Below are 115,343 nucleotides of genomic sequence, written 5' to 3'. Positions count from 1 at the left end.
TCGGCCTCCACCGCTGCCGTGTCCACCGCCTCGATCGACGGCCTTCTCGCCGTGGGCGAGACCGTCTCCGTCCTCACGGACGGGTGGCCGGAGGGCACCGAGCTGTCCTACCAGTGGGCGGCGGACCAGGCCGTGCTCGACGGGGCCACCGGCTCCTCGCTGACCATCGACGCCACGCTCGAGGGCGCGCTGCTCTCGGTCGAGGTCACGGGACCGGCACCGGACGAGACCGAGCCGGTCGTCGTCACCGCCGCCGCCCCCGTCCGTGTGGCCCTCGCCGGCACCCCGGTCGTCAAGGGCACCGCGTCGGTCGGGGCCACCCTGACCGCGCAGCCGGGCGCCTGGACCGCGGGCACCGCCTACACCTACCAGTGGTTCGCCGACGGCGCCGCGATCTCCGGGGCGACCTCGGCCATCTACGCGCCCACGGCGACCCAGGCCGGCAAGGCCATCACCGTGCGGGTCACCGGCACCAAGGCGGGCCACCAGACGGTCGTGCGCACCTCCGCCCCGAGCCTGCGTGTGATGAAGTGGGCCACGCCCACCATCACCGGCACCGCCGTCTCCGGCTCCACCCTGACCGCCGCACCCGGGGCCTGGACCACCGGCGCCACGCTGGGCTACCAGTGGTTCGCCGACGGCGCCGCGATCTCCGGGGCCACCTCCTCCACCTTCAAGCCCGGTAACGGTCAGTCCGGCAAGAAGATCACCGTCAAGGTCACCGGCCGCAAGGACGGTCACACCTCGGTCGCCAAGGTCTCCGCGGCGACGCTGAAGGTGATGCTCGCCCCGACGCCGAAGATCTCCGGCACCCCGGTCGCCGGGCGCACGCTCACGGCGGCGCCGGGCACCTGGACCACCGGCACCACGCTGACCTACCGCTGGTACGCCGACGGCACCGCGATCTCCGGCGCCACCGGCAAGACCTACACGGTCCCGACCTCGATGAAGGGCAAGAAGCTCGTCGTCAAGGTCACCGGCAAGAAGACCGGCCACCCCACGGTGACGCGGGCCTCCGCGGCCACCGCGGCCGTGACGCTGCCGCCGGTCCCGACCGCCCCGGTCCCCACCGTCTCGGGGACGGCAGTCGCGGGCAGCACCCTCACGGCGAAGCCCGGCACCTGGACCTCCGGCACCACGCTCTCCTACCGCTGGTACGCCGACGGCGCCGCCATCTCCGGGGCCACCGGCAAGACCTACAAGGTCCCCACCACGATGCGCGACAAGCGCATCACCGTGAAGGTGACCGGCAAGAAGACCGGCTACGCCAACGTCACCAAGACCTCGGCCGCCACCGCGCGCGTGCAGGTCGCGCCGACGCCGACGATCTCCGGCACCCCGAAGGTGACCTACACCCTCAAGGCCAACCGCGGCTCCGGCTGGTCCTCGGGCACGGCGTTCACCTACCAGTGGTACGCCAACGGCAAGGCCATCAGCGGCGCCACGTCGTCGTCGCTGAAGCTCTCCGCCAGCCGCGCCGGCCAGACCATCACGGTCAAGGTCACGGGCAAGAAGTCGGGCTACCCGACGGTCTCGCGCACCTCGCGCGCGACCGCCGCGGTGACCTACCCGACCCGCACGGCGCCGATCAGCAGCTGGAACTGCCCGTCGTGGGCCCCGATCAAGGGCAACGCGAACTCGGGGATCTACCACATGCCCTACCAGCGTTACTACGACGCCACCAAGCCGGAGGACTGCTTCCGCACCGAGGCCGCCGCGGTCGCCGCGGGCTACCGCAAGGCGAAGGTCTGAGCACCGGCTGACCCACCTCCCGACGACCCCGGGCCCCGTCACGGGCCCGGGGTCGTCCGCTCCGCCCCGAACCGCTCCAGCGCGTCGCGCACGTCGCGCGCCACCTCGCACGTCGCCGACCGCGCCAGCGGCACGAGGGCAGCCAGTCCGTGGCGCAGGCCGTGGGCGTCGTCGGCGACGAGGTCGAGATAACGGTCGTCGAGCAGGTACTCGTGCGCCGTCCGCGCCGTCCGGGTCGCTCTCCAGGCCATCCGGTCCAGGAAGATCTCCAACGTCCGGGCGGCCTCCTGCACCGACCGTCCGGGCTCGCGGAAGGCGACGTGGTGAAAGGCGTCGTCGAGCGCCTTGCCCTCCTCCGCCAGCGAGTCCAGGCCGAGCGCGGTGGCGACGGTGTCACCGGGGCGGGCGGCGGAGCGGTAGATGTGGTCGACCTCCTCCGCCAGCCGCAGGTAGGCGCTGTCGGTGAGGCTGAAACCGACGAAGAGCAGGTGGCTGGTCATCAGCAGGCCCTGCACCAGCCCGTAGAGCGGTCGCCCCTCCCGCTCGTGGCGCTCGTACTGCGAGCGCGTCAGCACGATCCCCTCCGGGCGGTCGACGCTGCCGTGCAGCTTGAGCAGCCAGGGCGAGCACGAGCGGGCCCACTGCCGGGTCATCACGCGCAGGTCCTCGCCGTGCACCGGCCGCATCGCCAGCTCCAGGGCGGTGTCGAAGTTGGTGGTGACGCTCTGCCGCATCCGGAGGGCGGCCAGCAGGGCGTGGCCCAGGGCGTGGTGGCGCACTTCGAGCTCGCGGGCGAGCACCTGCCCCATACGCTCCCCCAGCACGGCGTGCGCCAGCTCGGCCCCCGCCTTGAAGGTGCTGTCGTCGGCCCCCGGCGGCAGCGCGCCCAGACCGGCCTCGTGCAGGAGGAGGTCGACCAGCTGGCCCCAGCCCGGGAGGCCCAGCGGCACGCTCGCACCGGCCCCGACGAAGACCGACAGCTCGCCCCGGCCGGCGAGCACGCCGAGCCGGTCGGCCTCGGCCTTCTCCTGCGGCGTGAGGTCGAGCGTGGAGTCCCGCGACGCCTGCGCGGCGGCGTGGTCGCGGCGGTCCGGGGTCACGAGGGCGACGTCGACGCCCAGCTCGGCCGCGGCCTGCTGGAGGAAGGGCACGAGGGCCTTGACGACCGCGCCGCGGCGGTGGTGGAAATTGCCCTGCCCGGTGCCGGGGACCGGCATCGCCAGCAGCGGCACCACGCGTCCCGCACGAGGTTCGCGCACCTGCCCGGCGAGTCGCTCCAGGTGCTCGCGCAGGCCCGTGAGCATAGCCCCGACGTCGTCGCCCGTGGAGACGGTGTCGACCAGCTCGACGTGCTGCCGACGGACCCGTCCGGCCCGCACGGGACGAGCAGCGCGTCGCACGAGAGCGTGGTCAGGTCGCCGTGGACCACGAAGAGGTGTCCTGGGACGTCGCCCATGGGCCCACCCTGCCACCGCCGGGTCGACGGCGGGAAGGGGACGGTCGACGGTCGTCCACAGGCTGGTCGCCGTCGCCTCGCGCCCCGGCGGATCGCGGTGTTCACTGGAGGTAGGCCGACCGCTGGAGCGGTCTCCGGCTCCCCGGCGGGAAGGGCGACGACGCCCGTCCTGTCGCGATCCGGGGTGCCGTGCCGGGCGGCCGATGAGTCCGCCGCCCGCGGCGGGTCTCTCCCTACGCGCCCGTTCCCGAGAGGACCCCGACCATGACACCGCTCCCACCGCCCCGCCGGGGCACGCCGTGCTGACCGAGGTCGCCGACGGCGTGCTGGTCCACACCAGTGCGCTGCTCGCCAACAACACGATCGTGGTGGAGGGCGGCTCGGGGATGGTCGAGGGTCCGCCGGGGGTGCTCGTCGTCGACGCCGGCGTGACCGAGGCCGAGCTCACCTGCCTGGCGACCGACGTCGTCCTGCGCGGCACCCAGGTCGTCGCCGGCTTCTCCACCCATCCCGACTGGGACCACGTGCTCTGGCACGGCGCCCTCGGGGCCGTGCCCCGCTACGGCACCGAGCAGTGCGCCGAGCGCACGCTCGGGATCCGCGCCCAGCCGGGCTGGCGGGCCCACGTCGCCGCCGCCCTGCCGGAGGAGATCGCCGACGACGTGCCGCTCGACCTCGTCGGACTGCTCACCGGGCTGCCGGAGGGGACGCAGACCATTCCATGGGGCGGTCCGACGGTGCGGGTCGTGCACCACCCGGCCCACTCCCCCGGGCACGCGGCACTCGTGGTCGAGGAGGCACGCGTGCTCGTCGCCGGCGACATGCTCTCCGACGTGCTCGTCCCGATGCTCGACGACCTCACCGGTCCGGCCGACCCGCTCAAGGGCTACCTGGCCGGCCTCGACGTGCTCGAGGCGCTGCTGCCCGAGGTCGACGTCGTGGTCCCCGGGCACGGCACCCCCTGCACCGCGGCCGACGCGCGCACCCGGCTCGAGCTGGACCGCCAGCACGTGCTGGCGCTGCGCGACGGACGCCCCTTCGACGACCCGCGCGCCGGCGCAGGCGCCCAGCCGGGCTGGGAGTGGGTCGCCGACCTCGCCGCCGGCCAGGCGGAGAGCGTGGCCCGCTGGCAGGCCGAGCGGGGTGCCCGCACCGTCGAGGGCGTCGCGTGAAGCTGCTCCTCACCTCCGGCGGCGTGACCAACGCCAGCATCCGGAGCGCGCTGGAGGACATGCTCGGCAGGCCCCCGGGCGAGTGCCGGGCGCTCGTGGTCCCGACCGCGCAGTGGGGCCACCCGATGTGCGGGCCGGAGTCCGTGCGCGGGCTGATCGCGGCCGGGGACCGCTGGGAGGCGCTGACCGGCCAGGGCTGGGGCTCGCTCGGCGTGCTCGAGCTGACGGCGCTGCCCTCGATCGGGGTCGAGCGCTGGGTGCAATGGGTCCGGGAGGCCGACGTCCTGCTCGTCGACGGCGGGGACGCGACCTACCTCGCCCACTGGGTGCGCGAGTCGGGGCTGGCCGAGCTGCTCCCGTCGCTGGAGTCGCAGGTCTGGGTCGGCGTCAGCGCCGGCAGCATGGTCATGGCGCCGCGGATCGGACCGTGGTTCGTGGAGTGGGAGGGCGCTGCGGACGACCGGACCCTCGGGCTGGTCGACTTCGCGCTCTTCCCCCACCTCGACCTCTTCCCGACCAACACGATGGAGGCCGCCGAGGAGTGGGCCGCGGGCCTGGACGGTCCGGCCTACGCGATCGACGAGCAGACGGCCATCTCGGTCGTCGACGGCGCCGTCGAGGTGGTCTCCGAGGGCACGTGGCGGCTCTTCCCGGGGCCGGGCGCCGAGGCGCACTGACAGGTCCGCGCGTCGAGGCGCACCGACCGACCTCGGCCGGACAAGGCTGTGCCGCCGGGACGACGTCGCCGACGTCGTCCCGGCGGCACATTCTTGCCTGCGGGTGCGGTGAGGTCGCCCAAGCGGCACAACCTTGTCCGCGGTGGGCCGAAGCCCGCCGAGGGTCAGGCGTGCTCGCCCTCCGGGGACCGCTCGCCGGCGCCCTCGGAGCCGTCGCCGGCCTCGGCACCGACGGTCGCCGGCGGCACCGCCTCGGTGACACCCTCGGAGGAGCCGTTGGCGCCGCTCCCCTGGAGGAGGTTCAGCAGGTCGATGCCGGTCTGCGACTTGAGCAGCGTGGCGAGCTCCTGGACCCCGAGCGCCACCTGGCCCGGCATGCGCCCGGCGCCGTCCTTGTCGATGATCGTGATGTCGTCGATGCTGCCCAGCGCGTCGGCGTAGGGCTGCGCCATGCGGGGCAGCGCGTCGAGCACCATCTGCAGGCGGGCCGACTCGGGGAAGGCCTGGTAGGCGTCCGCCTCGGCCTTGATCGCGGCACCGCGTGCCTCACCCTTGGCGCGCTCGGCGACGGCCTCGGCCTCACCACGCGCGCGGACACCGTCGGCCTCGGCACGGGCCAGGGCCAGCGCGCCCTCGGCCTGACGCTGCTGCTCGACCAGGTTGGCCTCGGCGCGGGCGCGCAGCGCGGCCGCCTCCGCCTCGGCCTGCGCGGTGGTGCGCTGGGCCTCGGCCTCGGCGCGCCGGATCGCGGCGGTCTTGGCGGCCTCGGCCTCCTGCTCGGCGGCGTACTTGCGGGCGTCGGCCTCCTGGGCCGCTTCGTACTTGCGGGCCTCGGCGGGCTTGCGGATCTCGGTCTGCAGCTCCTGCTCGCGCAGGGCCGCACGACGGAGCGCGACCTGCTCCTGCTGGACCAGCACCTCCTGCTGGGCCTCCGCCTCGGCACGCTCCTTGGCGGCCTCGGCCTCGGCCTTGGCGGTCGCGGTCTCCTGGGCGATCTGGGCGTTGCGCAGCGCCAGGGCCTTGTCGGACTCGGCGATCTGGACGGCGGCCTCGTTGGAGCGCTCGGTGCTCTCCTGCCGGGCCTGGGCCTCGGCGATCTCGGCGTCGCGGGCCACGGCGGCGGCGCGGGGACGACCGAGGTTGCGGATGTAGTCGCCGGAGTCCTCGACGGTCTGGATCTCGAAGTTCTCCAGCACGAGGCCGCGCTCGGCGAGCATCGGCACCGCGATGTCCTTGACCTCCTTGGAAAAGTCCTGGCGTTCGTAGAGGATCGACTCCACCGTCAGCGTGCCCGCGATGGTGCGCAGCACACCGACGAGGACCTCGCTGGTCTGCTGCTCGATGACGCCCTCCTGGTTGCGACCGGCGAAGCGCTGGGCCGCGGCCCGCACCATCTGCTCGGTGCCGCCCACCTTGACGACCGCGATGCTGCGCAGGGTGACGCCGACACCGCTCTTGGTGGTGGCGTCCTCGGCGGTGACCGGGAAGCTCTGGGACGCCAGCGACAGCCGCGCGACCTGCTCGAAGATCGGCTTGACGAACGTGCCGCCGCCGATGACGACGCGCTGCCCCGACAGGTCGGCGCTCTCCTCGCCGGTCTCGGGGTTGATGACCGCCTCGCCGCTCTTGCGGCCGGTGATGATCAGCGCCTCGTCGGGCGTGGCGATCTTGAAGCGGGCCTTGGCGTAGACCAGGCCCACCACCGCGACCGCGGCGAGGACGAGGAGGACGAGGACGACGATGAGGATGGGACCGGCAAGGTCCATGAAGGCTCCTTCGGCAGGGCGGGCTGACGACACGGCGGCAACCCGTCGTGGCGCTGCCCCCTGCCCGCCGGCAATCGCTCCCCCCGGCGGGCTGCCGCCACCCTACCTGCCGGCCGGGCCCACCGGGGAGGGCCCGATCAGCCGGGTCGCGGCTCGGTGAAGGTCGCCAGGAAGTCCACGAGCATCCGGGCGCTGGCCTCGCGCGGCAGCGCCTCGATCAGGCCGAGCACCGCCGCCAGGTCGAGCTCGCCGGTGTCGCGGGCGGCGCGGGCGAGGAGGGCCGGGTCCGGCAGGGCCTCGGGCACGCTCTCCAACCCCGGTGCCCGCCCCCGCACCTCGTCGGCGCCGGCGACCAGGGCGGTGCACAGGTCGTCGAGCACCTGCGCGGTGACGGGCGTCACGGTCAGGTGGGTCGAGCGGGGTATGCGGCTCCCGTCGGCCTGCACCAGTCCCGGCTGCCCCTGCAGGACGAAGCCCCGCTGCGCCACCGCGCCCGCCCAGGCGTGCGGGTCGACGCGGTCCTCCTCGGGCGCGCCCGGATCGGTGACGACGGCCAGCAGCGGACCCGTCGGGTCGCCCAGCACCGCCAGGCCGGGGATGCCGCCGACGCAGGCGCGGACCGCCGCGGTGGCGGCAACCACACGACGGGTGAGTGCGACATACCCCTGCGCGCCGAGGGCGGAGGTGACGGCCCAGGCGGCGGCGAGCGCCCCGGCCGAGCGCGAGCCGAGCGCGGTCGGGTTGACCACCGGGTAGCCGGGCCAGTCGGTGAGCGCGAAGTAGCGTGCGCGGTCGAGATCACGGTCGGCGAAGAGGAGCAGCGAGCTGCCCTTGGGGGCGTAGCCGTACTTGTGCAGGTCGGCCGAGATGCTCGTCACGCCGGGCACGCGGAAGTCCCACGCCGGCACCGGCCCTCCCCCGGCCTCCTCCCAGAACGGCAGCACCAGGCCGCCGATGCACGCGTCGACGTGGCACGGCACGCCCGCGTCGAGGGCGGTCGCGGCCACCTCGGCGACCGGGTCCACCACCCCGTGCGGGTATGCCGGTGCACTCACCACCACGAGTGCCGTCGCCTCGTCGAGGCGTCGGGTCAGGTCCCCGGCGGCGAACGTGCCGGCGGCGGGGTCGACCGGGACGACGTCGACGTCGAGGTCGAGGTAGGCCGCGGCCTTGACGAAGGCGGCGTGCGCGGTGCGCGCCAGCAGGATCCGGGGTCGCCCGTGGCCGCCCCGGGCGCGCCAGCTGTCGCGGGCGGCCTTGACGGCGAGGAGGCAGCTCTCGGTGCCGCCCGAGGTGACCGAGCCGACGGCGTCCGGGCCGTGCAGGATCGCCCGGCCGAAGCTGACGAGGTCGCCCTCGAGGAGCGCGACCGAGGGGAAGGTCGTGGGGTCGAGGCCGTTGACGGACTGCACCTCCCGGGCGGCGCGGGCGGCCAGCTCGTCCAGCCCCGCGAGGCCGCTGTCGTAGACGTAGGAGAGCACCCGGCCGCCGTGGGTCGGTGCGTCGGAGCCGCGGTAGGCCGACAGCCTCCCCAGCACGCTCTCGGCGTCGACCTGCAGCGGAGGCTCTGGTGTCATAGGGGGTCCTCCAGGGGTGCGGCGGCGGTGGGCGAGGGGTCGGGCTCCTGGTAGCGGCGCAGCACGAGCAGGCTGGCGGCGACCAGGGCGGCGGGCAGGAGCGAGAAGGCGACGACGATCGCGGCGAGGGCGGCGGCGGGCTGCTCGACGACCGCGTCCCCCGTCGAGGACGCGAAGCCGGTGGCGCCGAGCAGGAGCAGGACGACGCCGGGTCCGGCCGCGAGGCCTGCGGTCTCGGCCGCGGTCCACAGCCCGCTCATCGTGCCGCCGCGGGCGCGACCGGCCGCGGTGATGACGTCGGGCAGCATCGCGAGCGGGAAGAGCTGCATCCCGGCGTAGGCGATGCCGGCGACGCACACCGGCAGGTAGAGCCAGGCACCCGGGGCCCGGACCAGGACGAGCAGGCTGAGCGCGGCCACGGCGAAGAGGACCGAGGCGAGCGCGAGGGCGCGGGGCTTGCCGACGCGGGCGGCGTGGCGGGTCCACAGCGGCATGACGAGCAGCGCGGGCGCGACGAGCGCGACGAAGAGGAAGGTGAGGGCCGACTCGCTGCCGAGGGTGTAGGTGGCGACGTACTGGGCGGCGGCGAGCATGACGCCGGTGGCGACGGCTTGGAGCACGAAGACCACGAGGAGGATGCGGTAGGGACGGACCTCGCGGAGCGCGGCGAGGCCGGCTCGGTAGCCCTGCAGGGCGCTGCGTCGCAGGTCCTGCTCCTCGTCGGCCTCCGGGACGGCACGATGGCCGCGGATGCCCAGGACGGTGGCGAGCATGCCGGCGGCGAGGACGACCGCGACGATCACCCCCATGAGCAGGTAGCCGGCCGCTCCCCCGCCGCCCGCGTCGCGCAGCGCCGGGCCGCCGGCCCCGACGAGCAGGATCGCGAGGGCCAGCACGGCGATGCGCCAGCCCATGAGGCGGGTGCGCTCGGAGTAGCTGGCGGTGAGGTCGGCCGGCAGCGCGATGTAGGGCACCTGGAAGAGGCTGAAGGACGTGGTCGCCAGCACGAAGCAGACCGTGACCCAGAGGGCGGCGAGCGCCGGGGAGAGTCCACCGGGCACGGCGAACATGCCCACGAAGCCGAGCGGCAGGGTCACGGCCCCCACGAGCATGAGCAGCGAGCGCCGACCGTGGGTGCGGGCCTCGCGGTCGCTGACCGCGCCGACGACCGGGTCGATGACGACGTCCCAGACCTTGGGCACGATCACCACGAGCGTGGCCAGCAAGGCCGGGACGGCGAGCGTGTCGGTCAGGTAGTAGGCCAGGACCAGCCCGGGCAGCGTGCCGAAACCGCCCGTGCCGACGCTGCCCGCGGCGTAGCCCGCGAGCGCCCGGCCCGGGACGCGCTGCGTCGCGGCCCCTGCCATGAGCGGCACCCTAGCGGCGACGGTGCTGCCGGCCGGGGAGGTCCTGGCGGTGCGTCAGGCGGGCGCCGTCAGGCGGGCGGCATCAGACCGCGAGCAGGCGGCGGGCGCTGGTCAACGGCGGGCCCGCGGTGCCGAGGTGACCGACGAGGTCGTCGGCGGCGGCGTGCAGCGCGTCGTCCGCCATCGGGTCCAGGGCGTCGAGGATGAAGATCGCCGTCGTCGTGGCGCCGGTGAGCTGGGTGCGTCGGCCCTGGCGCCAGTTCCACCGGCGGCACGTGACGCCCGCGTCGTCGCGCCAGACCACCTCGCCGGCCTCGGGGTGCTCGACGACCGGCTCGCCGCCCGCGCTGGTGTCGAACGGCTCGTCGCCGACCGCCCGGACCAGCCGCGGCGGGCCGGTGTAGCGGTCGAGGTCCTCCCCGCCGAGCGGCATCTGGTGCAGCACCGAGACGGCGTTGTAGACGTCGGTGAGCCGGTTGACCCGGGGCAGCCCCTGGGGAGCCCGTCGCGTCAGCGCCTCGAGGCTGTTGCGGGTGCGCTGCGGCTTGGCGCCGAAGGACCGGTAGGCCTCACGCCAGGCCGCGATGTGCGGGAGCTCCTCGACCGGGTCGGCTGCCAGCAGCTCGCGCGCGTGCTCCTCGGCCCGCACGAGCAGCTCCTCGCTGACGGCGTCGCCCGCGGCCGGGTGCAGTCCTTCGACCACGACGAGCAGCGCCCGGTAGTCGGGGCGCAGCGCGAGGACGGCCTCGTCGACGGAGGCGGCGGCGAGCAGGTCGGCGGCAGGGCTGGTGGTCACGGCCGCATCTTGCCGCACGTCACGGCCAGGCATCCATCCGGCTCAGCGCCCCGCGCACCTCCCCGTAGATGTAGTCGGCGTAGGCCAGGTCGCAGAGCGGGCAGTGCGGCTCCTCGCGGCCGGGCGCGCACTGCACGAACCGGTGGCGGCACAGCAGCTGCCCGGCCGTCCGCGGGTCGGGCTCGTCGTCGATCGGGTCGTCGGGCGTGAGGTCGTCCATCTGTCGCCTTCGTGGTCGGTCGGGCTCGGTCGGTCGCTGTGGTCGGTCGACGGAGCGGGCACGGGGCGGCCGCCGTCGGCCGCCCCGGCCGGGCTCAGAGTCCTGCCTGGTCCACCCCGTAGACCGCCTGCTCCTGCGTGTAGCCCTCGAACACCAGCTGGTCGATGAGGCCCGACCGGGAGAAGGAGGTGAAGTCGAGGTAGTTCGCGGCGGCCTTGGCCGCCTGCTCGCGGTAGTCGACGTCGAGCTGGTCCACGCCCCAGGTCGCCTCCTCGGTCGAGTAGCCCTCGAACTCGAGCTGGTCGATCAGCCCGGACCGGGAGAACGCCGTGAAGTCCAGGTAGTTCTCGGCCGAGCGCCGGGCCTGCTCCCGGTAGTCGACGTCGAGCTGGTCGACGGCGAAGGTGGCGTCGGCCGTGGAGTAGCCCTCGAACTCGAGCTGGTCGATCAGGCCCGAGCGGGAGAAGGCGGTGAAGCGCAGGTAGTCCTGGGCCGAGCCGAGGGCGTTGGCCTGCGACCGGGTCATCTCCGGCTCGGCGGCGGCCTTCTCTGCCGCCTCCTTCTTGGCCGCCTCCTCTGCCGCAGCCTTGTCGGCGGCAGCCTTGTCGGCAGCGGCCTTGTCAGCAGCAGCCTTCTCCTCGGCCTCCTTCTCGGCGGCGGCGTCCTCCTCCGCAGCTGCCTTGTCGGCCGTCTTCGCCGCCTCGTCGGCGGCCGCCTTCTCCGCGGCAGCCGTCTCCGCAGCGGCCTTGTCGGCCGCCTCGTCCGCAGCGGCGTCCTTCGTCTCTGTCGTCGCCGCTGCCGCCTGCGCGGGACCCGTCGGGTCCTCGTCGTCGGACGTCGCGGCGTTGATGGCGACGACCGCCAGCAGCGCGGCGATCGCCACCAGCACCGGCCCCCGCCGGCGCTTCTTCTTCTCCCCTGCCGGGGCGGTCGCCCCGTCGGTCGGAGCCCACGGCTCCTGGCCTGCATGCGTCATCGCACGTCTTCCCCTCTGCTGCGTCCCCGCTCCGTCGCGAGGACTCCCTGTCCCGGGCTCACGCACCCGGGCGGCGGGATCGATCTCCCCGCCACGACAGACACTGGCAGCAGGGTCTGACAGACCCCCTCGGACGCACCCGCGGACCGGTGCGGACGGCATACCCGTCAGGCGCGGGACACCCCCAGCCGGCGGGCGATCTCCTCCCCGCCGGTGCGGCGGATCACCTCACCGTCACCCACCACGACGAGCCTGTCCGTCGCCCGGGAGAGGCCGACGTAGAGCCGTTCCTTGGACCGGTCCCGGGTGCCGTCCTCGTTGACGCACAGCACGACCGCGCGCCGCTCGAGACCCTTGCAGCCGAGCACGTGGCCGTAGAAGACGTCGTCGCTGTCCCAGAAGGTGCGCCAGTAACCCTCCTGGTCGAGGGATGCCTGCAGCTCGTTCTGCACGGGGTGGCGAGCGCCGGTCGTGATCAGCGCGACGTGCTCGGTGGGCCACCCCTCGTCCAGCAGGCGCAGCACCTCGTCGTCCGCGACGCCGAGGGCCTCCTCGGGCGAGGCCTGCACGAACCTCACCTCGTGCCCGTCGCCGCCGAGCGCCCGCATGCGCATCGGGGCCAGCGGCCCGAAGCTCTCGGCGATCTGCCTGGTGTTGCGCAGGTTGTGGTCGAGCACGAGCGGCACGAGCGCGACGGGCGGGCGACCGAAGCGCGCGAAGACCTTCTGGTTCTCGTCGGAGTAGACGTAGAGGCCGCCCTCCTCCGGGTCCCTGAGCGCGGCCAGCAACGGGGCCCACCAGTCCTCGGCGAAGTCCTGCGCCTCGTCGACGATGATCGCGTCGAACTTCTTGCCCTCGGGCAGGTCGGCGGCGAGCTGCGCCATCCTGGCCGGCAGCTCCTTCTCCCAGAAGTCGGAGTCGTGACGGTCTGCGGTGATCTCGGCGCCCCACGTCCTCCCGAGCTCCTCGAACCGCCCGTAGAACGCCGGTCGGGACTTGCGCGGCTCGTGGTCGAAGGACCGCTTGAACCACTCGCCGAGGCCGATCGAGTAGCACAGCAGCGCGACCCGCTGCGCCTTCTTCCCGCCGAAACCCTTGGTCAGCTGCTTGGCCTGGGTCATCGCGAGCACGGTCTTGCCGCTGCCCGCACCGCCCCGCACCTCCACGCGGTCGAGCAGCCGGGTGACCGAGAGGATCATCGCCTGCTCCTGCGTCAGGCGCTGGGCGCGCGCCTCGCGGTCGTCGGCCTCGGCCGTCACCTCGCGCTCCATGCGGTTGCGCCCGGACAGGATGTCCACGATCTCCGCGACGTCGTCCAGCGTCGGGACCCGGTGGTGGACGTCCTGGGTGCCGGTCAGAGCCCGCAGCCGCTTCGCCAGGTGCTTCTGGTCGTCCTTGCCGTGCACCATGTCGCGGCTGCACTCCGGCAGCGAGAAGTCGTCCGGGACGCTCGAGTAGGGGGTCACAACCGCGTGGGCCCACCGCACCCGGGTCGCGGAGGAGTCCTTCCAGCGCGGGTCGTCCTGGACGTACTTCCGTAGCGCGTGCTTGGTCCGCCTCGCCTGGCCCACGGGGTCGATCTCGCGGTCCGCTCCCCCGCCGTACTGGTGCCACCGGCCCTGCTCGTCCACCGTGACGCTGCCGCCCTTGACCTCGAGCACGACGATGCCGGCACCGGGCATCAGGACCACCAGGTCGGCCTCGTGGTCCTGCTCGTCGTCGGTGAGCCGTCGGTTGGCGAGCACCACGTCGTCCTCGCCGAGCTGGCCGACGAGCCGCCGCCAGACCTCGCGCTCGGCGTCGCTGGCGAACACCGGGTCCGCCGGGATCGTTCGTGCACCCATGTCCTACCTACCCCTGACCGGGCAGCGCTGCCCTCCGCGGGAAGCATAGGAGTCGGAGGCCGCGACGGGGCGGAGGCTGTCAGGATGTCGGCTCCCGCTGCGCCTGCACGTGGAGCGGCCGCACGGCATACCCCCGCGCCGAGCCACCCGTTCCGGCCTAGGCTCCTGCCGTGACTGCTTCTGGGAACGGCCGCCGCACGCTCGCCGACGTCGCACGGGTGGTGGTGGGTCTTCCCGGTGGGTGTCCTCGCAGCCGTCGTCGCCAAGCGGTCCCGACGGCCGTAGGCGGAACCGGAGCGGTCTGTCGCCCGTCCGAGGCGGGTCGCTACTGTGGCGGCAGCGCAGGTCGGACACCCAGGAACGGGAGCGGGCACGGATGTCGGTGGCGAGAAGGGCACTGGTCGGGGGCGTCGCGTCGTTGGGCGTGATCGGGGGCAGCGTGGGGCTGTGGGCCACCTCGGGCCCCGAGCACCCGGTGTCGCAGGTCGTGCTCGACGACGAGGCAGGGATCATCCACGAGCCCACGCTGCTCGCCGGGCTCGAGGACGTGCGCTTCTTCGAGCCGACCGACGTGGCGGTCTTCACCGTCCGCACCGGACGCTCCGACGACCTCGCCCTCAACGACGCCGTGCTCGCGCACGCCCGCTCGGAGCGGCCGGAGTGGCTCAGCCCCGACCAGCAGAAGTGGGCCGACGACCTCTACATCTTCGGCGTCGACCCGGAGGCCCGGCTCGTCGGCACCTACTTCGGCGAGAACCGCAAGATCGGCCAGGACGCGCAGCTCGCGGTCCAGGACGCGACGAAGGACGACCTGCGGGCCGCCCAGTGGACCGAGGGCGCCATCACCGGTGTCGAGGCGGCCGCGGCGCGGATGAACGCGCCGTTCGCCCGCACCGCCGGCGGGGCGGTCGTCGGCGGTGCCGCCTCGCTGCTCACGCTGGGCGCGTCCGGCATCTACTACGGGGTCGGCCGCCGGCGGGCCCGTCGCAGCCAGGAGGCCCGGGCCGAGGGCGACCGCCGCCTGGCCGCGGTCGTCGCCGACTACGAGGTGACCGAGCTGCACGCGCGCCTCATCCCCGAGGAGTCGCGCTACGGCGGGCTCATGCTCCGCCGCTACGACGAGTACAAGCAGGGCTTCCGCGAGCTCACCGACCTCGGCAACGAGGTGCGGTCCCTCGGCGAGCGGGACTACGACCGCAAGGAGACGCTCGCGCGGCTCACGGCATACCGGGACCGGGCGCGGGAGCTGGACGACCTCGACGACGTCATCGCCGACACCGCGGCGCTGCTCAACCGGGACCGGGCCTGGCCCGAGGCCTGGCAGCGGCAGGTGCGCCCGGTGCGGGACGACCTGGAGAAGGTCCGGCCGATGCTCGAGTCGGAGCTCCCCCAGGGGGTGCGCGGCCGGCCGGAGGCGCTGGCGCTGCGCAGCTTCGCCTCGGAGGCCCTGACGCGACTCGACATGCTCCGTGGCCAGCTCGAGGACAGCACCATCTCCCCCGACGACGCGCTCGACGCGCTGCGCTCCATCCGTGACGAGCTGACCACGCTGCTCGACAAGCTCACCCCCGTCGTCGCCGAGGAGATGGACGACGAGTCCGAGCGCGAGATGCTCGAGGAGGCCCTGCGGCGCGAGCGGAGGGCCCGGCGCCGCGAGACCACCATCATCACCACCACCCACCCGAGCTGGGTCTGGTATCCCGTCGACGGATTCTCGCGCGGCTACCGCGAGGGCATGTCGAAGGTGGAGTCCTCGCGGCAGTCCTCGTCCAGCGGGTCGTCGTCCGGCTTCAGCAGCAGCGGCGGCAGCTTCAGCGGGTCGGGCAGCTCCTCGCGCTTCTGAGGCGCGGCGACCCTCAGAGGCGGTCGACGGCCTCCTTGGCCTCGCGCAGCCCCATGCCGGTCCGCTCGCGGACGAGCTTGATGGCGGCGATGGGCCCGGTCTCGGCCTTCATCCGGCGTGCCTCGTCGACCCAGGGCTCCTCGGCGGGCGCGACCGCGGCCAGGGCGGCGGTGCTCACGCCCTGCTCACGGGCGAGCAGCTCCACCACGGCTGTCAGGCGCTGGACCTGGGCCTTGAGGTCGGTGACCTGCCTGGTCAGCGAGCGGATCTGGTCGTCGTTGCCGAAGAGTCCCATCCGAGCAGGCTAACCGCCGCCGTCAGTAGACGATGCTGAAGACCCAGACAGCCAGCGTCATCACCGTGGCCGTGACGAGCACGATGCCGATGAGGTTGAGCCAGAGGCCGGCCTTGACCATCTGCGGGATGGTCACGTAGCCGGAGCCGAAGGCGATGGCGTTGGGCGGCGTCGCCACCGGCAGCATGAACGCGCAGGTGGCGGCGAGCGCGACCGGGATGGCGAGCAGCATCGGGTCGACGCCGAGGCCGAGCGCGACACCGCCGGCGACCGGCAGGAAGGTCGCGGCCGTCGCGGTGTTGGACGTCAGCTCGGTGAGGAAGATGATGCCGGCGGTGAAGATCACCACGAGGAGCACCATCGGCAGCCCGCCGAGGCCCTCGGCCTGGGTGCCGATCCACTCGGTCAGCCCCGAGGAGCCGAACTGCGCGGAGAGCGCGAGCCCGCCACCGAAGAGGAGCAGGACGCCCCAGGGCAGCGCGACCGCACTGTTCCAGTCCAGCAGGCGCACGCCACGGGCGGCACCGGCCGGCAGGAGGAAGAGGAGGATGGCGATGGTCATGGCGATGCCGGCGTCGTCGATCGGCGGCTCGTCGAAGAGGAGCGGGATGCTGACCCAAGAGGCGGCCGCGAGCACGAAGATGGCCAGCACCCGGATCTCCCCCTGGGACATCCGGCCCAGCTTGTCGATCTCCTTGGTCATCATCTCGCGACCCCCGGGGATCTCGTCGATCTCGGGCTTGAAGAAGACCTTGGTCAGCAGGAACCAGCAGATCGCCAGGAAGATCACCGCGAGCGGGACGCCGACCATCATCCACTGGCCGAAGCCGATGGTGATGTCGTGGTTCTCCGCGAGGTAGCCGACCAGCAGGGTGTTGGGCGGGGTGCCGATGATGGTGCCGAGCGAGCCGATCGACGCGGCGTAGGCGATCCCGAGCATGAGGGCGGTGCCGAAGTTGGACTCGATGACCGCGTCCTTGACCTCCTGGGAGGTCGGGTCGGCGTCCGCGTCGACCCGGTCCAGGGCGCCGTCCTCACCCGCCGCAGCGGTCGCGGTGCCCAGGCGGGCGACGAGCAGCAGGACGGACACCCCTATGGGGAGCATCATCACGGCCGTGGCGGTGTTGGACACCCACATCGACAGGAAGCCGGTGGCGATCATGAAGCCGGCGACGACCATGGCGGGGTTGGTCCCCATGGCGCGCACGGTGACCAGCGCGATGCGCCGGTGCAGGTTCCACCGCTGCATGGCCAGCGCCAGCATGAAGCCGCCCATGAAGAGGAAGATGATGTTGTTGCCGTATGACGCCCCCACATCGTTGACGCTGGCGTCACCGAGGACGGGGAAGACGACGAGCGGGACGAGGGCGGTGACGGGGATCGGCAGCGCCTCGGTCATCCACCAGACACCCATGAGAACGGCGACGGCCGCGGTCAGCCGTGCCGCGTGCGCCACGTCCCCGGGCATCACGAAGTAGACGAGCAGCGCAGCCAGGAGGCCGGCCGCCAGGCCGATCCACCGGATGCGGTTGGGACGCTCCTCCAGACCGGGGTCGCGCTCCCCGGGCGACTGCTGCTCGATCTCGGCCCCACGGTCCGGGTCGATTCCGTAGTCGCGCAGGTAGTCTCCCTGGACGGGATCGCGGTCGGCCATGGCGGGACTCCTCGACGTCGGGGACGGCGCCCTTACGCTACCGAGTCGGCGCGCACCAGCACCCGCTGAACCGCCAGTGTCGCGAGCGCAGCCGTGGCGACGCAGGCGACGACGCCGGGCCAGCCCACCGCCTCGAAGGCCAGGCCACCGGCCCAGCCGAGCACGCTGGAGCCGGCGTAGTAGGCCAGGTTGTAGAGGCCGGTCGACTGGCCACGGGCCGTCACCGCCCGGGCTCCGGCCCACCCGGACGCCACGGAGTGCGCGCCGAAGAAGCCGGCGGTGAGCACGACCAGGCCCGTCAGCACCAGCCACAGCGGACCGGTGAGGGTGAGCAGGAGGCCGGCGAGCATGACGAGGACGCTGCCGACGAGCACGGCATACCTCCCGTGCCGGGCGGCCAGCTCCCCCGCCCGCGGCGCGGAGACGGTGCCCGCGAGGTAGGCGAGGAAGACGAGCCCGACCACCCAGCCGGGCAGCAGGTAGGGCTCTGCCGTCAGCCGGAAGCCGAGGTAGTTGTAGACGGCGACGAAGCCGCCCATGAGCAGGAAGGCCGACAGGTAGAGCCCCACGAGCGACCGGTCCTGCAGGTTGACGAGCACCCGGCGGGTCTGGTCCAGGACGGTCCCGACGCGCACGGCCACGAAGCGCCGCTCCCGGGGTGCGAGGGCGACGAAGGCGACGGCGGCGAGCGCCGCCATCGCCGAGACGGTCGTCATACCCACCCGCCAGGAGCTGACGTCCGCGACCGGCGTGGCGACCACCCGCCCGAGCAGCCCACCGACGGTGGTGCCGCCCACGAACCAGCCCGCGGCGACCGAGGCGGCGCGGGCGTCGACCTCCTCGTTGAGGTAGGCCATCGCCAGGGCGGGGACGCCGCCGAGCGCCGCGCCCTCGAGCAGCCGCAGGGCGAGCACCAGCTCGAAGGTGGGGGCCCAGGCCGAGAGCAGACCGAGCACCGTGGCGCCCACGACGGCGACGATCATCGACCGCAGCCGCCCGAACCGGTCGCCGACGAAGGACCACGGCACGACGGCGAGCGCCAGCCCCAGCGTCGCGGCCGAGACGGTCAGGGCGGCTCGGTCGGCGCTCGTCCCGAGGTCCGTGGCGATCTGCGGCAGCACGCCCTGCGGGGAGTAGAGCTGGGCGAAGGTCGCGATGCCCGCGCACAGCAGCGCGGCCAGGAGGCGGCGGTATGCGGAGGTGCCGCGGGCGTGCCCGGGCTCGGGGTGAGTCACGGGTGCATGAAACCAGCCCGGGACGGCTACCGGTCGAGGAGGGTGCGCGCGATCTCCGTCAGCCCGGCCTCGGTGGCCGACGGCTCCGGCATGGCCGGGTCGTCGCCGAAGACGAACGCCTGGAGGGTGATCATCCACCGCTCGTCCCCCTGCCGGACGTGCAGCTGGGCGTCGTTGAGGATGAAGGCCTCCTCGCCCAGCCCGGGGATCTCGCGGTAGACGTCCTCGTCATCGGCGTACTGCTCCTGGTAGACCGAGAACAGGTCGTTCTGGTCCAGGGCGGCGGACAGGCCCTCGCCCTCGGCGTTGGTCAGCGCCATGCGGCAGGCGGCGACGTCGGTGCCGGGCTGCGGGGTGTCGAAGGTCAGGTCCGCGAAGGCGGTGTCGGGGTCCGCCGCGGTCAGCGCGTCGCAGACCCGGGTGGCCTCGTCGGACCCGGCCGCCTCCTCGGCGACCACGTCCTCGGTCTCGTCCATCGCGGCGCCCTCCTGGCCGGAGTCGCCCTCACCGGTGTCCCCCGCTCCCCCGTCGTCGGGGTCCTCGGCGGCGGGATCCTCGGCCGCAGCCACCGGCTCCTCCCTGGTCGCGTCATCGCCTCCACCGCAGGCCGTGAGGAGGAGCACGGCGAGGAGAGGGGCCGTGATGGCCAGGAACCGCCGGGGAGCTGCTGGGGCTGGGCGCATGGGGGCGACCTCTCTCGACGGTGAGCGTGGGAACAGTAAAGCGGCTCTCCAGGGGATGCGGCAAGGGCCAGGTGCGGGGTGAGGTGCCTGCCCGGCGAGCTCGTTCGAGGGCTTCATCGCCGTGCCGAGAAGTCCCGTCGTTGCCTGCTCCCTTGCTGACAAGTGCCTTCACCACCGACCACACTCGGTCATGGACGGTCCGGGGGCCTCCTCGCCCGCCGGCCCGGCCGCATACCGCGTCGACGACCCGCCCAGGCAAGGAGAAGCACCCATGGCGATCCACGGCTCCCTCTTCGAGGAGTTCAAGGAAACCGAGTCCCGCGACCAGTTCGTCCGGCAGAACTCCAAGCTGCTCAAGGTGCGGATGGACTACGGGCCGGTGAGCGCCCGGATCGGCTCGATGGTGGCCTACCAGGGTGACATCCGCTTCGCCAACCGCGGCTCGGGCGGGCTGGACCGCATGCTGAAGAAGGCGATGACCGGCGAGGGGGTGCCGATCATGGAGTGCACCGGCCAGGGCGAGCTCTTCCTCGCCGACAGCGCCGCCGACGTCCAGATCCTCTACCTCGACAACGACATGATCTCGGTCAACGGTGCCAACGTGCTCGCCTTCAGCTCCTCGATCGACTGGGACATCCACCGGGTCGCCGTGCGGGGCGGGATGATGGCCGGCGGCCTGTTCAACGTCGTGCTCAAGGGCTCGGGGTATGTCGCGGTGACCAGCAAGGGTGAGCCCGTCGCCCTGGACGTGGGGCAGGCGCCGACGTTCGCCGACGCGCACGCGGTCGTGCTGTGGACCGCCGGCGTGCGGATGGACGTGCGGGTCGACACCGGCGGGCTCGGCTCGCTGATCCGCGGCGGGACGGGCGAGACGATCCAGATGGCCTTCAGGGGGAACGGGCACGTCCTGGTCCAGCCGGCGGAGAACGCCCAGACCAGCGGCAGCGGCGAGCGGACCGGCCGCAGCGGAGGGTTGGGCGACCTGCTCGGAGGGTGAGGGGCGGCGCTGGTCAGGGCAGGTGGTCGACGACCTGTGTGCCGTCGCGCAGCACGAGGAGGACCTGCTTCACCGCCGTGATGTCGGTCAGCGGGTCGCCGTCGACGACGAGCAGGTCAGCCGGGCGACCCTCCTCGATCACCCCGATCTCGTCGGACCGCAGCACCTCCGCGGCGGTCGAGGTCGCGGCCCGCAGTGCCTGCCGCGGGCTCGCGCCGGCCTCGACCATCAGCTCGAGCTCGTGGAGCAACGAGGCCCCGAACTCCAGGCCGTTCATCGGGGCGTCGCTGCCCGCGACCGGTCGCCCGCCCGCGTCGAGGAACTCGGCGAAGCGCTCCTGCTGGGTGGGCAGCAGCGTGTCGCGCATCTTGGGCTCCATGACGGCGAAGGTCGGCGCGAGGGTGACGCCGTCGGCGACGACGCGCGCGAGGAGGTCGGGGTCCCAGCCGTCGGCGGTGCCCCGCGGCTCGAGGTGGTCGAGCCCGTCGACGCCCGCCTCGAGCACGTCGGTCAGGTCCTCCTGCGTGCCCCAGTGCGCGAAGACGGGTATGTCGTGCGCGTGCGCCTCGTCGACGATCGCCTCCAGCACGGGCAGCGGGATCGGGTCCATGACCAGACGGGCCGGGTCGCCCCGCTCCTGGATCACCTTGACCAGGTCGACGGGGTGCTCCCCGGTGGCCAGCTCGCGCACCTGGGCCCGGGCCTCCTCCGGGGTGGATGGCACACGGACGCCGGGGTCCTCGGTGCTGCCGCCGAGCGTGACGACGGGGTGGCCGTTGGGCGTGGTGAAGACCGGCCCGGCGGCGAAGACACGGGGCCCCGCGAGCTCACCGGCGTCGACCCGCCGCCTCAGCTCCAGGACCCACTGCGGGTCGTCGCCCATGCTCCGCACCGAGGTGATGCCGTGCTGCAGGTACGCCTCCCGGCGCGCTGCGGCATACCTGAAGTAGTGGTTGGCCCACGACGCGATGCTGGTCACGGCGTTCGTCCCGCTCGGCGCGAGGAGGTGGGCGTGGGAGTCGACGAGCCCGGGCAGCACGGTGGCGCCGGCGAGGTCGATCACGCGGGCGTCCTCGGGGACCGTCACCTCGCCCGCCGGTCCGACCTGCGCGACGCGACCGCCGCGAACGAGCACCGTCGCGCCGGTCAGGGGCTCGAGGTCAGGTCCGACGAGCACCGTCGCGCCGGTCAGCGCGAGCGGACGGGTCTCGGGGTCGGGCGCGCGGTAGATCGTGGCCTGGACCCAGGCGACCGTGCCGGCGACGACCAGGATGAGCGCCAGCAGCGGGTAGAGCACCAGCCGGCGCACCCAGCGCCATACCCGTCGGCCTCGCCGCTGCCCCCGTGCTGCCACTGTCGTCCTCCTGCTCCGGTGCACCAACCCTGCCAGAGGACACCGCCGACGGGCGATGACTTTGCCGAGATGGGCGGGTCGGACCAGGTGACCCCACCCGAAGGAGCACGTCATGAGCAGCAAGGTCGTCGCCTCGATCTCCACCTCGGTGGACGGCTGTCGTCGGTCCGGACGACCACGCGGGCCAGGGGCTCGGCGTCGGCGTGGTGGGGCGGGGCATGTACGACGCGGCCGGCGGCTGGGGCGGGACCAACCCCTTCGGCGGTCCCCTGGTCGTGCTCACCCATCGCGTCGAGGACCAGCCCGACCCGGCCGCGGGATTCGTCTTCGTCGACGACTTCGAGGCGGCGCTGGCGCGGGCGCGCGAGCTCTCCGGCGGCGGCACCGTGTCGCTCGGCGGTGGCGCGGACGTCATACGCCAGGGGCTGCGGGCGGGGGTGGTCGACCGAGCTCGCGATCTCCACGGCGCCGGTGGTCCTCGGTGGTGGGAAGCGGCTCTTCGAGGGCTTCGAGCAGGACCTCGACCTCGAGATCCTGCGGGTCTGGAGCTCCCGCTACGCGACCCACGTGAGGTATGCCGTGAGGGCTCGGAACTGACCCGACTTTTTTTGTCGACTACGTGTCGAAAACCGGAGTATCCTGGTTCTACGTGAGTACAGATACTGAACGGTTCCACCGGCTTCGGTGGTGGGGGCTCGCCGCGATCTCGGTGGGCGTGGCACTGATCATCATGGACGCGACCATCGTCTCGGTCGCGATGCCCAACATCATCGAGTCGCTGGATCTCTCCACGACCCAGGTGCAGTGGGTCCAGGAGATGTACACGCTCGTCTTCGCCGCCCTCCTGATGGTGTGGGGCACGATGAGCGACCGGCTCGGCCGGCGACGCGTCCTTGTCACCGGTCTCGTCATCTTCGTCGTGGCGAGCATCCTGTGCGCGTTCTCCCCGACGGGCACCTTCCTCATCGCGGCCCGCGCCCTGCAGGGCGTCGGTGGCTCGATGATCCTCCCGACCACGCTCGCGCTGCTCAACGCCACCTTCCAGGGCCGCGAGCGGGCCATCGCGTTCGCCGTCTGGGGCTCGACCATCGGGTCGATGGCCGCGGTCGGGCCGGTCCTGGGCGGCTGGCTGACCTCCGCCTTCTCCTGGCACTGGGCCTTCTGGATCAACCTGCCGTTCGGTGTCGTCGTCATCGCCCTGCTGCTGACCTGCGTGCCGGAGTCGCGTCAGCACGACGCCCCGCGCTTCACCGACTGGGTGGGCGCCGCCGCCTCGATCCTCGGCTTCGGCATGCTCGTCTTCGCCCTCATCGAGGGCCGCGCCCACGGCTGGTGGAAGGCGACCGAGTCGGCCGAGGTCAGCCTGGGCGACTTCAGCATCATCCCGGTGCTCTTCGTGGGCGCGATCATCGTGCTCGCCGGCCTGACCATGTGGGAGCGCGCCCGGGTGCGCGCCGGCAAGTCGGTCCTGGTCGACGTCACGCTCTTCGGCATCAAGTCCTTCAGCAACGGCAACATCACCGCGCTGACCGTCTCGCTCGGCGAGTTCGGCCTGATCCTGTCCCTGCCGCTGTGGTTCCAGTACGTCCGTGACATGGACGCCCTGCAGGCCGGCCTGGCCCTGCTGCCGCTCGCCGTCGGCTCGTTCCTGGCCAGCGGCGCCATCTCCGGGCTCTCCAAGCGCTTCCAGCCGGTCCAGCTCGTGCGGCTCGGCATCGTCCTGGAGATCCTCTCCCTCGCGGCCCTCGCGCTGCTGCTCAAGCCCGACTCCTCGCTCTGGGTGACCGGCGTGCCGCTGTTCTTCTACGGCATGGGCGTGGGCTTCGCGACCGCCCAGCTGACCCAGCTGATCCTCGTGGACGTGCCGGTCGACAAGTCCGGCCAGGCGTCCTCGACCCAGTCGACCTCGCGCCAGGTGGGCTCGGCGCTCGGCATCGCGATCCTCGGCACGGCGCTCTTCACGACGCTGCGCTCCGGCACCGAGTCGCGCCTGAGCGAGGAGATCGCCGCCGACCCGAGCGTGGGCGCCATCGTCAAGGGCGTCTCGGACTCCGCCGGCGCGCTCATCGGCCAGCTCTCCAGCAACCCGGCGACGGCCTACATCGCCGACGCGGCCCGCGAGGCGTTGACCCAGGGTGTCTCCGTGGCGGCCTGGACCGGCACCGTGGCCCTGATCATCGGTCTGCTCACGACCATCCCGCTGGGTCGCAAGGGCGACGAGGTGGTCGAGGAGCCGGAGGCGACCCCGGTCACCGAGGCCTGAGCCTCAGCACCGCCTTCTCGCTCTCGCCTGGCGACGCAGCGACGACAAGAGTAAGGGCGCCCAGGCTTTGCCTGGGCGCCCTTACTGGCGTGGTGACCTGAGTCAGTTGATGGACTCCACGTCGACCGAGTAGCCCAGGATCTCGCCAACGTCGGTGACCGTTCCCGTGACGGTCACCTCCTGTCCGATGGAGAAGCCGCTCACAGCGTCAAGGTGGCTGTCATCGATGTAGAGCTGCACACCGGTAAAGGTGAACTCATCATCACCGCGGATGCTGAAGTAGTCACCAGAGGCATCGATGTTGTCGAGGTAGCCGGTGACGATGATCTTCTTACCCTCGTACTTGTTCGCCGCAGCGAGAGCGTTGTTCTCGAGGTCCGCGATCATCTCCTGAGCCGTCACCTCCATGGCAGGCTCCTCGGCGGGGGCCTCCTCCTCGGCGGGGGCCTCCTCCTCGGCGGCAGCGTCATCTTCAGCCGCAGCGTCATTCGAAGCCGCGGGCTGCTGGGCCGTCTGGCCCGCCGAGGTTGTGCTGTCCGCGGCAGGGTCGTCGCCACCAGACGTCGCAATACCGATGATGACGAACAGGGCGATCAGGCCCAGGAGCCAGAACCGCTTCTTCTTAAACCACGGTCGGCTGGCTTTGCGGTAAGCCTTGGCAGCCTTGGCCTGAGCCTTGGCGTCCTTCGCGGAGGTGAACTGCTGGTCCTGCATCGGGCTGCTCCCCGGCGCAGGAGGCGGAATGGTCGACATCGACTGTTCTCCTGTGACTGACTGATGGACTACGTCCACACAAAGGGCAGGCGAGTTGGACCAACTCGCCCAGAGTTGGGCGCGATACTTGCCCCCACCGCGGAGGATACCCACAGGCTTGACCGGCCACAAAGTCCGCCATCGTGGCTCTTTACCTCTACTAAACGTGCGCTATATCAACTTAAGCCCCTAGGCCACCGCCGATGGACGCTGCGGTTCGACCGACAAGCCGGGCCACCTCCGGTTCCGCGCCCGCGGCCGTCTCCCACGAGCATCCAGCGCTGGCGACGGACTGAGGTTCCCCCCCCCCCCCCCCCCCCCGGAGCGTAGAGGCATCCACAATGAGGATCGAGATGCCACAGAAGCGCAAGAAGTACGACCGGGAGTTCCGTGAGGGAGCGGTCCGGATCGTCGAGGAGACGAACAAGCCGATCGCGCAGGTCGCTCGAGATCTGGGCGTGAACGAGGGCACGCTGGGCAACTGGGTCCAACGCGCTCGTGCCGCACGCGAAGGTCATGGCGAGCTGTCCAAGGACGACTACGAGGAGCTGAAACGGCTCCGCGCCGAGGTCGCCGAGCTGCGGATGGAGCGCGATGTCCTCAAGCGATCCGTGGTCCTGTGGGTGAAGGAGGCGACGAAGTGAGCGTGGCACGCTTCATCGCCGACCAGAGGACCAACTACGCCGTGCCACACGACCGTCTGCGCGCTGCTCGGAGTCTCCGAGGCGTGGTTCTACAAGTGGATCAAGCGCGCGGACGGCCCGGGCGCCGCGAGCGGGCTGTTCACCGACACCGACCGGCGGCGCGACACCGTCGACCGGGCCGTGGCCGTCGCGTTTCGCAAGGCGGAGGGCCTGCACGGATCGCCCCGCCTGCGCGAGGACCTGCGCGAGGCCGGATGGCGGGTCAGCGAGAAGACGGTCGCCGAGTCGATGCGCCGTCAGGGCCTGGTGGCCCGCGTGATCAAGCGCCGCAGCGGCCTGACCAGGCAGGACAGGACCGCACCCAAGTTCCCGGACCTGGTGCGTCGCGACTTCACCGCGCCGGCGCCCAACGACAAGTGGGTCGGCGACATCACCGAGATCCCCACGGCCGAGGGCAAGCTGTACCTGGCCACCGTGATCGACCTGACTCGCGCCGGCTGCTCGGCGCCGCGACCAGCGCCCACCCCGACGCTGACCTGGCGTGCGCGGCGATCCGGATGGCCGTCACCGCTCGCGGCGGCAAGGAGGCGATCTGGCGCGAGGACGAGGCCAACCGCGTCATCTTCCACACCGACAGGGGCTCGACCTACACGGCGACCTCGTTCACCCGGCTCTGCGCCGACCTCGGGATCCGCCAGTCGATGGGCCGGGTCGGCTCGTGCTTCGACAACGCCGCCGCCGAGGCGTTCTTCTCCTCCCTGGAGTGGGAAGTCCTGTCCCGGCACGAGTTCGACACCCGGGCCCAGGCCCGGGCCGTCGTCATCGACTGGGCCTACGGGTTCTACAACCACCAACGCCGGCACAGCGCCGCTGGCATGATGTCCCCGGTCAACTACGAGCAGACCACCGCGACGCCCATCCCGGACGCCGCGTAGCCGCAAGCCCTCCACGATCTGGGGGGGAACCGCAGACCGCAAGAGCATCCAGGTCGGACCGGGCCGACCTAGGCCACCATCACCCACGCGCGTCCCGTGCGACAGACAGCGGAGTTCCAACCCCAACTTGGCACCACAGCCATTAACACGCGTACCGGCGTACTGGCCGACTTTCCGTAAGGGAATGTTGACGCACTTGTAAAGCGACGCTATACATGGCGCGGGGGTCCGCCCGCCGGCGTGCCGGCATCCATCCCAGTGCTGGGGAGCGGCGCTCCCCACCCACCCAAGGAGATACAAGGCAGTATGTCCAGATCCTTACGGGCCCGCGCCTTCGGCGGGGCCATGTCGCTCACCTGCGGCGCCGCTCTCATCGCATCCACCTTCACGGTGCCCGCCGCGGTCGGCACCGAGGCCCTCCCGGAGCTCATGCGGGAGGCCGACGAAGAGGCCAGCGTGGTCGAAGTCGTCGTCGCTGACGCCACCGAGCTCGACCGCCTCGTCGACACCGGCGCCGACCTGGACCACGCGGTCCACGACAACCCGGACGGCACCTACACCGCCCACGTCGTCGCCACCCCGGGCGAGGTCGCTGCCCTCGCTGCCTACGGCTTCAACATCGGTGACGTCGTGCACGACGAGGACGACACCGAGGCTGCGCTCGCCGAGCGCGAGGCGACCATCTCGGCCGCCCGCGCCGAGAACGCTGCGTTCGCCGCGGAGGTTGCTGCGTCGGCCGAGGTGGCCGACGTCAAGGTCATCCGCGCCGACTACTACACCAACTTCGGCCAGGGCTACCTCTCGGTCGAGGCGAAGTGGACCAACGGTCAGAACTCCACGTCGACGCTGCTCGTCGAGCGCGACAGCGGCCCCGGTACGGAGATCGGCTCCGGCGGCACCCAGAACATCACCCGCTTCGTGGACGCGAGCGTCTACATGTACCACCGCGGCGCATCGACCGTCTCGACCCGCCCGGACAAGATCCGGGTCACCAGCCCGAGCGGTGACAGCGTCGTCGTCGAGGTCACGGACTGGCTGCCGATCGAGGGCGACAGCATCTTCGGCCCCAACTACCAGACCGACTTCATCAACTCCTACCTCACCCCGACCGAGCTCTACCAGCGCATCCACGACCTGCAGGCCGAGTTCCCGCAGATCTCGGAGATCGTCGAGCTCCCCTACAAGACCAACGGCTACCGCCGCCTGGCGCAGGGCCTGCTCGGCACCGCGAACGCGAACCGGGTGGGCATCGACTCCAAGGCATGGGGTCACGAGGGGGGCAACGGCATCGTCGTCTCGACGGTCAACCCCGGCACCGCGAACAGCCCGCTGAACGTCTCCGTCAGCGGCAAGAACATCACCGTCAGCCTGGCGACCAACGCGAGCGGTGCCGTGACGAGCACGGCGGCGCAGGTGGCGGCGGCCATCAACGCCTCGCCCGAGGCGAGCGACCTGGTGACGGCCTACACCTACCGCGGCAACGCCGGCACCGGTGTCGTGGCGGCCGGCACGGCCACCCTCACCGACGGCCTGCAGGCGCCCGCTTCGGTCTCGCGCGAGCCGCAGACGGTCTACGCGCTGCGGATCGGCAAGGTCCGCGACGGCTCCAAGATGGGTGTCCTGGCCTACGCCCAGGAGCACGCGCGCGAGTGGGTCCCGCCGCTCGTGACGATCGAGGCCGCCGAGCGCCTGCTGCGCAACTACGCGCACGACGGCAAGACCAAGCAGCTGGTCAACAACCTCGACATCTGGATCGTGCCCTCGGTCAACCCCGACGGTGGTCACTACTCGTTCTACGACTACGCCTCGCAGCGCCGCAACATGACGCGGCACTGCGCGCTGACGGGCAACGCCGACTTCAGCGCCCGGAACTCGTGGGGCGTGGACATCAACCGCAACTACGACACCTACAGCCGGTTCGACGGCTACAACGGCGCCAGCTCCAGTTGCACCAGCGACACCTACGCGGGTCCCGCCGAGTTCAGCGAGCCGGAGAGCCGCAACATCGACTGGATCGCGGCCACCAACAGGAACATCAAGTTCTCGATGAACCTGCACAGCTCGGGCAACTACTTCATGTGGTCGCCGGGTGCGTACATCACCCCGGGTCGGATCTCGGCGCCGCGTCCGAGCCTGGCGGACGAGGCCTTCTTCTGGGGCGCCTCGTCGCGCATCCTCACCGAGATCAAGCGCTACCGCGGCATGTCGGTCACGCCGGCCCGCACCGGCCCGATCTCCGACGTCCTGTACTCGGCGGCCGGAAACTCCGGTGACATGCTCTGGTACAAGTACGGCATCTACGGCTGGAACTTCGAGGTCGGCACCCAGTTCCAGCCGCCGTTCGAGAACGCCAACCCTGCCGGCGCCTCGGCGCACGCGGAGTCGCAGGAGTACGCGAACGGTCTGATCGAGCTCATGCGCGTCGCGTACGACCTCGACAAGGATCACCAGAAGCCGAGCAGCTCGGTCGTCTCCAAGCCCAGCGCCACGCCCGGCATGATCGACGTCACGTTCGACGTGTCCGAGCCCGCCTCGGTCTTCTACACGCTGGACGGGTCCGCGCCCACCTTCGACTCCACCCTGTACGCCGCCTCCGGCGTCCGAGAGGGAGCGGAGACGATCACGGTTCCCAAGGGCACCACGATCAACTTCTTCTCGGTGGACGCAGCCGGCAACGTCGAGAAGAACTACCGTCCCGACGGCAAGGGGAAGAACTACAACAAGACGACCGTGAAGTGACGATCGCCCTGTGACGCGGACCGGCCGCGGTGAAAGCAGACGCTGACACCGCGGCCGGTCTATTGCTCGAGCAAGTTCCGTTCTACCCGGCTTAGCTCGCAACGACGCTGGCCGCCGCGAAGAACTCGGTAGGCATCGGATGGTCGAGCTGCCACGTCAGGGCGATGGGCCGACTCCCCGAATGGCTGACGTACCGCGCTGGGCCGAGAAAAAGGTAGGAGCTCGTCCCGAAGGCATCCTTCTGCTCCTGGCGGGCAAACAGCAGCACGTGGCTGAACCCATTGATGTATCGCTGCCCGGTCTTCGACTCGATAGAGGTCGTTGACTGCGACTCCCAGTGGAAGAGCGTCGGACTGATCGGGTAGTCCCGGTACATCGTCGTCGGCGAGTAGTTCACTTCTGACTTCTTCAGAGTGACAAAGAACGCGTCCACGTTGACCTCTGGCACGTAGAGGACACCCTCCCGGAACGAGTTGGGCTTGCGGCCATCAGGTGCCACATATCCCAGCGCCGCTAGGACCTCCTCCCGTTGGTAGCGCCCGTGGACTTGCAGCGGAATGCCCGCTAGCGGTCCGCTCAGAGCCACGGTGGACAGCCGCGCTCCATCGAACGAGACATCGATAACGCTGCGGAGCTCGTCCCGGAGACACGCCTCTCGCCGAAGGGCTTCGAGCCCGGCCTGGTAGCTCTCATGGCCACCCCCATCCGGCCAGAGCGAGAAGAACAGCATCTGCGCCAGGCGTTGCTCAACACTTGTCAACTCGTCATAGGGCGGGGCGTCATCAGCCAGCAGGCGGGTGTACCCTTGCGCGCGCTCACGGTCATTGACATGAGCAAAGGCTCGAACTCGCGCGAGGAGTCTGTCTTCAAGGACGCTCCCCTCGCGGGTGGGCAAGCCCGCGTCACGACGCAACTGGGTCCACGAGGTCCTCCCTTGCCGCACGATGTCGGCCAGTTCCAGTCCGGTCTCGTCCAGGAAGATACCCAGCTCAGCATCTCCTCGCGAGCGCAGTTCGGCCACGATCTTGTTCCACCTCGTCGTGACCTGCGACCGGATGTTCTCCAAGACGATCGTCTGGGACTGCTTATCCATGACGATCTGGCATCCAGCGGGCAGGAAGGGGAAGCCCCGTTCGAGGCCGTCCACGAGCGCCCTGCGGGAACTACCCGTCAAAGCTTTGAACTTGCCCTCGAAACTGAACTCCTTGCGGTGGTACCCGATGAAGTCCAATACCGTCAGGACAGCCTTCTCGGAGGTGCGGCGCAACCCGCGTCCGAGCTGCTGCAGGAAGATCGTGGCGCTCTCCGTTGGGCGAAGAAACAGGACGGTATCCACATCTGGCAGATCCAGTCCCTCATTGAAGAGGTCGGCAGCGAAGAGCACATTGACCCTGCGATCCCGAAGGTCGCGCAAGGCTTGGTCGCGCTCGTGGGGAGGGGTGTCTCCACTCACCGCGCGAGCTGGGATACCAGCGCGTGCAAACGCCTGCGCCATGAATCGGGCATGTTCCACACCAACACAGAAGCCCAACGCCCTCATCGCATGGGGGTCTGGGACCTTGTCGCGCACCTGCTGCAGGACGATTGCGGCCCTTGCGTCATTACCCGTGTAGAGGTTGGTGAGCTCCCCCTCGTCGTAACGGCCGCGCTTCCAGGAGATGCTCCGCAGGTCCGTGTTGTCTGCTACGGCGAAGTAGTGAAAGGGGCAGAGCAGGTCCGCTCCCAAGGCGTCCCACAATCGCAACTCCACGGCCGTTCGGCCATCGAAGAACTGCCGCACGTCCAGTCCGTCGGCGCGCTCGGGGGTGGCGGTGAGACCGAGCAGCTCCTTCGGCTCGAGGTGACGGATCAGCCGTCGGTAGGTTGATGCCTGGGAGTGGTGGAACTCGTCGATGACCACCACGTCGAACGCGTCTGGCGCGATGTTGTCGACTCCGTACGAGCTCAACGACTGGATGCTGGCGAAGACGTGCCGCCATCGCTCTGGCCTGGCTCCACCGACGTAGAGCTCTCCGAAGTCCCCGTCGGCGAGCACCTCTCGATACGTCCGTAGCGACTGCTCGAGGATCTCGCGCCGGTGTGCGACGAAGAGCAGCGAGGGCCGGTGCCCCAACGCTGAAAAGAGCTGCTGGTAGTCCAGGGCTGCAACGACCGTCTTGCCTGTGCCCGTGGCGGCAACCACGAGATTGGCATGTCGATCATGCTGCGTTCGCTCGGCTGTGAGCGCCTCCAACATCTCCTGCTGATAAGGGAACGGTCGCACCGCCAACCCAGACAAGGTCAAGGTGACACCTGAGTGCTGCCTCTTTCCACCAGCCTCTGCGAGCGCGTCGTCCAGACGGTCCCCGTCGCGGTCAGGGTCGTACAGCTCGTACGAGCGATCGTTCCAGTACGTCTCAAACGTCGCCTGGAACTTATCGAGCAGGCTGGGCGTGGCAATGCGTGACAATCGGACGTTCCACTCGACACCGTCGAGAAGCGCGGCACGCGACAGGTTTGACGAACCGACGTATGCGGTGTCGAATCCGGTATGCCGCTCAAACAACCACGCCTTGGCGTGGAGTCGTGTCCGTTGAGCGTCGTACTGAATGCGCACCTCGGCCCCAAACTCACGGACGAGGCGGTCGATCGCCTTTCGTTCGGTTGCTCCCATGTACGTCGTCGTGATCACCCGCAGGGGCACGCCGCGCTCGCAAAGGCGCGTGAGGTGAGGGGCAAGCAGACGCAGCCCGTACCACTTCACGAAGGCAATCAGCAGGTCAACACGGTCCGCCGTTTCCAGCTCCGCCATCAGCTCGAACCCCAAGTTCGGTTCGCCTGGAGCGTTGGTCAGCAAGGCCGCATCGCTCAAGGGCGTGGCCGGGCGCTGCACTTTTCGCGCCTTGGTCCCATCTGGCGGCGTGAGAGCAAGGAGCTGCCGGGCCGGCTCCGCCACAATGTCAGGAACAGCCTCGAGGGAATTCACTAGAGAGTTCACCAAGCTCAACTGTTGAGCTGGGTCCTTCACCGCCCTGAGGCGCTGATGCACGACGTCTCGCACGTGGCGCGCGAGCACTTCAGGAAGGTCCGCGCTATCGACGCGCTCAATCCGAGCCATCACGCCGTCATCCCCAGGAAGGCGCGACAAGAGCCCCGATGTCACTAGCGATTCGTAGATCCCTGGCTGCACGCCGTCAGCTTGCCAGGTCTGTCTCACAAACCACCGCAGCCGAGCAGTGAGTCGATTTACGAGAATGCCGGAGGGCCCGACACCATGCGGTGTCGGGCCCTCCGAGTCCTCCTCGATCAGCTGCAGCCGCTGGTGCTGCCGCAACCCTCGCAGACGTAGCACGAACCGGCCGGCCGCATCTTCGTGCCGCAGGTCATGCAGATCGGGGCGTCGTTCACCTTGCCGGCGAACTGCTCCATGAGCTCGGCGGAGGAGTGGATCTCGCCGCTGACCGCACGGGCGTCGGCCGCACCGGCGCCGGAGTTGTCCTCGACCTTCTCCGCCTTCTTGGCCTTGGGCTCAGGCTTGACGGCGGCGCTCTGGCTCAGCGTCTCGAGCTCGTCCTCGTAGTCCTCGTCACCGCTGTCGGACGTGACGGGGGCGTAGGAGCCGGTCTCGAGCTGGCGGGCCCGCTCCTCGGCGGAGTGGATGCCCATGAACGACCGGGACTCGAAGTCCAGGTAGTCCAGCGCCAGGCGACGGAAGACGTAGTCCATGATCGACTGCGCCATGCGCACGTCCGGGTCGTCGGTCAGACCGGCCGGCTCGAAGCGCAGGTTGGTGAACTTTTCGACGAAGGTCTCCAGCGGCACGCCGTACTGCAGGCCGATCGAGACGGCGATCGAGAAGGCGTCCATGACACCGGCCAGGGTCGAGCCCTGCTTGCCGAACTTGAGGAAGATCTCCCCCAGCTCGCCGGAGTCGTAGGTGCCGGCCGTGAGGTAGCCCTCGGCGCCACCGACCGCGAAGCTCGTGGTCTGGCTGGTGCGGCGCTTGGGCAGACGCTTGCGGACAGGGCGGTACTCGATGACCTTCTCGACCTTGGGCTCGGCCTCGTTCTCGGCCTTCTTGTCGTCCTTGGCGGCCTTGCCGTCGGACAGCGGCTGCCCGACCTTGCAGTTGTCGCGGTAGACCGCGAGCGCCTTCAGGCCCATCTTCCAGCCCTGGAGGTAGACCTCCTCGATCTCCTCGACGGTGGCCGACTCGGGCAGGTTGACCGTCTTGGAGATCGCGCCGGAGAGGAACGGCTGGACGGCCGCCATCATCCGGACGTGACCCATCGGGCTGATGGCCCGGGCGCCCATCGCGGTGTCGAAGACCTCGTAGTGCTCGGTCTTCAGGCCCGGGGCGTCGATGACGTGACCGTTCTCGGCGATGTACTCGACGATCGCCTCGATGGTCTCCTCGGTGTAGCCCATGCGCTTGAGCGCCCGCGGGATCGTCTGGTTGACGATGTGCATCGAGCCGCCGCCGACGAGCTTCTTGAACTTCACCAGGGAGAAGTCGGGCTCGATGCCGGTGGTGTCGCAGTCCATCATGAAGCCGATGGTGCCGGTCGGGGCCAGCAGCGAGGCCTGTGCGTTGCGGAAGCCGTTCTTCTCGCCCAGCTTGATGACGTCGTCCCAGGCCTTGGTGGCGGCCTTGTGGATCTGGCGGTCCATCGAGCCGAGCGTGCGCAGCTCGTCGTTGGCGGCCTGGTGCTTGCGCATGACGCGCTTGTGGGCGTCGGCGTTGCGGGCGTAGCCGTTGTAGGGGCCGACGACCTCGGCGAGCTCGGCGGAGCGCTTGTAGGCGGCGCCCGTCATGAGCGAGGTGATCGCCGCGGCGACCGCACGGCCGCCCTCGGAGTCGTAGCCGTGGCCGGTCGCCATGAGCAGCGCGCCGAGGTTGGCGTAGCCGATGCCCAGCTGGCGGTAGTCACGGGTGGTCTGGCCGATCGCCTCGGTCGGGAAGTCAGCGAAGCAGATGGAGATGTCCATCGCCGTGAAGATCAGCTCGGTGACCTTCTCGAAGGTCTCCACGTCGAAGGTGTCGTCCTCGCGCAGGAACTTGAGCAGGTTGATCGAGGCCAGGTTGCACGAGGAGTTGTCGAGCGACATGTACTCCGAGCACGGGTTGGACGCGGTGATGCGGCCGGTCTCGGGGTTGGTGTGCCAGTCGTTGATCGTGCCGTCGTACTGGATGCCGGGGTCGGCGCACTCCCAGGCGGCCTTGGCCATCTTCTCGAACAGCTCGCGGGCGTCGACGGTGTCGATGACCGAGCCGTCGAGGCGGGAGGTCAGGCCGAACTCGGTGCCCTCCTCCACGGCGCGCATGAACTCGTCGGAGACGCGCACGGAGTTGTTGGCGTTCTGGTACTGGACCGACACGATGTCCTTGCCGCCCAGGTCCATGTCGAAGCCGGCGTCGCGCAGCGCGCGGATCTTGTCCTCCTCGCGCGCCTTGGTCTCGATGAACTCCTCGATGTCGGGGTGGTCGACGTCGAGCACGACCATCTTGGCCGCACGACGGGTCGCGCCACCGGACTTGATGGTGCCCGCGGACGCGTCGGCGCCACGCATGAAGGAGACCGGGCCGGAGGCGGTGCCGCCGGAGGACAGCAGCTCCTTGGAGGAGCGGATGCGCGAGAGGTTGAGGCCGGCGCCGGAGCCGCCCTGGAAGATCTTGCCCTCCTCGCGGTACCAGTTGAGGATCGAGTCCATCGAGTCGTCGACGGAGAGGATGAAGCACGCGGAGACCTGCTGCGGGCTCTTGGTGCCCACGTTGAACCACACCGGGGAGTTGAACGAGAAGATCTGGTGCACGAGCGCGTAGGTCAGCTCGTGCTCGAAGATCTCGGCGTCCTCCTCGGAGGCGAAGTAGCCGTTGTCCTTGCCGGCCTTGACGTAGGTGAGCACGACGCGGTCGACGAGCTGCTTCAGACCGGTCTCGCGCTCGGGGGTCCCCACGGCACCACGGAAGTACTTCGTCGTGACGATCGTCGAGGCGTTCGCCGACCAGAAGTCGGGGAACTCCACACCACGCTGCTCGAAGATCGTCTCGCCGGTCTTCCAGTTGGTCTGGACGATGTCCCGCTTCTCCCAGGTGACCTGGTCGTAGGGGTGGACGCCAGGGGTCGTGAAGATGCGCTCGATCTTCAGGCCCTTGCCGCCGCGTCGCGTGCGCGTCTTGGCCCCGGTCGTCTCCGTCATGAGAACTCTCCTCGTGGGTGTGGGTTTGCGTGGTTCAACGTGCTCGTGGGGCGGTCCGGTATGCAGTCCAGCACCGAGGTCCGACAGACCCGGCCGTGCACCGCGGCCCGGCCGCTAGGTGCGTTCCGGGCTGCTCGCCGGCTCCCGCTGGGCGTCCTGCTCGGCCCGCAGCAGGGTGATCGCGGCCTCGAAGTCCTCGAGGGAGTCGAAGGCCTGGTAGACCGAGGCGAAACGCAGGTAGGCGACCTCGTCGAGGCAGCGCAGCGGCTCCAGGATCGCCAGGCCGACCTCGTGGGCGTCGACCTCCGCCTGACCGAGCGAGCGGATCGACTCCTCGACCTGCTGGGCGAGGACCTGCAGCTGCGCCTCCGAGACGGGGCGCCCCTGGCACGCCTTGCGCACCCCGCTCATGACCTTGTCGCGGCTGAACGGCTCGGTGGCCCCCGACCGCTTGATGACCGCGAGCGTCGCGGTCTCGACCGTCCCGAAGCGACGCCCGCACTCGGGGCACTGCCGGCGGCGCCGAATGACCGTGCCGTCCTCCTGCACGCGGCTGTCGACGACCCGGGAGTCGGTGTGACGGCAGAACGGGCAGTGCATCTCTCGCCTCCTCGGCAGCGCGAAGCGAACACCCCCCGACGAGAGGCGTCCTGTGGGAACATCTGGGGACGGCCTGTGGAGGACGTGTGGGAACACGCCCTCCGGTTGTGCACAACATGTGGACGAACCACAGCGTTGTAACTACTAGATGTGGGAATCGTAGGCGCATCCCGCTACTAGATGCAACACCTCCGAGGGCCCAGTTGTGCCCGTGTCGCGCCTCTCCCGCGCCACCACTGGGATCGCGCCCGACGACGCCGCCGAGAACGCGGCGTGTCGCCGCACCCCGGCGTGTCGTCAGGGGATGATCGGCTGCTTGGTCTGGCAGTCGATCGGCGTGTAGCGGCGACCCTTGTCGTCCACGTACGGTCCGCCCACATAAGCACGGCATCCCGTATATCCGGCCCCCGGCTGGGGAGCCGGAGCAGGGGCAGGCTGGGGAGCTGGCGCCGGCTGGGGCGCCGGCTGCTGGGCGCGGCGCTGAGCCTCCGCAGCGGCGGCCGCCTCCTCGGCAGCCTTCCGCTCGGCCTCCTCCTTCGCCTTGCGCTCCGCCTCTTCCTTCTTCTTCCGCTCGGCCTCTTCCTTCTTCTTCCGCTCGGCATCTTCCTTCGCCTGCTGGATCTCGTCCTTCGCCGAGGCGGCCACGGCCTGCGCCCGCTCCTGCAGCACGGTCACGCGGTCGCGCAGTGCGTCCAGCTCCGCCGCGGTCAGCCCGGCGGCAGACAGCGTGCCCGCGTCCGGCTCGTCGAGCAGCGCCAGCAGCACGACACCGGCGGTCACCACCTCGTCGGCCGCCGACACCCGCTCCTCCGGCGCACCGGCCGAGGCCTCGAGGGCCACGACAGCCTCCTCGTGGTCGGCGACGCGTGCGGCATAGGTGCACCCCACCTCGGGGTCGAACATCCCCACACCCGCTGCCTTGGCCTCCTCGAAGGCCGTCTCGACCTCGAGCAGGAACTTCTTGTTGGGTGCGAAGTAGACCGGCACGCCCAGCCCCCGCCGGGCGATCTCGGCGTTGATCAGCACGTCACCCTCGTAGACGCCGGCCAGCTCGCGGCCGTAGCGGTCGTGCAGCTCCTGGTCGAAGACCAGCCGCACCTCGTCACCGACCTCCAGCACGCCCTCCAGGTATGCCGTGGCCTCCGGACCGAGGCACTCGACCGCCTTGCCGGGATGCTTGGTCTCGGGGGTGTCGATGTTGAGGAGCCGCACCTTGTGGGTGGAGCCGTCGTAGTCGACGTGGATCGTGTCCCCGTCGACGACCTTGACGACCGTGGCCCGGTCCGGACCCGGGTCCGAGCGCAGGGCCGTGACGGCCACGCCTCCCCCGACGACGACCACGGCGGCGGTGACGACCGCACCGACGAGACTGCTGGCTGACGGCATACCTCTCCCCTGCTGCCCCTGCCCCGGACCCCTACGACCCGTGGCGAGCCCATCATGGGCGGTCCCCGGCGCCCCCACGAGGGGGTCCGTGAACCGTCACCCAAACGTTATGCAAACGTTCTCCCACCGACCACACCTGTGCAGTTAGACTGCACGCACCCGACCTAACCGAGCCGCGAGCCCCCTGTGAGCCGCTGCTCGCACATCTGCAGAGGAGCACTATGAAGATCAGGCGCGCCACGATGGCCGTCGTGACGGCCGGCGCCGTCGTCCTGGCCGGCTGCACGTCCGGGACGGACGAGCCCGCGGACACCACCGCGGCGGGCGGCTCGGACTCCGGCGAGGCCACCGACGACACCGACGACGAGGCCACCACCGACGAGGAGACCTCCGGCGAGGAGGAGTCCACCGGCAAGGCGGACCTCGGCGACGTCGTCACCGTCCAGGACGAGGTCTCGTTCTCGACCGGCTCGGAGCAGTACAACGCCTACAACGGCAACACCCCCGGCACCAACTCGACCTACAACGCGGTCGTCAACAACCAGCTCTTCGGTGGCTTCTGGTACTGGGGCACCGACGGCACGATCTACCCCAACGAGTGGTTCGGCTCCTACGAGGTCGTCTCCGAGGACCCGCTGACCGTCGAGTACACGATCTCCGACGAGGCCGTCTGGTCCGACGGCACCCCGGTGACGGCGAACGACTACCTGCTCGAGTGGGCCTCCTCCAACCCCGAGGCGCTCGGCGGCGCCGAGGCCCTCGGCTTCGACGCGGTCTCCGACAGCTTCGGCCGCTACGTCCCCGAGGCCCCGAAGGCCGAGGTCGACGGCAAGACCTTCAGCGTGACCTACCCCGAGGCCTACCCGGACTGGGAGCTCGTCGTCTCGGCGGCCCTCCCCTCCCACGTCGCGGCGCAGCAGTCCGGCCTCGAGCCGGCCGAGCTGGCCCAGGCGATCCTCGACGGCGACGGTGAGACCGTCGCCAAGGTGGCGGAGTTCTGGAACACCGGCTGGACCTTCAACGACTACGAGATCAAGGACGAGTCGACCGTCCCCTCCAGCGGCCCGTACACCCTCGAGGGTGCGGTCTGGGAGAAGGACCAGTCCCTCGGCCTCGTCCCCAACGAGAACTTCTGGGGCACCCCGCCCGCGACCGCGAACCTGGTCTTCAAGTTCGCCGCGCCGGAGACCCACGTTCAGGCCCTGCAGAACGGTGACATCAACGTCATCGAGCCGCAGGCCACCGTCGACACCGTCGACCAGCTCACCAACATGGGCGACTCCATCGGCGTGCTGACCGGCAACGAGATGACCTGGGAGCACCTGGACTTCAACTTCGGCGAGGGCAGCGTCTTCTCCGACGAGCAGGGTGGCCTGGCCGCCCGCGAGGCCTTCGCGCTCTGCGTGCCCCGCCAGCAGATCGTCCAGAACCTGATCCAGCCGATCAACCCCGACGCGGAGGTCATGAACCTGCGCGAGAAGTTCCCCTTCCAGCCCGACTACGCCGAGGTCCTCGACGCCGCCTACGACGGTCGCTTCGACCAGGTCGACATCGAGGCCGCCAAGGCCAAGCTGGAGGAGGCCGGCCTGGACACCCCGGTCACCGTGCGCATCGGCTACTCGGCGCCCAACCAGCGCCGCACCGACCAGGTCACGACCATCAAGGCCTCCTGCGACGAGGCCGGCTTCGACATCGTCGACGCCGGTGACCCGACCTTCTTCCAGCAGGGCGGTCCGCTCGAGGCCGGCGACTGGGAGGTCGCGCTCTTCGCCTGGGCCGGCTCCGGCCAGATCGCCTCGGGCCAGCCGATCTACTCCACCGACGGTGGCCAGAACATGGGCGGCTACTCCAACGAGACCGTCGACGAGGCCTGGAACACCCTGGCCTCCTCGAACGACCCGGCCGTCCACCTGGAGCAGGTCAAGGTCATCGAGAAGGAGCTGTGGGACACCCTCTACGGCATCCCGGTCTTCGCCCACCCCGGTGTGGTCGGCTACGACAGCTCCCTGGAGAACGTCCGCCACACCGCGGTCCAGACCGGCGTTTCGTGGAACGCCGAGCAGTGGGTCCGCGCTCAGTGATGTCGGACCTGGGCCAGCCCGGACGGGTTTGCACCTCCTACGTGAGCGGGCTGGCCCACCTGGACCCGGGGGCCGCGCAGGCGGTCGGTCGCAACGACGACCGGCTCTGGGCGGCCCTCGGGCCCGAGGCCGTGCGGGCCGAGGCAGACCTCGCCCGCACGACCCTTTCCGAGCTCGAGGCCGGTGCGGTGGCGGACGACGCCACCGGCACCGGCCCCGGGCCGGCGCCCGCCACGGTCCTGCGCCGTGCCCTCTCCGAGCGGCTGCGCAGCGACCTGGCCCTGCACGAGAGCGGCTTCCTGCCCGGTCTCGTCGCGCCCCTCGCCTCCCCCGCGCACGCGGTGATGATGGGCCTGGAGTCCGCCTCCGGCGACCCCGAGCGCCTGCTCGCCGGCCTGGGCCAGGTGCCCTCGGCGCTGCGCGACTACGCCGCGCGCCTCGAGGACGCCGCCACCACCCAGGGGTATGTCGTGGCCGCGCGCCAGTCGCGCACGCTCGCCGCGCAGGTGCGCCGGTGGGCCGACCCCGCGGCCGACGACCGCCTCGGGCGCCTCGTCTCCCCCGAGATCGCGCCCCGCGCCGACGCGGCCCTCCGTGAGGCCCGCGAGGCCTGCGTCGAGCTGGCCACCTGGCTCGAGGACGTGCACGCCGCCCGCGGCAGCGAGACCGACGCCGTCGGCGCCGACCTCTACCGCACCACCTCCACCGCCTTCCTCGGAACCGAGCTCGACCTCGAGGAGACCTACGCCTACGGGTGGGACCGGCTCGCCGAGCTGACCGCCCGCGCCGGCCGCCTCGCCGCCGAGCTGGGCTGCTCCACCCTCGACGAGGCGGCGGCCACGCTGGACGCCGACCCCGCCGGCCAGGTCACCGTCGGTCCCGAGCTGGTCGAGTGGGTCGAGGGCCGGATGGCCCGTGCCACGCAGCTGCTCGACGGCCGCGTCTTCGACATCCCGGCCGACTCCCGCTGCGGCGCCGTGCTGGCAGCCCCCGGCTCGGGCTCCATCTACTACTCCCCGCCGGACCCGCAGGGCACCCGCCCCGGGCGGGTGGTGTGGTCCACGCCCACCGGGGTGGACCGCATACCCGTGTGGCGCGAGGTGAGCACCGTCCACCACGAGGGCCTGCCCGGCCACCACATGCAGTACGTCGTCACGATGGCGACCCAGAGCCTGCACCCGTGGCAGCGCTACCTGTGCCACGTCCACGGCTACGCCGAGGGCTGGGCGCACTACACCGAGGGGCGCGCCGCCGACTGGGGCTTGATCGACGACCCGGGCGAGCAGCTCGGCGTCGTGCTGGCCCAGCGCTGGCGGGCCGCCCGCATCGTCATCGACCTCGGCCTGCACCTGGGCTACCAGATCCCGGCCGGCAACGGCTTCACCGAGGCGCGGGCCTGGACGCCCGAGGTCGGCGTCGAGGTGCTCACGCAGGCCGCGGGCTGCGACACCGAGACCGCGCAGTTCGAGGTCGTCCGCTACCTCGGCTGGCCGGGGCAGGCGCTGGCGTTCTGCATGGGCGCCCGGCTCTGGGAGCAGGCGCGCGAGACCGCGCTGGCGACCGGCCGCTTCGACGAGCGGAGCTTCCACACGCAGGCCCTGGCCCTCGGCCCGATGGGCATGGGCCCCCTGCGCGAGACCCTGGAGGAGCTGGCACGTGCATAGGTTCGCCCAGTCCCTGGTCCAGGCCGATCCCGACCTGGCCCGTGAGGTCGGGGCGCTCGACCCGATGTCCGGGAGCCTGCCGCTGCGGCTGCCCTCGACCGACCCCGACCACTACCTCCGGCTGGAGTCGACCGTCGCCTCCTGGGCGCGGCCGGTCCGTGCCCCCGAGGGCACGCGGGAGTGGCTCGAGGAGCGGTGCGTCCAGGCCGAGGTCGTCCACCAGCTCCACGTGCTGCGGACGGCCCGGCCGTGGCAGCGCGCCCCCTACTGGTATGCCGAGGCCCTCGGCGGTGCGCTGACCACCGTCGACCCGACGCGGCTGGGTGGGCACGACTACGCCAGCCTCTACGTCGACCTGCTCCAGGAGGGCTGGGCCTTCCTCGACGCCGGTCACAAGCTGCTGAAGCCTGCCGACGTGCCGCGCCGCTGGGCCGCGATGGCGGTCCCGGCCGTGCAGGGCGTGCGCACCCTCGTGCTGCGCGAGCTCGGTGCCTTCAGCCAGCTGCTCCCCGGCCACCTCGTCGAGGAGGCCGAGGCCCGCCGCGTCAGCCTCGCGGCGGCGATCGAGGGCTTCGCCTCGCACTGCCGCACCCTCGCCGAGACCGGCAAGGGCCGCTGGGCCGTCGGCGAGCGCGCCTTCTCGCTGCTGCTGCGCGACTACCACTGCCTCGACCTCACGGCCGAGCAGGTCTGGCAGCACGGCTGGGAGAGCGTGGAGCAGGCCGAGCACGACCTCGAGGAGCTCGCGGGCCGCCTCGACCCGGCGCGCACCTGGCAGGAGCAGATCGAGGCCCTCAAGGCCGAGCGGACCCCGGCCGAGGAGTTCGTCCCCGCCTACCGCGCCGAGGTCGACGAGTGCCTGCGCCTCACGCTCGAGCACGACCTCGTGACCGTGCCGCCTGAGCAGGAGTGCATCGTCGCGCCGCTCCCCGACTTCCGCCGGGCGGGGCTGCCGCTGGGCGAGATGCGCATCGTGCCGCCCTACGCCGCCCGGCTGACGAGCCAGTTCCTCATCACCACCGCCGACGAGCGGGCCACGCCCGAGCAGGTCGAGGGCCACGAGCGCGACAACTGCCCGACCTTCATCCGCTCGATCGTCGGCCACGAGACCTATCCCGGCCACCACCTGCAGTCGGTGCACCACGTGCTGGGGACCGAGCGTGACTCCTTCCTGCGGTTCTTCCGCACGCCGCTGTTCGTCGAGGGCTGGGGCCTCTACGTCGAGGACGTCCTCGAGGAGCAGGTCTGGGGCGAGAGCACCCAGTCGCTCTTCGCGCGGCGCAACCGGCTCTGGCGCTCGCTCCGCCTGGTCATCGACACCGGCCTGCACACCGGTCGCCTGAGCCACGAGCAGGCCGTCGAGCTGCTCATGGAGCGCACCGGCATGGACCGGCACATGGCCGAGGGCGAGGTCGATCGTTACACGCGGCACGACAATCCCACCTACCCTTCGACGTACGTGCTGGGTCGCGACCTCTTCCACGAGCTGAGGACGAGGTTCGCGAACCGCATACCCGACGGGGGTCTCGGGCGACTGCACGACGCGCTGCTCCGCCACGGCTCCCCGCCTGTCGCACTGCTGGGTCCCGTCCTCGACAAGGAGCTGCCATGAACACCCCCGACGTCCCCCTGCTGCTCAGCGGGGTCACCGTCGTCGACCCGGTCGCGGGCGACGTCGAGGACGCCGCCGTCCTGACCGGCACTGACGGGCGCGTGGCGGCCCTCGGCTCCCGTGACGAGGTGCTCGCCTCCTCCGGCGAGGACGTGCGCGAGGTGCGCACCCAGGGGTATGTCGTGCCCGGCCTGATCAACATGCACGTGCACCTCGGTCTGGCGCTGCCCGGGGCGATGTCCGACGCCGTCGACGGCGCCAGCGACTCCCAGACGGTCCTGCTCATGGCCGACGCCGCCGCGCGCACCCTGCAGGCCGGTGTCACCACCGTCCGCCTCGTCGGCGAGAGCCGCTACCTCGACGTCGACCTGCGGGCCGCCGTCGACCGCGGCGCCGTGCCCGGGCCGCGGATCTTCACCGCCTGCCACGCGCTGTGCTGCACCGGCGGTCACGGCTGGGACGCCGACGCCCTCGAGGCCGACGGGGCCGACGCCTTCGCGCGTGCCACCCGGTTGCAGCTGCGTGCCGGTGCCGACCTCATCAAGGTGTGCGTCTCCGGCGGGATCGCCGGCGAGCACGAGAGCATCGACACCCCGCAGCTGACGGAGGACGAGGTGCGGGTGGTCATCGAGACCGCGCACGCCTGGGGCAAGCAGGTCACGGCGCACGCCGCGTCCTCGGCCACCGTGCTGCCCGCGCTGCGCCTGGGCCTGGACGGCGTCGAGCACGGCTACAGCCTCGACGAGGAGACCGTCGCGCTGATGGCCGAGAAGGGCACGTGGTACGTCCCGACGATCACGGTCAGCCGGTGCCGCGAGTTCTTCGAGCTCAACCAGGTGCCGGAGTGGATGATGGAGCGGGCGCTGGGCGCCGGGCCCGAGCACTGGGCCTCGTTGCAGAGGGCGATCGCCGCAGGGGTGCGGATCGTCATGGGGTCGGACATGCCGCCGTACGCGCCGTTCGACGGCACGACGGCGACCGTGCGGGAGATGGAGTTCATGGAGGAGGCGGGGATGAGTCCGAGAGAGGTGCTGGCCGCGGCGACCAGCAGGGCGGCCGAGTGGCTCGGCGCCGACGACCTGGGAACGCTGCGCCCCGGATCCCGCGCCGACCTGCTGCTGCTCGACGAGGACCCCCGCGAAGGCGTCTCCGCCCTCCGCTCCCTGCGCGCCGTCGTGCAGGGCGGCCGGCCGGTGCGCGACGACCGCGCCGAGCTGGTGGCCTGGACGGCGGTGCCCGCGTGACCGCCGAGCCAGACATGCGACGACCTCATCTCAACAGCCGCTTCGCGGCGATGCAGGGGGGCCTCTTCTCCCCCGTGACCAAGGCCGACGTCGGAGACGGCGTGGCGCGGCTTCAGGCGCAGGGCTACCGGATCCTGTCGTGGGCCGACCCGTGGTTCCCGGACCCGGCGCTGTCCCCCGCGGTCCGCGCCGCGCTGCAGGAGTCGATCGACGCCGCCAACACGGCGCACTACACGCTGCCCATCGGCGACCTGCGCCTGCGCCAGGCGATCGCCGAGAAGTGCCGGCGCGTCAACGGCCTGGAGCTCGACCCCGCCCGCAACGTCCTCGTGACGCCGGGCTCGGACTCGGGCCTGTGGTTCGCGATGTCCGCGCTCCTCGAGCCGGGCGACGAGGTGCTGGTGCCGGACCCGTCATACCCGTCCAACGCCGTGAACTGCTCGCTGCTCGGGGCCGTGCCCGTGCCGGTGCCGCTCGACGCGGCCGACGGCTGGCAGCTGGACGTGGAGGCGATGCGCGCCGCCGTCACCCCGCGGACCCGGATGGTGGTGCTCACGCACCCCAACAACCCGACGGGCACGGTGATGCGCCGCGAGCGCCTCGAGGCGCTGCGCGACCTGATCGTCGAGAAGGACCTGGTGCTGGTGTGCGACCAGGCCTTCGAGGACTTCGTCTTCGACGGGATCGAGCTCGTCACGCCCGCGGCGCTGCCCGGGCTGTGGGAGCGCACGCTGTCGGTCTTCTCGATGTCCAAGGGCCACGGGCTCAGCGGCATGCGCGTGGGGTATGTCGTGGGGCCGGACGAGCTCATGGACGGCCTCTACGGCGCGACCGTCAACGTCGTGGGCGCGACCAACACGGCCGCCCAGGCGGTGGCCGTGGCGGCGCTCTCCGACGAGGAGGCGCTGGCCGAGCGGCAGGCCGACTTCGAGGCGCGCCGGCACGAGGTGGTGCGCGTGCTGGGCGCGGTGCCCGGTGTGAAGGTCACGGCGCCCGAGAGCGGCTTCCTGTCGTGGGTCGACGTGAGCGCGCTCGGCACCGGCGAGGAGGTGGCGGCCCACCTGCTCGAGGACGCGCGGACGTCGGTCAACAGCGGAGAGCCCTACGGGGAGTCCGGTCGTGGCTACCTGCGCATCGTGCACGGCTGCTTCCGCGACCCGGCCGAGCTCACCGCCGCCATGGAGGACGTCGCCGCATCCCTGCGACGCCTGGCCGAGCAGCGCGGTCTGGCCTGACGCGACCTACGGGGTCGGGGGCGTCACCGAGAGCGTGAACTCGGTGACGTCCTCGCCCCGGTTGCAGTAGCGGTGCGGCTTGAGCGAGTTGAGGGTGATCGCCTCCCCGGCGACCAGCGTGAAGACCTCCTCGCCGATCTCCACGGTGAGCTCGCCCGACAGCACGTAGGCGCACTCGACCGCGTCGTGGCTGCGGGGCTCGAGGCCCGAGCTGTCCCCCGGCTGCATGGTCCCGTGGAGCACCTCGAGACGGCCGTTGCCGTGCGTGAGCCGCTCGTAGCGCAGGCCCGACTCGTCGTCGAGCACGGTCTGACGCTCCCCCGGGCGAGTGAGCACCGCGTCGTCCTTCCAGGGCTCCTGGAAGAGGTCCGCGACCGACTGGCCGAAGTAGTCGGCGAGCAGCCGCAACGACTTCAGGCTCGGCTGGGTGACGCCGCGCTCGATCTGGCTGAGCAGCGTCGCGGACAAGCCGGTCGCTGACCCCAGATCTCGGAGTGACAAGTTGCGGTTCGTCCGCAGTTCATGAAGCCGGGCCCCGATCATGCCGACGAGGATAGTGCCTGATCAGGGTGCGTGTCGCGCTGCGACGACGTGATCCGACGTCGTGTCGGAGAAGAACGTGACTGGTGAGTAGATCTCGGGTGGGAGGGACGTGCTGCGGGACGTCGCCGCCCCTGCTGCGCGTGCGAGATCTTACGAAGTCTTTACCTGTGGACAACGGTTTCTTGGTCGGAGGTCATGCAGACTGCAAGGACGCCCGAGCCCGCGAGAGCCGTGGGTTCGATCTGGAGGGGTGCGAGCGTGAACCGATCCGCCATCGCCATGAGTGCTGCCCTCGGACTGGCCGTCCTGGCCGGCTGCGGGAGCTCGACGGAGCCCAGCGCGCCGCCGACGAGCGAGGACGCGCTGACGACCTCGGCGCCTGCCGTCACGAGCGAACCGGAGCCTGCCGAGACGACCGAGGCCCCGACGGCCGATGGCCCGCCCGAAATGACGGACGAGATGAGCGAGCAAACCGAGGCAGGCTCGGAGGCCTTCGTTGCTTACTACTTCGACGCCCTAAACGCCGCTCACATAGAGGAGTTGGACGTTGCCACGTTGCGAGCCATGGCAACAGATGAGTGCAAGACGTGCGCAGCCTTCGCCGATGCTGCTGAGACGGCTCCATTTGGGGAGCCGTATGCGGAGGTCCGCTCGGCAACGGCGATGCTTTTCGGGGAGGACGCGCGTGTGAAGGCGACTTTGGAACAGATGAGCGACGGACAGATGGTGCCCGTCATCGTGACACTCACATGGGGAGACGAGCAGTGGCGGGTAAAGAGCATTCAGGCGGACGAGCAGTAGGTCTCGCACTGGCTCTCAGCCTCTTACCCTCGCAGGGAGCGATGGCAGAGGGAGACCCTACCTGCGATGAGATCGGCGACATTCTGGCCTGCATCAAGGACAACGACGGGGCCGCCGTGGGACTCACTCAGTCCGAAACGCGTGAGTTATCGAATCACTACCCCCCTGGCTCCAGCCCCCAGAGCCCAACCAAGTGGTACGAGTACGTCCCAGTCATTCACTGTCGGCAGAACTCACCTAGCGAGCCGCGCCTCGAGATTTGCCAGTTCGCAGTGCAGTTCTGTGAGGAAATGGTCCCTGGTTCGTCAGGCCCACGTTCCTGGATCTATCGACGCGTCGTCGACGACGGCGGCGTGGTCTCGGACTGGGTCCCATTGGACCCCACCTGCTGGACCGACTCCGTCCCCGCTCGCTCGGGCGAGCCGGCGGAGGAGCTGACCGAGGCGATGATCATCGAGCAGTTCCACCGCACCGACTTCGCGCTCCCCCAGGCCGTGATCCAGCCGCCGGACGGCACGACGCTGGTCAACCTGCCCGTCTACTTCGAGCTCAGCTGGCCCGACGAGGGCTTCGAGCCGTCCGAGATCGACACCACGACGTTGGCCGGGCACGAGGTCCGGATCAGACCGACGCTCGTGGGCGCCACCTACGTCACCGGCGACGGCACGAGCATCGGACCGACGACCAGCCTGGGCGGCGGCTACCCCGACGGCGACGTCACCCACACCTACGGCAGCGTCGCCACGGTCAGCCCCTACATCAGCGTCGAGTACGGCGGCGAGGTCAGCGTCGACGGCGGCGAGTGGCGTCCCATCCCGAGCTCGGCCACCGTCGACGGACCGGCGGTGCCGCTCCAGGTCCTGCAGTCGCGCAACCGTCTCTACGACGGCTGACCCGACGGCGGCTGACGGCTACGCCCCGGTCGCGACCTTGACCGTCGTGCCCTTCTGCATCGTCCTCGTGCTCCACAGCATGTCCATCGCGCGCGTGGACAGCCGGCTGCACCCGTGCGAGGCCGGGTAGGGCGGGATCGACGTGGAGCCGTGGACGGCCCAGCCGCTGTTGTAGTACATCGGCCGCCACATCCTGCCCAGGTCGCCGGTCTGCCAGCCGGCGCTGTAGGTCGAGTAGACCTTCCACGTCCCCGTCGGGGTCGTGGCCCGGTAGCGGACGCCGCGGAGCCAGTAGTACTCCCCGTTGCCGGTGCTGGTGTTGAGCACCAGCGAGGTCTTGCCGTCGCGGACGACGAGGAGGAGCTGCTTGCGCAGGTGCACCTCGATCCGGGTGCCTGCGCCACCGACCGGCTTGGGCAGCGCCCCGTTGGCGAGCGCCGACCGCGTCAGCGGCCCGACGATCGCGTCGCGGACCAGGCCGTTCTGCTTCTGCACCGCCCACACCCCCTGCTGGGTCAGCTCGCCGAAGTCACCGTCGGCCGTCCCGCACCAGTAGCCCTTCGCCGCCAGCGTCTTCTGCAGCGACCGGACGTCCTCGCCCTGGCGCCCGCGGTACAGCTCCCGCTGAGCCGCGAGCGCCATACCCCCGCCGGACGGCACGAGCGCCAGGCCCGCCGCCGCACCGACTCCCCCGCGCAGCAGCGCGCGCCTGCTCAGTCCTGCGTTCCCCATGGTCCTACCCCTTCGTCCCGGGGACCGCCCCCCTGCCGGTCGATCCCCTTACCCGGAAGACGTCTCGGACCAGAGGAACGTTGCGTCGCCGCAGATACCGGTTCGGCAACGGTCGGCGCCGGACGGCATACCCGCGCCCCGACCTGCGTTGCGGGGAACATGCCCCTCACCTCTCGACGTGTCCCCCTGTCCGTCCTCGACCTGGCTCCTCGATCGCGCGGGATGACGCCGCGCCAGGCGCTCGAGGAGTCGACGCGGCTCGCGCAGGAGGTCGACCGGCTCGGCTACGCCCGCTACTGGATGGCCGAGCACCACGGCTCGGAGACCTTCATGTCCTCGGCGACCTCGCTGCTGCTCGGGCACGTGGCGCAGCACACCGAGGGCATCCGGCTGGGCGCGGGCGGGGTCATGCTGCCCAACCACTCCCCGCTCATGGTCGCCGAGTACTACGGCACCCTCGCGACGCTCTACGGCGACCGCTTCGACCTCGGCCTGGGGCGGGCACCGGGCACCGACCCGATGACGGCCGCGGCGCTGGCCCGCGGCAGCGGTCAGCTCAACGACTTCGCCGCCGACGTCCTCGCGCTGCGCGACTACCTCGGCGACCCCCGCCCCGAGGCCCGGGTGCGCGCGCTGCCCGGCGAGGGCACCCACGTGCCGCTGTGGATGCTCGGCTCCTCGACCGGCGGTGCCCAGGTCGCCGCCGCGCTCGGTCTGCCGTTCTCCTTCGCCTCGCACTTCGCGCCCGATCAGCTGCGCGAGGCGCTGCTCGTCTACCGCGACCGCTTCCGCGCCGACGCCGAGACCGCCCAGGTCGCCCGGCCGACGACGATGGCCGGGGTCAACGTCCTCGTCGCCCCGACCCAGGAGGAGGCGGACTTCCTCTTCACCAGCGCCCAGCTCATGGCCGTGCGGATCCGCAGCGGGCAGCCCGCCCCGATCGACCCGCCCGTCGCCGACCTCGCCGAGGTCGTGCCGACCCAGCTGCAGCCGCTGGCCCACGCCCACCAGGCGGTCCGCGCGGTCGGCACCCCCGACGTCGTGGCCGAGCGCCTCGAGGCGTTCGCCGCCGATCACGAGCTCGACGAGCTCGTCGTGACGACCTACACCTACGACCCCGAGCTGCGCCGCCGGTCCTTCCGGCTGCTCGCCGAGGCCTGGGGTATGGCGCCGCGCGCCTGAGCCGAGGACCGGATCCGTCCGCAGACCCCTGGCCCGCGGGCGGTGCCGGTGGCACGCTGGCCGGATGAGCGAGCACGAGGGTCATCTCACCGGTCGGCAGTTCACCGACGCGGCCGGCACCGAGGACTGGCGGGTCCTGGGACGCACGGCGACGGCGTGGTTCACCGCCGGCTCGCACGCCGAGGGGGCGGCGCTGGTGCGCCGGGTCGTCGACCTGGGGCAGGCCTCCGGCCTGACGCTCCCCGACGTCGACCTGCGCAGCGTCGGCGTGCAGGTCCGCCTCGACCGGGGCCCCGAAGGCTTCCCCCCGGGCACCGTCGTGCTCGCCCGGGCGATCTCGGACGCCGCGCGCGAGCTCGGGCTGGCGGCCGACCCGTCGGTCGTGCAGGACGTGCAGCTGACCATCGACGCCAGCGACGCAGCCGCGGTCATGCCGTTCTGGACGGCGGCCCTCGGCTACGTCCCGGACGGTGACGAGGACACGGTCGACCCGTGGCGCCGTTACCCGCCGATCTGGTGGCAGGACATGGACGCGCCCCGGCCGCTGCGCAACCGCGTCCACCTCGACTCCGTCGCCCCCGTCACCGTCACGCGCGCCGCGATGGAGGCGGTGCGCGAGCGCGCCGGCTCGGTCGCCGACCACGGCTACTACGCCACGGTCGCGGACGCCGAGGGCAACGAGGTCGACCTGCTGCCCTTCCCCGACGACGCCGACCGCTGGCCCGACCCCGCGACCGAGGACTGGCGGCTCGTCTTCTCCGCCATGGCCTGCTACCGCGCGCCCGAGCCCGCCGCGGCCGTCACCCTGGCCGAGGCGGCCGCCGCCCTCGCCGACGACGCCGGGCTCGCCCTCTCGATCGACCTGCGTCCCGGCCTCGTCGTCCTCGACAGCGGCAAGGACGTCTGGGAGATGGTCGAGGGCTACGACGTGCTCGCCGCCCGGGTGCAGGAGGCCGCCCGGCGGCTCGGGCTGGAGGCCGACACCACCCTGCCCCGCTTCGTCCAGGTCGGGATCGACGCCGTCGACATCCCTGCGGTGCGCCGCTTCTGGTGCGCGGCGCTCGGCTACGAGGAGGACCCGCGGGAGCAGGTCACCGACATCGTCGACCCTCGGCGGCTGGCCACCGTCGTCTTCTTCCAGGACTGCGACCCCGACGACACCGAGCGGCGGGCGCAGCGCAACCGCGTCCACGTCGACGTCTTCCTGCCGGCCGACCGGGCCGAGGAGCGGCTGCGGGCCGCCCTGGCCGCCGGCGGGCGCGTCGTGCTCGACCGCAGCCCGTTCTGGTGGACGGTCGCCGACCTGGAGGGCAACGAGGTCGACCTGTCGGTGTCGGTCGGCCGCGAGGAGGCCTGGGGCGCCTGACTATCCTCGGCGCGTGCCGACCTCCCCGTCCCCGACGCCGCCCGCGCCAGCCGACGTCGAGGCTCCCGCCCGCTCCCTCAAGCTGCTGCCGGCCGCCGGCGTGGCCCTGTCAGCCTTCCTGCTCTTCGGCCTCATGGTCGGCTGGCTGGGGCACGCCGTGCTGGTCGCCAGCCTCGTCGCCGCGCGCCTCGTCGACCGCGAGCTGTGCAAGGACCTGCTGCTCATCGGCATCGGGATCGGCATCGTGTCGACCACGTCCGTCGAGGCCGACATCAGCTGGCCGATGTTCGTGCGGCTCGGCATCGTGCTCGGCGCCGCCGTCGCCGTGCCGGTCGCGGTCGACCGCCTCGTCTACCGGCGGGCCGCGATCCGCTTCCCCTGGGTGACCGGCCGGCGCTGGACCCGCAGCCAGTGGGGCTACGTCATCTGCGTGCCGCTGCTCGCCTGGCTGATCCTGCCGGTCTACTTCATCCGCTCCGGCGCCTACGCCAACTGGCCGCCGATCACGACCGCGAGCGAGCTCGGCCGCTTCTTCGTCGGCGTCAACGCCGTCGGTCTGTGGGACGAGCTGTTCTTCATCTGCGTCTGCTTCGCGCTGCTGCGGCGCCACTTCCCGGTGTGGCAGGCCAACCTGCTGCAGGCCACGATCTTCGTCTCGTTCCTCTGGGAGCTGGGCTACCGCTCATGGGGGCCCTTGCTGACCATCCCGTTCGCGCTGCTGCAGGGCTGGATCTTCACCCGCACCAAGTCGCTCACGTATGTCGTGCTCGTCCACCTGCTCTTCGACGCGGTGGTCTTCCTGGCGATCGTCCACGCCCACGACCGGAGCATGTTCGCGATCTTCCTCTACTGAGCGGGACGCCCTGCGACGTCGACAGTCCCCTCAGGCCTCGATCGCCAGCACGAGCGGGAGCACCCCGTCGGCCCCCGCCCGCCGCAGCTCGCGGGACGCGACCGTCAGGGTCCAGCGGGAGTCGACGAGGTCGTCGACGAGCAGCACCGGTCCCCCGGCCTGCGCGAGGGCGGACGCCAGCTCCGGTCCGACGCCGATGCGGCCCCAGACGTTGGCGAGCCGGAAGGCGCTGTTGCCGCCGGGCTCACCGACCGGACCGCCGGAGAGGTAGTCGAGGGTGCCGAGGAGCGGCAACCGCCCGATCTCGCTGATCTGCTGGGCGAGCGAGCCGACGACCGCCGGTCGGCGGCGCGACGGCATCGCGACGACGCCGACGGGCCGGGCGGCCCAGTCCCAGCCGGCGAGGACCTGGACCACGGCGCGGACCACCTCGGGCGGCACCGGGCGCCCGGGCTCCATACCCAGATCGGGCTGCTCGGGGTCGACCGGACCGGTCGTGCCCTCGGCGAGGACGGCGCGCAGCCGCTGCCCCCAGCCCAGGTCGGAGAGCCGGGCGAGGGCGCGGCCGGGCTCGGCCAGCTCGTCGACCGGGATCTTGCCCTTGACGTCGACGCCCAGGCGGGCCATGCCGGTGGGCCACTGGGCCCGCGGGTCGATCGGCACGCCGACCTCGGTCAGCTGCTGGCGGGCCGTGCCGAGCGCCGCCTCCGGCACCTCGGTGGGATACCAGGGGCCCGCGCAGGTGTCGCAGCGCCCGCACGGGCTGGCGGTCGGGTCGTCGAGGCACTCCTGCAGGAAGGCCATCCGGCAGCCGGTGGTCTGCTGGTAGGCGACCATGAGCTCGGCCTCGCGGATGCGGGCGTCGGCCACCCGCTGGTAGCGCTCGCGGTCGTAGGTCCAGGGCTGCCCCGTGGCGGTCCACCCGCCCTGGACCTTGGCGACCGCACCGTCGACGTCGAGCACCTTGAGCAACAGCTCGAGCCGGGTGCGGCGCACGTCGACGATGGTCTCGAGGGCTGGCGTCGAAAGCGGCCGCTGCGCTTCGGCGAGCGCGGTCAGCACGGCGTCGGCCTGGTCCTGGCGGGGCATCGAGACGGTCGCGAAGTAGGACCAGATGTCGCGGTCCTCGGACCCGGGCAGGAGGAGCACGTCGGCGCGTTCGGTGGCGCGGCCCGCACGACCGACCTGCTGGTAGTAGGCCACCGGCGAGCTGGGCGCCCCCAGGTGGACGACGAAGCCCAGGTCGGGCTTGTCGAAGCCCATGCCCAGGGCGCTGGTGGCGACGAGCGCCTTGACCTGGTTGTCGCGCAGCGCGCCCTCGAGCCGCTCGCGCTCCTCGGGGTCGGTGCGGCCGGTGTAGGAGGCCACCTCGTGCCCGGCACGCCGCAGCGCCTCCGCGACGTCCTCGGCCGCCGAGACCGTCAGGCAGTAGACGATGCCGCTGCCGGGCAGCTCGCCCAGGTGCGCGACGATCCAGCCCAGGCGCTGCTCGGGCGTGAGGCGCGGCAGCACGCCGAGGCGCAGCGAGGCCCGGGCCAGCGGACCACGGATGGTGCGGACCTGCGCCCCGCCGGTGCCCAGCTGCTCGACGACGTCGTCGACCACGCGCTCGTTGGCGGTCGCGGTGGTGGCGAGCACCGGGGTGCCCGCGGGCAGCCCGTCGAGCAGGGTGCGGATGCGGCGGTAGTCGGGCCGGAAGTCGTGGCCCCAGTCGCTGATGCAGTGGGCCTCGTCGACGACCAGCAGGCCGCAGCGGGCCGCGAGGTCGGGCAGCTGCTCGTCGCGGAAGCGGGGGTTGTTGAGCCGCTCGGGGCTGACGAGCAGGACGTCGACCTCGTCGGCGGCGAGCGCGGCGCGCACCTCGTCCCACTCGGTGGCGTTGGCGGAGTTCATCGTCACGGCGCGCACCCCGGCGCGGGCGGCCGCGGCGATCTGGTCGCGCATGAGCGCCAGCAGCGGCGAGACGATGACCGTCGGGCCCGCGCCGGCGGCCCGGCGCAGCGCGGTCGCGACGAAGTAGACGGCCGACTTGCCCCAGCCGGTGCGCTGCACGACGAGCACGCGTGCCCGGTCCTGGACCAGGGCGACGACGGCCTCGAGCTGGCCGTCGCGGAACTGCGCGTCGGGGCGGCCGACGAGCCGCTGCAGCGCCTCGGAGGCCGCGGTCGCGAGCGCGGGATCGACCTCCGGCTCGGCGACGGCGGTGGTGGTGCCCGGCTGCTGCTGGCTCGACATACCCCGACGGTAACGGCACCCACCCACATCCTCCGCCCCCAGCGCACCCGGGGCCGGTGCCGGCACCCCGGACCCCGGCCCCACCTGCAGGGGCGCCGGGGCTGCACTACGTTGGACCGGGTGGAGTGGGTAGACGTCGACGCCGTCCTGTTCGACCTCGACGGGGTGCTGACCCCGACCGCCGAGGTGCACATGCGGGCCTGGAAGGAGCTGTTCACCTCCGTCCTCGAGAGCCTGCCGGACGACTCCGGGGCCGACCGCTCCCCCTACACCGACCAGGACTACTTCCGGCACGTCGACGGGAGACCCCGCTACGAGGGGGTCGAGGCGTTCCTCCGCTCGCGCGGCATCGACCTGCCGCACGGCACCCCCGACGACCCGCCCGAGGCGCAGACCGTCTGCGGGCTGGGCAACCGCAAGAACGTCGTCTTCAACGAGCTCCTCGACGCCGAGGGCATCGAGGCCTACCCCGGGTCGGTCCGGGTCCTCGACGACCTGGCCGGGCGCGGCACCGAGGTGGCCGTCGTCACCTCCTCGCGCAACGGCCCGCACGTGCTGCGCACCTCCGGCCTCGCCGACCGCTTCGAGGTCGTCGTCGACGGCGGCGTCGCCGCCGAGAAGGGACTCCGGGGCAAGCCCGAGCCCGACACCTATGCGTATGCCGCGGAGCTGCTGGGCGTGCCCGTCGAGCGCTGCGCCGTGGTCGAGGACGCCGAGTCCGGCGTGCGTGCCGGCGCCGCGGGCGGCTTCGGCCTCGTCGTCGGCGTCGACCGCGGGGTCGGCGCCGACGTGCTGCGCGAGGCCGGGGCCGACGTCGTCGTCACCGACCTCGCCGAGCTGCTGGACGGGCAGACCGGCTGAGCGCACCGCATACCCTCGACGAAGCCCCCGATCCGCTCCCCCGCACCCCGGAACCCTCTGGAGGACCCGTTGCACCTCGACGCGAGCCCGTGGCACCGCCCGCCCCAGCCCGTTGACCCGCTGGACCGCACCCGCTTCCCCGTCGACCCGTGGCGGTTCGTGGAGCGGGCCTACGACGTCTCCGACCTCGGACTGACCGAGACGCTGTTCTCGGTGTCCAACGGCTACCTCGGCCTGCGTGGCAACGTCGAGGAGGGCCGGGACACCCACACCCACGGCACCTTCGTCAACGGCTTCCACGAGACGTGGCCGATCCGGCACGCCGAGGAGGCCTACGGCCTGGCGCGCGTCGGTCAGACGATCGTCAACGTCCCCGACCCCAAGACCATCAAGCTCTACGTCGACGACGAGCCGCTGCTGCTGTCCACGGCCGACATCGAGACCTACGAGCGCGCGCTGGACATGCGCCAGGGCATGCTGCGGCGCGACCTCGTCTGGCGCACGAGCTCGGGCAAGCGCGTGCGCATCTCCAGCACCCGCCTCACGAGCGTGGTCGAGCGGCACCTGGCCGTCATGACCCTCGAGGTCGAGATGCTCGACGGCGACGCCTCGCTGGTGATCTCCAGCGGCGTGCTCAACCGGCAGGACGGCTCGGACGAGTACCAGGTGAGCTCGGCGGCGATGGGCGAGGGCGCCGACCCGCGGCGGGCGGAGTCCTTCGAGCACCGGGTGCTGCAGCCCAGGCTGCACGAGCTCCGCGACGACCGGCTGCTGCTGGGCTACCGGTGCGCCAACTCCGGCATGACGATCGCGACCCTGGTGCACCACCAGATCGAGACCGAGGACCCGTGGACCGAGCGGATCACGATCGACGAGGACCAGGGCAAGCACGTCTACGAGGTCGCCGCGACGCGCGGCAACGTCCTGCGCGTGGAGAAGCTCGTCGCGGTCCACACCTCCCGCGGGGTGCCCCCGAGCGAGCTCGCCGACCGGTGCGAGCGCACCCTCGACCGCGCGGTCAGCGCCGGTGTGGACCAGCTGCAGCAGGAGCACGCCGACCTCTGGAGGCGCTTCTGGACCGAGTCCGACGTCGAGGTCGAGGGCCATCCGGAGGTGCAGCAGGCGATCCGGTGGAACCTCTTCCAGCTGGGCCAGGCCACCATCCGGGCGGGCAGCCACGGCATACCTGCCAAGGGATTGACCGGCAGCGGCTACGGCGGTCACTACTTCTGGGACACCGAGTGCTACGTCGTGCCCTTCCTCACCTACACGCACCCGCAGGCGGCCCGCAACGCGCTGCGCTTCCGGCACGGGATGCTCGACGACGCGCGCCGCCGGGCGGCCGAGATGTCGCAGTTCGGCGCGCTCTACCCGTGGCGGACGATCAACGGGCAGGAGGCCTCGGCCTACTTCCAGGCCGGCACGGCGCAGTACCACATCAACGCCGACATCGCCTACGCCCTCATGAAGTACGTGCGGGCGACCGGCGACCGGCAGTTCCTCCTCAACCAGGGCGTCGACATCCTCGTGGAGACCGCGCGGATGTGGGCCGACCTGGGCTTCTGGCACGTCAACGGCGGCGGTGACCGGTCCTTCCACATCCACGGGGTGACCGGGCCGGACGAGTACAACACCGTCGTCAACGACAACTTCTTCACCAACGTCATGGCGCAGCACAACCTGCAGGCCGCGGTGCAGACGGTGCGCGAGCTGCAGGAGACCGACCCCGTCCAGATGCAGCGGGCGACCGTGCGGCTGGGCCTGGACCCGCGCGAGATCGCCGACTGGGAGCGGTGCGCCGCGCGGATGCACATCCCCTACGACGAGGACCTCGGCATCCACCCGCAGGACAGCCAGTTCCTGGACCGCGAGGTGTGGGACCTCAACGCCACGCCCGCCGACCGGCGGCCGCTGCTGCTGCACTACCACCCGCTCGTGATCTACCGCTACCAGGTGCTCAAGCAGGCCGACGTCGTGCTCGCGCTCTACCTGTGCGGCGACCACTTCACCCTCGAGGAGAAGCTCGCCGACTTCGACTACTACGACCCGATCACGACCGGTGACTCCTCGCTGTCGGCCGTCGTGCAGGCGATCGTCGCGGCGGAGGTGGGCCACCACGAGCTGGCGCTGCGCTACTTCTACGCCGGCCTCTTCGTCGACCTCGCCGACCGGCACGGCAACACCGTCGACGGCGTGCACATCGCCTCCACCGGAGGGGTATGGAGTGCCCTGGTGGGCGGCTTCGGCGGCATGCGCGACCACGACGGACGCCTCTCCTTCGACCCGCGTCTGCCCGAGAGCTGGCCGTCGCTGACCTGGCGGATGCGCTGGCAGCTGTCGCGCCTGCGGGTGCGTCTGGAGGCCGAGGCGATCATCTTCGTCGTCGAGGTCGGCGAGCCGGTGACGCTGTCGGTGCGTGGGCAGCAGGTCACGGTCGGCGCGGACGAGGTCCGGGTGCCCCTGGCCGGCCAGGGTCCCCGCCGCATCCACGAGCCGCAGCTGCAGCTCATCGGCGGGACGCCGACGTCCGAGGGTCCGCGGACCTCCGACGCGGTGCCCGGCGGGGCCGTGCCCCACAGCTGGTCGCACGAGCTGGACGACCCGACCAGCCCGATCCCCGTCCGCGGGCCCGGCGCGGGGCCGGCCGGCCAGGTCGACCCGGTCACGTGAGGGGCGGCGCGCCGGGGCCGCAGGTGCCGTTGCGGGTTGGGGCTCCGGGCCGGCGTGTGGTCGGATAGGCCCATGACTGACCCCACGTCGATGCCGTTCCAGGGCGAGGAGCCCGCCGACGGCGACTCGATCTACGAGGGCCGCCGTCCCGAGGCCGCCGCCACCGCCGAGACCCCCGGGGCCGCCGAGCCCGGGGCGGGAGCGGCCGTCCCCGGCGACCTCCTCCCCCCGGCGCAGACCGAGACCGACCTGCTCGCCGCCCGTGTCGAAGGCCCCGAGGACCAGCAGGGCATGACCGAGCTCTGGCGCGCCACCATGGCCCTGCCCCACTGGTGGTTCATCGCCGTCGGCGACGAGGGCACCGAGTCGCCCGCCGCCGCGGAGATCGACGGCCAGCTCATGCTGCTCACCTTCACCAACGCCGAGCGGGCCCGCCACTTCGCCGTGCAGAACGGCATGATCGGCGTCGACGAGGACCTGCGCGCGATCGCGCTGCCCCCGGCGGAGGTCGTGGCCTCCGGGGAGACCTACCGGGTCTCCGGCATCGGCGGGCTGATGTTCGACCCGCACCTGACGGGCTACTTCATCTCTTCCGAGCAGCTCCCGGTCGTCTGGGACGCGATCTCGTCGCAGACCGGCGACCAGGCGCCGCAGGGCTGAGACCGGCGGGGGCTCCCGTCGAGCCTCGCCGTCCCCGACGACAGCAGGAGACCCCGGCCACCGGCCGGGGTCTCCTGCTGTCGTCGTCGGAACCGGTCGGCCGGGGTGATCCCCGGCCCGCGCCCGGCCGGGTCAGCGCCCGTCGGGGATGACCAGCTCCTGGCCCACGGCGATGTCGGTGGTGCTCAGGCGGTTGGCCCGCTGGATGTCCACGATCGCCCGGTCGAGCGGACGGTCGGGCAGGTGCACGGCCGCGATCTGCGAGAGCGTCATGCCGGGCTCGACGACCACGGCGCTCGTGGCTCCGGCCGGGCTGAGCGAGCTCAGCAGCGAGGCCAGGGCGAGCAGCAGGACCAGCGCGGCGCCCGCGGTGGTCAGGGCCAGGCGACCGCGGCGCGTGATCCGCAGCGGGGCGGGGCGCGGTGCCCGCTCGCCCGCGGGGACGAGACGCAGGTGACCACCGGACCGGCGCGGAGCAGCACCCGACGGGGCGGGCAGGAAGTCGACAGCAGCGGTGCTCATGTGGGTCCTCCTCGGGATCCTCGGACGCGTGTGCGATAGCACGTCTGTGCTATGTCTAGCACGGATGTACGAGAAAGTCGACACGCCGGTCGAACAGGTGTTTGCCCGACGCGCTCCCGGCTCGTAGTGTGTGCTCATGTCAGGGACTTCATCACCGAGCACCGACACACCCGGTGGGACGGCCCGATGAAGACTTCTGACACCACCTCTGACCTGGCCTGACGGCCGGGACCTGGCAGCCAGAGAAGGCAGGGACGGACCATGGCGACCATCCACGAGATGCCGGACCGCGACGGCGGCGCCGAGCTCACCAACCGGCAGCGCCGCGTGCTCGCGGTGATCCGCGACTCGGTCGACGCGCGGGGCTACCCGCCGAGCCTGCGCGAGATCGGCGAGGCGGTGGGCCTGACCTCACCGAGCTCGGTCGCCCACCAGCTCAAGATGCTCGAGCGCAAGGGCTACCTGCGTCGCGACCCCAACCGTCCCCGGGCGATCGAGGTCGTCACGCCGGGCGGGACGGAGGGCTCGGGCTACCGCCGCTCCCCCGCGCCGGAGGAGGCCGGCACCCCCGAGGCCTACGACGAGACGGGCATCGGCGACGCCCGGCCGGAGGCGTCCTACGTCCCGGTCGTCGGCCGCATCGCCGCCGGCGGGCCGATCCTGGCCGAGGAGGCCGTCGAGGACGTCTTCCCGCTGCCGCGCCAGATCGTCGGTGACGGCGAGCTCTTCCTGCTCAAGGTGGTCGGCGACTCGATGGTCGACGCGGCGATCTGCGACGGCGACTGGGTCGTGGTCCGCCGCCAGCCCACCGCGGTCAACGGCGACATCGTCGCGGCGATGCTCGACAACGAGGCCACGGTCAAGACCTACAAGCGGCGCGACGACAAGGTCTGGCTGATGCCGCACAACCCGGCCTACGAGCCGATCGACGGCGACCACGCCGTCATCCTGGGCAAGGTCACCGCGGTCCTGCGCCGCGTCTGACCTGCGCGGAGGCGCACCGCACACGTCTGGCTGCCACCGGCAGGTGACGTCCTCCCGCTACCGCAACGCCGCCCCCACCTCGACCGGGGCGGCGTTGTGCTGTCCGGCGTCAGGCGGAGGGGGCCGGCCCGTCGTCGACCGCGTAGTACTCGAAGAGGTCCTGCTCCTCGTCCTCGGACAGGTGCCGGTCGCACGGGATGTCCGGCGCGTCCTTGATCATCGCGGTCGGGTAGGGCACCCGGATCTGGTCGTCGACGATCTCGGCGCTGGACAGCGGGACGAAGACCTTCCGTCCGCTGAACCGCCCGGTGCGGACGGTCACCCAGGCGGGCTCCCCCGTCTTGTTGTCGAGGTAGACCTGCCCCATGGCGCCCACCTTCTCACCGTCCTGGTCGACGACCTCTGCGTCGTACAGGGCGTTGAGCTGCTCCTGCGAGATCACGTGTCCTCCTGGCTCGATGGCCGCCGCGAGGACGGCCGTCTACGAGCACACCACATCGGTGGTCAGGACGCCAAGTCCGCACCCGGTGCGACGTCGGCGAGCAGGCGCGGGAGCACCTGGTCGAGCAGGCAGTCCAGCTGCACCACGGGCTCGCCGTCGCCCCGGGTCTCACCGCGGGTGACGACGGCGACGGGCTTGCCGTCGCGGGCGGCCCGCCGCACGAAGCGGTAGCCGCTCATGACCCGCAGGCTGGAGCCGAGGACCAGCAACGAGCGCGACCGCTCGAGCAGGTCGAAGGCCCGCTCGACCACCGGCTTGGGCACGGACCCGCCGAAGAAGACGACGTCGGGCTTGAGCGCGTCCCCGCCGCAGACCAGGCACCGCGGCGCCCGGAACGTGCGGACCAGCTCCTCGGGCAGGACGACGTCGCCGTCGGGCCGCACCTCGCCGGCGCCGGCCAGCCGGTCGAAGCCGGGGTTGGCGTCGGTCAGCCACGAGTGCACCTGCTCGCGGGTGGTCGGCTCCCCGCAGTCGAGGCAGACGACCCGGCCCAGGGAGCCGTGCAGCTCCAGCACGTCGGTGGCACCCGCGCGCTGGTGCAGGCCGTCGACGTTCTGGGTGATGACCCCCTCGACCAGCCCGGCCCGTTGCAGGCCGGCCACCGCGGCGTGCGCGGCGTTGGGGCGGGCGGCGGCGAAGCGCTCCCAGCCGCTGAACGCGCGGGCCCAGTAGCGCTGCCGCGCCTCGGAGGACCCGACGAACTCGCCGTGCTGCATGGGCCGCACCCGCCGCTGCCCGTCCGGGCCGCGGTAGTCGGGGATGCCCGACGCGGTCGACATGCCCGCACCGGTGAGGACGAGCACCCGGCTCTCGGCGACGAGGTCCCGCAGCACGGCATACCCCTCCTCGTCGAACGGCCCGGGCGGCGGGAGGGTGTGGGCGAGGTCGACCGGGCCGTCGAGCAGCGGCGGCGTGCTCCCGGCACCCGTCACGGGCTCGCCGAGGGCGCGCAGGTCGAGGGTCCGGTCCACCGTCCCATGGTGCCAGGAGGGACGGCGAAGGGCGCGACGTCGGGGGTCCGTCCCCGACGCCGCGCCCTGCCCGTGGGGAGGTCGCCTAGACGACGGCGACCGGGCATCCGGCGTACTCCACCACCGCGCAGGCGGTGGGTCCGCGGGCGACGACCAGCAGCTCCGAGCCGAGCGCGTGGTCGAGCAGGGCGGCGACCGGATGACGGTCGGTGGCGACCGCCACGACCCGCACCCGGGGGTATGCCGTCCGCCAGGGCGCGAGGCGCTCCTCCAGCTCGCGTTCGGCCCGGTCGGCGTGGTCGGACCAGACCTCGGCGATCGGGAGCTCGGTCCGGACCGCGTCGCCGGGGACGTGCCAGGGGGCGACGGCCACGACCGGGCGGTCGTCGCGGTCGGCCCGGGCCATCGCGGTGGCCAGCGCGCGCTCGACGTGGTCGCCCACGCCGTCGGTCACGTCGACCACGACCGGGGCGTCGGGCGCGACCACGCCCGGGTCCCACCCGCTGGGGACGATGACGGTCGGGGGGCCGTCGACGGTGGCGAGCCACCGGGCCGTCGACCCGAGCCGCAGGGTCCGGAAGCCGCCGGAGCCGCGGCGGCCCACCACGAGGGTGGCGCTGCCGGCCAGCTCGCCGTCGTCCTCGCCCGCCTCCATGACCTCGGCCGTGCGGACGAGGGCGGTGGCGGGGCCCTGGGCGGTCAGCACCTGGATGACCGGTCGGTCCCGGTCGACCCGGGCCACCTCCGAGGCGGCCCGCTCCAGGGTGGCCCGGCCGGCGGGTTCGTTGACGCCCCCGTCGTCGTGGACCAGCACCAGGGGCGCTCGGGACGACGCCGCCTCCGCGGCGGCCCAGGCCACCGCGGAGGCGTTGTTGGTCGATCCGTCCACGCCGACCAGTACCGGCCCGGGGGCCTGCACCGTGGCGCTCATCGCCGGTCAGCGCAGCCAGGACGGGGCGATCCGGGCCCACCAGGTGCCGAGCCCGAGGTAGTTGCGGGCCGCCGGGAGGGTGGCGATGACGATCATGACGATCGCGCCGGTGACGTGGTCGTCCAGGAACGGGTTGGTCGTGGTGGGCAGCGAGGCGAGGTACATGAAGGCGTACATCGCGGCTCCGCAGATGGCACCGACGCGGGCGCCCGCACCGAGGATCAGAGTGAGACCGATGCCCAGGAGGCCGGCCATGAAGAGGACGTCGACGACGCCGTTGCCGGCCATCGCGTTGAACATCCCGGCGAACGGGCCCTCGACGCCGGACAGGTAGCCGGTGGTCGGGGAGCCGCCGTTGACCACGGCGCGCTCGGCGGGGGTGGCGAAGCCGAGGCCGAACATCTTGTCGACGAACGCCCAGAGGAAGTAGAAGCCGAACGCGATGCGCATCACTCCGAGGAGGTAACCGCCCGCGGTCGGGAGGAAGTGCTTGCCCTCACCCACGACGTCAAGGTGGGGGTCCACGTGGATCTCGGTGCGCGTGGTCATGTCAGCCAGCTCCTTTGGTTGTTCCGTTGTGCTGCTGACTTCAGGTTCTCAATTTCCTACTACTCGTAGTAGAGGCCGAGGTCCGGACCTGGAGGGGACCTTCGTCCCGCCCTCGCAGAGCTGCCTGCGCAACTTCCCCCGGACCATTAGCAGCCCTTATGATCGCGGCATGCTTGATGCTGCCGGCCTTCGGGTGATGAAGGCGATCGCCGACGAGGGCACGTTCACCGCGGCCGCCCACGCCCTGGGCTACACCCAGCCCGCCGTGAGCCAGATGGTGCGCCGGCTCGAGGAGCGGACCGGCACCGTGCTGGTCGAGCGCGCCGGCCGCTCGGTGCGGCTGACCGAGGCGGGGCGGGTGCTGGCCCGGCACGCCCACGACATCCTCGAGGCCCTGGACAAGGCCGAGGCCGACATCTCCGCGATCGCCGGGCTGCGGCGCGGCGACGTGCGCCTCATGGCCTTCCCCTCCTCCTCCGCCACGCTCGTGCCCCGGGCGCTGGCCGCCCTGCGCGCCAGCCACCCGGCCATCACGGTGAAGTTCACCGAGGCCGAGCCGCCGGAGTCGCTGGCGGCGCTGCGCGCGGGCACCGTGGACCTGGCGGTGGCGTTCAGCTACGAGGGCACCGACCCCGGCCGCGGCGAGGACGACCTCGCGGGTCTGGAGGTCATCGACGTGCTCACCGACCCGGTGCAGCTGGTGCTGCCCAAGGACCACCCGCTCGCGGAGCGGAGCGAGGTCAACCTCGCCGACCTCGCCGCCGACCGCTGGATCGCGGGCTGTCCCCGGTGCCGTGGCCACCTGCTCTCGCTCGCCCACGAGGCGGGCTTCACCCCGGACGTGACCTTCGAGACCGAGGACTACGTCGCGGTGCTCGGCCTGGTCGCCGCCGGGCTCGGCGTCGCGGTGGCGCCCCAGCTCATCCTCCACTCGGTCTCCCACCCCGACGTGGTCGTCCGCCCGGTCTCCCCGCCGTCTCGCCGCGTGGTGCAGATCGTCACCACGCCGGACCTCATCCGGGTGCCGGCCGTCGCGGTCACGATCGAGGCGCTGCGCAAGAGCGCCCAGGAGCTGCAGGCGCGCGAGCTCGAGCAGTCGTCGGCCGGCTGAGCGCTCAGCCGTCCCGGCGGTGCACGACGAGGCCGGCCTCGTCGCGGCTGACCGCGACGTCGCCGTCGAGGTCGGTGCGCAGCACCACCATGCCGGCTGAGCGCAGCAGGTCGAGGGTGCGGGGCGCCGGGTGCCCGAAGGTGTTGTCCGCCCCGACCCCGATCAGCGCGACCTCGGCCCGGGTGCCGGTGACCAGGGCGGCGTCCTGCGCGGCCGAGCCGTGGTGGGCCACCTTGAGCACGTCGTAGTCACGTCCCTGCACCATCTGCCGGACCCGGCGTGCGGCCTCTGGCTCGATGTCGCCCGTCAGCAGCAGCCGGGTGCCGTCGACGGTGACGTCGAGCACGAGGCTGCCGTTGTTGGCGGGCGAGCCGCCCTCCACCGGTCGGTCGCCCGGCGAGACCACCTCGACCAGGGCCGCTCCGACCTCCAGGACATCACCGGCCGTGAGCTCGACCGTCGGCACGCCGGCACGCGTCAGGTCGGCGAGCGTGGCGGCCGAGACGTCCGGCGGGTCCCGGACGGGGCTCACGTAGGCGCTGCTCACGCTCGCGACGTCGAGCACCCCGTCCAGCCCGCCGGTGTGGTCGCTGTGGAAGTGCGTGAGGACCAGGGCCTCGACCCGCTCGACGCCGAGGTCGCGCAGGCAGCGGGTCACCGGAGCGGGGTCCTGGCCGGTGTCGACGACGAGGGCAGCGCCGGGGCCGGTCCGGACGACGAAGGCGTCGCCCTGCCCGACGTCGCAGCCGGCGACCACCCAGCCCGGTGGCGGCCAGCCGGCAGAGCCCGGGGCGGGCCAGAGCAGGCCGGCCACCACCCCGAGGAGCGCGCAGCCCTCCCACGGCCGGCGCCGCAGCCGGTCGCGCCACCAGGGACCGGTCACGAGTGCCGCGACGGTGAGGGCGGCCAGCAGGAGGGCCCCGGCCGGCCCGTCGACCCAGTCCACCGTGCCGTGCGGGACGTCCGCGCCCGCTCGGGCGATGCGCCCGAGCAGCTCGGCGGGCACCGCGGCGGCCCAGGCCAGCAGGGTCGCCAGCGGCAGCGACAGGGGCGAGACGACCGCGGCGAGCACGCCCAGCACGGTCGTGGGGGCGACGAGCGGTGCGGCGAGCAGGTTGGCCAGGACGGCGACGAGCGGGATGCTGCCCTGCAGCAGCACGATGACCGGCGCGCAGGCGACCTGAGCCGCGAGGGGCACGGCGAGCGCGTCGCCCACGACGGCGGCCCGCGGCGGCAGCCGGGAGGCGAAGGCGTCGCCCCAGGGCCGGCACCAGACGACCAGGCCGAGGGTGGCGAGCGTGGACAGGGCGAAGCCGTAGGAGCGTGCCAGCCACGGGTCCACGCACAGCAGACCGAGGACCGCTGCCCCGAGAGCGGGAAGGCTGGTGCGGCGGCGCGCGGCGGAGAGCGCGAGCAGACCCACGGAGCCCATCACGGCCGCCCGCATCACCGAGGGCTCCGGCCGGCAGAGCAGCACGAACCCGCCGAGCCCCAGCAGCACGATGGGTGTCCGCCAGCGCAGCGGGACACCCACGGCCGCGACCAGCACGGCGACCGCGCCGGTCACCAGCGCGACATTGCTGCCGCTCACGGCCGAGAGGTGGGTCATGCCCGTCGCCCGCATGTCCTCGGTGAGATCGGGCGGAGTGAGCGAGGTGTCGCCGATGACCAGCCCGGGGACCAGGCCTCGGGCGTCCGCCCAGACCGGGTCGACGGCCTCGCGGAAGCGGTCCCGCACGTGGTCGGTGGCCCTCAGCACCCGGCCGGGGGCCGCCGTCGTGACCGGCGCACCTCGCGGCACGAGGACGGCGACCGAGCGCTCACCCGGGTCCGTCGGCCGCAGCCGGCCCTCGGCCCTGATCGTGCTGCGCCAGCGCAGGTCCTCCCAGCCTTCCCCTGCGCCGGCAATCACGACGACCGGGGAGGCCGTGCGCGCTTCCTGCCCGCGGGCCGTGATGGTGCGCAGGCGCAGCTCGAGCACGACCAGCGGTTCGCGCTCGTCGCCCCGGCTGATCACCCGCGGCTCCGTCGTCACGGTGGCCGTGACGGTGGCGACCGCCCGCTGCTCCGCCCAGGCCGCCACCGGTCCGGCCCGGTCCCGCGCGACGTGGGCACCGCCGGCGAGGCAGACCAGCGCAACGGCGGCCAGCGCCAGCGCGACCTGGCCACGGACGACCTCGCTGCGTGGACGGGCAGATCGAGCGACGCCGGCCGCCAGCACCGCGGCGGCCGCGCCGACCGCGACGAGCACGATGGGCGGCCGAGGCACGAGCGCCACGAGGACCGCCCAGGCGACGAGGGCGGGGAGGACCAGCCGCAGGTCGAGCCGGGCCTCCTCGCCGCCCACAGGCACGTCCTCGGGCGACCTCGTGCCGGGAGCGGAGGCATGGTCGTCGACGGCGATGTCACCGGTCCGCCGCCGCCCGCCACGGTCAGCCACCGACGATCACGAGCGGCTCGAGCCTGGCCAGGGTTCGCTCCCCGATCCCGCTGATCTCGATCAGCTCGTCGACGCTGGAGAACCCGCCGTGCTCCTCGCGCCAGGCCAGGATCTGCCCCGCCGTGACCGGCCCGATGCCCGGCAGCTCCTCGAGGTCGGCCTGCGACGCGGCGTTGAGGTCGAGGGGCGCGGCGGGACCGCCTGCGCCCACCGACCCACCCGCGCCGCCGGCACCACCTCCCCCGGGCCCGGCGCCCGGCAGGGGTCCGGGCGCCACGGGTGGCTCCTCCCCCGGGCGACCGACCCAGACGCGCTCGCCGTCGACCAGCTGGCGGGCGAGGTTGAGCGTCGACTGGTCGGCGGCGTCGGTGAGGCCGCCGGCCGCCCGCACTGCGTCCACGACCCGCGACCCGGCCGGCACGGAGACCACGCCGGGCTCGTGCACCTGCCCGGCCACGTGGACGACCAGGTGCGGCTGCTGGACGGCGTGGGTCGACGCCTCCCCGGCGGCCTCGCCCGTCTCCTCAGGAGAGTCCCCGGACACCTCGGCCGCTGCAGCGGTGCCGGCGCCCTCGCTCCCACCGTCCCCCGCACCACCCTCGCCCACCGCGCCCTCGACGGCCGGCCCCTCGTCGGCACCGCCGGCCGTCTCTGCCGTCGCGACCCGCTCCGCGGGCGTGGCGACCGCGACGCGCGTGGCCCACAGCCACCGACCGCCCAGCACGAGCACCGCGACCACGGCGAGGACCAGCAGCCCGCGCACGGCTCCTGTCCCGACCCGGAGCTCGGTCGAGCGCAGCGACCCGGGAAGGCTGACCAGGGGGACCCGCGCGTCGCGGTGCCTGCCCCGGACCGGTCCGTCGACCACCCCGGCGACGTCCTGCCCCGGGGGGTCACGCTCGAGGTCGTCATGGACGTCCTCCTCGAGAACCTCCTCCTCCACGGCCGGCGTCCGCCCGGACCTGTCCGCGAGGTCGGTCCCGCTCCGCAGCAGCAGGTCGAGCCGGTCCGGTGGTGGCTCGGGGATGCGCCTGGGCCGCGTGCTCATGCTCCCGACCGTAGGGACGCCCCGGCCGGTGCAGCAGCCCGCGCACGACGACTGTGGACGACACCCGACGACGACGACGCGGTGTGGACCCAGCGTGCGGCCGACGGCGCCTCAGCGGCTCAGGCGCTGCACCAGGTGCCTCTCTCGGCCGGTCGGCGCGACCTATCGCGGCTCGGGAGCGACGACCACACCCAGCGTCCCGGGCCCCGTGTGCACGCCGACGACCGGGTCCAGCTCGGTCACGAGCGGTTCGAGCCCGGTGCGCTCCTGCAGGGTCCCCGCGAGGTCGGCGGCAGCCTCGGCCGCCCCCAGCTCGTGCACGGCCATGCGCACCTCCAGCCCCTCGGCCCGCGCCTCCTCGACGGCGGCCGCGGCCCGGTCGACGAGCCGTGCCAGCGCCTTGGCCCGGGTCCGCACCCGCTCCTCCGGGTGCACCTCGCCGTCGCGCAGCGTCAGCAGCGGCTTGATCGCCAGCGCCGAGCCCACGAGGGCGGCCGCCCGCCCGATCCGGCCACCGCGCCGCAGGTGCTCGAGGGTGTCGACGTAGAACCACGTCCGGCTCGCGGCGGCGTGCCGGGACACCACCTCGGCGACGTCGGCCGCCCCCGCCCCGGACGCGGCGGCCTCGGCCCCCGCGCACACGGCATACCCCAGGGCCATGCCGAGCACCCGCGAGTCGACGACCTCGACGGTCAGCTCGCCCGCGAGCTCGTCGCGCGCCAGCTCGGCCGCCTCGACGGTGCCGCTGACGGCGCCGGACAGGTGCGCGGAGACGATCGTGTCCGCGCCGGTCCGCTCGGCCACGTCCCGGTAGGCGTCGACGAACTCACCAGGCGATGGCCGGGAGGTCGACATCCGCGCGCTGCTCGTCGCGAGGATGTCGGCGACCTCCGCCGGCGTGATCTCGCGCGCCTGCACGGTGCCGCGCCCGCTGACCGTGACGTGCAGGGGCACGACGGCCACGCCGAGCCGCTCCGCCGTGCCCCGGGGCAGGCAGGCGGTGGCGTCGGTGACCAGCTGGGTGCGCGACATCCGCGTCGGCTCAGACGACGATGTTGACCAGGCCGGGGGCACGCACGACGACCTTGCGCACCGGGGCCCCGTCGATGAACGACTGCACCCGCTCGCTGGCCAGCGCCAACTCCTCCAGGGCCACCGCGTCGATGTCGGCCGCGACCTCCAGCCGGTCGCGGACCTTGCCGCGCACCTGCACGACGCAGACGACGGTGTCCTCGACCAGCTTGGCGGGGTCGGCCTCGGGGAAGGGCGCGGTGGTGACCGACCCCTCGTGGCCCAGGCGCGACCACAGCTCCTCGGCGATGTGGGGGGCGACCGGCGCGACCATCTGCACCAGCGGCTCCACGGCCGCACGCGGCGCACGGTCCAGCTTGGTCAGGTGGTTGTTCAGCTCGATCATCTTGGCGATCGCGGTGTTGGTCCGTAGCGCCTCGTAGTCGGCCCGGACGCCGTCGATCGTGCGGTGCAGCGCCTTGTCGGTCTCGTCGTCCAGCGGCGTGTCGACCACGACGACCTCGCCGGTCTCCTCGTCGATGACGTTGCGCCACAGCCGCTGCAAGAAGCGCATCGAGCCGACGACCGCGCGGGTCTCCCACGGGCGGTACTGCTCCAGCGGGCCCATCGACATCTCGTAGACGCGGAAGGTGTCGGCGCCGTACTGCTCGCACATCTCGTCGGGCGTGACGACGTTCTTCAGCGACTTGCCCATCTTCCCGTACTCCTGGGTGACGGGCTCGCCCTTCCACGTGTAGGTCGGGGCGCCGCCGTCGGGGGACGGGTGCTCCTCGACCTCGGCGGCGGGCACCGGGAAGCCGCGGGAGTCGCGGTAGACGTAGGCCTCGATCATGCCCTGGTTGATCAGGCGGCGGAACGGCTCCTCGGAGGAGACGTGGCCCAGGTCGTACAGGACCTTGTGCCAGAAGCGGGAGTACAGCAGGTGCAGCACCGCGTGCTCGACACCACCGACGTACAGGTCGACGCCGCCCGGGTCGACGGCACCCGCCGGGGCGCCGGCGACCGGCGCCGGGCGCGGGCCGATCCAGTAGCGCTCGACGGCCGGGTCGACCAGGGCCTCGTCGTTCGCCGGGTCCAGGTAGCGCAGGTGGTACCAGCAGGAGCCGGCCCAGTTGGGCATGGTGTTGGTCTCGCGGCGGTACTTCCGCACGCCCCGGCCGTCACCCAGGTCCAGCTCGACCTCGACCCAGTCGGTGGCGCGGGCCAGCGGCGCCTCCGGAGAGCTCTGGGAGTCCTCGGGGTCGTAGGTCTTCGGGCTGTAGTCGGGCACGTCCGGCAGCTCGATCGGCAGCATGGAGTCGGGCACGGTGTGCGCCACGCCCTCCTCGTCCCAGACGATCGGGAAGGGCTCGCCCCAGTAGCGCTGCCGGCTGAACAGCCAGTCGCGCAGGCGGTAGGTGACCGTCTCCTGCCCCAGGCCCTTGTCGGCCAGCCAGGCGATGATCCGGGCCTTGGCCTCGGCGACCCCCAGGCCGTCCAGGCTGATCTCGTCGTTGGAGGAGTTGATCGCCGGGCCGTCGCCGGTGAACGCCTCGTCCTCGGGGTGACCCTCCGTCGGCTGCACGGTGCGCACGATCGGCAGGCCGTAGGCCTGCGCGAAGTCCCAGTCACGGGTGTCCTGGCCCGGCACCGCCATGATCGCGCCGGTGCCGTAGCCCATCAGCACGTAGTCGGCGACGAAGACCGGGATCTTGGCGCCGTTGACCGGGTTGGTGGCGAAGGCGCCGGTGAAGACACCCGTCTTGGACTTGGCATCGGCCTGGCGCTCCACGTCGCTCTTGGTCGAGGCCATCCGCTGGTATGCCGTGACCGCGGTGCGCGGGTCGGGCGCGCCATCGGTCCATCGCGGGTCGGTCCCGTCCGGCCAGGCGTCCGGCACGACCTGCTCCAGGGCCGGGTGCTCCGGGGCGACGACCATGAAGGTGGCGCCGAACAGCGTGTCGGGGCGGGTGGTGAAGACCTCCAGCGGCCAGACGCCCGCCTCGGTCGTGGGCACGTCGAAGCGCACGGTGGCGCCGGTGGAGCGGCCGATCCAGTTGCGCTGCATCAGCTTGACCTTCTCCGGCCAGTCCAGCCGGTCCAGGTCGTCGGTCAGCCGGTCGGCGTAGGCGGTGATGCGCATCATCCACTGGCTCAGGTTGCGCTTGAACACCGGGAAGTCGCCGCGCTCGGACTTGCCGTCGGCGGTGACCTCCTCGTTGGACAGCACCGTGCCCAGGCCGGGGCACCAGTTGACCGGCGCCGCCGAGACGTAGGCCAGGCGGTAGTTGTCCAGGACGGCCGCACGCTCCGGAGCGCTCAGCTCGGCCCACGGCCGGTCGTCAGGGGTCTGCCGCTCGCCCGCCTCGAACTGGGCGACCAGCTCGCTGATCGGGCGGGCCCGGCCGGTGCCGCGGCCGCTGCGCGACGGCGCCTCCGGGTCGTACCAGGACTCGTAGATCTGGGTGAAGATCCACTGGGTCCAGCGGTAGTAGCCAGGGTCGATGGTGGCGAAGCTGCGACGCTTCTCGTGCCCCATGCCCAGGCGGCGCAGCTGGCGGCGGTAGACCTCCATGTTGCGCTCCGTGGTGACGCGCGGGTGCTGCCCCGTCTGCACGGCATACTGCTCGGCCGGCAGGCCGAAGGCGTCGAAGCCCATGGTGTGCAGGACGTTCATCCCGGTGGTGCGCGCGAAGCGCGCGTGCACGTCGGTCGCGATGAAGCCGAGCGGGTGCCCCACGTGCAGCCCCGTGCCCGAGGGGTAGGGGAACATGTCCATGATCATGCGGTGGCCGCGCTCCAGGCGCGGGTCGTCGGGCTCGGCCCAGGGACCCGCGGGGTTGGCCGAACGGAAGACGTCGTCGGCCTCCCAGCGATCCTGCCAGCGCGCCTCGATCTCGTTGGCCAGCTCGGCGGTGTAGCGGTGCTGCGGGATCCGCTCGCTCATTCGTCCTAGTCCTTCGTCTGCTCGTGCTCGTGCGGGGTTCTCGGTGCACAAAAAAGCCCCTCGGGCAGAGGGGTGAGCCGCGCTGGGTCGTGCGTCGTCAGCGCGGCTGCGTAAGGAGGAGCACGCAACGGGTCGTCATGATTCACCGATGGTAGCGCACAGGGCGCCCACCCCCGATGGGGATGAGCGCCCTGTGTCGGCCCTGCTCGGTGCTCAGGCGCCGAGCGAGTTGAACTTCTTGGCCATGGCCGACTTCTTGTTGGCGGCCTGGTTCGCGTGGATGACGCCCTTGGAGACGGCCTTGTCCAGCTTCTTGGAGGCCACCTTCAGCGCGTCCTCGGCCTGGGCGCGGTCACCGGTCTCGGCAGCCGCGCGGAAGCGGCGGATCCAGGTGCGCAGCTCGGACTTGTAGGCCCGGTTGCGCTCGGTGCGCTTGGCGTTGGTCTTGACGCGCTTGATCTGGGACTTGATGTTTGCCACGAAGTAGTCTTCCTGCTCAGTCGTTGGTCTGGTGTCGTAGAGGGCGACGACCGCGCCTCGGCCGATTGCGGCGTGGGGGTGCCCTGGGCGAGGCCGGGGCGCGGGTACTGCTTGCGTTGCGCGCACGACCAGGCGCGCACGCGGCTCCTCAATCTACCAGCGCCGAGCCCCTGCCCCAAGTCGGCAGAGGTATCCCGGGCGCAGATCAGCCCTCCTCACCGGTGACGCCCACCGCGGGCGCACATCCGTACCGGAAGGACTGACCGATGCATGCACGGGGTATGCGGCGGCGCAGCGCAGCGCTGACCGCGATGGCCACGGGGGTGGCCGGGTTGCTGGCGACGCCCGCAGCGCTGGCGGCGACGCTCGAGAGCTACGCGATCACGGGGGTGCAGTTCATCAACGCGGACTGCAGCCGCAACGAGTACGTCGTGACGAGCACCGTCACCGGCGTGACCGACGACGGGGGCGGTTTCGACAAGATCCGGGTCGAGGTGTGGGACGACGGTGAGCTGAAGGACTTCCGGGTCCGCGAGGTCCAGGTCGGCACGACGGTGTCGCTGACCACCTTCCTCTCCTTCGTAGGGACCTACGGAGGGGGCGCCCCGGGTGTCGGCATCGTCCTGGCCGAGGCCGACGCGGCCGGCGAGAACATCGGTTATCTCGCCGCCGAGGACCCGTACTTCCCAGACGACGTCGACGGCCCGTGCAGCTTCGACGTCGAGCGCATCGGCGGGCCCACCCGGATCGAGACCGCGGCGATGCTCTCGCAGCAGAAGTTCGTCACGGCCGACACCGTGCTCGTGGCGTCCAGCAAGGCCTTCCCGGACGCCCTGGCCGCCGCGCCCTGGGCCGCCCAGCTGGGTGGCCCGCTGCTGCTGAGCAACCCCGGAGGCCTCCCGGCCGCCGCGCGGGACGAGCTCCAGCGGCTCTCGCCCTCCACGGTCCACGTCATCGGCGGTCCCGTGGCGCTGAGCGAGCAGGTGCTCACCGACATCCGTGCGGCGCTGCCCGCGGCGACCGTGGAGCGGGTGGCGGGGGCCGACCGTTGGGCGACCGCCGCGGAGATCGGCGAACGGGTCCTGCAGGACAGCACGCCGGAGGTCTTCCTCGCCTCGGGCGAGGACTTCCCCGACGGGCTCGTCCTGAGCGCCCTGGCAGCTCGCCACCAGGCGCCGCTGCTGCTCGTCCGGGCGGGGAGCGTGCCCTCGGCGACCGCCTCGGCCCTGGCCACCATCGACTTCGACGAGGTCTATGCGGCAGGCGGGACGGAAGCCATCTCGGACGAGGTGCTCACGGAGGCCGCGGGCGGCGCCCCGGTGACCCGCTGGGCGGGGGCCGACCGCTACGGGACCGCGGCTGCGATCCTCGCGCAGTTCCCGTCCGAGGGACGCGTGCTGGTCGCCTCGGGCGAGGACTTCCCCGACTCGCTCTCCTCGGTGCCGGTCGCGGCCCGGACCGGCGCCGGAGTGGCGCTGACCCGGCCCGACGCAGTGCCGGCCGGGGTCCTCAGCGAGATCGAGCGTCTCGTCGGCGGCTGGCCGTTCCCGCTGGTCACGATCGTCGGCGGTGAGGTCGCCGTGAACCCCTCGGTCGAGGACGAGCTGCGCGGTGTGGTGGGTTCGACGTCGGAGGCGGCCCGCGACGCAGCGGCCCGGTCGGGCGAGCAGACCCGCCCGACGGCGACGAGCAGCAACCTGCCGGCCGACTGACCGCAGCGACGCAGCACCCGAAGCCCCCTGCCCGGGGCGGGCCCGGCCCGCCCCGGGCAGGGGCACGTCACGGGACGGTCCGCGGACGCGAGCCTCGACCCGGCCGGCGGGCGTCCGCGGCTCCTCAGCCGTTGCGCGCCCGGCACACCTCGAGCACGGCCCGCTCGACGGCGTACTCCGGGGACCGGACCGCGGACTCGGTGCGGAGGCCGCCCTTGACGTCGACGTCGGCGCGGGCCACCGCCTGGATCGCGCGGCCGAGCCGCACGCCGTCCCAGCCCTGGGCGACGCGGCGGGCCTGGTCGACCTGCCACGGAGCCATGCCGAGGTCACGGGCCAGCGAGCCGCTGCTCCCCCGGCCGGCCGCGGCCACCTTGCCCACCTGGCGCAGCTGCATCGCCAGCACCGCGACGATCGGCACGGGATCGAGGCCGCCGAGCATGGCGTGGCGCAACAGGCGGACGGCGGTGGCCTCGTCGCCGGCCAGCGCGGCCTCGGCGACCTTGAAGCCGGTCGTCTCGACGCGCTCGCCGTAGTAGGTGGTGACGTCGTCGACGTCGATCACGCCCTCGACGTCGCGGGCGAGCTGCTCGCAGGCGCCGGCGAGCTCGCGCAGGTCCTTGCCGACCGCGAGCACGAGGGCGGCGACCGCCTCCTCGGTGATGCGGCGCCGGGCGTCCTTGAACTCCTTCTTGACGAAGCCGTGCTTGTCGGCCTCGGTCTTGAGGGCCTTGGCCTCGATGACGCGGGCGTCGCGCTTGCGCAGGGTGTCGAGCACCTTCTTGGCGCGGTTGCCGCTCTTGTGCCGCACGACCAGGGTGACCCCGTCGGCGGGCTGCGCGAGGTAGCCGAGCAGGTCGTCGACGAGCGCGTCGTCGGCCTCGTCGAGGTCGTGGACGACGATGATCGTCCAGCCGCCGAAGAGGCTGGGGCTGGCGTGCACGAAGAGCTCTCCGGGCGAGTAGGAGGAGGCGTGCAGGCGGACGACCTCGGCCTCGGGCTCGACGGCGCGCACCGCGTCGACCACGGTGGCCACGCCACGCTCGGCCAGGATCTCCTCCGGCCCGGTGACGAGGGCCAGCTCCGGTGCGCTCACGTGACCACCCTGCCATCGCCGTCCGACAGCTCGGGGCCCTGGGCGCTCTCCCAGGGGCCGAGGTCCAGCCAGCCCTTCTCGACCGCCGCCGGCCGGGTGCGGGTGACCGCGGAGACGGGCAGCGGTCCGTAGAGGTGCGGGAAGAGGGGCGAGCCCGGGTCGGTCGGGTCGCCGGGCTCCACGCGCACCTCGACCCCCTCCCGGGCCAGCACGGCCGGGTCGATCTCCAGCACGACGAGGGGCTCCGCGACGCGGGAGTAGAGGAGCTTGGCCACCGCGGGCAGCTGCTCGGGGTAGGAGGCGTGGATGAAGCCGACCTCGGCCAGCGTGGCCCCGCGCGTCGAGCGCTCGTAGCGACCCACGCGCTGCGCCTCCTCCCAGTGGGCGACCTCCGCGAGGTGCCACATCGGGCGGTCGGTGGTCGACGTGCCGTCGGGCGGGGTGGCGTCGTCGCTCATGCGGGGACCTCCAGGCCGAGCTGGTTGATGCGGGCGGTGACGAGGTCGGGGGCGAGCTCGAGGTGGGAGGCCAGCTCCTCGACGGTCACGCCGGCCTCGAGCCCGTCGCGCAGCTCCTCGTCCTGGTCGTCGGTCCAGGCGTGGCCCCCCGTGACCGCGGTGCGGGGCGAGCGCGCGACCGGCACGGGACCGGGCGAGGTGAGCGGCGCGCCGCCGAGACCGCGGGCGGCCGGTGCCGCGACGGGCACGACCTCGGGCGCGATGGCGTCGAGGCGCTCAAGGGCCTGCAGCACGAGCGCGCGGTCGCTGGTCGGCCAGAACGGCGGCAGCGACTTCTGCAGGAAGGGGGCGTAGCGGGCCCGCATCATGCGCGAGTCGAGGAAGGCCACGACCCCGCGGTCGTCCCCCCGGCGCACCAGGCGCCCGGCGCCCTGGGCGAGGCGCAGCGCGGCGTGCGTCGCCGAGACCGCCATGAAGCCGTTGCCACCCATCCTGGCGATGGCCTCGGTGCGGGCCGAGGACAGCGGGTCGTCGGGCCGCGGGAACGGGATGCGGTCGATGATGACGAGCTGGCAGGCCGGGCCGGGCACGTCGACGCCCTGCCACAGCGACATCGTGCCGAAGAGGCTGGTGCGGGCGTCGGAGGCGAACTGCCGCACGAGCGTGGGCATCTGGTCGTCGCCCTGGCAGAGCACCGGGATGTCGTCGTCGGCCAGCCGGCGGCGCATCTCCTCGGCGGCCGCCTCGGCCGCTCGCCGGGAGCTGAAGAGGCCCAGGGTGCGCCCGCCGGCCGCACGGACCAGCGCCTCGATCTCGTCGAAGACGACCGGCGCCGCGCCGTCGCGGCCGGGCGGCGGCAGGTGCGCGGCGACGTAGGCGATGGCCTGCTGCGGGTAGTCGAACGGCGAGCCGACGTCGAGGCCCTCCCACCGCGGCGACCCCGGGCCGCGCAGCCCGAGGGTGCCCGCCACGGCGTCGAAGGTGCCGCCGAGCTCGATGGTCGCCGAGGTGAGCACGACCGTGCGGTCGGTGAAGATCTTGTCGCGGACCGCCATCGCCACGCTCATCGGCGCGACGCGCAGCACGGGGCCGCGGCGCAGGTCCTGGGTCAGCCAGACCACGTCGAGCTGGCGCTGCTCGAGGATCCGGCCCGCGGTGTCGTGGACCTCCTCGACCGAGGCGATGGCCAGCTGGGTGCCGCCGTCCACCTCGGCACCCTTCTCGGGCTTGAGGTCGGAGAGGGTGTCGCGCGCCGCGTCGCGCACCAGCTGCAGGGTGGTCGTCAGCCGCTCGGGCAGGTGCACGACCCGCCCCTCGGACAGGTCGGCCAGGGTGTCGGCGAGCAGGTCGACGGTCTCGGCCAGCCGACCCGCGGCGTCGCCCCGACCGGCCCGCCTGGCCGCCACCGAGACGGACCCGGAGGTGAGCTCGTCGGTCACGGTCGAGGTGATCCGGTCGGTCAGCTCGTGCGCCTCGTCGATGATGAGCAGGTCGTGCTCGGGCAGCATGAAGCGCCCCTCGAAGGCGTCGATCGCCATGAACGAGTGGTTGGTGACGATGACGTCGACGTCGCGCGCCGCCTCGCGCGAACGCTCGACGAAGCACTCCGCCACGACCGGGCAGCGCCCGCCCAGGCACTCCTGCGCGGTGACCGACACCTGCCGCCAGGCGCGGTTGCTCACGCCCGGCACGAGCTCGTCGCGGTCGCCCGACTCGGTGATCTCGGCCCACTCGCGCAGCCGGAGCACCTCCTCCCCCAGCCGGGAGCGCTCGCGGTCGACGCTGCCCATGCTGAGCAGGGTGTCCTCGTCCTCGTCCGGGAACCCGCCGACGAGCTTGTGCTCGCACAGGTAGTTGGACCGGCCCTTGACCAGCGCGAAGGTGGGTCGCCGGCCGAGCAGCGGCGCCAGCGCGTCGGCGATGCGGGGCAGGTCGCGGTCGACGATCTGCGCCTGCAGCGCCAGGGTGGCGGTGGCGACCACGGCGGGCTTGCCGGTGCGCATCGCGTGGGCGATCGCCGGCACGAGGTAAGCCAGCGACTTGCCGGTGCCGGTGCCCGCCTGCACGAGCAGGTGCTCCTCGGTCTCCACGGCGCGCTCGACGGCGTGGGCCATCCGCACCTGCCCGGGGCGCTCGGCGCCACCGACGGCGGCCACCGCGGCGGAGAGCAGCGTGTCGAGGTCGGGGACGGACGGCATGCGTTCAGGGTATGCGGTGCCGCACGCTGCGAGCGCCTCCTTCCACAGCGCGGGGCGGGGGACCTCAGAGCTCGCGCCGCACCAGCCAGCGCGGCAGCCGGGCGCTGGTCGCCTCCGTCCGGAGGACCCGTGCGAAGCCGGCGTCCTCGAACCAGCCCACCAGCCCGACGTAGGCCATCGACTGGTCGACGCGGCCGCCCTCGGGGTCGACCGGATAGGCCTCGACCGCGTCGGCCCCGGCCCGGCGGGCCGCGTCCACGACGCCCTCGAGCAGCAGCCGGGTCAGCCCCCGTCGCCGGAACGCGGGCAGGATCCGCAGGCAGATCACCACCCACGCCTCGTCGTCGTGCGCGCGGACCAGCTTGGAGGACGACGCCACATAGCTCATCGACGACCGCGGGGCGGCCCCCACCCAGCCGGCCAGCTCGCCGTCGACGTAGGCGAGGAAACCCGGTGGGACCGGCCCGGCGCACAGCCCGCGCATGACCTCCTCCCGCCGGTCCTCGCCGTCGGGGCCCTTCAGCTCGGCGCTGCGCAGCCGGTGCGAGAGGCACCAGCAGGCGGACCCTCCCGGCACGGACGGCCCGACGATCCGGGCCACGTCGTCGAAGCGGCCGGTCGCGGGCACGACCTCGACCTGGTCGGGGGCGAGACGCTCACGCTGGGGAGACCGCATACCCCGAGGCTAGGACGACATCCGGACGGCTGCCGTCCTCGAGGAGAGGGTCAGGCGACCTCGACCCGCACCGTGTGCCAGCCGCTGGCGCCGTCCGGCGCCGGCGCCGCGACCCGGTCGGTCTGCACCTCGCCGTCGCCGTCGGTCGCCCGCACCGTGAGCACGTGGTCGCCGGGCTCGGCCGGCCAGGCCCAGCGCCACAGCCGCCACGCGTCGACGGTGGGCTCGGCGAGCAGCTCGGCGTCGGCCCACTCCCCGTCGTCGACCCGCACCTCCACGCGCGTGATGCCGCGGTGCTGGGCCCACGCGACGCCGGCGACGGTCACGGTGCCGTCCGCGGCCGGCTCGACGCTGCCGCCGCGGGGCACGTCGATGCGCGAGGCGGTCTTGATCGGGCCGCGCTCCGACCAGCCCCGCGGGGTCCAGTAGCCCTCGTCGGCGTCGAAGCGGGTCACCTTGAGCTCGGTCACCCACTTGGTCGCCGAGACGTAGCCGTAGAGCCCCGGCACGACCAGGCGCACGGGATAGCCGTGCTCGGGCGGGAGCGGCTCGCCGTTCATGGCGACGGCGACCAGGGCGTCGCGGTCGTCGGTGAGCACCTCCAGCGGCGTCCCCGCGGTGAAGCCGTCGACGCTGCGGGAGAGGACCATGTCGGCCTCCGGCCGCACGCCGGCTCGGGCCAGCAGGTCCCGGACGGGCCAGCCGGTCCAGACCGCGTTGCCGGCCAGGCCGCCGCCGACGGAGTTGGAGACGCAGGTGAGGGTCACCATCGCCTCGACGTGCTCCTGGGCGAGCAGCTCCTCCAGGTCGATCTCGACCTCCCGCTCGACGAGACCGGTGACCCGCAGCCGCCAGCCGGCGGCGTCGACGCGGGGCACGAAGAGCGCGGTGTCGATCCGGTAGAAGTCGTCGGTCGGGGTCACGAAGGGGGTGTGGCCGGGCACCGTCGAGAGGGCGGCGGGCGGCACCGTCACGGTGCGCGTCGGGACCGGCAGGCCGAGGGCCGCGACGACGTCCCGGGCGGCCCGGCCGGTGCGAGCCAGCGCCTGCCCGGCGACGACGCCGAGGACCCCGAGGGCCCCCACGCCGGCCACGGCCCGCAGGACGCCGCGGCGGCTGGGCGCGCCAGGCTCCTCGACGAGGAGGGACGGGTCGACCTCCGACGGTGCCCCGCCGCCGGGCGCGGCCTCCGCCGCCAGCCGCTGGAGCCCCCACCGCAGCACCCACGTGCCGACGAGCAGCCCGAGCAGCGTCGGGAGCACGTCGGTCCAGGCGCTGCCGGGACGCGACGCCACGGCAGCGACGCCCACCAGCCCCACGAGGACGAAGACCGCGGTCGCCGCCGAGGGCGAGCGCCGGCCGAGCACGCCCACCAGCGCACCCACGACGAGCAGCGTGACCCCCATGCCGACGCCGAGCACGAGCTTGTCGGCGGTGCCGAAGGTCGCCACCGCCCAGTCCTTGAGCCAGGGCGGCGTGCGGTCGACGAAGGTGCCACCCACCGCCAGGAGCGGCGATGGCGTGCCGGCCGTCCCGGTCAGCCGCAGCAGCAGACCGGCCAGCAGCTCGGCGACGCCGAGGGTCGCCGTCGTCGCCGCCACCCCGCACAGCGCCGCCGCGGCCGGACCCGGTGTCCGCCGCTCGGGCGGGAGGGCCGCAGCGGTCCGCCGCGGCACGGTGGAGGTGCCCATCTGCCCATTCTGCGCCTGTCCGGGTCCCGGCGCGCCCCGTCGGCGCGCAGAAACCAGGGACGGGGCGTCAGCGCACCCGCGCCGCCCCCGTGTAGACGTTGAGCGAGGTGCCGCGGTTGAAGCCGAGCAACGTCATCCCCACGTCCTCGGCGAGCTCGACGGCCAGCGACGACGGCGCGGAGACCGCCGACAGCACCGGCACGCCCGCCATCGCCGCCTTCTGCACCAGCTCGAAGGACGCCCGGCCGGAGACCTGCAGGACCGCCCCGCGCAGCGGGGTGCCGAGCTCGCGCAGGGCCGCGCCGACGACCTTGTCGACGGCGTTGTGGCGGCCGACGTCCTCGCGCAGGCAGGCCAGCGTCAGCCCGTCGTCGCCGGGGACGAACAGCCCGGCCGCGTGGACGCCGCCGGTGCGCTCGAAGACGGCCTGCCCCTCCCGGAGCCGGTCGGGCAGCGCCAGCAGCTCGGCGAGCGGGTGGGACACCGCGTCCGCGGTCAGGTCGTGGACGCCGACACGACGCACCGCCTCGATCGAGGACGTGCCGCAGACGCCGCACGAGCTGGAGGTGTAGACGTGCCGCTCCAGCGACGGGTCCGGCGGGGCCACGCCCTCGGCCAGCGTCACGTCGACGACGTTGTAGTCGCGCTGCCCGTCGGCGCCGATCCCGGAGCGGTAGTCCACCTGCGCGACGTCGTCCCAGCCGCGGACGATCCCCTCGCCGTGCAGGAAGCCCACGACCAGGTCGAAGTCGTGCCCCGGCGTGCGCATCGTCACCGACAGCGGCCGGCCGCCGATGCGGATCTCGAGGGGCTCCTCCCCCGCCAGCGTGTCGGCCCGCTCCCGGACGCCGCCGTCGGCGGTCAGCCGGGTGACGCGACGACGCTGGGTGACGCGGACCATGCGGTCAGGGTATGCGGTGGCGCACCGGCCCGAGGGCCCCGCGCCACCGCATACCCCTGGGTGTCAGACCGCGTAGTCGGCCAGGTGGCCGTGCAGCTCGGGGTCGACCTTGGCCGAGAGGCGGGTGCCCTCGGCGGTGTGCTCCTCGGCGAGGACCTCGCCCTCGTCGTGCAGCCGGGCGACCAGGTCGCCGCGGGAGTAGGGCACGAGGACGTCGACGAGGATCTCCGGCCGCGGCAGGACCTCCTCGACCAGCGCGACCAGCTCGTCCACGCCCGCGCCGGTCCGGGCGGACACCACGACGACGCGGTCGTGCAGGCGGCGCAGCCGGTCGAGGACCTCGGGGTCGGCGATGTCGGCCTTGTTGACCGCGATGATCTCGGGCAGGTGCAGGGCCGCGCCCTCGTCCACCTCGGCGAGCACCGCGTGCACCGCGGCGATCTGCCCCTCGGGGTCGGGGTGGGAGCCGTCGACGACGTGGAGCAGCACGTCGGCCTGGGCCGCCTCCTCCAGCGTCGAGCGGAAGGCCTCGACGAGCTGGTGGGGCAGGTGCCGCACGAAGCCCACGGTGTCGGAGAGCGTGTAGACGCGCCCGTCCGCGGTCTCGGCCCGGCGCACGGTCGGGTCGAGGGTCGCGAAGAGCTGGTTCTGGACCAGCACCCCGGCGCCGGTGAGGCGGTTGAGCAGCGAGGACTTGCCGGCGTTGGTGTAGCCGACGATCGCCACGCTGGGCACCTTGTTGGCGCGGCGCGAGCTGCGCTTGGTGTCGCGCACCGTCTTCATCGCCGCGATGTCGCGGCGGAGCTTGGCGATGCGGGTGTTGATGCGGCGGCGGTCCAGCTCGATCTTGGTCTCACCAGGACCGCGGGAGCCGATGCCCTCACCGCCGGCGACCCGGCCACCGGCCTGGCGGGACATCGACTCGCCCCAGCCGCGCAGGCGCGGCAGGAGGTACTGCAGCTGGGCCAGCTCGACCTGGGCGCGGCCCTCCTTGCTCTTGGCGTGCTGGGCGAAGATGTCGAGGATCAGCGCCGTGCGGTCGATGACCTTGACACGGACGATGTCCTCCAGGGCGCGGCGCTGGGAGGGGCCGAGCTCGCCGTCGCAGATGACGGTGTCGGCGCCCTCGGCGGCGACGATGTCGGCCAGCTCCTTGGCCTTGCCCGAGCCGAGGTAGGTCGCGGGGTCGGGCTTGAGGCGGCGCTGGATGAGCCCGTCGAGCACCTCCGAGCCGGCCGTCTCGGCGAGCGCGGCGAGCTCGCGGAGGGAGTTCTCGGCGTCCTCGGCGGTGGTCTGGCCGTCGTCGGCCCAGACGCCGGCGAGCACCACGCGCTCCAGGCGGAGCTGGCGGTACTCGACCTCGGTGACGTCCTCGAGCTCGGTGGACAGGCCACGGACCCGTCGGAGGGCGGCGCGCTCCTCGCGCTCGAGCTGGTCGCCGTCGACGTCGTCGGCGGGGGTGCCCCAGCTGCCCCACTCCTCGACGTCCCGGCCGGTGTCCCCGTCCCGGTCGTCGGCCAGAGCGGCGGCACGACGGTCCAGCAGGCTCGAGCGGCGGGGGGCGGTGGGATCGTGCGGGTGGGTCATGGTCTCCTTCGAGGGGGTGCGTCGGCGGTGGCGCCCGGCGGCCTCGCCGACCGGTCCTCCCACTGTCTCACCGGTCAACGTCGGCGGCCAGCGATTTCTGCCCGCGCCTAGACTCGCCGCGTGAGCACGGACCACTACTTCACCGCCCGCCCGGCCTCCGACGCCGAGCTGCGCACCGTCCCGGTCCGGCTGGCCGGCCGCGACGTCGAGGTGGTCACCGCCGGCGGCATCTTCTCCCCCGACGGCATCGACAAGGGCACCCGCGTGCTCCTGGAGGAGGTCCCGGACCCGCCCGCCGAGGGCACCTTCCTCGACCTCGGCTGCGGCTGGGGCCCGTTGGCGCTGACGATGGCGCTCCTCTCCCCCGGCGCCACCGTGCACGCGGTCGACGTCAACGAGCGCGCGCTCGACCTGTGCCGCCGCAACGCCGAGCTGCTCGGCTGCAGCGGTCTGCATGCCGGCACCGCCGACCAGGTGCCGGCGGACACGACCTTCGACCTGCTGTGGTCCAACCCCCCGATCCGCGTGGGCAAGGCGGTCCTGCACGAGCTGCTCACCACCTGGCTGCCGCGCCTGTCCGCCGACGGCACCGCCTATCTCGTCGTGCAGAAGAACCTCGGCGCCGACTCGCTCCAGGCCTGGATGCGCCAGACCCTGCCGGACCTCATGGGACCGGTCGCGGTCGACCGGGTGGGCAGCAGCAAGGGCTTCCGGGTGCTGCGGGTCAGCCGCGCCTGACGATCTCCAGCGCCTGCTCCAGCAGGTCGGGTGCGTCGTGCTCGAGCCAGACGACGCGCGGGTCGGGACCGAACCAGCGCTCCTGGCGCCGGGCCAGCCGGCGCGTGGCGACCACGGTGTCCGCGATCGCGTCCTCCTCGGACAGCTCCCCGTCGAGCTGGCGCAGCGCCTGGGCGTAGCCGACGGCGCGCGACGCGGTGCGCCCCTCCCGCAGCCCCTGCGCGACCAGCCCGCGCACCTCGTCGAGCAGCCCGTCCTCCCACATGCGCGCCGCCCGCCGGGCGATCCGCTCGTCGAGGACGGGCCGGTCGGCACGCAGGCCGAGGATCACCGTGGGCTCGACGAGCTCGCGGGTGGGCATCGTCGCGCTGAACGGCCTCCCGGTCAGCTCGATGACCTCCAGCGCCCGCACCACGCGGCGGTCGTTGCGCGGCTCGATGGCGGCGGCCGCGGCGGGGTCCCGCTCGGCCAGCAGCGCGTGCAGCCGCTCGACGCCGGCCCGCGCGAGCTCGGCCTGCCAGCGGGCACGCACCTCCGGGTCGGTCGGCGGGATCTCCAGGCGGTCGAGCAGCGCCCGGACGTAGAGCCCCGAGCCGCCCGCGACCACGGGCACGGCGCCACGCGACCGGACCGCCGCGAGGTCGGCCCGCGCCTCACGCTGGTAGGCCGCGACGCTGGCCTCCTCGGTCACGTCGAGGACGTCCAGCTGGTGGTGAGGTATGCCCTGCCGCTCCGCCTCGGGCAGCTTGGCGGTGCCGACGTCCATGCCGCGGTAGAGCTGCGAGGCGTCGGCGTTGACCACCTCCCCGCCGAGCGCGAGCGCGAGCGCGACGCCGAGGTCCGACTTGCCGGTCGCCGTCGGTCCCACGACCGCCACGACGGGGTGCCCGACCCGGTCGGTCGCTGCGGGATCGGGGGCTGCACTCGGCACGGGGGCAGTGTGGCACGGCGCCACGGCCCGCCCGAGGTGGCGGGCACGGCATACGCTGGCGGCCATGCCGGACACCCCGATCGAGGTCCACATCATCGCCGACTCGACCGGCGACACCGCCGCGCGCGTCGCCCGGGCCGCCGCCGCCCAGTACGTCGGCTACGACGTGCGGATCATCCGGCACCCGCGGCAGTCGACCGCCGAGGGGCTGCACGACGCCTTCGCGCGGATGCACCCCGACCGGGCGCGAACCGTCGTCTTCTCCACGGTCGTCGACGAGGGGCTGCGCCAGCTGGTCCGCCAGCTCTGCAAGGAGCGCGGCCTGCCGCACGCCGACCTGCTGGAGCAGGCGGTGGGGGCGCTGCGCGACGCCACTGGCCAGGACCCGGAGCGCAAGGTGCGGCCGGTCGGCGTCAGCGAGGACTACTTCAAGCGCGTGCAGGCGATGGAGTTCGCGATCGCCAACGACGACGGCCACCTGCAGAACCACCTGCGCGAGGCCGACATCGTGCTCATCGGCGTGAGCCGCTCGGGCAAGACCCCGCTGGCGATGTACCTCGGCTACCTCGGCTACAAGACCGCCAACATCCCCCTCGTGCCCGGCATCGCGCCGCCGGACCAGCTCTTCGAGGTGCAGCGGTGGAAGATCGTCGGGCTGACCATCGACCCCGAGCGTCTGGTCGAGATCCGCTCGCGCCGCGTCAAGGCCCTGGGCTCGCACTCGCTGCACCGCGACGGCTACACCGAGCTGGTCAAGATCTTCGACGAGCTCGACGAGGTCTCCTCCATCCAGCGCAGCCTCGGGTGCCCCGTCGTGGACACCACGACGCTGGCGCTGGAGGAGGCCGCGGGGCGCGTCATCGAGCTGGTGCAGCGCAGGCGGGAGGCGGCGCGAGGTCGGTGACGACCGGACGATAAAGTCGGCATCGGGCCGGGCGGTCCGGACGTTTCACTGGAGAGCGGAGCCGACATGAGCGACACCAAGTACCTCTACGACATGTCCGAGGGTGACGCCACGATGCGCACCGTGCTCGGCGGCAAGGGGGCCAACCTCGCCGAGATGAAGCGTCTGGGGATCCCGGTCCCCGACGGCTTCACGGTGAGCACCGCGGCCTGCGTCGCCACGATGGAGGCCCACGGCGAGTGGCCGGAGGGGCTCTGGGACGACGTCCAGACCGCGCTCGCCCGCCTCGAGGAGCGCACCGGCCGCACGCTCGGCGGCGCCGAGAAGCCGCTGCTGCTCTCCGTCCGCTCCGGTGCCGTCTTCTCCATGCCCGGCATGATGGACACCATCCTCAACCTCGGCGTCAGCGACGAGACCGTCGAGGTGCTCGGCGCCGAGGCCGACAACCCCCGTTTCGCCTGGGACTCCTACCGCCGCTTCGTGCAGATGTACGGCGAGGTCGTCGAGGGCGTCCCGCCGCACCTCTTCGAGGACGAGCTCACCGCGCTCAAGGCCGACCGCGGCGTCTCGCAGGACACCGAGCTGTCCACCGAGGACCTCAAGGCGCTCGTCGCCACCTTCAAGGACGTCGCCCGCCGCGAGCTCGGCCGCGACCTCCCGTCCGACCCGCGCGAGCAGCTGCGCCGCGCCATCGACGCGGTCTTCCGCTCCTGGGACACCCCGCGCGCCCGGGTCTACCGCAAGGCCAACGACATCCCCGACGACCTCGGCACCGCCGTCAACGTCATGCAGATGGTCTTCGGCAACCGCGGCGAGACCTCGGCCACCGGTGTCTGCTTCACCCGCAACCCCTCCACCGGCGTGCACGAGCTCTACGGCGAGTTCCTCGTCAACGCCCAGGGCGAGGACGTCGTCGCCGGCATCCGCACGCCGCGCCCGCTCGCCGAGATGCAGGAGGTCCTGCCCGAGGCCTACGAGCAGCTGCTGGCGACCATGCGCGACCTCGAGGCGCACTACAAGGACATGCAGGACATCGAGTTCACGGTCGAGGAGGGCACCCTCTACCTGCTCCAGACCCGCAGCGGCAAGCGCACCGCGGCCGCGGCCCTCAAGGTCGCCCGCGACATGGTCGAGGAGGGGGTCCTGACCCGCGAGGAGGCCCTGCAGCGGGTCGCCCCCAGCCAGCTCGACCAGCTCCTGCACCCGGCCATCGACCCCGACCACGGGAAGACGCCGGTCACCAAGGGCCTGCCGGCCTCCCCCGGTGCCGCGGTCGGCGCCCTCGTCTTCGACGCCGACACCGCCGCCGAGCGCGGCCACGCCGGCGAGCCGGTCGTGCTGGTCCGCTACGAGACCACCCCCGACGACATCCACGGCGTCATCGGCTCCCAGGGCGTCCTCACCGCGCACGGCGGTATGACGTCGCACGCGGCGGTCGTCGCCCGCGGCATGGGCAAGCCCTGCGTCGCCGGTGCCCAGGGCATCCGGATCAGCACGAGCGAGAAGACGCTGACGGTCGGTGACCGGGTCTTCAACGAGGGCGACGTCATCACCCTCGACGGCTCCACCGGGGACGTCTACGGCGAGGCCCTCGAGCTGGTGCCGCCGCAGATCAACGAGGACTTCAGCGCGATCGTCGGCTGGGCCGACGAGGTGCGCCGCCTGGGCGTCCGCGCCAACGCCGACACCTACGAGGACGCCACCAAGGCCCGCGAGCTGGGCGCAGAGGGCATCGGCCTGTGCCGCACCGAGCACATGTTCATGGCCGCGGACCGCCTCCCGGCCGTGCGCGACATGATCCTGGCCGAGACCGCCGAGGACCGCGCCGAGGCCCTGGAGCGCATCCTGCCGATGCAGCAGCAGGACTTCGAGGGCATCTTCACCGCGATGAAGGGCCTGCCGGTGACGGTGCGCCTCCTCGACCCGCCGCTGCACGAGTTCCTGCCCGACCTCGTGGAGCAGTCGCTGCTCGTCCAGCGTCTCGAGCTCACCGGCGGCGACGCCGACGAGATCGCCGCGGCCCGCCAGCTGCTGGGCCAGGTCAAGCGCCTGCACGAGCAGAACCCGATGCTCGGCACCCGCGGCTGCCGGCTGGCCATGCTCTACCCCGAGATCCCCGAGATGCAGACCCGCGCGATCATCCGCGCGGCCCTGGCCGTCCGGGAGCGCGAGGGCGAGACGGCCGGCGTGGAGATCATGATCCCGCTCGTCGCCTACTCCAGCGAGCTCAAGGCCCAGCGCGAGATCGTCGAGCGCGCCGTCGCCGAGGAGCTCGAGGCCACCGGCGAGCAGCTGGACGTCACGGTCGGCACGATGATCGAGCTGCCGCGCGCGGCGATCGTGGCCGACCAGATCGCCGAGCACGCCGACTTCTTCTCCTTCGGCACCAACGACCTGACCCAGACGGGCATCGGCATCAGCCGCGACGACGCCGAGGGCGGCTTCCTGTCCGCCTACGTCGCCGACGAGGTCATCCCGAAGAACCCCTTCGAGTCGATCGACCGCGACGGCGTGGGCGGCCTGGTCCGCCTCGGCGCCGAGGGCGGCCGCCGCACCAAGCCCGAGCTCAAGCTCGGCGTCTGCGGCGAGCACGGCGGTGACCCGGCCTCGATCGCCTTCTTCGAGGAGCTCGGGCTGACCTACGTGTCCTGCTCGCCCTTCCGGGTGCCGATCGCCCGCTTCGCCGCCGCCCGCGCGGTGCTCGACGCGAAGAAGTGACCGACGCCCCGGCGGGGGCGCGCGCCCGGGAGGCGCTGGCGGGGCTGACCGGCCTCGGCGGCTTCTTCTCCCTGGCGGCGCCCCCGCCGCCGGGCTCGGACGCCCTCCCCTGGGCCGACGTCCTGGCGGCCCCCGCGCTCGAGGCGCGCTTCCACGCCGTCCGCCGCGCGCTCGCCGAGGGTGACGGGCTGCCTGTCGACGAGCTCGACCCCAAGGTCGCGGTGTCGGCGGTGCAGGTCGGGCTCGCCTCCCGGCTCTGGTCGGTGGCGCTCGGCTCCGCCGTGCTGCACGGGTGGGTGCCCGACCTCGGCTCCGCCTCGCTGCTGGCCAGTCCCGTCCACCGGGGCACGGTGCCGCTCGGCGTCGCCGACCCGCTCCGGGGGTATGCCGTGGACGACCTCCCGGAGGCCGCCTCGGTGATCCGCGACGTGGTCGTCGACGACAGCCTCGCCGCGCTGGTCTCGGCCTGCGCCTCCGTCGGCCGCACGCCCGCCCGGGTGCTCACGAGCAATGCGACCTCGGCGCTGGTCGGGGGTGCCCGGGTGCTCGCCGCCGCCCGGCCCGAGCACGCCGACCGGGCGTGGGAGCTGGCCCGGCTGCTGCTGGCCGACCCGGTCGTCGCCCGGGGCGGCGGTGCCGTCGACCCCGCGTCGCTGCCCGAGGGGGTCGGCGGGGCGATGCAGCGGCCGGACGAGGCCTTCCTGCGCAGCGGCTGCTGCGTCTTCTACCGCCTGCCCGGGCACGGCCTGTGCCCGGACTGCGTGCTGGCGCCCGGCCGGCCGGAGCAGGTGACCCCGGGCCACTGACGGCCGGCCGGACGCCGCCTCGCGAGGAGGATCAGCGCGGGGTGACCTCGCCCCGACCCTGCTCCTCGTCCCAGCGGTAGACCTGATCCCCGTTGACATAGGTGCGCAGCACGCGCGACTGCAGGTCGAGCGGGTCGCCCGACCACAGCACGACGTCGGCGTCCTTGCCCGGCGTGAGGGAGCCGACGCGATCGTCGACGCCCAGCACGCGGGCCGGGTTGATCGTCACGGCGCGCAGGCCGGCGTCGCGGTCCATGCCCTCGCGGACCGCGAGCGCGACCTGGGTGATGAGGTACTCCACCGGCACGACGGGGTGGTCGGTGATGATCGAGACCGGCACGCCGGCGCGGTCGAGGATGCCGGGGGCTCGCAGCGAGCGGTCGCGCACCTCCACCTTGGACCGGCTGACGATGAGCGGTCCGTAGAGGACCGGCACCTGCTTCTCCGCGAGCAGGTCGGCCAGCAGGTAGCTCTCGGTGCCGTGGTCGAGGACGAGCTGGTAGCCGAACTCGTCGGCCAGGCGCAGGGCCGTGGCGATGTCGTCGGCGCGGTGGCAGTGCTGGCGCCAGGGGATCTCGCGCTCGAGGACCTTGACGAGGATCTCGCTGGTGAGGTCGGTGTCGACCGGCGCTCCGTCGGCGGCGGTCACCCTCGCCTGGTAGGACCGGGCGGCGGCGAAGGCGCGGCGCAGCACGAGAGCGACGCCGAGCCGGGTCGAGGGCGTCTTCTTCTGGTCGCCGTAGACGCGCTTGGGGTTCTCCCCCAGCGCGGCCTTGACGCCCGAGGGGTTGCGCAGCACCATCTCGTCGACGTAGCGGCCGTAGGTCTTCAGCGCCACGGCCTGGCCGCCGATCGGGTTGCCCGAGCCCGGATTGACGTTGACGGTGGTGATACCGCCCATCAGGGCGTCGTCGAAGCCCTGCTCGCGGGGGTTGATGGCGTCGATAGCGCGGGCGGCGGCCATGACCGGGTCGGTCATCTCGTTGGTGTCCTGACCGGCCCAGCCCTCGCCCTCCTCCCACACGCCCAGGTGGACGTGGGCGTCGATCAGGCCGGGCAGCAGCCAGCCGCCCGCGCAGTCGACGACGGTCGCGTCGTCGGGGACGGTCACGTCGGCGCGGGCGCCGACCGCCTCGATGCGGCCGTCGCGCAGCAGCACGACACCGTCCTCGATCTGGTCGCCGTCGACGGGCACGACGCGCGCACCGACGAGCGCGAGCGGCGAGGTGGTGGCCTGGGTCATGGGCATGCTCCTGAGCGGGTCGGGGATGCAGACCGCTCCACTCTAGGCACGCCGCGGACCGTTCCGACGGGCGGTGCGACCGGACCCGTGGTGTGATCCATACCTCACCGTTCCCAGGAGGAACACAGGTGGCTGCCCTTGTGCCCGGTTGTTCCACCTGGGACGATGGGAACACTGTGCTCGCGCCCGGCGTTGGCACGGTCAGACGTGATGCGGCTTGCCCCGGGGCGAGCTCGCTGCGACGGATACACAGACGTGTCGACCCCTTCCGTCCAGGCGAGGTCCCCGCTCCCCTGGTCGAGCAGGAGCCGACCAGCACGACGAACCCCTGCCCGAGCGTGTAGACCCAAGGAGCACGAACTGATGGACTGGCGCGACCGCGCAGCCTGCCTGGACGAGGACCCCGAGCTGTTCTTCCCGATCGGCAACACGGGACCTGCCCTGCAGCAGATCGAGGATGCCAAGGCCATTTGCCGCACCTGCCCGGTGATCGACACCTGCCTGAAGTGGGCGCTCGAGACCGGCCAGGACGCCGGCGTGTGGGGCGGCCTCTCCGAGGACGAGCGCCGGGCGCTCAAGCGCCGCAAGGCGCGTGCCCGGCGAGCCAGCTGAGCCCAGCCCCCCACGGCCGCGGGACCGCAGGCCAGGGCAGAGCCCCCTGCCCGCCCTCATCCCGCCGATGACGACCGAAGCCGCACGGTGAACCGCACGACGGTCCCGTGCGGCTTCGCCGTCTCCCAGGCGATGCTTCCCCGCAGGTCGGTGATGAGCGCCTCGACGATCTGGGTGCCCAGGCCCGAGCGGTCCGGCCCCGCCGACCCCGGCGGCAGCCCCTGACCGTTGTCGCTGACCGAGACGTCGATGACGTCCTGGGCACCGACCCGGCCACGGACCGCCTCGACGACCACGCGCGGTGCCGGCCGGCCCTCCGGCCCCGGGCCGCCGTCACGGGGCTCCTCGAAGCCGTGCTCGACGGCGTTGTGCACCAGCTCGGCCAGCACCATGGCCAGGTGCGTGGCGTCCTCGGCGAGCAGCTTGCCGAACGAGCCCGTGAGCTCGGTGGCCACGACCGTCCGCGTCGAGGCCACCTCGACGGTGGCGCGCAGGATCCGCGTGGCGACCTCGTCGAAGTCGACCTGCTCGGAGAAGCCCTGGCTCAGGGTGTCGTGCACGAGGGCGACCGTCGCCAGCCGCCGCCCGGCCTCGGCGAGCGCGTCCTTGGCCTTGGGGTCGTCGAGCCGGCGTGACTGCAGCCGCAGCAGCGCGGCCACCGTCTGCAGGTTGTTCTTGACCCGGTGGTGGATCTCCCGGATCGTCGCGTCCTTGCTGAGCAGCTCGCGCTCGCGCCGGCGGATCTCGCTGACGTCGCGCATGAGCAGCAGCGCGCCGATCCGATGGCCCCCGCGGGTCAGCGGGACGGCCCGCAGCGTGAGGTTGATCGAGCCGGTCTCGATCTCGGCGCCCCAGGGAGCCCGGCCGGTGAGCACCAGCGGCACGGTCTCGTCGACCATCGAGCCCTGCGGCAGCCGGGTGGTGACGATCTCGGCGAGGTCGGCACCGTTGACCTGGTCGGTGTGGCCGAGCCGGCGCAGGGCCGACACCGCGTTGGGGCTGGCGTAGTCGATGAGCCCGTCGGCCGTGAGCCGGATGACACCGTCGCCGACCCGTGGGGTGCCGCGCCCGACGCCGGTGGCGGCCCCCTCCATCGGGAAGGCGCCCTCGGCGATCATCGAGAAGAGCTGCTGGCTGATCTGGAGGTAGTTGACCTCCAGGCCGCCCTGCTGGCGCATGTTCTGCAGGTCGGTGTGGCGCACGAGCACCGCGATCGTGCGTCCCTTGCGCACCACCGGGACGTACTGCTCGCGCACGTAGCCGAGCTCCTCCGGCGTGACCGGCTTGCCGGTGCGCAGCACGTGGACCAGCCAGGACTCGCGGTCGGGCGTGGCCGGCGAGCCGATGACGTCGTCGTGGTAGAAGTTCGGGCCGGTCGTGGGACGGGCGTGCGCCGCGAGCAGCCACGGCGAGGCGTGGGGGTCGTCCTCGTCGTCCAGCGCCACGGGGATCCACAGCGTCAGGTCCGCGAAGGACAGGTCGGCGACCATCTGCCAGTCGCCGACGAGTCGGTGGAGCCAGTCGATGTCGGCGGGCGACAGCGTCGTCCGCGAGAGGGTGTCACGCAGCGTCGGCACCCTCGGCACTCTACTGTCCGGCGCCGACCGCCCCCGGACACGGGTATGCCGCCGCGCCCCGGGACAGGAGGCGCGACGGCATACCGGTCGCTGGGCCGGTCAGTCGGCGGCGGCACCCTGCCGGACGAGGCCGCGCAGCGTGCGCAGCGCCACCGACAGCGGGGCGAGATCAGGCTGCTCCATCTCGCCGACGGTGCGCAGCACCTGGCTGGTCCGGGCCAGGGCCTCACGGTTCTCGAGCATCCACTCCCGCACCCGGTCGACGGAGGCCGAGCCCGGCGTGGTGCGCTCGCTCACCGTCCGGGCCAGGCCGCGCATGACGCCGTAGATGTCGTCGCGCATGGCGCCGCGGGCCAGCGAGGCCCACCGGTCGGTGCGGGGCAGGTTCGAGACGTGGGTGAGGAGGACGTCGAACTTGAACGCCTCTGAGACGCCGAAGTAGATCGCGGCGACCTCCTCGACGTCGCGGTCGAGCTCCATGGCCAGCTCGGTGATGTCCAGCAGCGAGAAGCGGTCGAGCGCCGAGGCGTAGGCGTCGGCGACGTCGTCCGGGACGCCGCGCGAGCGCGCCCACTCGCTGTTGCGCTCGAAGCGCTCCAGCTCCGAGCCCTGCAGCAGGTCCCGGAAGTTCGCGGAGAGGCGCTGCACCGGGCCGGCGAAGCGCTCGATCTCGGCCTCCATGCCGCTGCTCAGCGAGCGGTTGTTGAGGAACCACCGCACCGCCCGGTCGACGAGGCGACGGAACTCCAGGTAGAGCTCGGACTGGGTGTCGGTGTCCACGACGTTGTCGAGCGCCTCGACCGCACCGGTGTAGCCGGTCAGGTCGAAGACCGCCCGGACGACGTGGAAGGCGCGGGCGATCTGCACCAGCGTCGCACCGGTCTCGTCGGCGGCCCGGTAGGCGAAGCTCACCCCGCCGCGGTTGACCATCGCGTTGGCGATCTCGTTGACGACGATCTGGCGGCGCAGCGGGTGCTCGTGCAGGCTCTCGCCGGCCGCCTCGCGCAGCGGCTCCGGGAAGTAGCCCAGCAGGGTCTGCGTCATCGCGGGGTCGTCGGGCAGCTCGCTGTCGGCCAGCGCCTCCTTCAGGCCCAGCTTGGAGTAGGCGACGAGCACGGAGAACTCCGGGCTGGTGAGCCCCAGCCCCTCGCGAGTGCGTCGCTCCCACTCCTTGCGGTCGGGCAGGAACTCCAGCTCGGGGTCGAGCCCGGCGGTCTCGGACAGGTAGCGCACGAGGCGCTGGTGCACCGTGACCATCTCGGACTTCTGGTAGCGGGCGTTGCCGATGAGGACGTTCTGGTCGTAGTTGTGGCGCAGCACCTTGGCCGCGACGTCGTCGGTCATCGACTCGAGCAGCTCGTTGCGCTGCTCGAGGGTCATCGTGCCGTTCTTCACCAGCGGGGTCAGCGCGATCTTGATGTTGACCTCGTGGTCGGAGCTGTCCACACCGGCCGAGTTGTCGATCGCGTCGGTGTTGACGTGGACGCCGTGCAGCGCGGCCTCGATGCGGCCCAGCTGGCTCAGGCCCAGGTTGCCGCCCTCGCCCACCACCCGCACGCGCAGGTCGCGGCCGTCGACGCGGATCGGGTCGTTGCCGCGGTCGCCGATGTCGGCGTGCGACTCGGCGGAGGACTTCACGTAGGTGCCGATGCCGCCGTTCCACAGCAGGTCGACAGGGGCCTGCAGGATCGCCTTCAGCAGCTCGTGCGGGGTCAGGGACGCCACCCCGCCGTCGAGGCCCAGACGCTCGCGGACCTGCGGGCTCACCGGGACCGACTTGGCGGTGCGCGGGTAGACCCCACCTCCCTCGCTGATGAGGCTCGTGTCGTAGTCCTCCCAGGTGGAGCGCGGCAGCTCGAAGAGGCGCTTGCGCTCCTGGAAGGAGGTGGCCGCGTCGGGGTCGGGGTCGAGGAAGATGTGCCGGTGGTCGAAGGCGGCCACGAGACGGATGTGCTCCGAGAGCAGCATGCCGTTGCCGAAGACGTCACCCGACATGTCGCCGATGCCGACGACGGTGAAGTCCTCCTCCTGGGTGTTCAGGCCCAGCTCGCGGAAGTGCCGCTTCACCGACTCCCAGGCACCGCGGGCGGTGATGCCCATCTCCTTGTGGTCGTAGCCGGCCGAGCCGCCGGAGGCGAAGGCGTCGTCGAGCCAGAAGCCGTAGGACTGGGCGATGCCGTTGGCCAGGTCGGAGAAGGTCGCGGTGCCCTTGTCGGCGGCGACCACGAGGTAGGTGTCGTCGCCGTCGCGGCGGACCACGCGCTCCGGGGGCACGACCGCGCCGTCGACGCGGTTGTCGGTGATGTCGAGCAGGCCGCTGATGAACGTCGTGTAGGCGGCCTTGCCCTCCGCCAGCCAGGCCTCGCGGTCGACCGAGGGGTCGGGCAGCGACTTGGCCACGAAGGCACCCTTGGAGCCGGTCGGCACGATGACGGCGTTCTTGACCATCTGCGCCTTGACCAGGCCGAGCACCTCCGTGCGGAAGTCCTCCCGCCGGTCGCTCCAGCGCAGGCCGCCGCGGGCGACCGGCCCGAAGCGCAGGTGCGAGCCCTCGACGCGGGGGCTGTAGACCCAGATCTCGAAGGCCGGGCGCGGCTCGGGCAGCATCGGCAGCTCGCGCGGGGCCAGCTTGACCGACACGTGCGACTTCGCCCCGCCCTCGGGGGTGCGCTGGAAGAAGTTGGTCCGCAGGCTCGCGTCGACCACCGCGACCAGGGTGCGCAGGATGCGGTCCTGGTCGAGGCTGGCCACCTGGTCGAGCGCGGCGAGGATCTCGGCGCGCTGCTCCTCGCCGCGACTCTCCCGGGCCTCGTCGTCCAGGTCGAGGTCGGGGTCGAAGCGGGTCGTGAAACGGTCGACCAGGGCGCGCGCGATGCCGGGGTTGGCGACCAGCGCCTCCTCGATGTAGTCGAGGCTGAAGGTGCCGATCTGACGCACGTAGCGCGACAGCGTGCGCAGGATGACGACGTCGCGCCAGGAGAGGCCGGCGGTGAGCACCAGGGAGTTGAGCCGGTCCGACTCGGCCTCCCCGCTCCATACCGCGGTGAAGGCGTCCTCGAAGGCGGCGGCGACCTCCTCCTCGGTGCGCGACTCGTCACCGGTCCACACCGACTCCGAGGAGGCGCGCAGGCCGAAGTCGTAGACGTAGCTGGTGGTGCCGTCGGCCAGGTCGATCTCGTAGGGCCGCTGGACCGTGACCTCCAGCCCGAGGTGGGCGAAGACCGGCAGGACGTCGGTCAGCGACATCTCCTCGCCGCGGTAGAGCTTCATCCGCCGCTCGGCGGCGTCGTCGAGCTCGTCGCGGTAGAGGCGCGGCCGGGTGCGCCCGGCGGGACCGTGGAGCTCGGCGAGACGCTGGATGTCCTGGAAGGCGTCGTGGCCGCCGAAGTCCTCCTTGTAGGCCTCGGGGAAGGCGTCGCCGTAGCGGCTGAGCAGCTCGCCGATCTCGGCGTCGTCGTCGAGCTGGTCGCCGACCGCGTCGGTGAGGTTCTCGCGCCAGGTGCGGGTCACCGCGTGCAGGCGCTCCTGCAGCTCGTCGAGGTCGACGCCGGCGGGCTCGCCGTCGCGCGGCAGCCGGACGGAGAAGTGCAGCTGGGCCAGCGGCAGGTCACCGACGCGGGTGGCGTAGTCGGACAGCTCGCCGGAGTAGGTCTCCTCCAGCAGGTGCTGGACCCGCAGGCGGTTGGTGGTGTTGTAGCGGTCGCGCGGCAGGAAGACCAGCGCGCTCACGAAGCGGCCGAACTCGTCCTTGCGCACGAAGACGCGGGCCTCCGGGCGCTCGAGGAGACGCAGCACCTCCTGGGCGGTCTCGAGCAGGTAGTCGACCGGGGCCTGGAAGAGCTCGTCGCGCGGATAGCCCTCGAGGATGCTCACCAGGTCCTTGCCGGAGTGGCTGTCGGGGGCGTAGCCGGACCGCGTCAGCACCTCCTTGACCTTCGCGCCGACGATCGGCACCCGGGTGGCGGCCTCGTTGTAGGCGCTCTGGGTGAAGAGCCCCAGGAAGCGCTGCTCGCCGACGACGCGCCCCTGCGGGTCGAACCGCCGCACGCCGAGGTAGTCGAGCGGGACGGAGCGGTGCACGGTGGCCCGCGTGTTGGCCTTGGTGACGGTCAGCAGGCGCGGCTCGCGCGCCGTCGCGGCTGCCTCGGGGCGCAGCGCGCTGACCGTGGCGGGAGCGCCCGGGGCCTCGCGCAGGACGCCCAGGCCGCTGCCGGGCACCGAGCGCAGCACCGGCTGGCCGTCCTCCTCGAGGAGGTCGTAGGCCCGGTAGCCCAGGTAGGTGAAGTGGTGGTCGTCCGCCCAGCTGAGGAAGTCGACGGTGGGCTGGATGGTCGACGGGTCCACCGTCGAGGGCGGGGCCGACTGCAGGTCGGCGATGATCGCCCGGGCCCGCTGGCGCATGGCGCTCCAGTCCTCGACCGCGCGGCGCACGTCCCCCAGCACGCGCTCGAGGTCGGCGCGCAGCTGCTCGCGGTCCTCCTCACGGATCAGCCGGTCGGTCTCGACGACGATCCAGGACTCCGCGCGCTGGCCCTCGCGGACGTTGCGCGGGTCGCTGTCGACGATCTCGCCGGTGTCGGTGTCGACGACGAGCTGCGGGTGCAGCAACGTCTGGACGACCAGGCCGTGCCGCAGGATCTCGTGGGTGACCGAGTCGACGAGGAAGGGCATGTCGTCGGTCACGACCTGGACGACCGTGTGACGGGTGCTCCAGCCGTGCTCGTCCAGGGTGGGGTTGAGGACCCGGACCGCGGCGGTGCCGGCGGGTCGGGAAGCGGCGAGCTCGGCCACCGACCGGGCGACCGCCGCCCGCTGGTCAGGATCCCTGCCGTCCTCCACCGGTGCGTGGTGGTAGAACCGTTCGACCAGCGTGTCCGCCATCGCTCTCAAGCGCTCCTTGCCTCGTTGCCGTGCTCGCTCAGTCACGCGCACACCGTTGTGCGTCCGAGGACACCCTACCCGCCTGGGGAGAACCCGGACGCCACCCGCCCCACCCCCCTAGGGTGGGGGCATGCACCCCACCGCGCCCGGGTCCGGAAGCCGGGCGCCGGCCCGGCCCGGTCCCTCCCGGGCGGCCGTGCTGCGGGCCGTGGAGGACCTGCAGGGAGCGGCTCCCGACCTGGGCTGGCCGGAGGCCACCGGCCTGGCCGACGGGCTCGTCGACGCCCTGTCCCACCTGCTCGTGGACCTCGCGGACGGCGCCGCCTCCCCCAGTCCTCGGCCCCTGGTGGTGGGAGCCGTCGGCGACGTTCCCCGCCCGCTCGACCACGCCTCGTGCCGCGCCGCCGCGGCGACGCTGCGCCGGGTGGCGCCGGTGCTGCTGGACGGCGGACCGTCCTGGGCGCCGGGCGCGGGCGAGGTCGGGCTGGAGCTGGCGGCGCTCCTCGACCAGCTCGCCGACCACGAGCGCGGCGGCCGGGTCTCGCCCTCGACCAAGGGCGTCGTCCTCCGCCGGCTGCACGCTCTGCAGCGCAGGCTGCAGGCACTAGGTTGAGCGGTATGAGGATCACCGAGACCGTCGTGCACCCGGCCGACCCCGTGCGCACCTTCGAGATGCTGACCGACCCCGCCTACCAGGAGCTGCGCTGCGCCCGGTCCGGGGCCCTGGACCAGACCGTGACCGTCGAGACCGACGGCGACGCGACCGTGGTGACCACCCGCCGGCACCTGCCCAGCGAGGGTGTGCCGGACATGGCCAGGGCCTTCGTCGGGCCGCAGATCCTGCTCGTGGAGACCGTGCGGTGGGGCCCGGCCGACGCCGACGGCGAGCGCGAGGGCGCGATGTCCCTCGACCTGCCCGGCCTGCCCGTCACCTTCACCGGCGGCGTGCACCTGCGCGTCGGCGCCGAGCCCGGCACGACGAGCCACGTCGTCGACGGCGACCTCGAGGCCAACATCCCCTTCCTGGGGCACAAGATCGAGCAGGCCGTCGCCCCGCGCATCAGCGAGATCGTGCAGGTGGAGGAGCAGGTCGCCCGGGAGTGGCTCGCCGCGCGCTGATCCCGCCGGCACCGACGACGCCCCGCGGGCGGCCTCCTGGGCCGCTCCTGCGGGGCGTCGTCGTGGGTGCGCGCCGGGCTCTCAGCCCATGTGGGGGTAGCGGTAGTCCGTCGGCGGCACGAAGGTCTCCTTGATGATCCGCGTGCTGGTCCAGCGGGACAGGTTGGCCCGGCTGCCGGCCTTGTCGTTGGTGCCCGAGCCGCGGGACCCGCCGAAGGGCTGCTGACCCACGACGGCGCCGGTCGGCTTGTCGTTGACGTAGAAGTTGCCCGCGGCGAAGCGGAGGGTCTCGGTCGCCTCGACGACGGCGGCGCGGTCCTGGGCGATGACGGCCCCGGTGAGGCCGTAGGGCGCGACCGACTCCATCTGCCGGAGCATGTCGGTCCAGTCCGCGTCCTCGTAGACGTGCACGGCCAGGATCGGGCCGAAGTACTCGGTGCGCAGCATCTCGTGGAAGGGGTCCTCGACGGTGACGATCGTGGGCCGCACGAAGTAGCCCTCGGAGTCGTCGTAGGTGCCCCCGGCGACGATCTCGGCGCCCTCGTCCGCGCGGGCCGCGTCGAGGGCGGCCTTGTGCTTGGCGAATGCCCGGGCGTCGATCACGGCACCCATGAAGTTGGACAGGTCGCGCACGTCACCCACGGTCAGGCCCTCGGTCTCGGCCACCAGGTCGTCGCGCATCCGGTCCCAGAGCGAGCGCGGGACGTAGGCGCGGCTGGCCGCCGAGCACTTCTGCCCCTGGTACTCGAAGGCGCCGCGGATCATCGCCGTGCGCAGCACGTCGACGTCGGCGCTGGGGTGGGCGACGATGAAGTCCTTGCCGCCGGTCTCGCCGACGATCCGCGGGTAGGCGCGGTAGGTCGAGAGGTTCTGGCCGGTCTGGGCCCACAGCGCGTTGAAGACGGCCGTGGAGCCGGTGAAGTGCAGGCCGGCGAAGTCCGGGTGCGCCATCACGACGTCCGAGATCGCCGGGCCGGTGCCCGTGACCATGTTGACGACGCCGTCCGGCAGACCGGCCGCCTGCAGCAGGCGCATCAGCTCGGTGGCCGCGCGCTGCTGGGTGGGGGCGGGCTTCCACACCACGGTGTTGCCCATCAGGGCCGGGGCCGTCGGCAGGTTGCCGGCGATCGCGGTGAAGTTGAACGGGGTGACGGCGTAGACGAAGCCCTCGAGAGGCCGGTGGTCGGCGCGGTTCCAGGTGCCGGGGGCGTTGCGCACCGGCTGCTCCGCGAGCAGCTCGGCGGCGTAGTGCACGTTGAAGCGCCAGAAGTCGGCGAGCTCGCAGGCCGAGTCGATCTCCGCCTGCTGGGCCGTCTTGCTCTGCCCGAGCATGGTGGCGGCGTTCAGCCGGGCGCGCCAGGGACCGGTCAGCAGCTCGGCGGCCTTGAGGAAGACCGCCGCCCGCTCCTCGAAGGGCAGCCGCTGCCAGTCGTGCCGGGCGTCCAGGGCGGCGGTCACCGCCAGCTCGGCGTCCTCGGTCGTGCCGTCGCGCAGCGTGCCCAGCACCTCGGCGTGGGCGTGCGGCTGGACGACGGTGATCTCCTCGCCGGACCCGACCACGTCCTTCCCGCCGATGACGTGGGGCATCTCGACGGCCTCGCCCGCCATGCGGGCCAGGGTGATCTCCAGCTCGGCGCGCTCGGGCGTGCCGGGGGCGTAGGTCAGGACCGGCTCGTTGTTCGGGGTGGGTACGTCCACGAAGGCGTCCATGGTGCGTCGTGCTCCTCGTCGTCTCGGGTTGGGTGGTGCGGCGGGCGGGGTCAGGCGTCGCCCGGGGCCCCCGCCAGGGCCCGCGTCAGCTCGAGGACGTGAGCCAGCTCGGTCGTGTCGTACCAGGACAGCTCGATCTCGGGCGACTCCGCCCCGACGGCGTCGGGGCTGCCGGTGACGACGTCGTCACCGACGTGCAGGGCGGCGATGCGGGGCAGGTCGACGTCGTCGACCTCGACACGGGCGTCGGTCACGGGGCCGGGACGCACCCTGGCCTCCTCGACGTCGGCGGCCGCGACGAGGACGGTGGCACCGGCGTCCACGAGGCTGCGGGCGGCCTCCTGCATGGCGGCGTACTCCCACTCCTCCTGGTCGCCGGAGGGATGGGCGCTGCGGACCGCGTCGGTGACCGCGTAGGCGGTGAGCGGGCCGGGAAGGGTGCGCTCGTCGTGGAGCCTCGCCAGCTGCTCGGGGGTGACCGGGACGTAGCACCGGACCGTCGTCATCGCTCTGCCTTTCTCGCCGTGGGGACGGCGCTTCCCCCATCGTGGCAGATCGACCGCCGCGCCGACGAACCCGCGGCGTCCCCCGTCACAGGGCGGCGGCCCGCCGGCCCGCGAGCCAGCCCAGCACCGGGCGCCGGGCCGCGCGGGCGCGGGCCGGCGCCCGCCCGGCGACGGCGCCGGCCAGCTCGACGAGGGCGAGCCGGGCGGGGCTGCGCGGTCGGACCTCCGCGAGCACCCGACCGTGCAGCAGCGCCATGTCGAGGGCGTCCTGGTCCTCCGGGACGAGGTGCACCGGACCGGTCGAGGCGAACCGGTCGAGGGCCTCCTGGATGCGTCGTCCCGGATCGGGGCCGACCGGCCCGGGACGCACCCGGGTGACCACGACCGTGCGCTCTGCGTGCGTGCAGGCGGCGAGCTGGTCCAGCCCGCGGACGAGTCGCTGCAGCCCGACGGGGTCGGCGGTGCCGACGACGACCACCCGGTCGGCGGCGTCCAGCGCCGTCAGTGCCGCACCGTTGCGCCGGGGCGCCAGGGTGTCGAAGGACAGCTCCTCGTCCTGCTCCAGCGGGGCTGCGACGTCGACGACGGTGGTCGGGGCCAGCGAGCGGCACTGCTCGAGGACGTCGGCGAGCGCCACGTCGCGCAGCTCGGGCCACCTGTCGGCGCGGGGCAGCCCGGTGAGGACGCGTAGCCCGGGCCGGACCTCGGGCGCCAGCCGGGCGAGGGTGTCGCGGTCGAGCGTCCCCTGGTCGGCCGCCCGTGCGGCCGCCGCGATCCCCGGCACCTCGTCGAGGAGGGCCAGGGTCTGGGCCACGCTCGCGCCGTAGGTGTCCGCGTCGACGAGCAGGACGGGGTGGAGCGGGTCGGCCAGCTCGGCCGCGAGGTTGACCGCGACGGTGGTGCGCCCCGGGGCGCCGGTGGGCCCCCAGACGGCGACCACCCGCCCGGGCTCCTCGTCGTCGGGCGACGCCCGCACGGGGGCGGCTCCCTCCGCGTGGTCCGGGGACTCCTCGGGGTCCGGCCCCTCCGCGTCCTCCGGCGCCGGGGCGCCGGACACGACCACGGCAGCGGGAGGCGGACGGTGCGCGTCGGGTCCGGTGCCGGGCGGTTCGTGGTCCGGGTCCCCCGTCCCCACGGCCCGCTCGGGGTCGACGGGTCGGCTCGCAGCCGGGGCGTCGGCGTCGAGCAGACGGTCCAGGGCCGCGTCCAGGGCCTCGACGGGCGCGTCCGCGGGCACGGTGACACCGACGCCCCACCGGGCGAGCCCGCGGCTGCCCGCCTCGTCCCCGGGCGGGTGCACGCCGAGGACGAGAGCGCCGTGCTCGCGGAGGGCGTCGAGCGCGGCCCGGTCCAGGCCACGCAGGTCGGAGGACACGACGACGACCCGCCCCAGCCCCGCGGCCACGGTCCCGACCAGCTCCGGCACGTCCGCGCAGCGACGCACGACGTGGACCCGGGCCGCGGAGGCGAGCGCGCCGGCGAGCGCGGCCTCCCAGCGGGGCGCGACGCCGGTGACGAGCGGCAGGCTCACCGGCCGCCGCCCCCGGAGTCGGACCGGGGCGCAGGGACGAGCGTGATGCGCGCCTCCTGGTCCACCGCGGCGATGACGGCACCCACGTCCGTCGCGGGGACCACCACCTGGACGGTCGTCCGGCCCAGCCCGGCGCCCAGGCCGGTCGTGTCGGCGGGAACGGTGTCGACGACCGCCCCGGCCAGGAGCAGCTCGGGGTCGAGGTAGGCCTCGCCGACCGCCTCGCGGTCACGGCGGCTCACCCAGACGTCCACGACGGACCCGCTGGCGAGGGCCCGGGCGGCGGAGGTGTCCACGGGGACCCCGACGGTCTTGTCGAGGGCCTGCCGGGCGGTGCCCAGCGCCGCGGCGGGCACCAGCTCCCCGGCCGCCACCTGGCGGACCAGGTAGGTGCCCGGCTCGATCCCGGCCGAGCCGTCGACGTAGCGGTCGAGGCGGTCCCCCACCCGGACGGGCACGGGCACGAGGTCGCCCTCCCCCACCTGCTGCCCCGGGAGCAGGTCGCGCGCCGCGGCGTAGACCGGGGTGGTGTCGTCCAGCGACGCCACGAGGCGCGCGCCGCCCGCGACCGAGAGGAGCACGAGGAGCAGGCCCACGAGCAGGCGCGCGTCGCGCCACCCGGGCCGCTGCAGGCGACGGGCGGCCCGCGCAGGAGCCTGGGCTCCGGCGCGGACGGTCGACGTGGCGGCGGACATCCGGGCCTCCTCGTATGGTGTGCTTCCCCCTACCGGCCGCCACGCTAACGGTCTGCGGGCCGGCGCCCCCATCTTGTCCACAGGCGGGTCAAGTCGGGGCCATGCCCACGTAAAATCTGCGTCAAGAATCGGCGAAAGGACCCCAGGTGCCCGCTCCTCGCTTCCTCACCCTGACGGACGTGGCCGAGATCCTCAACGTGTCGCTGTCGCAGGTCAAGGCGCTGGTGCGCTCCGGCGACCTCGCGGGCGTGAAGCTGGGCGGCCGCGGGGTCTGGCGGGTCGAGAACACCGAGCTCGAGGCCTACATCCAGCGGATGTACGACCGCACCCGGGAGAGCCTGCGCGAGGGCGCTGCCGACCTGGACTGACCCGGCCCGGCCCTGAGGCGCCGACCGGCCGGGGCCTCAGAGTCGTCGCACCAGCGCGAGCGCCGCGAAGGGGACGGTGACGACGCCCCGGACCGCCTCGCCGCGGCGCGCGGTGTCGTCAGGGTGACGCGCCAGGTCGAGGTGGTCGGCGAGGACGGCGTCGATGGTCCCGGTCTCGTGGTCACCGCCACGGTCGTGGATCCGGACGACCGCCCGGTCCCGGCTGATCGCGCGCAGGGCGGACCGCAGGCCGGGACGCCGGCCGGGCGCCGCGTGCTCGCCGACCCGGCGTGGCAGGCCCTCGACCGCGGTCACCGCCCCTACGGGCACCAGCGCCTCCCGGCCTCTCCCCGGCAGGGAACCTCCCGCGTGGAGGAGCAGCCAGCCGGGGCCGAGGTCCAGGAGCCGCCCGACGAGCCAGCCCGTCCCCGCCACGCGCAGGCGCAGGCCCTGTCCCTCGGCGGCCACGAGCCGGTGCTCCAGCTCGATCCGGCCGCGCTCGGCGCGGGTGTGCTCGGCCACCTCCTGCTCGCGCTCGAGCCGCTCCAGGGAGGCCTGCTGCGCCTCCAGGTCCGCGAACAGGTCCTCCCAGCGCATGCGCCCCATCGTGCCAGGGAACGGACCGGCGGGGTCTCGCAGTCCACAGCCCGCGGACGGGGCCTTGCACCACGACCGCTCCGGACGTAGGTTGGCGACGCACGCTGGTGAACGCAAACGAACGCAAACGACCACATACGACGGTGGGAGGGACGACCGTCGGGGGCGGAGGACGACATGGGTGGGAGCACGGCACGGGCGGCGACGCTGGGAGCCGCCGGATCGCTGGTGATGGCAGGAGGTTCGGCCTGGATGCTGCGGCTCGTCCTCGCGAGCTGGCCGGGCCCGGGCCCCGTCCCCGTCGGGGCCGGGCTGGCGCTGCTGGCCGGCGCCGGCGCCGCGCTCGTGGCCGGGTGGCTCGCGGTGGTCCTTGCCGCGGCCGCCTGGTCGCTCGTCCCGTGTGCCGGGGGCGGTCCCACGACGAGCCGGCCGCGCAGACCCGGGGGCGTCACGGGTCGCACCGCCGCCGCGCTCCTGGTGCTGGCCAGCCTGGGCGCGGCGCCCGCCGCCTCGGCGGCCCCCGCGGCTCTTCCCGCCGTGGCGATCCAGGGGACGCCACCGGGCACCGCGGCCGCGAGCACCCTGCCGAGCGGTCCCGCCCCGAAGATCGCGACGGAGCGGCCCGCGCCGACCGAGGCGGACGAGCCCGTGCCGGTCCCCGGCTGGACCCCGACCCGGGCACCGGCCGTCGAGAGGCGTGCCCCCGCGGGCGAGGTCACCCTGGTGAGCACGGCCGGACGGCAGAGCTCCTCCGAGGAGCGCACGGTCGTCGTCCGCCGGGGTGACTCGCTGTGGGCCATCGCCGCGCGCGCCCTGGGGACCGACGCCACCGACGCCGACGTCGCCGCGGAGTGGCCCCGGTGGTGGGAGGCCAACCGCGAGGTCATCGGCGAGGACCCCGACCTCATCCACCCGGGGCAGCGGCTCGTCGCTCCCCCGGCCAGGGGCTCCCGGTGAGCGCGTCGGCCGTGCGGGAGGTCCTGCCGGCCCGCCCGGCGCCGCCCGTCCTGCGGGTGGTGCCGGCACCGCGCACGGATCCGGCCGCGGCGGGGCCGGACTGGGACGACGCGCCGGAGCCACCACGGAGATCGCGCTACGTCCAGGGACAGCTGGCGGTCGACTTCCGCTCCGGCGCCGACGACGCCTTCTTCGGACCGCAGGCGACCAGCACCGCCGACCTGCCCGACCCGGTGCCGTGGGCCCGGCGGATGATCCAGGCCCTGCTCGAGGCCTACGACGGGGTGCGCTCCCCCGACCAGCTGTCGCGGTGGGTCGTGCCGGAGATCCGGCAGCGGGCCTCGCGGCGCGGGCTCCTCGCCCGACGTCGCGGGCGCCGGACGGCACGTCCCCCGGTGGTCCGCTCGGTGCACCCGTGCTTCCCCGCCGACGGCGTCTGCGAGATCTCGGCGGTCGTGTGGGCGGACGGACGGGTGCGCGCCCTCGCGCTGCGCATGAGCGGCGTGGACGGCAGGTGGCTCGTCACCGCCTGGGAGCTGGGCTGACGACGCGCGCGGCGCGCCGGCGGGTCCGCCCTCCTGCTGCTGGCGGGCAGGTCACCTCCGCAGACCTGCAGGTGGCAGGTTTCCTCGCCGTGACAGGTCGACGCCCGGCCGGAGTGCTCCGACCGGGCGTCGATCCTGTGCCAGCCCTGGGTCAGCTGCCGCGCTGCGCGCGACGACGCTCGGCGCGGTTGCCGGCGGCAGCGGACCGGGCCGTGGCCTTGTCCTCCTCCGGGAGGCTGCCGTCGACCCGGACCCGGCGCGCCTCGGCGGTGCCGTCCTCGCTGGGGGCCACGAAGGTCAGCTGCTGCTGGCGCGGCTGCTCCTCCTCCTCGGCGCGCTTGACCTCGGCGCGGAAGAGGAAGCGGACCGACTCCTCCTTGATGGCCTCCATGACGGCCTGGAAGAGCTGGTAGCCCTCGCGCTGGTACTCCACGAGCGGCTCGCGCTGGGCCATCGCCCGCAGGCCGATGCCCTCCTTGAGGTAGTCCATCTCGTAGAGGTGCTCGCGCCACTTGCGGTCGAGGACCTGCAGCACGACACGGCGCTCCACGTCGCGCATGATCTCGGGGCCGACGGCCTCCTCGCGCTCGTCGTAGGCGTGCTGGGCGTCGGAGGTGAGCTCCTCGACGAGCAGCTCGGTCGTCACCGCGTTGCGGCTGCCGGCCCGGGACACGACGTCCTCGATCGAGACGCCGACGGGGTAGACCTCGCGGAGGTCCTCCCACAGCTGCTCGAGGTCGATGCCGTCGGCCAGGCCCTCGCCGCCCGCGACGCGCACGTAGTCGGTCACGACGTCGTTGATGAAGTGGCGCACCTGCTCCTGCAGGTCCTCACCCTCCAGGACGCGGCGACGCTCTGCGTAGATGACCTCGCGCTGCCGGTTGAGGACGTCGTCGTACTTGAGGACGTTCTTGCGGGTCTCGAAGTGCTGCGCCTCGACCTGCGACTGGGCGCTGGCGATGGAGCGGGAGACCATCTTGGACTCGATCGGCACGTCGTCGGACAGGCCGGTCGTGGCCATCACCCGGTCGACCATCGCGGCGTTGAACATCCGCATGAGGTCGTCCTCGAGCGAGAGGTAGAAGCGGCTCTCGCCGGGGTCGCCCTGGCGACCGGCACGACCACGGAGCTGGTTGTCGATGCGTCGGGACTCGTGGCGCTCGGTGCCGAGCACGTAGAGCCCGCCCAGCTCGGTGACCTCCTCGTGCTCGCTGGCGACGGAGGCCTCGGCCTCGGCCAGTGCCTTGTCCCAGGCCGCTTCGTACTCCTCGGGCGTCTCGTGCGGGTCGAGACCCTGGGCCTTGAGCGCGGCGACGGCCCGGAACTCCGGGTTGCCGCCCAGCATGATGTCGGTGCCTCGACCGGCCATGTTGGTGGCCACGGTCACGGCGCCCTTGCGGCCCGCCTCGGCGATGATCGCGGCCTCGCGCTCGTGGTGCTTGGCGTTGAGGACCTCGTGCTTGACACCGCGACGGCGCAGCTGCTCGGAGAGGTACTCCGACTTGGCCACGCTGGTGGTGCCGACCAGGACGGGCTGCCCCTTCTGGTGCCGGGCCACGATGTCCTCCACCACCGCCTTGAACTTCGCCTCCTCGGTCCGGTAGACGAGGTCGGCCTGGTCCTTGCGGATCATCGGGCGGTTGGTGGGGATGGAGAGCACGCCCACCTTGTAGATCTGGTGCAGCTCGGCGGCCTCGGTCTGGGCCGTGCCCGTCATGCCTGCGAGCTTGTCGTACATGCGGAAGTAGTTCTGGAGGGTGACGGTCGCGAGGGTCTGGTTCTCGTTCTTGATCTCCACCCCCTCCTTGGCCTCGATCGCCTGGTGCATGCCCTCGTTGTAGCGGCGACCCGGCAGGATGCGGCCGGTGTGCTCGTCGACGATCATGACCTGGCCGTCCATGACGACGTAGTCCTTGTCGCGCTGGAAGAGCTCCTTGGCCTTGAGCGCGTTGTTGAGGTAGCCGATGAGCGGGGTGTTGGCCGACTCGTAGAGGTTGTCGATGCCGAGGTAGTCCTCGACCTTGGCGATGCCGGCCTCCAGGACGCCGACGGTGCGCTTCTTCTCGTCGACCTCGTAGTCGCCGGTCGGCTCGATGCCGCGCAGCGGGTCGCCCGCCTGCCCGCGCTCGAGGCGACGGACCAGCTTGGAGAACTCGGTGTACCACTTGGTCGCCTGGTCGGCCGGGCCGGAGATGATCAGCGGCGTGCGGGCCTCGTCGATGAGGATCGAGTCGACCTCGTCGACGATGGCGAAGTTGTGGTCGCGCTGGACCAGGTCGGCCAGCGACCAGGCCATGTTGTCGCGCAGGTAGTCGAAGCCGAACTCGTTGTTCGTGCCGTAGGTGATGTCCATCGCGTACTGCTCGCGTCGCTGCGCGGGCGTCATGGACGACAGGATGCAGCCGGTCTCCAGGCCCAGCGCGCGGTGGACGCGGCCCATGAGCTCGGACTGGTACTGCGCGAGGTAGTCGTTGGTGGTGATGACGTGCACCCCACGGCCCGTGAGGGCGTTGAGGTAGGACGGGAGGGTGGCGACGAGGGTCTTGCCCTCACCGGTGCGCATCTCGGCGACGTTGCCCTGGTGCAGCGCGGCGCCACCCATGATCTGCACGTCGAAGTGCCGCTTGCCAATCGTCCGCTTCGAGGCCTCGCGCACCGCGGCGAACGCCTCGGGCAGCAGCTGGTCGAGCGTCTGACCGTCGGCGAGACGCTTCTTGAACTTCTCTGTCTCCTCGCGCAGCTCGGTGTCGCTCAAGCCCTCGAAGTCCTCCTCGAGGGCGTTGACCTGCTTTGCGATGGACTCCAGCCGGCGCAGGGCGGACTTCTCGCCGGCGCGCAGGATCTTCTCGAAGAGGTTGACCACGTGCCTAGGCTAACCGTCCCTTCCTGGACGTCGTGCACGGCAACCCCGGAAAGCTGCGGTCCGCACCCCCGGGCCTTCGCCCGGACATGGCGACGGGGCACGGCCGACCGGGTGGTCGACCGTGCCCCGTCCGGCGGCGCCGGCCTCTCAGCCGTCGCCGGGGGCCTCAGCTCAGGGCTTGCCCACCGTGATGGTCACCGTCGCGGTGGTGCTGTTGCCCGCCGCGTCGGTGGCCTCGTAGGTGACCTCGTAGACCGCCTGGGTGGCGGCCACGACCCGCAGGTGGGAGTCGGAGACGACCTCGATCGCACCCTTGCCGTTCGGACCGGCCGAGACGACCTCGGCCCCGATCAGGGCGACGGTCGGCTGCTCGCCCGAGTCGTCGCTGGCCAGGATCACGGTCTCGACGTCGACCCACTTGTTGTTCGGCGGCCACACCGACGACGGAGAGGCCACGACCTCGAGCTCCGGAGCCACGAGGTCCAGCCCGACGAGCACCGGGTCGTGGTCGCTCGAGCGGTAGGGGTCGGGCGCGAAGAGCGCCGCCTGGCCGGGACCCTTGAAGTTCAGCTCGTAGTCCAGGACCGGAGCCTCGTCCGCGTTGATCTGCCACGCGGCCGCACCGGTGACCTTCGGTGCGAGGGCGTCGCTGGCCATCGCGTAGTCGAGGTAGCCGAGCACCCCGTCGAAGACGTAGGTGTAGGCGTACTCGCCACCGAACACCTTCAGCAGGTCCACGAAACCGTCCTCGCGGAGCTCGCGGATCGGGTCCTCGTGGTCGTAGGAGTTGAGGTCGCCGATGATGAGGACCTCGTCCACCCCGGTGCCGGTCGGGTCGTCGTTCGCCCAGTCGCCGAGCGCGTCGGCGGCAGCCGCCCGGACCTCGTTGCAGTTGCCCTGACCGGTGTCCGGGTCGCCGGGGCACGCCGAGCCCTTGGACTTGAGGTGGTTGACGACCACGGTGACCTTGCCGTCCGTGCCGTTCTCCTGGAACGTCTGCGCCAGGGCGGGGCGGTTGCGGGTGTCGTCGAAGCGCGCGTCCACGCTGGAGTCCAGCACCGACCATGGTCCGACGGGCGTCACCTTGGCGGGCTGGTAGATGAACGCCGTGGTGATCTCGTCGGTGCCGACGCGACCGGTGGAGACGAAGGCCCAGCGGGTCTCGCCGGCGGCCTGGTTGAGGGCCGTGACGAGGCGGCCGACCGCGACGTCGCCGTTGTTCTCGATCTCGATCAGACCCACGATCTCGGCGTCCATGGCGTTGATCGCGGAGACGATCTTGGACTCCTGCCGGTCGAACTCCGCCTGGTCGTCCGCGCCCCGGCTGCCCAGCGTCGTGAAGTAGTTCAGGACGTTGAACGACGCGACGGTGGTGGTGCCGCCGACCTCGGGGACGTCCGGCCGGGCGTTGCGCACGGTGAAGTCGGCGTCCTGGGTCGGCTGGACCCGCCACTGGTTGAAGCGGTAGTCGAGCACGCCGGTGAGGTTGGCGAGGGTGTCACCCCCGCGGAAGCCGTGGTCGAGGGTGAACTGACCGCCGGCCGGGTGACGCAGGTAGTCCGGGTTCTGGATGTTGAGCCCGTCGTCCAGGCGGATCCGGTTGGCGGCGTTGAAGGCCAGCAGGGCCGCGGCGCCCGCCGAGCCCGGGTCGTGCACGGCGGTCGGCTGGTACTGGCGCAAGGTGCCGTCGCCGACGCCGAGGACGACCTCGCCGTAGCGGGCGTACTCGAAGTACTCGAGGATGGCCAGGTCCTGCGGGAAGGTGACCAGCATGCTCTCGAGGGGCTCGGGGTCGCCGAGCGGCAGGCTCACCGTGGTGGCCGGCGGGAGGGCCTGGTCGGTGGCGCAGAGCTGCACGGTGTTGTTGGAGAGCTGGGTCTGCCCGCTGAACTCCGAGGCGGTGCCGGTGACGCGCACCCGGTCGCCGACCGAGACGTCCGGCCCGGACGGGAGGAAGACGTAGATGCCGTCGGAGGTCGCCGGGTCACCGTCACCGGCGTCCTGGACGAAGATCCCGTTGAACGAGCCGCTGTGCTGGTAGTCGCCGACCACCACGCCCTCGACGGTCACGACCTGGCCGGCGACGGGGGTGGCGGCGCCGGAGCCCTGGACGGCGCCGATGGCCATGGCGTCCTCGAAGCAGGAGCCGGGCTCGGGCTCCGGCTCGGGCTCGGGCTCCGGGTCGGGCTCGCCCGCCCCGCAGGTGGTGGTGTGGGTGCCGAGGCCGTCGAAGGTGTTGTTCGGGAAACCGTCCCACTGGACGGCGGGGTCGAACGCGTCGTCCTTGACGGTGTCGCCCTCGCACACGTCGGCCTTGCGCCGCAGCGTGTTGTCGGCGGTGGAGGTCAGGCCGGTGCCCCACTCCGTCCCGGGGTCGAAGCCCACCTGGCCGATCGAGTCGACGACGGTGCCGCCGTCCTTGACCAGCGTGAGCGCGTCGTTGCCGTTGAACAGACCCGTGCCGGTGGTCTGGTCGGCCTGGGCCAGGATCGCGGCGTCGGCGCTGCTGTGCGCGAAGACGTAGACGTCGCCGGGCGCCAGGGTCCCGGCGAGCGAGGCCGTGAACCCCGCGCTGGCGCTGCCGTTGCTGTACTGCTGGATGGCGTAGCCGCCCAGGTCGACGGGCGCGCTGGTGCCGTTGTAGATCTCGAGCGCCTTGTTGTTGCTCGACCCCTCGACGTACTCGCTGAAGATCAGGTCGTCGAGGGTGGTGGGGTCGTCGTCCGCGTAGGCCGTGGCCGTGGGGACGAGCAGAGTGGCCAGGAGCGTCGTCGCCCCGACGGCCGCCACGGCCGCCTTCGGCCGGAGGGATGGATTCATCGCTGCTCTTTCTTTCTCGGGGACAGGGGTGCCGCGGGCACACCTGTCAAGGACTCTAGGCAGGTTCTCGCGGGGGCGACAGCCACCCGATGGGCTGGACGGGCAGGTCGGTGGTCACGATTTGGCAAAGTCGACGCGGTCCAGCCCCAGCCACGTCGCCATCGCCTCGAGCTCTGCCTCCAGCGCCGGGACGGCACGGGCGAGGTCGGTCCCCGGCTCCCAGTGCACGGCGCGCGCGAGCAGGGCCCCCGTCGCCCGGTCGGCCTTGAGGTCGACGCGCCCCACCAGCTCCTCGTCGAGCAGGAAGGGCAGCACGTAGTAACCGTGCACCCGCTTGGCGGCGGGCACGTAGATCTCCAGCCGGTAGTGCATCCCCCACAGGCCCTCGGTGCGATCCCGCTGCCAGATCAGGGAGTCGAAGGGGCTCAGCAGCGCCGTGCCCGGCACCGCCCGCGGGATCCGGGCGCCCGGCACCCGCCAGACGGGCCGGTCCGTCCACCCTGGCACCCGCACGCGCTCGGCCTCGCCCCGTGCCTCCAGCCGGGCGAGGCCCTCGGCGACGCGGGGGCCGCGCAGCCGGAAGTAGTCGGCCAGGCAGCGCTCCGTGCCCAGCCCGTGGGCGCGCAGCGAGATCGCCAGCAGCTCCGTCACGGCCTCCTGCGGGTCGGCGTCGAGCAGCGCGTCGCGGCGCGCGACGACGTCGGCCGGCAGCACCGCCTCGGGGAGGGCGTAGCGGCGCTCGAAGGCGGACGAGCGCCCGGCCGACGTGACCTCGCCGGACCAGAAGAGCAGCTCCAGGCACTGCTTGACGGCGGACCAGTTCCACCCCCAGTCCACGCCCGACCGGTCGGCGCCGTGGGGCAGGTGCGCCTCGACCTCGCGGGAGGTGAGGGGGCCGTGCTCCCCCACCACCTCCAGGACGGCGGCGAGCAGCTCGGGACGCGTCTGCGCGATGTCGCGGCTCCAGGCCTTCTCGCGCGCCTGGGCCATGCGGTAGGCCAGCAGGGGCCACGTCGACGGGGGCACCAGCGAGGCCTCGTGCGCCCAGTACTCGACGAGCCTTCGCCCGCCCCGCCCGCGGGGGCCGGCACCATCGCGGGCCCGGTCGAGCAGGGCGGTGTCGTAGGGGCCGAGCCGGGAGAAGAAGGGCAGGTAGTGCGACCGGGTCAGCACGTTGACGCTGTCGATCTGCACGACCTGCACGCGGTCGACGACCCGGGACAGGTGCCGCGCCGTCGCGGCTCCCGGTGCCGGCCGGGGGTCGGAGAAGCCCTGCGCGGACAGCGCCAGCCGGCGCGCCCGCGCGACCGTGAGGGTGGGCACGGAGCTCGTCATGCGGTCACTGTGCCACGCGCGGACGACATACCCGCGGACACGCGGACGGGCCCGCCACCCGGAGGTGACGGGCCCGGCCGGTCGTGCCGTCGGGTGCCTACGAGGCGACGGCCTCGGCCGGCGTCAGGTCCTCGTCGTCCTCGCCGTCGGCGGGGCCGTCCTTGTCGAGGTCGAGCCTCAGGACGCCGTAGGACCAGCCGCGGCGGCGGTAGACGACGCTGGGCTTGTCGGTGTCCACGTCGTGGAAGAGGAAGAAGTCGTGGCCGACGAGCTCCATGCGGGACAGGGCCTGCCCCACGGTCATCGGGCTCGAGGCGTGGACCTTCTCACGGATCTCGATGGGGCTGTTGCCCTGGGTCTGCAGCTCGGCGTCGAGCGCCTCCTCGGTGCTCGGGGGCCGGGTGCCGTCCTCCGACGGCGCGGCGAGCGGTTCGGTCGGCAGCCCGAAGGTCGCCTCGGCGACGGACGGGAGCCGGTGCTTGCCGGTGTGGCTGATGCGGCGCTTGTCGTTCATCCGACGCAGGCGCTCGGTCAGCTTGCTCATGGCCAGGTCGACGGCGGCATATTCCTCGTCGGCGGCGGCCTCGGCGCGAACCACGGTACGTCCGACGTAGCACGTGATCTCGCAGCGCTCGGCCTCCTTGGCCTGGCGGGGGTTGGCCTCGTGGGTCAGGACGACCTCGGCGCGGCGTACGCGGGGGGCGAGCTGCGGGACCTTCGAGAGCTTCTCCTCGAGGTGCCGGCGGAATCGCTCGGTGACGTCCTTCTTACGACCGGTCACGGTGAGTTCCATGAGTCCTCCATGCAGTGGTGGTGTGGTGCTGCTCGTTGGCGTCGTCACGGCGCCTGATCCAACGGCCTCACCCCCTTGCCTACTGCGAGAGGTGCTTCCATGCACCCACACTAGTAGACCCCCAGGGAGCGCACTAGTCGGCCCGCCGGGACGCCCCGACTTTCCTCCTACGCTGCGTAGCAAAAAGCGTCACGGCAACCACCTGACCACTGCCTGCGACCCTCAGGGCCCGGGCGCACTCGGTCAGCGTGGCCCCGGTCGTGACCACGTCGTCCACCACGACGCAGGGCCGCCCGGCGAGCCTCGCCGCCGCTCCCCGGCGGACGTGGACCGCCTCCGCCAGGTTGCGGAAGCGGCGGGCCGCGTCGAGCCCGGCCTGGTCCTCCACCCGGCGTCCGAGGCGGAGCGCGTCGAGGACCTGCAGCGGGCCCGCCGCCGCGCACGCCAGCCGCGCGAGACGGGAGACCCGGTGCTCGCCCCGGCGTCGCACGCTCGCCCGCGCGGAAGGGGCGGGGACGACGAGCACCGGGTCTCCCCCGGCCAGGGCCGACCGGTGCGCCGGTGAGGCGGCGAGCGCCACGGCGAGCCCGTCGCGCAGGAGAGGGACGAGCACCGCCGTGAGGTCGGCGCGGCCGCCGTCCTTCCAGGCCACCACGGCGGCCCGGACCTCGTCCTCGTAGGCCGGGCCCGCCCAGGTCGGGGGCAGCCCGGGCGGCGCCGGAGTGGGCGACCACCGACGTGGCGGCATGCCGGTGAGCGCCGCCGCGCAGGCCCCGCACCACCGCTCGCCCGCCCGGCCGCACCCGGCGCAGGCCGAGGGGGCCGCGAGCTCGACGACGTCCAGCAGGTCGCGCCACGGCTGCCACGGCATACCCCCAGGGTGGGCCACGGCCCGGGCGAGGCGCCGCCGCCGTCCACAGGCGACGGCGGTCCTCCCCGGCGGATCAGGTGCCGGGGATGATCAGCTCGTCGCCGTTGCGGGCGCCGAACCAGCCCCGGGAGCCCTCGCGGGTGTGGAACCGGCCGTCCTCGGTGCGGACCACCGGGGTGAAGCCCGCCCCGGTGGGGACGGCGAGGACGTCGACGAGGCCGGGCTGCTCGCCGAGCTCGTCCAGCCATCCGCCGATCGGGACGCGGAAGGGGACGAGGCGCTGGTCCTGGATGCGGCGGCCGCTGACGACGATGTCGGAGGTCGTCGCCCAGCGGGCCGAGGAGACCGCCACGAGCGTGGGTGCCACGGCCCGGGGCCGCGCGAGCCCGGTGGGGCGGCCCTCGGAGTCGCGGACGATCCCCGCGACCAGGAGCCGGTGCCGCGACTCGCCCTCGCGGTCGGCGAGGACCAGAAGGGCCCGGGTGCCGTCCGGGGACACCCGGAAGGTCCGGATGCGCTGCTCGTCCTGCAGCCAGTCGACCTCGATGGGCCGGGCGACCGCGTTGACCTGCTCGCCCTCGACGACCCAGACCCGCGGCGAGGCGTGGCTGCGGGCCACGCCCGCCACCCACATGTCGCCGTGCGGGTCGTAGCTGGGGTCGGTCAGCCCGTCGCCGATGCCCTCGTTGACGTGCTCGGAGCCCGAGCGCCAGCGCCACAGCCTGGAGCGGTCGACGGAGACGGCGGCGAACTCCTCCAGGTCGGCCGTCGCGGCCACACCGGTCCAGTCCGCCCCCAGCCGGGGCAGCTCGATCCTCGTGGCCGACGTGGACGGGAGGTTGCGCAGGTTGTAGAAGGTCGGGTCGACCAGCGCGAAGACCTCTCCCACCCGCAGCAGCGCCCGGTCGGTCTCGCGGGTGACGTCGGAGTAGCCGAGTTCGGACGCGGAGTTGATCGCCCCTTCCCCGTCGGGGAGCAGGTTGCGGCCGCCGAGGCGCAGCTCCACGGCCGTCACGCCGCCCAGGCCGAGCAGGGCGTGACCCAGCTGGGCACGCAGGTCCAGCACCCGCTGACGGTCCTCCCCCAGGCCCTGGCCCTGGAGGTTGACGGTGGCGACCTGGCTCACCGTGTCCACGGGGACGGCACCGACGGCGAGGTGGACGTCCGGGGACGCGCCGGTCCGGACCGCTCCCTCCAGGTGGGTGGGGACCGGCGCCAGCTGGGTGCGGGCCACGGCCGTGGTCAGCCCTTCGCCCCGGGCCAGCCAGCGGGTCTCCGGCACGAAGTGCGACAGGTGCGGGTCGAGGTAGTAGATGCGGGTCTCGCGGAACGCGCGACCCAGGTCGGGCACCGTGAGCCACAGCCCGAAGTCCTCGGGGAACTCGTCGATGCGCCACTCCCCGTCGACGCGGGCCAGGGAGAAGGTCTGGGTGGTCTCGCCGGTGCGCTCGGTGAGCACCCCGGAGGCGTCGATCTGGCCCATGACCGTGGCGGTGACGGTGACCTCGTCGCCGGCGCCCTGGTACTGCGGCGTCCCGTCCAGGACGAGGACGCTGCGGGTCGGCACCCACTCGCTGGCCAGCGTCGGGGTGAGGAACATGCGGGCGACGTCGTCGTCGTCGGCGAAGCCGACGTTGGACCGCACGAACCCCTGGACGATCTCGGTCGGGGACGCCCCCGGCGACGGGGCCTCGAGGAAGTGCTGGACGTCCGGGGCGGGCTGCACGTCGACCGAGAGCCCTGCCTGCGGCACGGGGTCTGTGGGCAGCACGGCGTTGCAGCCGGTCAGCACCAGCAGCGCGGTCAGCAGGGTCGCCATCACGGCGGGTCGACGTCTCACGGCTCCTCCTCCCCGTGGGTGGCCAGCGCGAGCACGACGGGGGGCACGGCGTGCTCGTGGTCCCCGTCCGGGCCGGTGGGTGGGCCCACGGCCGGGGGCTGCTCGGCGATGACGTAGGTGGCCTGCCGCGGCAGCAGCAGGCGGAAGCACGCCCCCTGACCCGGGGCGCTGCCGACCTGCAGCCAGCCGCCGTGGACGCGGGCGTCCTCCTGGGCGATGGCGAGGCCGAGCCCGGTGCCGCCGGTGGTGCGGTCGCGGGAGGGGTCGGCGCGCCAGAACCGGTCGAAGACGTGCGCCTGCTGCTGCTCGTCGAGACCGATCCCGTGGTCGTGCACGCTCACCCCGACCACCTGCTCGGTGGCGGCGACCGCGACCAGGACCGGCCGGCCCTCGCCGTGCTCGATGGCGTTGGAGAGCAGGTTGCGCAGCACGCGGGATACCCGGCGCCCGTCCATGTAGACCAGCACCGGCTCGTCGGGGGCGACGACCACGAGCTCGCTGCCGTAGCGGTCGGCGAGCGCGCGGACGCCGTCCACCGCCGCCTGGACGAGCACGACGACGTCCTCGAGGTGCCGCTCGATGGTCGCGGCCCCGGAGTCGTAGCGGCTGATCTCCAGCAGCTCGGTGAGCAGCTCCTCGAAGCGGTCCAGCTCCTGCTGGAGCAGCTCGGCGGAGCGCGCGACGGGCAGCGGGAAGTCCTCGCGGGAGGCGTGGAGGATCTCGCCGGCCATGCGGATCGTCGTCAGCGGGGTGCGCAGCTCGTGCGAGACGT

90 protein-coding genes and 1 pseudogene (2 of these 91 cut by a window edge) are annotated in these 115,343 nt (G+C 72.6%); 37 read left to right on the top strand and 54 right to left on the bottom strand.

The window, feature by feature from the left end; genetic code table 11:
- Positions 1 to 1,752: the 3' portion of a sunset domain-containing protein gene (locus tag FB476_RS16645; RefSeq protein ID WP_141817977.1), read on the top strand. The gene continues 117 nt to the left of window position 1, outside the view; the window shows 1,752 of its 1,869 coding nt (coding positions 118–1,869); its start codon lies beyond the left edge, outside the window; its stop codon occupies positions 1,750 to 1,752.
- A 38-nt stretch (positions 1,753 to 1,790) separates the two neighbouring features.
- Here FB476_RS16645 and FB476_RS06005 read toward each other — a convergent pair whose 3' ends face one another.
- Positions 1,791 to 3,152 (bottom strand): SIR2 family NAD-dependent protein deacylase, encoded by a 1,362-nt coding sequence (locus tag FB476_RS06005; RefSeq protein WP_141817976.1) that lies wholly within the window; start codon positions 3,150 to 3,152, stop codon positions 1,791 to 1,793.
- A 355-nt stretch (positions 3,153 to 3,507) separates the two neighbouring features.
- Between FB476_RS06005 and FB476_RS06000 the strand changes: the two genes are divergently transcribed.
- Together FB476_RS06000 and FB476_RS05995 are read left to right on the top strand one after the other, a co-directional pair.
- Complete coding sequence (locus FB476_RS06000; protein WP_141817975.1) at positions 3,508 to 4,380, top strand: MBL fold metallo-hydrolase; 873 nt, start codon at positions 3,508 to 3,510, stop codon at positions 4,378 to 4,380.
- On the top strand, positions 4,377 to 5,057 hold the full coding sequence (locus FB476_RS05995; RefSeq protein ID WP_141817974.1) for a Type 1 glutamine amidotransferase-like domain-containing protein: 681 nt from the start codon (positions 4,377 to 4,379) through the stop codon (positions 5,055 to 5,057). The genes FB476_RS06000 and FB476_RS05995 overlap by 4 nt, the downstream gene beginning before the upstream one ends.
- 164 nt (positions 5,058 to 5,221) lie before the next feature.
- Here the strand turns inward: FB476_RS05995 and FB476_RS05990 are convergent, their stop codons facing one another.
- The 7 genes from FB476_RS05990 to FB476_RS05960 form a co-directional block, all read right to left on the bottom strand.
- Complete coding sequence (locus FB476_RS05990; protein WP_141817973.1) at positions 5,222 to 6,823, bottom strand: SPFH domain-containing protein; 1,602 nt, start codon at positions 6,821 to 6,823, stop codon at positions 5,222 to 5,224.
- A 137-nt stretch (positions 6,824 to 6,960) separates the two neighbouring features.
- A complete protein-coding gene (locus FB476_RS05985) occupies positions 6,961 to 8,400 on the bottom strand; it encodes a pyridoxal phosphate-dependent decarboxylase family protein (RefSeq protein ID WP_141817972.1) in 1,440 nt (479 codons plus the stop codon).
- Positions 8,397 to 9,767: an MFS transporter gene (locus tag FB476_RS05980; RefSeq protein WP_141817971.1), complete on the bottom strand. Its 1,371-nt coding sequence runs from the start codon at positions 9,765 to 9,767 to the stop codon at positions 8,397 to 8,399. Before FB476_RS05980 ends, FB476_RS05985 begins: the two co-directional genes overlap by 4 nt.
- Positions 9,768 to 9,849: 82 nt before the next feature.
- On the bottom strand, positions 9,850 to 10,596 hold the full coding sequence (locus FB476_RS05975) for a B3/B4 domain-containing protein (protein WP_141817970.1): 747 nt from the start codon (positions 10,594 to 10,596) through the stop codon (positions 9,850 to 9,852).
- Positions 10,583 to 10,783, bottom strand: a complete 201-nt coding sequence (locus FB476_RS05970; protein WP_141817969.1) for a hypothetical protein — start codon at positions 10,781 to 10,783, stop codon at positions 10,583 to 10,585. Before FB476_RS05970 ends, FB476_RS05975 begins: the two co-directional genes overlap by 14 nt.
- Positions 10,784 to 10,877: 94 nt before the next feature.
- Positions 10,878 to 11,759, bottom strand: a complete 882-nt coding sequence (locus FB476_RS05965; RefSeq protein ID WP_141817968.1) for an Ltp family lipoprotein — start codon at positions 11,757 to 11,759, stop codon at positions 10,878 to 10,880.
- A 167-nt stretch (positions 11,760 to 11,926) separates the two neighbouring features.
- Positions 11,927 to 13,603, bottom strand: a complete 1,677-nt coding sequence (locus FB476_RS05960; protein ID WP_141817967.1) for a nuclease-related domain-containing DEAD/DEAH box helicase — start codon at positions 13,601 to 13,603, stop codon at positions 11,927 to 11,929.
- A gap of 424 nt (positions 13,604 to 14,027) precedes the next feature.
- Between FB476_RS05960 and FB476_RS05955 the strand changes: the two genes are divergently transcribed.
- Positions 14,028 to 15,446 carry a DUF5129 domain-containing protein gene (locus FB476_RS05955; RefSeq protein WP_170233539.1) on the top strand — a complete coding sequence of 473 codons (1,419 nt, stop codon included), beginning with the start codon at positions 14,028 to 14,030 and terminating at the stop codon, positions 15,444 to 15,446.
- A 13-nt stretch (positions 15,447 to 15,459) separates the two neighbouring features.
- On the opposite strand, the gene FB476_RS05950 is transcribed toward FB476_RS05955, so the two are convergent.
- Genes FB476_RS05950 through FB476_RS05935 form a run of 4 tightly spaced genes read right to left on the bottom strand, consistent with a single transcriptional unit; the run spans position 15,460 to position 19,199 of the window.
- Positions 15,460 to 15,741 (bottom strand): ribosomal protein L7/L12, encoded by a 282-nt coding sequence (locus tag FB476_RS05950; RefSeq protein ID WP_141817965.1) that lies wholly within the window; start codon positions 15,739 to 15,741, stop codon positions 15,460 to 15,462.
- A 22-nt stretch (positions 15,742 to 15,763) separates the two neighbouring features.
- Positions 15,764 to 17,395 (bottom strand): SLC13 family permease, encoded by a 1,632-nt coding sequence (locus FB476_RS05945; protein WP_141817964.1) that lies wholly within the window; start codon positions 17,393 to 17,395, stop codon positions 15,764 to 15,766.
- Positions 17,396 to 17,427: 32 nt separating this feature from the next.
- Positions 17,428 to 18,630 carry an MFS transporter gene (locus tag FB476_RS05940; RefSeq protein ID WP_141817963.1) on the bottom strand — a complete coding sequence of 401 codons (1,203 nt, stop codon included), beginning with the start codon at positions 18,628 to 18,630 and terminating at the stop codon, positions 17,428 to 17,430.
- A 26-nt stretch (positions 18,631 to 18,656) separates the two neighbouring features.
- Entirely contained in the window at positions 18,657 to 19,199 is a 543-nt protein-coding gene (locus FB476_RS05935) for a hypothetical protein (RefSeq protein WP_141817962.1), read from the bottom strand.
- A gap of 385 nt (positions 19,200 to 19,584) precedes the next feature.
- Here FB476_RS05935 and FB476_RS05930 point away from each other — a divergent pair, with 385 nt between their 5' ends.
- A complete protein-coding gene (locus FB476_RS05930; protein ID WP_141817961.1) occupies positions 19,585 to 20,310 on the top strand; it encodes an AIM24 family protein in 726 nt (241 codons plus the stop codon).
- 13 nt (positions 20,311 to 20,323) lie between these two features.
- Here FB476_RS05930 and FB476_RS05925 read toward each other — a convergent pair whose 3' ends face one another.
- Positions 20,324 to 21,664 carry an amidohydrolase family protein gene (locus tag FB476_RS05925; protein ID WP_141817960.1) on the bottom strand — a complete coding sequence of 447 codons (1,341 nt, stop codon included), beginning with the start codon at positions 21,662 to 21,664 and terminating at the stop codon, positions 20,324 to 20,326.
- 399 nt (positions 21,665 to 22,063) lie between these two features.
- On the opposite strand from FB476_RS05925, the gene FB476_RS16640 reads away from it, so the two are divergent.
- Positions 22,064 to 22,261 (top strand): dihydrofolate reductase family protein, encoded by a 198-nt coding sequence (locus tag FB476_RS16640; protein ID WP_202876916.1) that lies wholly within the window; start codon positions 22,064 to 22,066, stop codon positions 22,259 to 22,261.
- A 52-nt stretch (positions 22,262 to 22,313) separates the two neighbouring features.
- A complete protein-coding gene (locus FB476_RS05915; RefSeq protein ID WP_238329570.1) occupies positions 22,314 to 23,927 on the top strand; it encodes an MFS transporter in 1,614 nt (537 codons plus the stop codon).
- 102 nt (positions 23,928 to 24,029) lie between these two features.
- Here the strand turns inward: FB476_RS05915 and FB476_RS05910 are convergent, their stop codons facing one another.
- On the bottom strand, positions 24,030 to 24,680 hold the full coding sequence (locus FB476_RS05910) for an OB-fold protein (RefSeq protein WP_141817959.1): 651 nt from the start codon (positions 24,678 to 24,680) through the stop codon (positions 24,030 to 24,032).
- A gap of 341 nt (positions 24,681 to 25,021) precedes the next feature.
- On the opposite strand from FB476_RS05910, the gene FB476_RS05905 reads away from it, so the two are divergent.
- The 4 genes and pseudogenes from FB476_RS05905 to FB476_RS05895 all read left to right on the top strand — a co-directional run bounded on the left by FB476_RS05905 (position 25,022) and on the right by FB476_RS05895 (position 28,998).
- Complete coding sequence (locus FB476_RS05905; protein ID WP_202876915.1) at positions 25,022 to 25,324, top strand: transposase; 303 nt, start codon at positions 25,022 to 25,024, stop codon at positions 25,322 to 25,324.
- A 63-nt stretch (positions 25,325 to 25,387) separates the two neighbouring features.
- Positions 25,388 to 25,642 (top strand): annotated as a pseudogene (locus FB476_RS17210) (IS3 family transposase); the annotation flags it as partial.
- Complete coding sequence (locus FB476_RS16630) at positions 25,579 to 26,259, top strand: DDE-type integrase/transposase/recombinase (protein ID WP_238329569.1); 681 nt, start codon at positions 25,579 to 25,581, stop codon at positions 26,257 to 26,259. The pseudogene FB476_RS17210 and the gene FB476_RS16630, both read left to right, overlap by 64 nt.
- 306 nt (positions 26,260 to 26,565) lie before the next feature.
- Positions 26,566 to 28,998 (top strand): M14 family metallopeptidase, encoded by a 2,433-nt coding sequence (locus FB476_RS05895; protein WP_141817958.1) that lies wholly within the window; start codon positions 26,566 to 26,568, stop codon positions 28,996 to 28,998.
- A gap of 91 nt (positions 28,999 to 29,089) precedes the next feature.
- Here FB476_RS05895 and FB476_RS05890 read toward each other — a convergent pair whose 3' ends face one another.
- The 4 genes from FB476_RS05890 to FB476_RS05875 form a co-directional block, all read right to left on the bottom strand.
- Positions 29,090 to 32,167, bottom strand: coding sequence for a DEAD/DEAH box helicase (locus FB476_RS05890; RefSeq protein ID WP_238329568.1), 3,078 nt, complete (start codon positions 32,165 to 32,167; stop codon positions 29,090 to 29,092).
- Positions 32,168 to 32,283: 116 nt separating this feature from the next.
- Positions 32,284 to 35,178, bottom strand: a complete 2,895-nt coding sequence (locus tag FB476_RS05885) for a vitamin B12-dependent ribonucleotide reductase (protein WP_141817957.1) — start codon at positions 35,176 to 35,178, stop codon at positions 32,284 to 32,286.
- A gap of 114 nt (positions 35,179 to 35,292) precedes the next feature.
- Positions 35,293 to 35,778: a transcriptional regulator NrdR gene (gene nrdR, locus FB476_RS05880; RefSeq protein WP_141817956.1), complete on the bottom strand. Its 486-nt coding sequence runs from the start codon at positions 35,776 to 35,778 to the stop codon at positions 35,293 to 35,295.
- A 297-nt stretch (positions 35,779 to 36,075) separates the two neighbouring features.
- A complete protein-coding gene (locus tag FB476_RS05875) occupies positions 36,076 to 37,164 on the bottom strand; it encodes a thermonuclease family protein (RefSeq protein ID WP_141817955.1) in 1,089 nt (362 codons plus the stop codon).
- Between the two features lie 221 nt (positions 37,165 to 37,385).
- On the opposite strand from FB476_RS05875, the gene FB476_RS05870 reads away from it, so the two are divergent.
- From FB476_RS05870 to FB476_RS05850, 5 genes are read left to right on the top strand one after another with little or no spacing between them, the layout of a single operon-like run.
- A complete protein-coding gene (locus tag FB476_RS05870) occupies positions 37,386 to 39,245 on the top strand; it encodes an ABC transporter substrate-binding protein (protein ID WP_170233538.1) in 1,860 nt (619 codons plus the stop codon).
- Between the two features lie 41 nt (positions 39,246 to 39,286).
- Positions 39,287 to 40,909 (top strand): DUF885 domain-containing protein, encoded by a 1,623-nt coding sequence (locus tag FB476_RS05865; RefSeq protein WP_202876913.1) that lies wholly within the window; start codon positions 39,287 to 39,289, stop codon positions 40,907 to 40,909.
- On the top strand, positions 40,902 to 42,521 hold the full coding sequence (locus FB476_RS05860; protein ID WP_141817953.1) for a DUF885 family protein: 1,620 nt from the start codon (positions 40,902 to 40,904) through the stop codon (positions 42,519 to 42,521). Before FB476_RS05865 ends, FB476_RS05860 begins: the two co-directional genes overlap by 8 nt.
- Entirely contained in the window at positions 42,518 to 43,765 is a 1,248-nt protein-coding gene (locus tag FB476_RS05855; RefSeq protein ID WP_141817952.1) for a metal-dependent hydrolase family protein, read from the top strand. Before FB476_RS05860 ends, FB476_RS05855 begins: the two co-directional genes overlap by 4 nt.
- Positions 43,762 to 45,000, top strand: a complete 1,239-nt coding sequence (locus FB476_RS05850; RefSeq protein WP_238329567.1) for a pyridoxal phosphate-dependent aminotransferase — start codon at positions 43,762 to 43,764, stop codon at positions 44,998 to 45,000. Before FB476_RS05855 ends, FB476_RS05850 begins: the two co-directional genes overlap by 4 nt.
- A gap of 6 nt (positions 45,001 to 45,006) precedes the next feature.
- Here FB476_RS05850 and FB476_RS05845 read toward each other — a convergent pair whose 3' ends face one another.
- Positions 45,007 to 45,543: a helix-turn-helix domain-containing protein gene (locus tag FB476_RS05845; RefSeq protein ID WP_141817951.1), complete on the bottom strand. Its 537-nt coding sequence runs from the start codon at positions 45,541 to 45,543 to the stop codon at positions 45,007 to 45,009.
- 258 nt (positions 45,544 to 45,801) lie between these two features.
- Between FB476_RS05845 and FB476_RS05840 the strand changes: the two genes are divergently transcribed.
- Complete coding sequence (locus tag FB476_RS05840; RefSeq protein ID WP_141817950.1) at positions 45,802 to 46,344, top strand: DUF6318 family protein; 543 nt, start codon at positions 45,802 to 45,804, stop codon at positions 46,342 to 46,344.
- 353 nt (positions 46,345 to 46,697) lie between these two features.
- Positions 46,698 to 47,237 (top strand): hypothetical protein, encoded by a 540-nt coding sequence (locus tag FB476_RS05835; protein ID WP_141817949.1) that lies wholly within the window; start codon positions 46,698 to 46,700, stop codon positions 47,235 to 47,237.
- An 18-nt stretch (positions 47,238 to 47,255) separates the two neighbouring features.
- Here the strand turns inward: FB476_RS05835 and FB476_RS05830 are convergent, their stop codons facing one another.
- Positions 47,256 to 47,969 (bottom strand): L,D-transpeptidase family protein, encoded by a 714-nt coding sequence (locus FB476_RS05830; RefSeq protein WP_141817948.1) that lies wholly within the window; start codon positions 47,967 to 47,969, stop codon positions 47,256 to 47,258.
- Between the two features lie 159 nt (positions 47,970 to 48,128).
- Between FB476_RS05830 and FB476_RS05825 the strand changes: the two genes are divergently transcribed.
- The 3 genes from FB476_RS05825 (at position 48,129) to FB476_RS05815 (ending at position 51,370) form a co-directional block, all read left to right on the top strand.
- Positions 48,129 to 49,151: an LLM class flavin-dependent oxidoreductase gene (locus tag FB476_RS05825; RefSeq protein WP_141817947.1), complete on the top strand. Its 1,023-nt coding sequence runs from the start codon at positions 48,129 to 48,131 to the stop codon at positions 49,149 to 49,151.
- Between the two features lie 64 nt (positions 49,152 to 49,215).
- A complete protein-coding gene (locus FB476_RS05820; protein ID WP_141817946.1) occupies positions 49,216 to 50,517 on the top strand; it encodes a VOC family protein in 1,302 nt (433 codons plus the stop codon).
- Positions 50,518 to 50,530: 13 nt separating this feature from the next.
- Complete coding sequence (locus FB476_RS05815) at positions 50,531 to 51,370, top strand: CPBP family intramembrane glutamic endopeptidase (protein ID WP_238329565.1); 840 nt, start codon at positions 50,531 to 50,533, stop codon at positions 51,368 to 51,370.
- Positions 51,371 to 51,400: 30 nt separating this feature from the next.
- On the opposite strand, the gene FB476_RS05810 is transcribed toward FB476_RS05815, so the two are convergent.
- Positions 51,401 to 53,605, bottom strand: a complete 2,205-nt coding sequence (locus tag FB476_RS05810) for a RecQ family ATP-dependent DNA helicase (RefSeq protein ID WP_141817945.1) — start codon at positions 53,603 to 53,605, stop codon at positions 51,401 to 51,403.
- Between the two features lie 120 nt (positions 53,606 to 53,725).
- Between FB476_RS05810 and FB476_RS05805 the strand changes: the two genes are divergently transcribed.
- The 3 genes from FB476_RS05805 (at position 53,726) to FB476_RS05795 (ending at position 57,796) form a co-directional block, all read left to right on the top strand.
- Positions 53,726 to 54,466: an HAD family hydrolase gene (locus FB476_RS05805; RefSeq protein ID WP_141817944.1), complete on the top strand. Its 741-nt coding sequence runs from the start codon at positions 53,726 to 53,728 to the stop codon at positions 54,464 to 54,466.
- 69 nt (positions 54,467 to 54,535) lie between these two features.
- Positions 54,536 to 57,136 carry a glycoside hydrolase family 65 protein gene (locus FB476_RS05800; protein WP_141817943.1) on the top strand — a complete coding sequence of 867 codons (2,601 nt, stop codon included), beginning with the start codon at positions 54,536 to 54,538 and terminating at the stop codon, positions 57,134 to 57,136.
- Between the two features lie 72 nt (positions 57,137 to 57,208).
- A complete protein-coding gene (locus tag FB476_RS05795) occupies positions 57,209 to 57,796 on the top strand; it encodes a hypothetical protein (protein WP_141817942.1) in 588 nt (195 codons plus the stop codon).
- Positions 57,797 to 57,928: 132 nt separating this feature from the next.
- Here the strand turns inward: FB476_RS05795 and FB476_RS05790 are convergent, their stop codons facing one another.
- A complete protein-coding gene (locus FB476_RS05790) occupies positions 57,929 to 58,318 on the bottom strand; it encodes a LysM peptidoglycan-binding domain-containing protein (RefSeq protein WP_170233537.1) in 390 nt (129 codons plus the stop codon).
- 261 nt (positions 58,319 to 58,579) lie between these two features.
- On the opposite strand from FB476_RS05790, the gene lexA reads away from it, so the two are divergent.
- Positions 58,580 to 59,302 (top strand): transcriptional repressor LexA, encoded by a 723-nt coding sequence (gene lexA / locus FB476_RS05785; protein ID WP_141817940.1) that lies wholly within the window; start codon positions 58,580 to 58,582, stop codon positions 59,300 to 59,302.
- Positions 59,303 to 59,411: 109 nt separating this feature from the next.
- Here lexA and FB476_RS05780 read toward each other — a convergent pair whose 3' ends face one another.
- From FB476_RS05780 to FB476_RS05765, 4 genes are all read right to left on the bottom strand, one after another.
- A complete protein-coding gene (locus FB476_RS05780) occupies positions 59,412 to 59,744 on the bottom strand; it encodes a PRC-barrel domain-containing protein (RefSeq protein ID WP_141817939.1) in 333 nt (110 codons plus the stop codon).
- Positions 59,745 to 59,806: 62 nt separating this feature from the next.
- The gene (locus tag FB476_RS05775; protein WP_420359350.1) at positions 59,807 to 60,775 is read right to left on the bottom strand and encodes an NAD-dependent protein deacetylase; all 969 of its coding nucleotides are present in this window, start codon (positions 60,773 to 60,775) and stop codon (positions 59,807 to 59,809) included.
- An 85-nt stretch (positions 60,776 to 60,860) separates the two neighbouring features.
- Entirely contained in the window at positions 60,861 to 61,706 is an 846-nt protein-coding gene (locus FB476_RS05770; protein ID WP_141817938.1) for a universal stress protein, read from the bottom strand.
- A 6-nt stretch (positions 61,707 to 61,712) separates the two neighbouring features.
- The gene (locus FB476_RS05765; RefSeq protein ID WP_202876912.1) at positions 61,713 to 62,255 is read right to left on the bottom strand and encodes a hypothetical protein; all 543 of its coding nucleotides are present in this window, start codon (positions 62,253 to 62,255) and stop codon (positions 61,713 to 61,715) included.
- 169 nt (positions 62,256 to 62,424) lie between these two features.
- Between FB476_RS05765 and FB476_RS05760 the strand changes: the two genes are divergently transcribed.
- Positions 62,425 to 63,366: a LysR family transcriptional regulator gene (locus FB476_RS05760; RefSeq protein ID WP_141817937.1), complete on the top strand. Its 942-nt coding sequence runs from the start codon at positions 62,425 to 62,427 to the stop codon at positions 63,364 to 63,366.
- Between the two features lie 4 nt (positions 63,367 to 63,370).
- On the opposite strand, the gene FB476_RS05755 is transcribed toward FB476_RS05760, so the two are convergent.
- The 5 genes from FB476_RS05755 to rpsT all read right to left on the bottom strand — a co-directional run bounded on the left by FB476_RS05755 (position 63,371) and on the right by rpsT (position 71,292).
- The gene (locus FB476_RS05755) at positions 63,371 to 65,713 is read right to left on the bottom strand and encodes a ComEC/Rec2 family competence protein (RefSeq protein ID WP_141817936.1); all 2,343 of its coding nucleotides are present in this window, start codon (positions 65,711 to 65,713) and stop codon (positions 63,371 to 63,373) included.
- Between the two features lie 85 nt (positions 65,714 to 65,798).
- Entirely contained in the window at positions 65,799 to 66,854 is a 1,056-nt protein-coding gene (locus tag FB476_RS05750) for a helix-hairpin-helix domain-containing protein (protein ID WP_141817935.1), read from the bottom strand.
- Positions 66,855 to 67,016: 162 nt separating this feature from the next.
- Positions 67,017 to 67,886, bottom strand: a complete 870-nt coding sequence (locus tag FB476_RS05745; RefSeq protein WP_141817934.1) for a DegV family protein — start codon at positions 67,884 to 67,886, stop codon at positions 67,017 to 67,019.
- Between the two features lie 10 nt (positions 67,887 to 67,896).
- Positions 67,897 to 70,812 (bottom strand): leucine--tRNA ligase, encoded by a 2,916-nt coding sequence (gene leuS / locus FB476_RS05740; protein WP_141817933.1) that lies wholly within the window; start codon positions 70,810 to 70,812, stop codon positions 67,897 to 67,899.
- 213 nt (positions 70,813 to 71,025) lie between these two features.
- Positions 71,026 to 71,292: a 30S ribosomal protein S20 gene (gene rpsT, locus FB476_RS05735; RefSeq protein WP_141817932.1), complete on the bottom strand. Its 267-nt coding sequence runs from the start codon at positions 71,290 to 71,292 to the stop codon at positions 71,026 to 71,028.
- Between the two features lie 266 nt (positions 71,293 to 71,558).
- On the opposite strand from rpsT, the gene FB476_RS05730 reads away from it, so the two are divergent.
- Entirely contained in the window at positions 71,559 to 73,004 is a 1,446-nt protein-coding gene (locus FB476_RS05730; RefSeq protein WP_141817931.1) for a cell wall-binding repeat-containing protein, read from the top strand.
- A 124-nt stretch (positions 73,005 to 73,128) separates the two neighbouring features.
- On the opposite strand, the gene holA is transcribed toward FB476_RS05730, so the two are convergent.
- The 7 genes from holA to hflX form a co-directional block, all read right to left on the bottom strand.
- Complete coding sequence (gene holA, locus FB476_RS05725; protein WP_141817930.1) at positions 73,129 to 74,100, bottom strand: DNA polymerase III subunit delta; 972 nt, start codon at positions 74,098 to 74,100, stop codon at positions 73,129 to 73,131.
- Positions 74,097 to 74,558, bottom strand: coding sequence for a DUF952 domain-containing protein (locus FB476_RS05720; RefSeq protein ID WP_141817929.1), 462 nt, complete (start codon positions 74,556 to 74,558; stop codon positions 74,097 to 74,099). The genes holA and FB476_RS05720 overlap by 4 nt, the downstream gene beginning before the upstream one ends.
- On the bottom strand, positions 74,555 to 76,756 hold the full coding sequence (locus tag FB476_RS05715; protein WP_141817928.1) for an ATP-dependent DNA helicase: 2,202 nt from the start codon (positions 76,754 to 76,756) through the stop codon (positions 74,555 to 74,557). The genes FB476_RS05720 and FB476_RS05715 overlap by 4 nt, the downstream gene beginning before the upstream one ends.
- A gap of 64 nt (positions 76,757 to 76,820) precedes the next feature.
- Positions 76,821 to 77,432, bottom strand: a complete 612-nt coding sequence (locus FB476_RS05710) for a GNAT family N-acetyltransferase (RefSeq protein WP_141817927.1) — start codon at positions 77,430 to 77,432, stop codon at positions 76,821 to 76,823.
- A 50-nt stretch (positions 77,433 to 77,482) separates the two neighbouring features.
- A complete protein-coding gene (locus FB476_RS05705; RefSeq protein WP_141817926.1) occupies positions 77,483 to 79,123 on the bottom strand; it encodes a molybdopterin-dependent oxidoreductase in 1,641 nt (546 codons plus the stop codon).
- A 67-nt stretch (positions 79,124 to 79,190) separates the two neighbouring features.
- The gene (gene fdhD, locus FB476_RS05700) at positions 79,191 to 80,024 is read right to left on the bottom strand and encodes a formate dehydrogenase accessory sulfurtransferase FdhD (protein WP_141817925.1); all 834 of its coding nucleotides are present in this window, start codon (positions 80,022 to 80,024) and stop codon (positions 79,191 to 79,193) included.
- Positions 80,025 to 80,087: 63 nt separating this feature from the next.
- On the bottom strand, positions 80,088 to 81,611 hold the full coding sequence (gene hflX / locus FB476_RS05695; RefSeq protein WP_141817924.1) for a GTPase HflX: 1,524 nt from the start codon (positions 81,609 to 81,611) through the stop codon (positions 80,088 to 80,090).
- A gap of 120 nt (positions 81,612 to 81,731) precedes the next feature.
- On the opposite strand from hflX, the gene FB476_RS05690 reads away from it, so the two are divergent.
- Positions 81,732 to 82,349, top strand: coding sequence for a class I SAM-dependent methyltransferase (locus tag FB476_RS05690; protein WP_141817923.1), 618 nt, complete (start codon positions 81,732 to 81,734; stop codon positions 82,347 to 82,349).
- Here the strand turns inward: FB476_RS05690 and miaA are convergent.
- Positions 82,336 to 83,280, bottom strand: a complete 945-nt coding sequence (gene miaA, locus FB476_RS05685) for a tRNA (adenosine(37)-N6)-dimethylallyltransferase MiaA (protein ID WP_238329564.1) — start codon at positions 83,278 to 83,280, stop codon at positions 82,336 to 82,338. The two genes, FB476_RS05690 and miaA, sit on opposite strands and share 14 nt — an antisense overlap.
- Positions 83,281 to 83,344: 64 nt before the next feature.
- On the opposite strand from miaA, the gene FB476_RS05680 reads away from it, so the two are divergent.
- The 3 genes from FB476_RS05680 to FB476_RS05670 all read left to right on the top strand — a co-directional run bounded on the left by FB476_RS05680 (position 83,345) and on the right by FB476_RS05670 (position 87,708).
- Complete coding sequence (locus FB476_RS05680) at positions 83,345 to 84,184, top strand: pyruvate, water dikinase regulatory protein (protein ID WP_141817921.1); 840 nt, start codon at positions 83,345 to 83,347, stop codon at positions 84,182 to 84,184.
- Positions 84,185 to 84,250: 66 nt separating this feature from the next.
- Positions 84,251 to 86,902 (top strand): pyruvate, phosphate dikinase, encoded by a 2,652-nt coding sequence (gene ppdK / locus FB476_RS05675; RefSeq protein ID WP_141817920.1) that lies wholly within the window; start codon positions 84,251 to 84,253, stop codon positions 86,900 to 86,902.
- On the top strand, positions 86,899 to 87,708 hold the full coding sequence (locus FB476_RS05670) for a (2Fe-2S)-binding protein (RefSeq protein ID WP_141817919.1): 810 nt from the start codon (positions 86,899 to 86,901) through the stop codon (positions 87,706 to 87,708). The genes ppdK and FB476_RS05670 overlap by 4 nt, the downstream gene beginning before the upstream one ends.
- A 31-nt stretch (positions 87,709 to 87,739) precedes the next feature.
- Here the strand turns inward: FB476_RS05670 and FB476_RS05665 are convergent, their stop codons facing one another.
- The gene (locus FB476_RS05665) at positions 87,740 to 88,951 is read right to left on the bottom strand and encodes an amidohydrolase (protein ID WP_141817918.1); all 1,212 of its coding nucleotides are present in this window, start codon (positions 88,949 to 88,951) and stop codon (positions 87,740 to 87,742) included.
- Positions 88,952 to 89,314: 363 nt separating this feature from the next.
- Between FB476_RS05665 and FB476_RS05660 the strand changes: the two genes are divergently transcribed.
- Entirely contained in the window at positions 89,315 to 89,563 is a 249-nt protein-coding gene (locus tag FB476_RS05660) for a WhiB family transcriptional regulator (RefSeq protein ID WP_141817917.1), read from the top strand.
- 56 nt (positions 89,564 to 89,619) lie between these two features.
- Here the strand turns inward: FB476_RS05660 and FB476_RS05655 are convergent, their stop codons facing one another.
- Entirely contained in the window at positions 89,620 to 91,140 is a 1,521-nt protein-coding gene (locus tag FB476_RS05655; RefSeq protein ID WP_141817916.1) for a sensor histidine kinase, read from the bottom strand.
- 99 nt (positions 91,141 to 91,239) lie between these two features.
- On the bottom strand, positions 91,240 to 96,021 hold the full coding sequence (locus FB476_RS05650; RefSeq protein ID WP_141817915.1) for an NAD-glutamate dehydrogenase: 4,782 nt from the start codon (positions 96,019 to 96,021) through the stop codon (positions 91,240 to 91,242).
- A 130-nt stretch (positions 96,022 to 96,151) separates the two neighbouring features.
- On the opposite strand from FB476_RS05650, the gene FB476_RS05645 reads away from it, so the two are divergent.
- The gene (locus FB476_RS05645; protein ID WP_141817914.1) at positions 96,152 to 96,634 is read left to right on the top strand and encodes a hypothetical protein; all 483 of its coding nucleotides are present in this window, start codon (positions 96,152 to 96,154) and stop codon (positions 96,632 to 96,634) included.
- Positions 96,635 to 96,639: 5 nt separating this feature from the next.
- Positions 96,640 to 97,140: a DUF2505 domain-containing protein gene (locus tag FB476_RS05640; RefSeq protein ID WP_141817913.1), complete on the top strand. Its 501-nt coding sequence runs from the start codon at positions 96,640 to 96,642 to the stop codon at positions 97,138 to 97,140.
- Positions 97,141 to 97,221: 81 nt separating this feature from the next.
- On the opposite strand, the gene pruA is transcribed toward FB476_RS05640, so the two are convergent.
- From pruA to FB476_RS05620, 4 genes are all read right to left on the bottom strand, one after another.
- On the bottom strand, positions 97,222 to 98,850 hold the full coding sequence (pruA, locus tag FB476_RS05635; protein WP_141817912.1) for an L-glutamate gamma-semialdehyde dehydrogenase: 1,629 nt from the start codon (positions 98,848 to 98,850) through the stop codon (positions 97,222 to 97,224).
- Between the two features lie 50 nt (positions 98,851 to 98,900).
- The gene (locus tag FB476_RS05630; protein WP_141817911.1) at positions 98,901 to 99,356 is read right to left on the bottom strand and encodes a DUF6912 family protein; all 456 of its coding nucleotides are present in this window, start codon (positions 99,354 to 99,356) and stop codon (positions 98,901 to 98,903) included.
- 85 nt (positions 99,357 to 99,441) lie between these two features.
- The gene (locus tag FB476_RS05625) at positions 99,442 to 100,887 is read right to left on the bottom strand and encodes a CpaE/TadZ family protein (protein ID WP_141817910.1); all 1,446 of its coding nucleotides are present in this window, start codon (positions 100,885 to 100,887) and stop codon (positions 99,442 to 99,444) included.
- Positions 100,884 to 101,582: a hypothetical protein gene (locus FB476_RS05620; protein ID WP_141817909.1), complete on the bottom strand. Its 699-nt coding sequence runs from the start codon at positions 101,580 to 101,582 to the stop codon at positions 100,884 to 100,886. Before FB476_RS05620 ends, FB476_RS05625 begins: the two co-directional genes overlap by 4 nt.
- Positions 101,583 to 101,728: 146 nt before the next feature.
- On the opposite strand from FB476_RS05620, the gene FB476_RS05615 reads away from it, so the two are divergent.
- Complete coding sequence (locus FB476_RS05615) at positions 101,729 to 101,950, top strand: helix-turn-helix domain-containing protein (protein ID WP_141817908.1); 222 nt, start codon at positions 101,729 to 101,731, stop codon at positions 101,948 to 101,950.
- A 36-nt stretch (positions 101,951 to 101,986) separates the two neighbouring features.
- On the opposite strand, the gene FB476_RS05610 is transcribed toward FB476_RS05615, so the two are convergent.
- Complete coding sequence (locus tag FB476_RS05610; RefSeq protein ID WP_141817907.1) at positions 101,987 to 102,547, bottom strand: hypothetical protein; 561 nt, start codon at positions 102,545 to 102,547, stop codon at positions 101,987 to 101,989.
- 177 nt (positions 102,548 to 102,724) lie between these two features.
- Between FB476_RS05610 and FB476_RS05605 the strand changes: the two genes are divergently transcribed.
- Both FB476_RS05605 and FB476_RS05600 read left to right on the top strand, forming a co-directional pair.
- Entirely contained in the window at positions 102,725 to 103,504 is a 780-nt protein-coding gene (locus tag FB476_RS05605) for a LysM peptidoglycan-binding domain-containing protein (RefSeq protein WP_141817906.1), read from the top strand.
- On the top strand, positions 103,501 to 104,049 hold the full coding sequence (locus FB476_RS05600) for an Rv3235 family protein (RefSeq protein WP_141817905.1): 549 nt from the start codon (positions 103,501 to 103,503) through the stop codon (positions 104,047 to 104,049). The genes FB476_RS05605 and FB476_RS05600 overlap by 4 nt, the downstream gene beginning before the upstream one ends.
- 151 nt (positions 104,050 to 104,200) lie before the next feature.
- Here the strand turns inward: FB476_RS05600 and secA are convergent, their stop codons facing one another.
- From secA to mtrB, 7 genes are all read right to left on the bottom strand, one after another.
- Positions 104,201 to 106,912, bottom strand: coding sequence for a preprotein translocase subunit SecA (secA, locus tag FB476_RS05595; RefSeq protein WP_141817904.1), 2,712 nt, complete (start codon positions 106,910 to 106,912; stop codon positions 104,201 to 104,203).
- A 171-nt stretch (positions 106,913 to 107,083) separates the two neighbouring features.
- Positions 107,084 to 109,732 carry an ExeM/NucH family extracellular endonuclease gene (locus tag FB476_RS05590; protein ID WP_141817903.1) on the bottom strand — a complete coding sequence of 883 codons (2,649 nt, stop codon included), beginning with the start codon at positions 109,730 to 109,732 and terminating at the stop codon, positions 107,084 to 107,086.
- 114 nt (positions 109,733 to 109,846) lie between these two features.
- Positions 109,847 to 111,067 (bottom strand): winged helix-turn-helix domain-containing protein, encoded by a 1,221-nt coding sequence (locus FB476_RS05585; protein ID WP_141817902.1) that lies wholly within the window; start codon positions 111,065 to 111,067, stop codon positions 109,847 to 109,849.
- A 97-nt stretch (positions 111,068 to 111,164) separates the two neighbouring features.
- The gene (gene hpf, locus FB476_RS05580) at positions 111,165 to 111,860 is read right to left on the bottom strand and encodes a ribosome hibernation-promoting factor, HPF/YfiA family (RefSeq protein ID WP_141817901.1); all 696 of its coding nucleotides are present in this window, start codon (positions 111,858 to 111,860) and stop codon (positions 111,165 to 111,167) included.
- A gap of 133 nt (positions 111,861 to 111,993) precedes the next feature.
- Positions 111,994 to 112,731, bottom strand: a complete 738-nt coding sequence (locus FB476_RS17110) for a ComF family protein (protein ID WP_170233536.1) — start codon at positions 112,729 to 112,731, stop codon at positions 111,994 to 111,996.
- Positions 112,732 to 112,804: 73 nt separating this feature from the next.
- A complete protein-coding gene (locus FB476_RS05570; RefSeq protein WP_141817900.1) occupies positions 112,805 to 114,571 on the bottom strand; it encodes an LpqB family beta-propeller domain-containing protein in 1,767 nt (588 codons plus the stop codon).
- A protein-coding gene (gene mtrB, locus FB476_RS05565) for an MtrAB system histidine kinase MtrB (RefSeq protein ID WP_141817899.1) crosses the window boundary here: on the bottom strand, positions 114,568 to 115,343 show its 3' portion. 880 nt of this gene lie beyond the right edge of the window; only the last 776 of its 1,656 coding nucleotides appear in the window; the start codon falls outside the window, past its right edge; the stop codon is at positions 114,568 to 114,570. The genes FB476_RS05570 and mtrB overlap by 4 nt, the downstream gene beginning before the upstream one ends.

Source organism: Ornithinimicrobium humiphilum (assembly GCF_006716885.1).
In the GTDB taxonomy this organism is placed as follows: domain Bacteria; phylum Actinomycetota; class Actinomycetes; order Actinomycetales; family Dermatophilaceae; genus Ornithinicoccus; species Ornithinicoccus humiphilus.
Note: the sequence above shows the minus strand (reverse complement) of the source record. Positions and strands in the feature narration are given on the sequence as shown.

What these genes read in the sequence shown, in the direction of transcription:
- FB476_RS05930 (WP_141817961.1), top strand. Translation starts at nt 19,585, where the DNA reads ATGGCGATCCACGGCTCCCTCTTCGAGGAGTTCAAGGAAACCGAGTCC.
- FB476_RS05660 (WP_141817917.1), top strand. Translation starts at nt 89,315, where the DNA reads ATGGACTGGCGCGACCGCGCAGCCTGCCTGGACGAGGACCCCGAGCTG.
- FB476_RS05990 (WP_141817973.1), bottom strand. Translation starts at nt 6,823, where the DNA reads ATGGACCTTGCCGGTCCCATCCTCATCGTCGTCCTCGTCCTCCTCGTC.
- FB476_RS05895 (WP_141817958.1), top strand. Translation starts at nt 26,566, where the DNA reads ATGTCCAGATCCTTACGGGCCCGCGCCTTCGGCGGGGCCATGTCGCTC.
- FB476_RS05585 (WP_141817902.1), bottom strand. Translation starts at nt 111,067, where the DNA reads ATGACGAGCTCCGTGCCCACCCTCACGGTCGCGCGGGCGCGCCGGCTG.
- lexA (WP_141817940.1), top strand. Translation starts at nt 58,580, where the DNA reads ATGGCGACCATCCACGAGATGCCGGACCGCGACGGCGGCGCCGAGCTC.
- FB476_RS17110 (WP_170233536.1), bottom strand. Translation starts at nt 112,731, where the DNA reads ATGCCGTGGCAGCCGTGGCGCGACCTGCTGGACGTCGTCGAGCTCGCG.
- FB476_RS05945 (WP_141817964.1), bottom strand. Translation starts at nt 17,395, where the DNA reads ATGGCCGACCGCGATCCCGTCCAGGGAGACTACCTGCGCGACTACGGA.
- FB476_RS05590 (WP_141817903.1), bottom strand. Translation starts at nt 109,732, where the DNA reads ATGAATCCATCCCTCCGGCCGAAGGCGGCCGTGGCGGCCGTCGGGGCG.
- FB476_RS05710 (WP_141817927.1), bottom strand. Translation starts at nt 77,432, where the DNA reads ATGCGGTCTCCCCAGCGTGAGCGTCTCGCCCCCGACCAGGTCGAGGTC.
- FB476_RS05730 (WP_141817931.1), top strand. Translation starts at nt 71,559, where the DNA reads ATGCATGCACGGGGTATGCGGCGGCGCAGCGCAGCGCTGACCGCGATG.
- pruA (WP_141817912.1), bottom strand. Translation starts at nt 98,850, where the DNA reads ATGGACGCCTTCGTGGACGTACCCACCCCGAACAACGAGCCGGTCCTG.
- FB476_RS05795 (WP_141817942.1), top strand. Translation starts at nt 57,209, where the DNA reads ATGACTGACCCCACGTCGATGCCGTTCCAGGGCGAGGAGCCCGCCGAC.
- FB476_RS05950 (WP_141817965.1), bottom strand. Translation starts at nt 15,741, where the DNA reads ATGGGACTCTTCGGCAACGACGACCAGATCCGCTCGCTGACCAGGCAG.
- FB476_RS05790 (WP_170233537.1), bottom strand. Translation starts at nt 58,318, where the DNA reads ATGAGCACCGCTGCTGTCGACTTCCTGCCCGCCCCGTCGGGTGCTGCT.
- FB476_RS05745 (WP_141817934.1), bottom strand. Translation starts at nt 67,886, where the DNA reads ATGTCGCGCACCCAGCTGGTCACCGACGCCACCGCCTGCCTGCCCCGG.
- FB476_RS05820 (WP_141817946.1), top strand. Translation starts at nt 49,216, where the DNA reads ATGAGCGAGCACGAGGGTCATCTCACCGGTCGGCAGTTCACCGACGCG.
- FB476_RS05825 (WP_141817947.1), top strand. Translation starts at nt 48,129, where the DNA reads ATGCCCCTCACCTCTCGACGTGTCCCCCTGTCCGTCCTCGACCTGGCT.
- FB476_RS05980 (WP_141817971.1), bottom strand. Translation starts at nt 9,767, where the DNA reads ATGGCAGGGGCCGCGACGCAGCGCGTCCCGGGCCGGGCGCTCGCGGGC.
- FB476_RS05645 (WP_141817914.1), top strand. Translation starts at nt 96,152, where the DNA reads ATGCACCCCACCGCGCCCGGGTCCGGAAGCCGGGCGCCGGCCCGGCCC.
- FB476_RS05650 (WP_141817915.1), bottom strand. Translation starts at nt 96,021, where the DNA reads ATGGCGGACACGCTGGTCGAACGGTTCTACCACCACGCACCGGTGGAG.
- FB476_RS05810 (WP_141817945.1), bottom strand. Translation starts at nt 53,605, where the DNA reads ATGTCGAGCCAGCAGCAGCCGGGCACCACCACCGCCGTCGCCGAGCCG.
- FB476_RS05975 (WP_141817970.1), bottom strand. Translation starts at nt 10,596, where the DNA reads ATGCCTGGCCGTGACGTGCGGCAAGATGCGGCCGTGACCACCAGCCCT.
- FB476_RS05665 (WP_141817918.1), bottom strand. Translation starts at nt 88,951, where the DNA reads ATGACCCAGGCCACCACCTCGCCGCTCGCGCTCGTCGGTGCGCGCGTC.
- FB476_RS05640 (WP_141817913.1), top strand. Translation starts at nt 96,640, where the DNA reads ATGAGGATCACCGAGACCGTCGTGCACCCGGCCGACCCCGTGCGCACC.
- FB476_RS16630 (WP_238329569.1), top strand. Translation starts at nt 25,579, where the DNA reads ATGGCGGGTCAGCGAGAAGACGGTCGCCGAGTCGATGCGCCGTCAGGG.
- FB476_RS05620 (WP_141817909.1), bottom strand. Translation starts at nt 101,582, where the DNA reads ATGTCCGCCGCCACGTCGACCGTCCGCGCCGGAGCCCAGGCTCCTGCG.
- FB476_RS05965 (WP_141817968.1), bottom strand. Translation starts at nt 11,759, where the DNA reads ATGACGCATGCAGGCCAGGAGCCGTGGGCTCCGACCGACGGGGCGACC.
- FB476_RS05760 (WP_141817937.1), top strand. Translation starts at nt 62,425, where the DNA reads ATGCTTGATGCTGCCGGCCTTCGGGTGATGAAGGCGATCGCCGACGAG.
- FB476_RS05705 (WP_141817926.1), bottom strand. Translation starts at nt 79,123, where the DNA reads ATGGGCACCTCCACCGTGCCGCGGCGGACCGCTGCGGCCCTCCCGCCC.
- FB476_RS05910 (WP_141817959.1), bottom strand. Translation starts at nt 24,680, where the DNA reads ATGTCGACCATTCCGCCTCCTGCGCCGGGGAGCAGCCCGATGCAGGAC.
- FB476_RS05750 (WP_141817935.1), bottom strand. Translation starts at nt 66,854, where the DNA reads ATGAGCACGCGGCCCAGGCGCATCCCCGAGCCACCACCGGACCGGCTC.
- FB476_RS05630 (WP_141817911.1), bottom strand. Translation starts at nt 99,356, where the DNA reads ATGACGACGGTCCGGTGCTACGTCCCGGTCACCCCCGAGCAGCTGGCG.
- ppdK (WP_141817920.1), top strand. Translation starts at nt 84,251, where the DNA reads ATGAGCGACACCAAGTACCTCTACGACATGTCCGAGGGTGACGCCACG.
- hflX (WP_141817924.1), bottom strand. Translation starts at nt 81,611, where the DNA reads ATGACCCACCCGCACGATCCCACCGCCCCCCGCCGCTCGAGCCTGCTG.
- fdhD (WP_141817925.1), bottom strand. Translation starts at nt 80,024, where the DNA reads ATGGTCCGCGTCACCCAGCGTCGTCGCGTCACCCGGCTGACCGCCGAC.
- FB476_RS05715 (WP_141817928.1), bottom strand. Translation starts at nt 76,756, where the DNA reads ATGCCGTCCGTCCCCGACCTCGACACGCTGCTCTCCGCCGCGGTGGCC.
- FB476_RS05610 (WP_141817907.1), bottom strand. Translation starts at nt 102,547, where the DNA reads ATGCGCTGGGAGGACCTGTTCGCGGACCTGGAGGCGCAGCAGGCCTCC.
- FB476_RS05970 (WP_141817969.1), bottom strand. Translation starts at nt 10,783, where the DNA reads ATGGACGACCTCACGCCCGACGACCCGATCGACGACGAGCCCGACCCG.
- hpf (WP_141817901.1), bottom strand. Translation starts at nt 111,860, where the DNA reads ATGGAACTCACCGTGACCGGTCGTAAGAAGGACGTCACCGAGCGATTC.
- FB476_RS05770 (WP_141817938.1), bottom strand. Translation starts at nt 61,706, where the DNA reads ATGAGCGCCACGGTGCAGGCCCCCGGGCCGGTACTGGTCGGCGTGGAC.
- FB476_RS05605 (WP_141817906.1), top strand. Translation starts at nt 102,725, where the DNA reads ATGGGTGGGAGCACGGCACGGGCGGCGACGCTGGGAGCCGCCGGATCG.
- FB476_RS05720 (WP_141817929.1), bottom strand. Translation starts at nt 74,558, where the DNA reads ATGAGCGACGACGCCACCCCGCCCGACGGCACGTCGACCACCGACCGC.
- nrdR (WP_141817956.1), bottom strand. Translation starts at nt 35,778, where the DNA reads ATGCACTGCCCGTTCTGCCGTCACACCGACTCCCGGGTCGTCGACAGC.
- FB476_RS05885 (WP_141817957.1), bottom strand. Translation starts at nt 35,178, where the DNA reads ATGACGGAGACGACCGGGGCCAAGACGCGCACGCGACGCGGCGGCAAG.
- FB476_RS05870 (WP_170233538.1), top strand. Translation starts at nt 37,386, where the DNA reads ATGAAGATCAGGCGCGCCACGATGGCCGTCGTGACGGCCGGCGCCGTC.
- FB476_RS05845 (WP_141817951.1), bottom strand. Translation starts at nt 45,543, where the DNA reads ATGATCGGGGCCCGGCTTCATGAACTGCGGACGAACCGCAACTTGTCA.
- FB476_RS05875 (WP_141817955.1), bottom strand. Translation starts at nt 37,164, where the DNA reads ATGCCGTCAGCCAGCAGTCTCGTCGGTGCGGTCGTCACCGCCGCCGTG.
- FB476_RS05680 (WP_141817921.1), top strand. Translation starts at nt 83,345, where the DNA reads ATGCCGGACACCCCGATCGAGGTCCACATCATCGCCGACTCGACCGGC.
- FB476_RS05830 (WP_141817948.1), bottom strand. Translation starts at nt 47,969, where the DNA reads ATGGGGAACGCAGGACTGAGCAGGCGCGCGCTGCTGCGCGGGGGAGTC.
- FB476_RS05765 (WP_202876912.1), bottom strand. Translation starts at nt 62,255, where the DNA reads ATGACCACGCGCACCGAGATCCACGTGGACCCCCACCTTGACGTCGTG.
- FB476_RS05855 (WP_141817952.1), top strand. Translation starts at nt 42,518, where the DNA reads ATGAACACCCCCGACGTCCCCCTGCTGCTCAGCGGGGTCACCGTCGTC.
- FB476_RS05905 (WP_202876915.1), top strand. Translation starts at nt 25,022, where the DNA reads ATGAGGATCGAGATGCCACAGAAGCGCAAGAAGTACGACCGGGAGTTC.
- leuS (WP_141817933.1), bottom strand. Translation starts at nt 70,812, where the DNA reads ATGAGCGAGCGGATCCCGCAGCACCGCTACACCGCCGAGCTGGCCAAC.
- FB476_RS05985 (WP_141817972.1), bottom strand. Translation starts at nt 8,400, where the DNA reads ATGACACCAGAGCCTCCGCTGCAGGTCGACGCCGAGAGCGTGCTGGGG.
- FB476_RS05960 (WP_141817967.1), bottom strand. Translation starts at nt 13,603, where the DNA reads ATGGGTGCACGAACGATCCCGGCGGACCCGGTGTTCGCCAGCGACGCC.